The organism is Paenibacillus agricola, from assembly GCF_011440305.1.
GTDB classification, from domain to species: domain Bacteria; phylum Bacillota; class Bacilli; order Paenibacillales; family NBRC-103111; genus Paenibacillus_S; species Paenibacillus_S agricola.
Genome location: NZ_JAAOIW010000006.1, coordinates 57,672 through 173,014 on the forward strand (window position 1 = coordinate 57,672; position 115,343 = coordinate 173,014).

The 115,343-nt window shown below is 45.8% G+C and carries 105 protein-coding genes (1 of these 105 only partly in view); 82 read left to right on the plus strand and 23 right to left on the minus strand.

What is annotated here, in order from left to right; translation table 11 throughout:
* The first annotated feature begins 45 nt into the window (after positions 1-45).
* The 14 genes from G9U52_RS17620 (at position 46) to G9U52_RS17685 (ending at position 18,657) form a co-directional block, all read left to right on the plus strand.
* Entirely contained in the window at positions 46-1,359 is a 1,314-nt protein-coding gene (locus G9U52_RS17620; protein ID WP_166151957.1) for an extracellular solute-binding protein, read from the plus strand.
* A 79-nt stretch (positions 1,360-1,438) separates the two neighbouring features.
* Complete coding sequence (locus tag G9U52_RS17625; protein WP_166151958.1) at positions 1,439-2,395, plus strand: carbohydrate ABC transporter permease; 957 nt, start codon at positions 1,439-1,441, stop codon at positions 2,393-2,395.
* Between the two features lie 40 nt (positions 2,396-2,435).
* Positions 2,436-3,257, plus strand: coding sequence for a carbohydrate ABC transporter permease (locus tag G9U52_RS17630; protein WP_166151959.1), 822 nt, complete (start codon positions 2,436-2,438; stop codon positions 3,255-3,257).
* 112 nt (positions 3,258-3,369) lie between these two features.
* Positions 3,370-5,154, plus strand: coding sequence for a cache domain-containing sensor histidine kinase (locus G9U52_RS17635; protein ID WP_166151960.1), 1,785 nt, complete (start codon positions 3,370-3,372; stop codon positions 5,152-5,154).
* A complete protein-coding gene (locus G9U52_RS17640; RefSeq protein ID WP_166151961.1) occupies positions 5,147-5,932 on the plus strand; it encodes a response regulator transcription factor in 786 nt (261 codons plus the stop codon). The genes G9U52_RS17635 and G9U52_RS17640 overlap by 8 nt, the downstream gene beginning before the upstream one ends.
* Positions 5,929-7,227 (plus strand): ABC transporter substrate-binding protein, encoded by a 1,299-nt coding sequence (locus tag G9U52_RS17645; RefSeq protein WP_166151962.1) that lies wholly within the window; start codon positions 5,929-5,931, stop codon positions 7,225-7,227. Before G9U52_RS17640 ends, G9U52_RS17645 begins: the two co-directional genes overlap by 4 nt.
* Before the next feature lie 170 nt (positions 7,228-7,397).
* The gene (locus tag G9U52_RS17650; protein ID WP_311764886.1) at positions 7,398-9,170 is read left to right on the plus strand and encodes a sensor histidine kinase; all 1,773 of its coding nucleotides are present in this window, start codon (positions 7,398-7,400) and stop codon (positions 9,168-9,170) included.
* Positions 9,157-10,782, plus strand: a complete 1,626-nt coding sequence (locus tag G9U52_RS17655; RefSeq protein ID WP_166151963.1) for a response regulator — start codon at positions 9,157-9,159, stop codon at positions 10,780-10,782. Before G9U52_RS17650 ends, G9U52_RS17655 begins: the two co-directional genes overlap by 14 nt.
* A 111-nt stretch (positions 10,783-10,893) precedes the next feature.
* Entirely contained in the window at positions 10,894-12,261 is a 1,368-nt protein-coding gene (locus tag G9U52_RS17660; RefSeq protein ID WP_166151964.1) for an ABC transporter substrate-binding protein, read from the plus strand.
* Positions 12,262-12,343: 82 nt separating this feature from the next.
* On the plus strand, positions 12,344-13,240 hold the full coding sequence (locus tag G9U52_RS17665; protein WP_166151965.1) for a carbohydrate ABC transporter permease: 897 nt from the start codon (positions 12,344-12,346) through the stop codon (positions 13,238-13,240).
* Between the two features lie 15 nt (positions 13,241-13,255).
* The gene (locus G9U52_RS17670; protein WP_166151966.1) at positions 13,256-14,131 is read left to right on the plus strand and encodes a carbohydrate ABC transporter permease; all 876 of its coding nucleotides are present in this window, start codon (positions 13,256-13,258) and stop codon (positions 14,129-14,131) included.
* Between the two features lie 57 nt (positions 14,132-14,188).
* On the plus strand, positions 14,189-15,193 hold the full coding sequence (locus tag G9U52_RS17675) for a glycoside hydrolase family 130 protein (protein WP_166152238.1): 1,005 nt from the start codon (positions 14,189-14,191) through the stop codon (positions 15,191-15,193).
* A gap of 46 nt (positions 15,194-15,239) precedes the next feature.
* Positions 15,240-16,610 (plus strand): FAD-dependent oxidoreductase, encoded by a 1,371-nt coding sequence (locus G9U52_RS17680; protein ID WP_375790262.1) that lies wholly within the window; start codon positions 15,240-15,242, stop codon positions 16,608-16,610.
* 283 nt (positions 16,611-16,893) lie between these two features.
* Entirely contained in the window at positions 16,894-18,657 is a 1,764-nt protein-coding gene (locus tag G9U52_RS17685; protein ID WP_166151967.1) for a methyl-accepting chemotaxis protein, read from the plus strand.
* A gap of 107 nt (positions 18,658-18,764) precedes the next feature.
* Here the strand turns inward: G9U52_RS17685 and G9U52_RS17690 are convergent, their stop codons facing one another.
* Positions 18,765-18,944 carry a hypothetical protein gene (locus G9U52_RS17690; protein WP_243767411.1) on the minus strand — a complete coding sequence of 60 codons (180 nt, stop codon included), beginning with the start codon at positions 18,942-18,944 and terminating at the stop codon, positions 18,765-18,767.
* 314 nt (positions 18,945-19,258) lie between these two features.
* Here G9U52_RS17690 and G9U52_RS17695 point away from each other — a divergent pair, with 314 nt between their 5' ends.
* From G9U52_RS17695 to G9U52_RS17780, 18 genes are all read left to right on the plus strand, one after another.
* Positions 19,259-20,707, plus strand: a complete 1,449-nt coding sequence (locus tag G9U52_RS17695) for an aldehyde dehydrogenase family protein (protein ID WP_311764887.1) — start codon at positions 19,259-19,261, stop codon at positions 20,705-20,707.
* 173 nt (positions 20,708-20,880) lie between these two features.
* Positions 20,881-21,438 carry a helix-turn-helix domain-containing protein gene (locus G9U52_RS17700; RefSeq protein WP_243767412.1) on the plus strand — a complete coding sequence of 186 codons (558 nt, stop codon included), beginning with the start codon at positions 20,881-20,883 and terminating at the stop codon, positions 21,436-21,438.
* A 269-nt stretch (positions 21,439-21,707) separates the two neighbouring features.
* Positions 21,708-22,709 (plus strand): Gfo/Idh/MocA family protein, encoded by a 1,002-nt coding sequence (locus G9U52_RS17705; RefSeq protein WP_166151969.1) that lies wholly within the window; start codon positions 21,708-21,710, stop codon positions 22,707-22,709.
* Positions 22,710-22,735: 26 nt separating this feature from the next.
* A complete protein-coding gene (locus tag G9U52_RS17710; RefSeq protein ID WP_166151970.1) occupies positions 22,736-23,713 on the plus strand; it encodes an ABC transporter permease in 978 nt (325 codons plus the stop codon).
* A 31-nt stretch (positions 23,714-23,744) separates the two neighbouring features.
* The gene (locus tag G9U52_RS17715; protein WP_166151971.1) at positions 23,745-24,626 is read left to right on the plus strand and encodes a carbohydrate ABC transporter permease; all 882 of its coding nucleotides are present in this window, start codon (positions 23,745-23,747) and stop codon (positions 24,624-24,626) included.
* Positions 24,627-24,656: 30 nt separating this feature from the next.
* Entirely contained in the window at positions 24,657-26,165 is a 1,509-nt protein-coding gene (locus tag G9U52_RS17720; RefSeq protein ID WP_243767413.1) for an extracellular solute-binding protein, read from the plus strand.
* Positions 26,166-26,189: 24 nt separating this feature from the next.
* On the plus strand, positions 26,190-26,552 hold the full coding sequence (locus tag G9U52_RS17725) for a cupin domain-containing protein (protein WP_166151972.1): 363 nt from the start codon (positions 26,190-26,192) through the stop codon (positions 26,550-26,552).
* 93 nt (positions 26,553-26,645) lie between these two features.
* Entirely contained in the window at positions 26,646-27,407 is a 762-nt protein-coding gene (locus tag G9U52_RS17730; protein ID WP_166151973.1) for a sulfite exporter TauE/SafE family protein, read from the plus strand.
* A 33-nt stretch (positions 27,408-27,440) separates the two neighbouring features.
* A complete protein-coding gene (locus G9U52_RS17735) occupies positions 27,441-28,193 on the plus strand; it encodes a sugar phosphate isomerase/epimerase family protein (protein ID WP_166151974.1) in 753 nt (250 codons plus the stop codon).
* A gap of 4 nt (positions 28,194-28,197) precedes the next feature.
* Positions 28,198-29,463 (plus strand): Tm-1-like ATP-binding domain-containing protein, encoded by a 1,266-nt coding sequence (locus tag G9U52_RS17740; protein ID WP_243767414.1) that lies wholly within the window; start codon positions 28,198-28,200, stop codon positions 29,461-29,463.
* A gap of 7 nt (positions 29,464-29,470) precedes the next feature.
* Positions 29,471-30,298, plus strand: coding sequence for a phosphoenolpyruvate hydrolase family protein (locus G9U52_RS17745; protein ID WP_166151975.1), 828 nt, complete (start codon positions 29,471-29,473; stop codon positions 30,296-30,298).
* A gap of 135 nt (positions 30,299-30,433) precedes the next feature.
* Positions 30,434-30,895 (plus strand): MarR family winged helix-turn-helix transcriptional regulator, encoded by a 462-nt coding sequence (locus tag G9U52_RS17750; protein WP_166151976.1) that lies wholly within the window; start codon positions 30,434-30,436, stop codon positions 30,893-30,895.
* A gap of 62 nt (positions 30,896-30,957) precedes the next feature.
* Complete coding sequence (locus tag G9U52_RS17755) at positions 30,958-31,809, plus strand: NAD(P)H-binding protein (RefSeq protein WP_166151977.1); 852 nt, start codon at positions 30,958-30,960, stop codon at positions 31,807-31,809.
* Positions 31,810-31,903: 94 nt separating this feature from the next.
* Positions 31,904-34,351, plus strand: coding sequence for a S9 family peptidase (locus G9U52_RS17760; protein ID WP_166151978.1), 2,448 nt, complete (start codon positions 31,904-31,906; stop codon positions 34,349-34,351).
* Positions 34,352-34,427: 76 nt separating this feature from the next.
* Positions 34,428-34,862 carry a GNAT family N-acetyltransferase gene (locus G9U52_RS17765; RefSeq protein ID WP_166151979.1) on the plus strand — a complete coding sequence of 145 codons (435 nt, stop codon included), beginning with the start codon at positions 34,428-34,430 and terminating at the stop codon, positions 34,860-34,862.
* Positions 34,863-35,100: 238 nt separating this feature from the next.
* Positions 35,101-35,637: a TetR/AcrR family transcriptional regulator gene (locus G9U52_RS17770; RefSeq protein ID WP_166151980.1), complete on the plus strand. Its 537-nt coding sequence runs from the start codon at positions 35,101-35,103 to the stop codon at positions 35,635-35,637.
* A complete protein-coding gene (locus G9U52_RS17775; RefSeq protein WP_166151981.1) occupies positions 35,638-36,114 on the plus strand; it encodes an SRPBCC family protein in 477 nt (158 codons plus the stop codon).
* 103 nt (positions 36,115-36,217) lie between these two features.
* On the plus strand, positions 36,218-39,520 hold the full coding sequence (locus G9U52_RS17780; protein WP_166151982.1) for a response regulator: 3,303 nt from the start codon (positions 36,218-36,220) through the stop codon (positions 39,518-39,520).
* Between the two features lie 103 nt (positions 39,521-39,623).
* Here G9U52_RS17780 and G9U52_RS17785 read toward each other — a convergent pair whose 3' ends face one another.
* From G9U52_RS17785 to G9U52_RS17795, 3 genes are read right to left on the minus strand one after another with little or no spacing between them, the layout of a single operon-like run.
* Positions 39,624-40,718, minus strand: coding sequence for a Ger(x)C family spore germination protein (locus G9U52_RS17785; RefSeq protein ID WP_166151983.1), 1,095 nt, complete (start codon positions 40,716-40,718; stop codon positions 39,624-39,626).
* Positions 40,705-41,784 (minus strand): GerAB/ArcD/ProY family transporter, encoded by a 1,080-nt coding sequence (locus tag G9U52_RS17790; protein ID WP_311764888.1) that lies wholly within the window; start codon positions 41,782-41,784, stop codon positions 40,705-40,707. The genes G9U52_RS17785 and G9U52_RS17790 overlap by 14 nt, the downstream gene beginning before the upstream one ends.
* Complete coding sequence (locus tag G9U52_RS17795) at positions 41,777-43,111, minus strand: spore germination protein (RefSeq protein WP_166151985.1); 1,335 nt, start codon at positions 43,109-43,111, stop codon at positions 41,777-41,779. Before G9U52_RS17795 ends, G9U52_RS17790 begins: the two co-directional genes overlap by 8 nt.
* 295 nt (positions 43,112-43,406) lie before the next feature.
* Here G9U52_RS17795 and G9U52_RS17800 point away from each other — a divergent pair, with 295 nt between their 5' ends.
* The 5 genes from G9U52_RS17800 to G9U52_RS17820 all read left to right on the plus strand — a co-directional run bounded on the left by G9U52_RS17800 (position 43,407) and on the right by G9U52_RS17820 (position 48,908).
* Positions 43,407-44,570 carry an oxalate decarboxylase family bicupin gene (locus tag G9U52_RS17800; RefSeq protein WP_166151986.1) on the plus strand — a complete coding sequence of 388 codons (1,164 nt, stop codon included), beginning with the start codon at positions 43,407-43,409 and terminating at the stop codon, positions 44,568-44,570.
* Positions 44,571-44,771: 201 nt separating this feature from the next.
* Positions 44,772-45,311 carry a transposase gene (locus tag G9U52_RS17805; RefSeq protein WP_207953046.1) on the plus strand — a complete coding sequence of 180 codons (540 nt, stop codon included), beginning with the start codon at positions 44,772-44,774 and terminating at the stop codon, positions 45,309-45,311.
* A gap of 18 nt (positions 45,312-45,329) precedes the next feature.
* Positions 45,330-45,971, plus strand: a complete 642-nt coding sequence (locus tag G9U52_RS17810) for a hypothetical protein (protein ID WP_166151988.1) — start codon at positions 45,330-45,332, stop codon at positions 45,969-45,971.
* Positions 45,972-46,248: 277 nt separating this feature from the next.
* Positions 46,249-47,244, plus strand: a complete 996-nt coding sequence (locus tag G9U52_RS17815) for a BMP family lipoprotein (protein ID WP_166151989.1) — start codon at positions 46,249-46,251, stop codon at positions 47,242-47,244.
* A 26-nt stretch (positions 47,245-47,270) separates the two neighbouring features.
* Complete coding sequence (locus tag G9U52_RS17820) at positions 47,271-48,908, plus strand: methyl-accepting chemotaxis protein (RefSeq protein WP_166151990.1); 1,638 nt, start codon at positions 47,271-47,273, stop codon at positions 48,906-48,908.
* A gap of 469 nt (positions 48,909-49,377) precedes the next feature.
* Here the strand turns inward: G9U52_RS17820 and G9U52_RS17825 are convergent, their stop codons facing one another.
* The gene (locus tag G9U52_RS17825; protein ID WP_166151991.1) at positions 49,378-50,127 is read right to left on the minus strand and encodes a class I SAM-dependent methyltransferase; all 750 of its coding nucleotides are present in this window, start codon (positions 50,125-50,127) and stop codon (positions 49,378-49,380) included.
* 923 nt (positions 50,128-51,050) lie between these two features.
* A complete protein-coding gene (locus tag G9U52_RS17830; protein WP_166151992.1) occupies positions 51,051-51,419 on the minus strand; it encodes a winged helix-turn-helix transcriptional regulator in 369 nt (122 codons plus the stop codon).
* Positions 51,420-51,595: 176 nt separating this feature from the next.
* Here G9U52_RS17830 and G9U52_RS17835 point away from each other — a divergent pair, with 176 nt between their 5' ends.
* Positions 51,596-52,480 (plus strand): NmrA/HSCARG family protein, encoded by an 885-nt coding sequence (locus G9U52_RS17835; RefSeq protein ID WP_166151993.1) that lies wholly within the window; start codon positions 51,596-51,598, stop codon positions 52,478-52,480.
* A 743-nt stretch (positions 52,481-53,223) separates the two neighbouring features.
* On the opposite strand, the gene G9U52_RS17840 is transcribed toward G9U52_RS17835, so the two are convergent.
* Complete coding sequence (locus tag G9U52_RS17840; RefSeq protein WP_166151994.1) at positions 53,224-53,964, minus strand: DUF4183 domain-containing protein; 741 nt, start codon at positions 53,962-53,964, stop codon at positions 53,224-53,226.
* 242 nt (positions 53,965-54,206) lie between these two features.
* Between G9U52_RS17840 and G9U52_RS42200 the strand changes: the two genes are divergently transcribed.
* The 9 genes from G9U52_RS42200 (at position 54,207) to G9U52_RS17880 (ending at position 64,192) form a co-directional block, all read left to right on the plus strand.
* A complete protein-coding gene (locus tag G9U52_RS42200; protein WP_512699209.1) occupies positions 54,207-54,401 on the plus strand; it encodes a DUF3986 family protein in 195 nt (64 codons plus the stop codon).
* 131 nt (positions 54,402-54,532) lie between these two features.
* Entirely contained in the window at positions 54,533-54,748 is a 216-nt protein-coding gene (locus tag G9U52_RS17845; protein WP_207953048.1) for a hypothetical protein, read from the plus strand.
* 173 nt (positions 54,749-54,921) lie between these two features.
* Entirely contained in the window at positions 54,922-56,265 is a 1,344-nt protein-coding gene (locus tag G9U52_RS17850) for a DUF2252 domain-containing protein (protein ID WP_166151996.1), read from the plus strand.
* A gap of 179 nt (positions 56,266-56,444) precedes the next feature.
* Positions 56,445-57,743, plus strand: a complete 1,299-nt coding sequence (locus tag G9U52_RS17855) for a hypothetical protein (RefSeq protein ID WP_207953049.1) — start codon at positions 56,445-56,447, stop codon at positions 57,741-57,743.
* A gap of 103 nt (positions 57,744-57,846) precedes the next feature.
* Positions 57,847-59,013 carry a benzoate/H(+) symporter BenE family transporter gene (locus tag G9U52_RS17860; protein ID WP_166151998.1) on the plus strand — a complete coding sequence of 389 codons (1,167 nt, stop codon included), beginning with the start codon at positions 57,847-57,849 and terminating at the stop codon, positions 59,011-59,013.
* A 112-nt stretch (positions 59,014-59,125) separates the two neighbouring features.
* The gene (locus G9U52_RS17865) at positions 59,126-60,964 is read left to right on the plus strand and encodes a UbiD family decarboxylase (protein ID WP_166151999.1); all 1,839 of its coding nucleotides are present in this window, start codon (positions 59,126-59,128) and stop codon (positions 60,962-60,964) included.
* 245 nt (positions 60,965-61,209) lie between these two features.
* A complete protein-coding gene (locus G9U52_RS17870) occupies positions 61,210-61,788 on the plus strand; it encodes a TetR/AcrR family transcriptional regulator (protein WP_166152000.1) in 579 nt (192 codons plus the stop codon).
* A 27-nt stretch (positions 61,789-61,815) separates the two neighbouring features.
* A complete protein-coding gene (locus G9U52_RS17875; protein WP_207953050.1) occupies positions 61,816-63,027 on the plus strand; it encodes an HlyD family secretion protein in 1,212 nt (403 codons plus the stop codon).
* A complete protein-coding gene (locus G9U52_RS17880; protein ID WP_166152001.1) occupies positions 63,008-64,192 on the plus strand; it encodes an ABC transporter permease in 1,185 nt (394 codons plus the stop codon). Before G9U52_RS17875 ends, G9U52_RS17880 begins: the two co-directional genes overlap by 20 nt.
* Positions 64,193-64,295: 103 nt before the next feature.
* Here G9U52_RS17880 and G9U52_RS17885 read toward each other — a convergent pair whose 3' ends face one another.
* The gene (locus G9U52_RS17885) at positions 64,296-65,042 is read right to left on the minus strand and encodes an SDR family oxidoreductase (RefSeq protein WP_166152002.1); all 747 of its coding nucleotides are present in this window, start codon (positions 65,040-65,042) and stop codon (positions 64,296-64,298) included.
* 47 nt (positions 65,043-65,089) lie between these two features.
* Positions 65,090-65,344, minus strand: coding sequence for an Atu4866 domain-containing protein (locus tag G9U52_RS17890; protein WP_166152003.1), 255 nt, complete (start codon positions 65,342-65,344; stop codon positions 65,090-65,092).
* 169 nt (positions 65,345-65,513) lie between these two features.
* On the opposite strand from G9U52_RS17890, the gene G9U52_RS17895 reads away from it, so the two are divergent.
* Positions 65,514-66,434, plus strand: coding sequence for an AraC family transcriptional regulator (locus tag G9U52_RS17895; RefSeq protein ID WP_243767415.1), 921 nt, complete (start codon positions 65,514-65,516; stop codon positions 66,432-66,434).
* Positions 66,435-66,542: 108 nt separating this feature from the next.
* Here G9U52_RS17895 and tlp read toward each other — a convergent pair whose 3' ends face one another.
* The 3 genes from tlp to G9U52_RS17910 all read right to left on the minus strand — a co-directional run bounded on the left by tlp (position 66,543) and on the right by G9U52_RS17910 (position 68,277).
* Positions 66,543-66,758 (minus strand): small acid-soluble spore protein Tlp, encoded by a 216-nt coding sequence (gene tlp, locus G9U52_RS17900; RefSeq protein ID WP_166152004.1) that lies wholly within the window; start codon positions 66,756-66,758, stop codon positions 66,543-66,545.
* 78 nt (positions 66,759-66,836) lie between these two features.
* A complete protein-coding gene (locus G9U52_RS17905) occupies positions 66,837-67,808 on the minus strand; it encodes a C40 family peptidase (protein WP_166152005.1) in 972 nt (323 codons plus the stop codon).
* Positions 67,809-67,944: 136 nt separating this feature from the next.
* Positions 67,945-68,277, minus strand: coding sequence for a winged helix-turn-helix transcriptional regulator (locus G9U52_RS17910; protein ID WP_166152006.1), 333 nt, complete (start codon positions 68,275-68,277; stop codon positions 67,945-67,947).
* Between the two features lie 197 nt (positions 68,278-68,474).
* Here G9U52_RS17910 and G9U52_RS17915 point away from each other — a divergent pair, with 197 nt between their 5' ends.
* Positions 68,475-69,695: an MFS transporter gene (locus tag G9U52_RS17915; protein WP_166152007.1), complete on the plus strand. Its 1,221-nt coding sequence runs from the start codon at positions 68,475-68,477 to the stop codon at positions 69,693-69,695.
* Positions 69,696-69,916: 221 nt separating this feature from the next.
* Entirely contained in the window at positions 69,917-70,990 is a 1,074-nt protein-coding gene (locus G9U52_RS17920) for an FAD-dependent oxidoreductase (RefSeq protein WP_166152008.1), read from the plus strand.
* A gap of 33 nt (positions 70,991-71,023) precedes the next feature.
* On the opposite strand, the gene G9U52_RS17925 is transcribed toward G9U52_RS17920, so the two are convergent.
* Both G9U52_RS17925 and G9U52_RS17930 read right to left on the minus strand, forming a co-directional pair.
* Positions 71,024-71,620, minus strand: a complete 597-nt coding sequence (locus G9U52_RS17925; protein ID WP_166152009.1) for a TetR/AcrR family transcriptional regulator — start codon at positions 71,618-71,620, stop codon at positions 71,024-71,026.
* Positions 71,621-71,883: 263 nt separating this feature from the next.
* Positions 71,884-72,849, minus strand: a complete 966-nt coding sequence (locus G9U52_RS17930) for a Gfo/Idh/MocA family protein (protein WP_166152010.1) — start codon at positions 72,847-72,849, stop codon at positions 71,884-71,886.
* Positions 72,850-73,068: 219 nt separating this feature from the next.
* On the opposite strand from G9U52_RS17930, the gene G9U52_RS17935 reads away from it, so the two are divergent.
* Positions 73,069-74,619: an SAM-dependent methyltransferase gene (locus G9U52_RS17935; RefSeq protein ID WP_166152011.1), complete on the plus strand. Its 1,551-nt coding sequence runs from the start codon at positions 73,069-73,071 to the stop codon at positions 74,617-74,619.
* A gap of 117 nt (positions 74,620-74,736) precedes the next feature.
* Here the strand turns inward: G9U52_RS17935 and G9U52_RS17940 are convergent, their stop codons facing one another.
* On the minus strand, positions 74,737-75,138 hold the full coding sequence (locus G9U52_RS17940) for a c-type cytochrome (protein WP_166152012.1): 402 nt from the start codon (positions 75,136-75,138) through the stop codon (positions 74,737-74,739).
* Between the two features lie 160 nt (positions 75,139-75,298).
* Here G9U52_RS17940 and G9U52_RS17945 point away from each other — a divergent pair, with 160 nt between their 5' ends.
* From G9U52_RS17945 to G9U52_RS17965, 5 genes are all read left to right on the plus strand, one after another.
* Positions 75,299-76,075, plus strand: a complete 777-nt coding sequence (locus tag G9U52_RS17945; RefSeq protein ID WP_166152013.1) for a gluconate 2-dehydrogenase subunit 3 family protein — start codon at positions 75,299-75,301, stop codon at positions 76,073-76,075.
* A 35-nt stretch (positions 76,076-76,110) separates the two neighbouring features.
* A complete protein-coding gene (locus tag G9U52_RS17950) occupies positions 76,111-77,832 on the plus strand; it encodes a GMC family oxidoreductase (RefSeq protein WP_166152014.1) in 1,722 nt (573 codons plus the stop codon).
* Between the two features lie 42 nt (positions 77,833-77,874).
* Positions 77,875-78,603, plus strand: a complete 729-nt coding sequence (tatC, locus tag G9U52_RS17955) for a twin-arginine translocase subunit TatC (protein ID WP_166152015.1) — start codon at positions 77,875-77,877, stop codon at positions 78,601-78,603.
* Positions 78,604-78,649: 46 nt separating this feature from the next.
* Positions 78,650-78,853: a twin-arginine translocase TatA/TatE family subunit gene (locus tag G9U52_RS17960; RefSeq protein WP_166152016.1), complete on the plus strand. Its 204-nt coding sequence runs from the start codon at positions 78,650-78,652 to the stop codon at positions 78,851-78,853.
* A gap of 218 nt (positions 78,854-79,071) precedes the next feature.
* Positions 79,072-79,839, plus strand: a complete 768-nt coding sequence (locus G9U52_RS17965; RefSeq protein ID WP_243767416.1) for a C40 family peptidase — start codon at positions 79,072-79,074, stop codon at positions 79,837-79,839.
* Here the strand turns inward: G9U52_RS17965 and G9U52_RS17970 are convergent.
* On the minus strand, positions 79,813-80,595 hold the full coding sequence (locus G9U52_RS17970; protein ID WP_166152017.1) for an exodeoxyribonuclease III: 783 nt from the start codon (positions 80,593-80,595) through the stop codon (positions 79,813-79,815). The two genes, G9U52_RS17965 and G9U52_RS17970, sit on opposite strands and share 27 nt — an antisense overlap.
* Before the next feature lie 224 nt (positions 80,596-80,819).
* On the opposite strand from G9U52_RS17970, the gene G9U52_RS17975 reads away from it, so the two are divergent.
* The 9 genes from G9U52_RS17975 (at position 80,820) to G9U52_RS18015 (ending at position 91,109) form a co-directional block, all read left to right on the plus strand.
* Positions 80,820-82,121, plus strand: coding sequence for a hypothetical protein (locus G9U52_RS17975; protein WP_166152018.1), 1,302 nt, complete (start codon positions 80,820-80,822; stop codon positions 82,119-82,121).
* Between the two features lie 288 nt (positions 82,122-82,409).
* Positions 82,410-83,153 (plus strand): amidohydrolase family protein, encoded by a 744-nt coding sequence (locus G9U52_RS17980; RefSeq protein ID WP_166152019.1) that lies wholly within the window; start codon positions 82,410-82,412, stop codon positions 83,151-83,153.
* A gap of 8 nt (positions 83,154-83,161) precedes the next feature.
* Positions 83,162-83,911: an amidohydrolase family protein gene (locus tag G9U52_RS17985; protein ID WP_166152020.1), complete on the plus strand. Its 750-nt coding sequence runs from the start codon at positions 83,162-83,164 to the stop codon at positions 83,909-83,911.
* 82 nt (positions 83,912-83,993) lie between these two features.
* A complete protein-coding gene (locus G9U52_RS17990) occupies positions 83,994-85,424 on the plus strand; it encodes a M20 family metallopeptidase (RefSeq protein WP_166152021.1) in 1,431 nt (476 codons plus the stop codon).
* A 214-nt stretch (positions 85,425-85,638) separates the two neighbouring features.
* The gene (locus G9U52_RS17995) at positions 85,639-87,168 is read left to right on the plus strand and encodes an ABC transporter substrate-binding protein (protein ID WP_166152022.1); all 1,530 of its coding nucleotides are present in this window, start codon (positions 85,639-85,641) and stop codon (positions 87,166-87,168) included.
* 76 nt (positions 87,169-87,244) lie between these two features.
* The gene (locus tag G9U52_RS18000; protein ID WP_166152023.1) at positions 87,245-88,159 is read left to right on the plus strand and encodes an ABC transporter permease; all 915 of its coding nucleotides are present in this window, start codon (positions 87,245-87,247) and stop codon (positions 88,157-88,159) included.
* A gap of 19 nt (positions 88,160-88,178) precedes the next feature.
* Positions 88,179-89,108, plus strand: coding sequence for an ABC transporter permease (locus tag G9U52_RS18005; protein ID WP_166152024.1), 930 nt, complete (start codon positions 88,179-88,181; stop codon positions 89,106-89,108).
* A gap of 19 nt (positions 89,109-89,127) precedes the next feature.
* On the plus strand, positions 89,128-90,105 hold the full coding sequence (locus G9U52_RS18010) for an ABC transporter ATP-binding protein (RefSeq protein ID WP_166152025.1): 978 nt from the start codon (positions 89,128-89,130) through the stop codon (positions 90,103-90,105).
* Positions 90,102-91,109: an ABC transporter ATP-binding protein gene (locus tag G9U52_RS18015; protein ID WP_207953051.1), complete on the plus strand. Its 1,008-nt coding sequence runs from the start codon at positions 90,102-90,104 to the stop codon at positions 91,107-91,109. The genes G9U52_RS18010 and G9U52_RS18015 overlap by 4 nt, the downstream gene beginning before the upstream one ends.
* Positions 91,110-91,252: 143 nt before the next feature.
* Here the strand turns inward: G9U52_RS18015 and G9U52_RS18020 are convergent, their stop codons facing one another.
* The gene (locus G9U52_RS18020; protein ID WP_166152026.1) at positions 91,253-92,104 is read right to left on the minus strand and encodes an SDR family NAD(P)-dependent oxidoreductase; all 852 of its coding nucleotides are present in this window, start codon (positions 92,102-92,104) and stop codon (positions 91,253-91,255) included.
* Between the two features lie 254 nt (positions 92,105-92,358).
* Between G9U52_RS18020 and G9U52_RS18025 the strand changes: the two genes are divergently transcribed.
* The 4 genes from G9U52_RS18025 to G9U52_RS18040 all read left to right on the plus strand — a co-directional run bounded on the left by G9U52_RS18025 (position 92,359) and on the right by G9U52_RS18040 (position 96,729).
* A complete protein-coding gene (locus tag G9U52_RS18025) occupies positions 92,359-93,453 on the plus strand; it encodes a sugar ABC transporter substrate-binding protein (protein ID WP_166152027.1) in 1,095 nt (364 codons plus the stop codon).
* Between the two features lie 109 nt (positions 93,454-93,562).
* Complete coding sequence (locus G9U52_RS18030) at positions 93,563-95,074, plus strand: sugar ABC transporter ATP-binding protein (protein WP_243767417.1); 1,512 nt, start codon at positions 93,563-93,565, stop codon at positions 95,072-95,074.
* Positions 95,071-96,060, plus strand: coding sequence for an ABC transporter permease (locus G9U52_RS18035; RefSeq protein ID WP_166152028.1), 990 nt, complete (start codon positions 95,071-95,073; stop codon positions 96,058-96,060). Before G9U52_RS18030 ends, G9U52_RS18035 begins: the two co-directional genes overlap by 4 nt.
* A gap of 78 nt (positions 96,061-96,138) precedes the next feature.
* On the plus strand, positions 96,139-96,729 hold the full coding sequence (locus G9U52_RS18040) for a hypothetical protein (protein WP_166152029.1): 591 nt from the start codon (positions 96,139-96,141) through the stop codon (positions 96,727-96,729).
* A 156-nt stretch (positions 96,730-96,885) separates the two neighbouring features.
* Here the strand turns inward: G9U52_RS18040 and G9U52_RS18045 are convergent, their stop codons facing one another.
* A complete protein-coding gene (locus tag G9U52_RS18045) occupies positions 96,886-97,893 on the minus strand; it encodes a LysR family transcriptional regulator (protein WP_166152030.1) in 1,008 nt (335 codons plus the stop codon).
* 207 nt (positions 97,894-98,100) lie between these two features.
* Between G9U52_RS18045 and G9U52_RS18050 the strand changes: the two genes are divergently transcribed.
* From G9U52_RS18050 to G9U52_RS18090, 9 genes are all read left to right on the plus strand, one after another.
* Positions 98,101-99,093, plus strand: coding sequence for an ABC transporter ATP-binding protein (locus G9U52_RS18050; protein WP_166152031.1), 993 nt, complete (start codon positions 98,101-98,103; stop codon positions 99,091-99,093).
* Positions 99,094-99,147: 54 nt separating this feature from the next.
* On the plus strand, positions 99,148-100,770 hold the full coding sequence (locus G9U52_RS18055; protein WP_166152032.1) for an ABC transporter substrate-binding protein: 1,623 nt from the start codon (positions 99,148-99,150) through the stop codon (positions 100,768-100,770).
* 11 nt (positions 100,771-100,781) lie between these two features.
* Positions 100,782-101,726, plus strand: coding sequence for an ABC transporter permease (locus G9U52_RS18060; RefSeq protein WP_166152033.1), 945 nt, complete (start codon positions 100,782-100,784; stop codon positions 101,724-101,726).
* A gap of 13 nt (positions 101,727-101,739) precedes the next feature.
* Positions 101,740-102,630: an ABC transporter permease gene (locus tag G9U52_RS18065; RefSeq protein WP_166152034.1), complete on the plus strand. Its 891-nt coding sequence runs from the start codon at positions 101,740-101,742 to the stop codon at positions 102,628-102,630.
* Positions 102,631-102,646: 16 nt separating this feature from the next.
* Positions 102,647-103,666, plus strand: coding sequence for an ABC transporter ATP-binding protein (locus G9U52_RS18070; RefSeq protein WP_311764889.1), 1,020 nt, complete (start codon positions 102,647-102,649; stop codon positions 103,664-103,666).
* Positions 103,638-105,077, plus strand: coding sequence for an amidase (locus tag G9U52_RS18075; protein WP_166152036.1), 1,440 nt, complete (start codon positions 103,638-103,640; stop codon positions 105,075-105,077). Before G9U52_RS18070 ends, G9U52_RS18075 begins: the two co-directional genes overlap by 29 nt.
* Positions 105,053-106,273, plus strand: a complete 1,221-nt coding sequence (locus G9U52_RS18080) for an MFS transporter (RefSeq protein WP_166152037.1) — start codon at positions 105,053-105,055, stop codon at positions 106,271-106,273. The genes G9U52_RS18075 and G9U52_RS18080 overlap by 25 nt, the downstream gene beginning before the upstream one ends.
* 20 nt (positions 106,274-106,293) lie before the next feature.
* Positions 106,294-106,443, plus strand: a complete 150-nt coding sequence (locus tag G9U52_RS18085) for a hypothetical protein (protein ID WP_166152038.1) — start codon at positions 106,294-106,296, stop codon at positions 106,441-106,443.
* Between the two features lie 174 nt (positions 106,444-106,617).
* Positions 106,618-107,208: a CBO0543 family protein gene (locus tag G9U52_RS18090; protein ID WP_166152039.1), complete on the plus strand. Its 591-nt coding sequence runs from the start codon at positions 106,618-106,620 to the stop codon at positions 107,206-107,208.
* Between the two features lie 38 nt (positions 107,209-107,246).
* Here the strand turns inward: G9U52_RS18090 and G9U52_RS18095 are convergent, their stop codons facing one another.
* The 5 genes from G9U52_RS18095 to G9U52_RS18115 form a co-directional block, all read right to left on the minus strand.
* The gene (locus tag G9U52_RS18095) at positions 107,247-107,438 is read right to left on the minus strand and encodes a YgaP family membrane protein (RefSeq protein ID WP_166152040.1); all 192 of its coding nucleotides are present in this window, start codon (positions 107,436-107,438) and stop codon (positions 107,247-107,249) included.
* Between the two features lie 150 nt (positions 107,439-107,588).
* The gene (locus G9U52_RS18100; RefSeq protein ID WP_166152041.1) at positions 107,589-108,263 is read right to left on the minus strand and encodes a Crp/Fnr family transcriptional regulator; all 675 of its coding nucleotides are present in this window, start codon (positions 108,261-108,263) and stop codon (positions 107,589-107,591) included.
* A 113-nt stretch (positions 108,264-108,376) separates the two neighbouring features.
* Entirely contained in the window at positions 108,377-108,946 is a 570-nt protein-coding gene (locus G9U52_RS18105) for a YdeI/OmpD-associated family protein (RefSeq protein ID WP_166152042.1), read from the minus strand.
* An 80-nt stretch (positions 108,947-109,026) separates the two neighbouring features.
* The gene (locus G9U52_RS18110) at positions 109,027-109,542 is read right to left on the minus strand and encodes a DinB family protein (RefSeq protein WP_166152249.1); all 516 of its coding nucleotides are present in this window, start codon (positions 109,540-109,542) and stop codon (positions 109,027-109,029) included.
* Between the two features lie 82 nt (positions 109,543-109,624).
* Positions 109,625-110,542 carry a helix-turn-helix transcriptional regulator gene (locus G9U52_RS18115; protein ID WP_166152043.1) on the minus strand — a complete coding sequence of 306 codons (918 nt, stop codon included), beginning with the start codon at positions 110,540-110,542 and terminating at the stop codon, positions 109,625-109,627.
* A gap of 444 nt (positions 110,543-110,986) precedes the next feature.
* Between G9U52_RS18115 and G9U52_RS18120 the strand changes: the two genes are divergently transcribed.
* From G9U52_RS18120 to G9U52_RS18135, 4 genes are all read left to right on the plus strand, one after another.
* Positions 110,987-112,573, plus strand: a complete 1,587-nt coding sequence (locus G9U52_RS18120; RefSeq protein WP_311764893.1) for an N-acyl-D-amino-acid deacylase family protein — start codon at positions 110,987-110,989, stop codon at positions 112,571-112,573.
* A gap of 93 nt (positions 112,574-112,666) precedes the next feature.
* Positions 112,667-114,244, plus strand: coding sequence for an ABC transporter substrate-binding protein (locus G9U52_RS18125; RefSeq protein WP_166152045.1), 1,578 nt, complete (start codon positions 112,667-112,669; stop codon positions 114,242-114,244).
* Between the two features lie 88 nt (positions 114,245-114,332).
* Entirely contained in the window at positions 114,333-115,208 is an 876-nt protein-coding gene (locus G9U52_RS18130; protein ID WP_166152046.1) for an ABC transporter permease, read from the plus strand.
* Between the two features lie 29 nt (positions 115,209-115,237).
* A protein-coding gene (locus G9U52_RS18135) for an ABC transporter permease (RefSeq protein ID WP_166152047.1) crosses the window boundary here: on the plus strand, positions 115,238-115,343 show its start. It continues 839 nt past the right edge of the window; only the first 106 of its 945 coding nucleotides appear in the window; the start codon lies at positions 115,238-115,240; its stop codon lies beyond the right edge, outside the window.

Below are 115,343 nucleotides of genomic sequence, written 5' to 3' on the forward strand. Positions count from 1 at the left end.
TTATGAAAGCGTAAACAAATTAAACGGATTGAAAGGGGTACAAAAATGAAAAAGTGGATTGCGATGCTTTGTGTGTGCGTATTGTTTGTTATCTCAGCCTGCAGCGGTACAACACCTGCCACGCCGGCAGCACCGGCTGCTAAACCGACTGAGCCAGCTCCCGCAGCTAAAGCTGTAGAAAAAAAGAAGCTATCGTTTTGGTATATTGACACAGGGAAACGGAAGGAGCTTATTGAAGCAACCGTCCAGAAATTTATGAAGGATCATCCTGACGTGGAAGTGGAAGCGGTTCAAATTCCTAACGATCCTTATAAAACAAAGCTGTCTGTAGCCATGGGCGGCGGAAATCCACCAGATATATTTCACTCCTGGGGCGGCGGCTGGCTAAAGCAATTTGCAAGCGCTAATCAAGTATTGGATTTAACCGGTAAAATCAACAGCGATGCGTTTTTGCCCGCCGGTTTGGATGTGGCTACCTTTGATAAGAAAGTATATGGTGCACCGCTTGCCATGTCCGTAGTTCCTTTCTATTACAATAAAGAAATTTTCGCCAAATACAATCTACAACCGCCACAAACCTATGATGACCTGCTCGTTATCGTGGATAGCCTGAAGAAGGAAAATATTGTTCCAATTGCCCTTGCCAACCAAACCAAATGGCCTGCGGCCTTCTACCTGATGTATTTTGCCAACCGCTTGGGTGGGTCGGAAATTTTCAATGAAGCCTTCGAAAGAAAGGGACGTACTTTTGAGGATGAAACTTATGTGAAGGCCGGAGAAATGATTCAGGATTTGGTTAAACGCGGTGCTTTCAATCCTGGCTTTAATGGTATTCAATACGATACCGGAAATTCCCGCCAGTTATTGTATACGGGTAAGGCCGCAATGGAAATGCAAACGTCTTCTTACATTAACAACATTCGTGCGGAATCACCTGATTTCGAGAAGAAAGTAGGCATGTTCCCCTTCCCTGTAATTACTGGAGGAAAAGGAAAAATTACCGATCTTGTAGGAGGCGTATCTCCAGTATTCTCTGTAGCAGCCAAGAGTAAATATCCTGCCGAAGCTATTGAGTTGGTAAAAGCTTTGACTTCCAAGGAGCTTGCCCAACAAATGGCTGATCAGGCAAGCACCATCTCGGCAGTTAAAGGAGTTACTTACTCCGATCCATTCGCCAAGGAATTAAATGATATGTTGAGCAAAGCAACCTCCATGCAGACCTTCTACGATCAAACCTTGCCTGCCGAGTTAGCCGAGCTTCACAAAGATACAACGCAAAATCTTTTCGGCAATTCCATGACACCGGCTGCAGCAGCTAAAGAAATGGAAGCCAAAGCTAAAGAAGTCTTGAAGAAATAAATGGGATGATGGTCTAACAAACACGGGGGAGGAGTACCTCCCCTTCTAAGTAGGACACCAGAAGAGAAAGGAGCCTCCAATGAACAATAGTAATCCTTTAGTGACTAGTAAGCCCACGGGGGACAGCGTTACTTCGGCTGTATCCATCCGCCGGAACAATAAAATTCGAACCAACCTGTTTTTGCTAAGGTTTATCGGTCCGACGTTGTTTATTTATTTGGTCTATGTCATTTATCCGATCTTTGCCACCTTTTATTACAGCTTGTTTAAATGGAACGGCATTCAAGCTGAAAAAACATTTATTGCCTTAACTAATTACGGTACCTTGCTAGCCGATAAAGTTTTTTGGATGACGATTTCTAACAATATGCTGCTGGTAATCGCTTCAGTGGTAACACAAATTCCGCTTGGACTGATCATGGCGCTTATTTTATTCGCCCCGCTCAAAGGAATGCGTGTATTTCGTACCGTCTACTTCCTGCCATTGCTGATGTCTACCGTAGCAGTCGGCATTTTGTGGTCATTCATCTATGATCCGATGTTCGGTATTGTCAACAAGCTGCTGGAGGTTATCGGGCTTAGCTCGTGGCAGAGTGGCTGGCTTGGGGATCCGAAAACTGCTTTTATTGCAGTTATCATTACGATCTGCTGGCAATATACACCTTTTTATATGATTTTATTTCGTGCAGCCATCTCAGGAATTCCTGATGAGATTTACGAAGCTGCGGAAATCGATGGATGCAGCGGCTGGAAAAAGTTTTGGGCTATTACCCTTCCCTTGATTAAACCGACTATTATCACATCCTCGGTGTTATCGGTAATTGGTTCGCTAAAATATTTTGATTTAATTTTTGTCATGACCGCGGGTGGACCTTCCAGCAGCACGGAGCTTATGGCGACTTATATGTATAAGCAAGCCTTTTCCAAATTCAATATGGGTTATGCCAGTTCCATTTCATTTACGATGTTCGCTATCGCATTTGTAGTCGCACTGATCATCCTAGCGGCCGACCGATCCCGCGCAAAAACAGCCTAGTAATGGCGGATAACTTGGAATATAGAAGGGGATGATCGCAATGCTTTCCATGATAAAGCGTGCAGGGCTTTATCTTATTGCCATAGTTTTACTGGTCTTTACCGGATATCCATTTATTTATATGATTGCTACCTCGTTGAAAACGCAGGAATATTTTTTCCAGAATCCCTCTTCCTTATGGAACAGCTTTGTACTTGAAAACTACGGGCTAGTTTTTAAACTCGGGATAGACCGTTATTTTCTGAACAGTCTTATGATTTCCATAGTTACTGTTGCTGCTGTCATTCTGTTAGCTGCCATGGTCAGCTTTCCGTTAGCTCGTATGCAATTCAAGCTCAACCGTCCCATTTATTATTTATTTCTTGCCGGAATGATGATCCCGGTGCATACTACACTGATCCCGGTTTATATACTTACGAAGGAAATCGGATTGTATGATTCACTATGGGCGCTAGTGGGGCCTTATATCGCCTTTAGCCTGCCGATCTCTATCATCATATTGGCACAGTTTATCCAGGAAATTCCCCGAGAGCTGGATGAAGCGGCCATTATGGACGGAACAACCCCGTCCCAATTATTTTGGAAAATCATTCTTCCGTTGCTGTCTCCGGCCTTGGCAACGATCGGAATTTATAATTTTATTCATGTATGGAATGAGTTCGTATTTGGCTTGGTTCTTATAACAACGCCAGCCAAGATGACGCTTCCGCTTGGACTTCGCGCCTTTTATGGTGAATTTTCGGTTAATATCCCAGGAATAATGGCGGCACTAACGCTCGGATCCTTGCCGCTGCTGATCGCTTATTTTGTTGCTCAGGAAAAGGTAGTCAAAGGTTTATCCGCTGGAGCTGTAAAGGGCTGACTCTACGGGAATCCTATCCAATTTATATAAGTTGCATGCAGACCATATGCCTATAGTGTAATATAGGATATGGTTCTTTTTTTTTTGCTAAGGGTTAAAGGATGTGGTTGGCATGTACAGGATAATAGCTGCTCTCCAATTGAACAGGACTCGGGTACAAATTCTAATTGGTTTCCTACTGGTTATGGTTGTAGTGCTTTCCGTTGCAGGCGGACTGGTTTATCGCTCCATATCGGATCTGTTGATTCGCAATGCGGAATCTTATGTTGGGGAAACGGCGAAACAAGCGAGCGCCCGGCTCGATGCGGTTATTGCACAGGTCGATTCCATCAGCCTGCAGCTGGTAACGGATGCCCGCATCCAGCAATTATTATATAAAGCCAAAACGGGAGAAGCTCTTTCGATCGATCAGAAGCTGTCGGTCCGCCCGATTTTGAATAATTTAATGGCTTTATCCTGGTTGATTCAAGGCATTGAGCTTTATGCAGGGGATGAGCCTTTATATCCGCTGGAAAATCAAAATATTTCGGAACGCATTGGTTTGGAAACCGCAACTTTCGCCAATATCAAAGAAGGCCAGCTTGTATGGGCGGAAACGCAGCGCAAAGAAAGTGGGCACCTTTTTGCAGTGAGACAGATCCGGTTGGAGGATGACTATTTGGGGAGGGGAGGCTACGCAGTCTTCCGGGTTACGGATTCGCTGCTTGATTTTTTCAATACTGAATTTCCTGCGGTCAAGGGAAGCACGATGCATTTGTTCGATCGGCATCATCAACTTGTTGCCTCCAGCTCTCCAACACTGCTAGCTTCGGTCAATTCAACATGGCTGACAAGCGAAAATTTGCAAGGGCCACATTCCATTATTCAAATAGAGGGCATCGATTATCTGAAAATTATTCGTCAATCGACGGAGACCAATTGGTCCATTCTCATGCTCGTTCCTCTGGACACGATAACCGAAGGGCTATTGGTCTTAAAGCAAGCTTTGCTATGGGCGCTTGTTGTTGGCGCCGTATTGTGCCTTTTGCTCCTGTGGATCCTGTCCAGCATAATAACGAAGCCGATCCGCAGGCTTAGAAATAAAATGCGTATTCCTGTTTTTGCCCTTCCGCAGCAAAACGATGAGGTTTATTTCAATTTTGAAATGAATGAGTTGAACATATCGTATAATAATCTGGTCAGAGAGCTGCATCAGCTTGTAAAAACGGTATACGAAAAGGAACGACTGAACAATCAGGCAGAAATAAAAATGCTGCAGGCGCAAATCCATCCACATTTTTTATTCAATACGCTGGAATCGTTATACTGGACATTGATAGAAAAACAAGAGGAAGAGGGCGCTCAAATCGTTATCGCCTTATCCAAGCTGTTTCGATATACCATTCAGGCTGGGGGCAGCGATGATTGGGTTAGTCTTAATGCCGAAATCGATCATTGCCAACGCTATATGGAAATAATGAAATACCGTATCGGCCCCCGGCTACATTGGCAGTTCGATATCAATCCTACTACCCATGATGTTAAGCTGCCTAAGCTGTTGATTCAACCACTCGTTGAAAACGCTATCCAACACGGTATTGAACCGAAGGTCGGAGCCTCCTCGTTGCTTGTTTCAATTCGGGACGTGGAAATGGACGGAAATTCTGTACTCAGTATTCAGGTAAAGGATGATGGAGTCGGCATGGATCAAGAAGCTTTGGCAACGCTGAAAAGGCGGTTGGAAGTTCATAATCAGCCAGATACCGCTTCTTCCTCCTCAGGAATGGGCCTGTTAAACGTACAGCGCCGCATCAAGCTTTATTATGGCGATGCCTATGGAATTCATATTGAAAGTAGTCCGGACCTGGGCACAATATTAGACCTTTATCTTCCTTATGGAGTTGAACGCAATGTCTAATCATTATCCTTGTATCCTTATAGCTGAGGACGAACTGCCTACCCGAAACGGCGTTTTAAAAGCACTGCAAGCCTGGTCACAAGGAAAAGTGAATTTGCAAACGGTGGAAAACGGCTTAGAGGCTTTTCAATACAGAAAACTGCATCCTGTCGATTTGCTGATTACGGATATTCGGATGCCTGGTTTAAATGGCATTCAGCTTCTCGAGAGGCTCAAGAAGGAGGGTCTGGAAACGACATCCATCCTGCTTACTGGCTATGCAGAGTTCGAGTATGCACGAAAAGCAATGGCACTCGGGGCCGTGAACTACATTCTCAAGCCTGTTGAGTACCAAAGTCTGATTTCAGCTGTAGAAGAAGCATTTGAAACCAGAAAGCTATGGAAAGGGGCTCACAGTGATTCTGCTCTTCCCATGCCTCAGGTGCTCAACGATTCGATCCGCAAAGCGCTGACCTATATTTCCTCCGAGCTGTCCAACACTTCTCTCGGTATCAAGGAAGTTGCTGAGTATATCCACTTGAATTCGAGCTATGTATCCGTACTTTTCAAAGAAGAAACCGGACAAACCTTCAGTGATTACCTCACCCGTCAGCGGCTTGCGAAAGCTAAACTGCTTCTGGTTGGGACGGATATGAAAATATACGAAATTGCTGAGCGTACGGGATTCAGTTCATCCAAATATTTCGTGAAAGTATTCCGTGAAGCGGAGGACTTAACTCCAAAGGAATTTCGCACTGAAAGCAAAAAAAATCATGTAGAAGAGCAGGAGCGACCATGATGAGAGCACGTAAGACTAAGTTATGGGCACTAGCCGTACTGCTGGTCTTATTGCTGCTGGCTATCATGAGCAAGGGCTGTTTTACATCTGCATCGCAGACACCTCAAGCTGAGCTTCCTGCTCTTACGGCGCCTGTTAAAATTACGTTTTGGAACCAAGAAACCAATGACCTGCGGCAGGAGGTTGTAAAAGAAAGCATTCAGACCTTCAATCAGACACATCCTCATATTCAGATTGTGCCTTATTTTTATGAAGGTGAAACCTATAAAGCCAAGCTTAGAGTGGCAGCAATTTCCGGAAAAATGCCGGATTTGTTTTATTATTGGACGGGGGATTCCTTTAAGTATATGGTGGACTCCCAGATTGTCGCTGATTTAACAGACCTAATGCAGGAAAAACCCGCGTATAAGAAGCAATTTTATCCAGAAGCGCTACAAAATTCGACTTATTATGAAAGGCTTTACGGGCTTCCTCACACTACCAGTCATGTCGTGTTTTGGTATAACAAGCGCTTATTTGCCCAATTCGGGATCACGCCTCCGGAAACATGGGATGAGCTGATACTCGCTGCCCAGACTCTGTTAAGCCATGGGATTTCACCGTTTAGCATCTCCGGTAAAGAAAGGTGGCCCCTGCTTAATTGGTACGCTTACCTCTCCAACAGGCTCGGTGGAACCTCTTCCTATGAGCATACAATTAAGGGAACGGGAGATTTTACCGACCCCAGCTTTATTGAAGCTGCCCTGCTATTTCGTGAATTGGTGAATAAAAAAATGTTTGTACCCGGTTTTATGGGGTTGGATAGAAAAATGGCGGATGCCCTGTTTTTGAAAGGCGAAGCGGCGATGTATTTGCAAGGCGATTGGGCTGCTGAAGAAATGCTGAGCAACACGGATATTGGTTATTTCCGCTTTCCAACCGTTCACGGTAAAGGTGATCGTACTGTTTATTACGGCGGTTCCAATGGCTGGGCGATTTCCAAATACAGTAATCAGCAGGCGGCCTTTGAGGTGCTCTCTTATATGCTGAGCATAGAGGAAAGAAAGAAGTTCGTAGAGGCCAGTGGCCAGCTTCCCACTCTTAAAGCCATACCGCTTTCGCCAAACCATATGAAGCCTTCGATTTACGAATATGTCAAATTTATCGAAAAGGATCCAAGCCGTTATTTTGGGTATTATGATCAGGAAATTGATCCCCGTAGGTCCCAATTATTATTGGATACCGTGGTAACTATGGCTAGTGCGCAGACGTTATCGAAAAAAGAAATAGAGGATCTATTGAAACAGATTCGATAATAACACCAATCATCGACCGGCTTCTCAAGGGAGCCGGAACGGGAAAAATCTGCCGACAGCAATGGATTGCAGCCTCCCCTTGTGCATCCAGCATGGGGCGAGTGACTGGCTTCTGCGAACACTATCTCTATCACATAATCGAGTTATTGGTCATCTAGTGAGGATAGGGTGTGAATTTATTGATTGATATAAACAGGCTTTCGTTTCGCAACAAGTTAAAAATCGCTTTTTTGGTTGTAACAATCCTGTCGATTCTTATAACCGGGGGATTTTCCTATGTCATCACGGCCAATATTTTGGAGAACAACGCCATGAAGCTGACTCAGGATACGGTGGAGAAATCGGCAGAAATCGTAGATGAGAAGCTGAACAAGCTGATGCTGGTCATGATGACGTTGATGATCAGCAATCCGTTTAAGGGTATGCTGAAGGACGTGGCGGCTGGGAACAACAGCCAATATTTTACGCATATGACGAATCTGGACAATGTGTTCTCCCAAGCACGGATGACAGAACCGCTCATTCATTCCATCTTTGTATCTACGCCGATGGGCGAGTTCTATCCACTATCCATGAACCGTAATCGCCAAAGCTCTTTTTTTGAATCGCCTTTATACGAACGTATTCTGCGTGAACAGAAAAATGTCTGGGTAGAGGGGCATGAGGACAAGTTGTTTTTGGGTAACAATCGTGTCGTTTCACTCATTCTGGAGCCGATATCGGAAGATTATGTGAAAGATGTATACATTGTGGTGAATATCCGGGAGGAGGGGCTGCGCAGGCTGGTAGGCTTAGAATCCAATGGAGGCTCCTCCCGCTTTCTATTGAATGGTGCTGCAGAACCAGTAGGTCTTGAAACGGATCCTTTGGTGAAGCAGGTGGTTAATAGCGGCCAAATGGAGGCATTCATTCAGAAAGGACCTAAAGGATATGCTTCTTACGAGCTGGGGAATGAAACCTACTTGCTTAATTATGCCCGTCTTGGCATCACGGATTGGACGATCATGTCCGTACAGTCCAAGGATCATGTGCTTCAGGATTTGATTTATGTAAAATGGATGATTGTGTTCATTACCATAGGTGCCTTTATAGTTACCGTATTGGTGTCAGGGGGGTTCACTCGTTATTTGCTGAAGCCGCTCCATGGGATACAGGAGGTTATGAAGCGAGTGGAAGGCAATGACCTCACGGCGCGCTTCGAAAGCCGGAATAAGGATGAGCTTGCACAGGTGGGCTTCCGATTTAACCGGACGCTGGAGCAGATCGTGGTACTGATCGAAGAGGTTAAGCTGGCTGAGACGAACAAGCGGGTCGCAGAGATCAAGGCATTATCCGCCCAGATGGACCCGCATTTTTTATATAATACACTTAATACGATTTATTGGAAGCTTAAGCTCAAGCAGGTGGATCAGTCGCAAAAAATGGTGGTATCCTTATCGCGGCTATTCCAACTGGGGCTGAACAAAGGGAATGAGATTACAACCCTGGATAAGGAGCTCCAGCATGTTCGGCAGTATCTTGAGCTTCAAACCTACTGTTACGAGCATCTATTCGAATATGATATCCAGGTGCGGCAGCCTTGGCTGTTGGGGCTTCCGATACCCCGGATTATGCTGCAGCCCTTGGTGGAGAACAGTATCCTCCATGGATTTAGCAGTATGGAAACCGGCGGACGTATAAGTATGGAGATAGATGGCGATACCGACATGGAGCAATGGACCATCCGGGTGCAGGACAATGGTGTTGGCATGGATGAAGCGACGGTTCGCTCCTTGCGTTGGCAAGAGCAGGGTCACGGCTATGCGATCAGTAATCTGGTCAGCCGTTTGCAGCTATACTACGGAGACAAGGCGGATATGACGATCGAAAGCGTGCTGGGTCAAGGGGTGATCGTCACCATATCTATACCCTTGAAAGGAGAGCATCCCGATGTACAACCATGAACAGATTACTTTATGCCTCATCGATGATATTAAGAGTGTGGTAGATGGATTAACCGCGATTGAATGGGCTGATGAGCACGGCATTACGCTCGTTGGTTCTTCAGCTAACGGAGAGGATGGACTTGAGTTAGTAAAGCGGGTTAAACCCGACCTGATTATTACGGATATCCGCATGCCCAAGATGGATGGACTTACGATGCTGCGAGCGATTCTAGAGCTGAACCATTCGTGCAAGGTCATTCTCATCAGCGGCTACACCGATTTTGAGTATGCCAAGCAGGCTGTTCAGCTAGGAGCTTTCGACTTTGTCGTCAAACCCTTTACGGAAGAGGATATTACAGAAGTGGTCTTGAAGGCTAAGCTGCAAATTATACAGGAAAGGTCAAAGCTTCTTAAAGTGCAAGATATGCAGATTAAGCTACGGGAGAGCATGCCCGTGCTCAGGCAGGAATATTTTGCTCTTCTGGTGAATCATCGAACGTCTTGGGAGAATGCTGCCAAGCGCTGGGAATTTTTGAAAGTAGATTTGGACCAGCAGGGTTTTGTGGTCTTGCTGTTGGAAATCGATGGTTTTCAAGAGAGCGTTGCTGATCTTTCTATCCACGATGTGGAGCTGATTCGATTTTCTTTGCAGAACATTACTGAGGAAACCATCCGTGAGCATACACGGTGTATGGTCTTTCGGGCTAAGGCGAATCGCTTCGTCGCCATTCTTAACGATTCTCTAACGAATGCCAATGCTATAGCGGAAAGCTGCTGTAGAAATATAGAGCAATTTACGAAATTTACGGTTTCCATAGGTGTTGGAGGAAGAGTGGAGCAGGTGAGCGAGCTTCCCGACTCTTATAGACAGGCCAACCAGGCATTAACGTACCATCTGTTCACGGAGGGTAACGGGGCTATTGGTTATGAGGAAATTCCGAAGACGGATCGACAGGCTCCTCTGGCGCTTGACCGTAAGGATGAGCTGCTGCTTGCGCTGCGCTCTGGCAATAGTGACCGCGCTACAAGTATATTAGCCGATATCTCGGATACGTTGCACCAGATGACACCCCGACCGAATCCGGATTATTTACTGAGTTTGTACCAAGAGCTGGCGGCTTCCACTATCCGTACTTTCTATGAGCTGGTGCCGTATTCAGACATTCAACCGTATGTCCAGTCGTTCAAGACCCTGGGAGGGACTTCGGGCGTGACCCTGTCGGGCTTGGAGCAGCAGTTATTAACACTGTGTCAAGAGGGGACTGAGCTTGTAAGGAAGAACACCTTATCCGAGGGACAGACGATTATCTACAAGTCGTTGGATTATTTGAAAAGCCATCTGGACAGGGAGGTGACGGTAGCTGAATGTGCGGCTCATGTACATCTGAGTAGCAGCTATTACTCCAGCTTGTTCAAGAAGGTAACAGGGATGACCTTGACCCAGTATGTGACAGCCGAGCGCATCCATAAGGCCAAAGCTATGCTGGTGGGAGGCGTACCTGTACAAGAGGTTGCATCAGCCGTAGGCTATGAAGAACGCCGTTATTTTAGTGATGTGTTCAAAAAAATGACTGGTATGACCCCATCTGAATTTCGGGCGAGCTACGATCCCGATGCTCCAAACACGTAAATCATCATATAATCGTATCCCTAAAGAGTGAATTGACCCCACTCTCTTTTTGGCATCCGCATTCTATAATAAAAGAGAAGTAAGACAATAGACGAAAAAGGGGTATTATATATGTGGAAAAAATCGGCTATTATTGGCTTGGGTGCTGCCTTGGCTCTAACAGGCTGCAGCAGCTCCGAACCGATCAAGAATGCGGAGGCAGGATCGTCCGCAGCACCAGCGCAGAAAAAAGTTATCAAATATTGGACAGATGATCGTCACGATCAGGAATATATCAAGGAGCTTATTACGAAATTCAATGCCACGAATGCGGACAAGATCGAAGTGGAATTGACGGTAATGTCGGAAAATTACAATCAGAGCGTGGATATCGCCTTTGCCAGTAACCAAGCACCTGATGTGCTCCGCCTGAAAAGCGCGAACACAGGGCTTTTTGTTAAAAAAGGGTATTTGGCACCGATTGATACTTACCTGACCGATGATTTGAAGAAGAAGTTCTCTACGGTATTGATCGATGACGTAAACAAATTCGATGGTAAGCTGTACAGTCTCCCTAATACCGGCTTAACGCTGAGGCTCGTATATAACAAGGAGCTGTTTGACAAAGCGGGTATTGCGAATCCCCCTGCTTCTCTTCAGGAAATGGTGGATGCCGCTAAGAAAATTACCGAGATTGGCAAGAAGGATGGCGTGTATGGCTTTGCGCTTAATTTCAAAAATCCGAAGGGTGCCTTCGATCGTGCTGCACGGGAAATCTTATCATTAAGCGGTCATCAAGGTCTTGGCTTCGATCTAAAAACGGGTAAATTTGATTTTGCTCCTTACGCAGAGGTCATTACGTATTTCAAACAGATGTATGATAACGGCAGTATTCTGCCAGGAGCGGAAACGCTGGATATCGATCCGATGCGTGCCCAATTCGCGGCAGGCAAGATCGGGATGTACCTTTCCTTCTCTACGGAACCGGGTGTGTATAAGGACCAGTTCCCAACCCAGATTAAATGGGCAGGTGCGCTTGCTCCAACGTTGGATGGTAAAATCAGCGGGACTTCCGAAATCGTGTCTGCCGGAACTTGGTTAGGCATTAGTAATCATTCAGCCAATAAAGACGCTGCTTGGAAATTCATGGAGTACATGCATGGGGATGAGATATTAACGACTTATCATGAAAAAGGCTTCGGTATTACCATTGTTCCAAGCATCGTAGAGAAGGCGAAACAACCAGAAATTCCTGGAATGGAAGGGTTCCTCGTTGGTAAGATGGATTCTCTGTGGCCTGTGTCCCCGACGGTTACTCCAGAGGGAGCCAACTACGCCGATGCATTCTTTAAATATATGCTGGCAGGCGGAGATTTGAAGAAAATCACAGAGGATCTGAACAGTCGCTATAATACAGCTTTAACCAAAGAAATCGAGAAGGGAAGCGTCAAGGTAACGCCTGACCCGACTTTTGATCCAAGCAAGCTGCAAGGCAAATAATAATTTAGCGAAAATAGGGGTTTTTGTGAGCTGGTGACGAAATCCCCTGTTTTTCATGCTGCAAAGAAAGGAGAATACGAAGATGCCCACATGGAGACGGCTCCAAGAAAATACCCTATTTCTTCTCCCTAGTATCATATTGACTCTGGCCTTAGGCATCTATCCCTTGATATGGGTATTGCGTTATATGTTTTACGATTACGCAGGTTATGGTGAAGAGCTGTTCGTGGGCCTGGATAATTTCAGACGTCTGGCGAGGGATACGCAGTTCTGGGATTCGGTGGTCAACACGTTTGTATTTGCCGGAGGCAAGCTGCTGCTAACCATCCCTCTTTCACTGCTGCTGGCCGTTATTTTGAATGGCAAGCTGCGCGGAAAAAATCTGCTGCGTGCGATCTACTTCATGCCAACGGTTATTAGTACGGCTGTTATTTCGGTTGTTTTTTATATCATCTTTAATTCTTATAACGGTATGGTCAACCAACTATTGATGAAATATCATCTGATCAGTCAGCCGATTGAATGGCTTGGACCGAAGTATGCCATGATCACGGTTATTATTGTAGCAGCGTGGGGAGCGGTTGGTAATTACATGCTGCTGTTTCTAGCAGGCCTGCAAAGCATTCCGCAGGATCTGTACGAAAGTGCTTCGATTGATGGTGCGAATGCCCCTCAGCGATTTGCTTACATTACGATTCCTATGCTGGGTCCTGTGATGCAAATGATTATTATGCTGGCCATTATCGCTTCGCTTAAGGGCTACGAGAGCATCATGGTGATGACGGAAGGCGGACCGATTGGCAAGACGGAGGTTATGTATCTATACCTGTATAAGCTTCTCTTTCCTGTATCAACGGGATCTCCTGTCGATCAACAAATCGGTTATGGAAGTGCAGTAGGTTTTGTTACAGCGCTCATTGTGGGTGGAATAACGTTTCTTTACAACTATTTGAGCAGAAAAATGAACAAGGTATTTTAGGAGGCGAGTTAGGACATGAACAAACAGACATCATCTATGGGACAATCGTCCGTACGGCTCGCGAGCTTGGTTGGCCGCACAGTAATGTGGTTGTTTTTGCTGGCTACGGCACTTCTGACCTTGTTTCCTGTATTGATGACCCTATTGGGTTCCTTGAAGAGTGGCGCTGAGCTAATGACTGGTGGTGGTGATATACTGCCGAAGACATGGTTGTTCTCTAATTATGCAGAGGCGTGGAAGCAGACCAAGTTCGCCCAATATACTTGGAACAGCGCCTTTTTAAGCATTATGGTTACGATTGGAACCCTGCTTGTCGCGGCAATGGCTGCGTACGTAGTCGAACGGAGGCAATTTCCGGGGAAGTCGCTTTATGTGGGAGTTCAGGCGGCAACCATGTTTGTATCCGTAGGGGCAGTTGTACTGCGGCCGCAGTTCGATCTGATGGTCAAGCTGCATCTTAATACGACACTTTGGGGAGTCATTCTTATTCTGATAAGCGCCCATGCGAGCACTTTCTTTATTCTACTGACCTTTCTCAAAGCGATTCCGCGGGAGCTGGATGAAGCGGGCATGATGGATGGCTCTAGCTTTTCCCGTAACTTCTTCCGGATTATTCTTCCGCTTTTGGCGCCAGGCCTTGGTGTTACGGGATTGTTCGCGTTCCGCCATGCTTGGAATGAATATATTTTACCGTTGGTATTTACGATGACGAACCCAAAGCTGCAGACGCTGACTGTCGGTCTGGCTAACCTTCGCTATGGCTCGTCCGCTGCGATGCAGATTCACTTAATGATGGCGGGAGCCTGCCTATCCATCGTGCCTATGCTGCTTGTTTATATCGCGGCTAATAAATCATTTATGCAGGTAACGGCAGGTTCTGTTAAAGGATAAACCGTCAACCACTCATATAGTAAATATTGTTAAATATTAAGCAGGAGGTCATTAATGATGAACGAATTTACAATTGGTGCACTGCATTCCAGTCCTCTGATTCAGCGCCATCCGGCTAACCCGCTGCTTACGCCCAAGGATGTTCCTTACGGTCCAGCGATGGTATTTAACGCGGGAGTCACCAAATTTCAGGGTAAATACGTGATGGTGTTTCGCAACGACTATGGAGATGCGGATCAGCACACGATCCTGCCGCATAACACGACCAATTTGGGATTGGCATTCAGTGATGATGGTGTAAAGTGGGAGGTTAAGCCGGCTCCCTGCTGGATTTGGAATGATGAAGAGGTTATTCGGGTCTATGACCCGAGGCTGACTGTAATCGAAGGCAAGTGCTACATGTGCTTTGCTGTTGATACGTTGCACGGGCTTCGCGGCGGTATTGCCGTGACCGAGGACTTTGAAAACTTTGAGGTTCTCAGTCTGTCTATGCCTGACAACCGGAACATGGTATTGTTCCCTGAGCGGATAGGGGGCAAGTACGTCCGACTGGAGCGGCCTTTCCCGGTGTACAGCAGAGGAGGTATCGATAGATTCGATATGTGGATGAGTGACTCCCCGGATCTGCGCTATTGGGGTAACTCTCAGCTGCTGTTGGCTGTAGAACAGGTTCCCTTCGCCAATGACAAGGTAGGCCCTGGCGCTCCGCCGATCAAGACGGAGAAAGGCTGGCTGACGACCTTCCATGCCGTTGACCTTGATCGCAGCCGCGGCAAGAATGGTTGGGAAGAAACCTGGAAGAAGCGCTATACGGCAGGTATTATGCTGCTTGACCTGGATAATCCGAGCCGGATTATAGGCATGTCTCCATCACCATTAATCGCTCCCGAAGCAAGTTATGAGACCGATGGGGGATTCCGCAATAATGTGATCTTCCCTGGTGGAATGATTCTGGAGGATTCCGGCGAAGTCAAAATATATTACGGCGCCGCCGACACTGTAGAGTGCTTAGCAACTGCTCATGTGGATGATTTAGTACGTCTTTGTTTGGAAGGCAAATAAAAAGGCTTACGAAGTGGATTCCGTATGGAAATCCGGAAGGAGGATTATGATGAGCTACGGTCAAGTGACATTACCAGTAGAGAGCATTCCCGTTTCCCAAGAGGTCGATGTTGTTGTCATCGGGGGCGGAGCCTCTGGCATTGCAGCTGCAATCAGTGCGGCTAACAATGGAGCTGTGACATTACTCGTTGAGCAGCGAGGATATATGGGCGGAATGGGGACGGTGTCTTTGGTTCCAGCATTTTGCCCGTTCACGGATAAGGAGAAGCCGATCATCCGCGGCATCGGGATGGAGCTTATGGAGCGGATGAAGCATGCGTGCAATGCCGATTACCGCAAGGAATACGAGCATACACTGGATTGGGTTCCTATTGATCCAGAGGTGCTGAAGCGAGTGTATGATGATGCCGCTACAGAAAGCGGAGTTGCACTGCTTTATCATACGTTTGTCTACGATGTGTTGCTATCTGAGGACAAGAAAAGCATTGAGGGCATTATCGTTGTTAATAAAACAGGACGTTCCTTCATACGTTGCCGCTATGTGATAGATGCTACGGGAGATGCGGATATTGCAGCGATGGCAGGCGTACCGTTCCAGAAGGGCGACGAGCAAGGAGAACTGCAGCCTGGGAGCATGTGCTATCTGCTTGCGAACGTAGACCGATCGAAGTTTCATAGGTTTCTGGAGGAAACCGGGGATACCGGACAGCTGCACAAGACTGTCGAGAGGGCTATCACTGACGGTGCCCTGCCGGAAGGACGCAAATCTATATCGGGACTCGCTTGGGTCAATGATTATCTCGTCGGCGTCAACTTCGGACATGTCTTTGGTATCGATGGGACGAAGGCAGAGGATTTGACCCGTGGAGCCATTGAAGGCCGCAGGCTAGCCGAGCGTCAGCTACAATTTTTCCGTGCCTATGTGCCTGGTTTTGAGAAGGCCCACTTGGTCGCAAGCGGCGAACAGGTTGGTATTCGCGAGACAAGACGTATTCAAGGGGATTATGTGCTGACCGGGGATGACTTTATGGAGGCACGTTCCTTCCCCGATGATATCGCCCGTAATGCATATTATATCGATATTCATTTGGCCAACAGCAAAGGGAATATGACCTTTACTCATCTGCCCCCAGGTCAATCCCATGGTGTGCCCTACCGCGTCCTGCTGCCTGTGGGCATCGACAACCTGTGGGTACCCGGACGGGCGGCTTCCTCGGATCGAGCCGTACAAGGATCTCTGAGAGTTATGCCCAATTGCTTCGCTATGGGTCAAGCCTCTGGAACAGCGGCTGCACTAGCCTTGCGCACATCGGCCAAGTCAAGGGACGTATCCGTCCCTCAGCTTCAGCAGCTACTACTGGAGCAACATGCATGGCTCGGTGAGGATTTTACGGTTCCTGCTGCTGATGAGGCTTAAGTTACTTCATAATGGGGACCATTCTTAAACAGGGTATTAACCTATACAATGAAAGAGCTCATAAGCATAGTCCGATCCCTAAGGGAGTCGGGCTATGCTTTTTTATTCATATTACACGCCAGAAGATATAAGTTTCTGGGAGGAAGTAAGGGTCTTTTTTGCTTTTAATTGGGCTGGCAATAAGCGAATCCACAGAAGGAAGGAAAAAGCGGAAAAATGTCGAAAAGGTATGTAGGGCGACAAATTTTGGAAAATGAGCAAGTAGGGGGATTTGAATCAACTTATGAAGGGATTTACATGGTTTAGAAAGCGTTTGGCATTCCGGATTGCTGCTGTAATTGTGGTTGTTATTGTATTGTTGTCTTCAGGATATATCTGGCTGCAAATCAGCAATACGAAAATTGTAGCCACGGAGGTTATCACAAGCTATGGCTCGCGTATGGCTGATAGTTATTCCAAGCAGCTGGATGCTGGGAGGCTGCAGCAATTCCTGAAAAATCCCCAGGAGAACGATGTGTATTGGACGATTCGCCAAGAGCTTGACCTGTTTCGTACGCAAATCGGAGCGCTTTACGTCTATATTGTTCGAATCGATGAGAGCCAACGCCCACTTATTATAATCGATGGCCAGCCGAAGGGTTCAGAGGTTGCTTCTCCCATCAATGAAGTAACGGATATTCCCGCAAGTGCTGTCCAAACACTGCTGAAGGGCCAAATGGCGAATTCACCGCTAATCGACAATCCTGAGTACGGCAAATATATTTCCTCGTACGCGCCGATCAAGCTTTCGGATGGAACGGTGATTGGTGTAATTGGCATTGATACGGAAGCTTCAGTAACCGATAGCATCGCAAGCAGCGTCATACGTGAGAGTGCTCCCTTTTATATGCTGATGGTGATTATGGCATTATTGGGGCTTGGACTGATTGTAGGGGTCCTTATTCGTGCATTTAATCCATTTAAGTGGATTGTCACTGGAGCGGAAAATATCGCGGCTGGTGAATTCGCGAAGGCCAACAAACTGCTGCTTGAGCATCCTGTACGTTCTGAGGATGAGATAGGCGCTATGTACCGGGCCATCGTCAAGATGTCAGTCAGCTTGAATTCGATCGTTGGTGGGATTGTATCGAATATTGCCCAGACCTCCGATCAACTGGTTGTTGCTTCAGACCGCTCCGCCACAGAAGCGCAGCAGTTGCTTCAGATCAATGTTCAGGTAAACGAAGCGGCGAATCAGCTTGCCGAAGGAGCCAGCACCCAACGTACAAGCTCGGAAGAAAGTGCAAGAGCGATGGAGGAGATCACGACCACAATCCAGCGCATCTCCGAAGCTGCGGAGGCGGTTTCAGATGCTTCTTTGAAAGCTCTGGAGAGCGCCGAAGCGGGCAGAAGCACAATGGGGCGTATGAATGGCCAGATCGGTACGATCTCTGCGAATACGGAAGAAGCCGTGAGGCGGGTTTCCGTCCTACGTAACTACTCGCATGAGATCGCGGGGGCTTTGACAGCCATATCCGAAATTGCCAATCAGACGAAGCTGCTAGCATTGAACGCGTCCATAGAAGCGGCTCGTGCTGGTGAGCATGGTGCAGGTTTTGCTGTTGTTGCAGGAGAAGTAAGAAAGCTTGCCGAAGGAGCTACCAGCTCTACGCAATTGATTGCTTCATTGCTGCATAATGTTCAGAACGAATCGTTGCGAATCAGCGAGGCGATGGAGATTGGCTCAAAGGAAGTATATACAGGCAAGGTATTATCCGAGGAGGCGGAAGAGTCCTTCACGAACGTAGTGGAGATGTTCCGGTTAGTCACCGGACAAATTCACGATATTTCGGCTGCAACCGAGCAGATTTCAGCCGGTTCCGAGGAGGTGTCGGCCTCGGTCGTTGAAATCACCGATATTGCCAAAGCCTCCTCCGAGCAAACGCTCCAGATACGGGAGTTGGCGGATCAACAGCTGGAGATCGTGCGGCATGTTGCGGATGCAGCTGCGGAGCTGAGCGGCATGACACATCATTTACGGGAAGCTGTTAAACAGATTAAAGTATAATCGCTTCAGGTCCAATTCCCCTGCAGCTTGCTGTGAGTAGGACAAGCTGCAGGGTGCTTGGAAGCCGATTCTAAAACGCAGAAAACCCTAGGCACAATAGGTGAAATTTAAATCCATCCACGCCATTTAATCGCCTCTACCAAGCGCTTTAACCCTACCATATAAGCGGCCATTCGCATATCGATCTTTTTATCTATGGACGTCTGATAGACGTTGTAAAAGGATTGGACTATAATTTGCTTCAGCTTGGTATTCACCTCTTCCTCCGACTCTTCGGTTAAGACCAACTTAATTCCACCTTCGTTTCCATTTCCATTTTTTAAACCCTCCGCTGCAGAGTTTCCAGTAATTCCATGAACGCTTCCCTCCAGTCCCAATTTGCATCCGGATTCAGGCTTAGCTCATATAGATAATGAATAACCATCTTTATAGTTACTTTTCTTCATATCAAAACGCCTGAATGATTAATCATATATAGATGGGAGTTATCCCTTAAGGATAAAAAAGATGGGGAATTTCATCGCCTTTTGCCATAGATTCCACCGTGCATAGTCTGTACAATGTAGTCTAGAGCCATTCCAATGCTGCAGGAGGCATTGGAGTGGTGTGGGATAAGGGGGATTACCAAGTGAAAAAAGAACTGTTTATTGACGGCGGCTGGGTACAAGCACCCGATTATTACCCGCTATACTCGCCGTATTCTGAGGAGCACTTGGCGGACATTGCATCTGCTTCAAACGACCAGGTTGACCAAGCGATTGAGGCGGCTAGCCGCGCTGCTGTCGTAATGAGGGCGATGCCTGCGCACAGGAGAGCGGCTATTCTTGAAAAGCTGGCACAGCTTTTGGAGGAACGGCTGGAGGAAGCGGCCAGGCTGATCTCGCTAGAAGCGGCAAAGCCGATCACAACGGCAAAGTTGGAGGTCGCGCGCACAGTCCAGACCTATAAATTCGCAGCAGAGGAAGCCAAGCGTATACATGGCGAGACAATGTCCTTGGATGCGGCGCCTGGTGGCGAGGGCAGAGTCGCCTATACCGTACGGGAGCCGATCGGTGTCATTGGAGCGATTACCCCGTTCAATTTCCCGATGAACTTGGTTGCCCATAAGGTGGGACCTGCCATTGCCGCCGGCAATACGGTCGTCTTGAAGCCGGCGGGGCAAACGCCACTGACTGCGCTTTTGATCGCCGAGCTGCTGAAGGAAGCTGGCTTGCCTGACGGTGCGCTGAACGTGGTGACTGGCAGCGGCCGGCTCGTCGGCGAACGGATCGTGACGGATGATCGTGTCAAGATGGTGACATTCACCGGCAGCCCGGCGGTAGGCATCGGCATCCGTAACAAGGCGGGGCTGAAGCGCGTTACACTGGAGCTTGGCGCCAATTCGGCTGTGATTATCGACAAGGGCACCCCTATCGATAAAATCGTCGCCCGCAGCGTCCCTGGAGCTTTTTCTTTCCAAGGGCAGGTATGTATTTCCTTGCAGCGAGTGTATGCCCATGAGGCGATTTACGACGAATTTGTTGCCAAATTCGTTGAAGCGACAAGCAAGCTAAAGCTAGGAGATCCGCTTGATCCGGCTACTGACGTATCTGCGTTGATTTCGCTGGCGGATGTTGAGCGTGCGCTAGATTGGATCGGCGAAGCGAAGCTCCATGGGGCAACAATTGCTGCTGGCGGTACGGCAGTGGGCAATATGCTGCTGCCGACGGTTATTTTGGAGGCTTCTTCCGTGTTAAAGGTTTCTTGCCAGGAAGCTTTCGCCCCCATTGTTGTTATCCAGCGTGTAGGTACGATGGAAGAAGCGATTAGGTTGGTTAACGATTCGAGGTTCGGCCTGCAGGCGGGTATTTACACAGACAATATTCATACTGCTTTGGACGCAGCGGAGAAGCTTCATGTCGGCGGAGTGATGATCAATGATATCCCAACTTTCCGCGTGGATCATATGCCATACGGCGGTGTGAAGGAAAGTGGTTTAGGTCGTGAAGGGCTAAAGTATGCAATTGAGGAAATGACGGAGCTGAAGCTCATCGTGTTTAACAGGAATTAAACAAGAGTTGTGGTGATATTGTGAGTAGTCTGTTAGCAATTAACAATCTGCACGTCGAGTGTAAGTCCGAATTGTTCCTAGTGAAAGCTTCAATAATCGTTTTTAATTGACGGATCTACGCAGTTTCGTTAAAATAAACTTAATTGAATGCAGTTAAATAGGAGACGACAATTATGATGGAATTAGGGAATAAAATCAAAAAATTAAGAACCGAGCAGAATAGAAATCTGATGGATATTGCCAATGTTTGCGGGTTCTCCAAAAGTTTATTATCCAAAATAGAAAATGGGAAAACGATACCTCCCATTTCTACATTGATTAAAATAGCCGATGCACTGGGTACCAAGGTATCTATTCTATTGGATGACCAGCAGCAATCGGGCACGATTTATACCACGAAAGAAGCAAGTGAGGCAAGAATGACCAAAACGGATAGAGGCTACTCTTTTTTCACCTTTGCCGTTGAACGTAGTGAAAAGCTTATGCAGCCGTTTCTGTTTATATCCCGAAAGGATGAAAACGATAGCAAAAATTTGTACAGTCACAATGGCGAGGAATTTATATTCATACTCGAAGGCGAAATGCGCTATAAAGTAGGAAATGTAGAATATATGCTGAAGCCTGGTGACAGTCTTTATTTTGATTCGATTGAAAAACATACCTTAATGCCGATTACGGATGAGGTCAAATATATGGCCGTGTTCACACAATCCAAATTAAGTAATAGCTAAAAGCTTGATATATAGGGAAGGGCATCATGTGAAAACATCAAATCAAGCTTTATAAAGATTGGAGACCTTTGGGGATGCCCCAGGTTCTCCAATTTTTTTTAATAAAGAGATGGATATTTATGGACAAACACCTAAAGAAAACGCTTGCAATAAGAAATGCAGTGCTATATAATAACTTTGTAAACAATGTTGAATTATATACAATCTAGTTTCTCTATAATTAATATTGTTGATACTTATCCCAATAAAATGTAGGAGTGAGCAAACAAATGAAAAAGTACAAGGTAGGTATTGTTGGTACGGGTGGAGTTAGCGAGTTGCATTTTGTGGGGTATAAGGATCATCCCGAACGTATCGAGATCACGGCACTATGTGATCCGAACGCGGAAGCCCTACATGCCAAGGCAGATAAATATGGGGTTCCGCAGCGCTTTACGGATTTGCATGAATTCCTCAAGAACAGTGGCGTTGATGCGGTTGTCGTATGCACGCCTACCTCTATCCGTAAAGACATCCTGTTTCCCATCATCGAAGCAGGGCTTCCGATCTTCTGTGAAAAGCCTTTTTCCGATACATGGGCAGAAGCCACTGAAATCACGGAAATGGCTGCCAAGCATGGCGTCCCTATCTCGGTCAACCAAAACTTCCGACGCCATTTTCCTTTCGAGCTCGTCAAGGAAATTCTTACACCAGGTACAATTGGCCAGGTAACCTCGATTGTATTCACCAACCTAATGTTCAGGCAGGATGTGGGCTGGCGGTTAGAGGAAAAACGACATGCGCTTTCGGTCATGGGCATTCACTGGTTTGACGGCTTCCGCCTGATTCTTGGTTCCGAAGCGAAATCCGTTGTTGCTCAAAACCGGTCCTCATCGGCTATTCAATGTGTAGGAGAAACAGATGGTGCCGTTCAGGTGGTATTCGAGAACAACACAGTCGTGACCTATACCCAAAGCTTCTCCAGCGCTTTTGGCAGAACCGAGATGATCGTTATCGGCGAGACGGGGACGCTTGTTGTTGAAGGGGGAAAGGTCAACTTGTACCGTGGTAAAGGAAAATCGCCTGAACAGACCTGGGACAATCATGTTTCCAGAGAAGTGGCAACCTTCGAAGGACTCAACCAGCTGTTGACCTCCATTGAAACCGGAGTGGAGGCCCCGAATAGCTCCATTGACAACTTGAAAACGGTTACTCTTCTCGATGCTGCTTATGTTTCTGCTGAAGAACAAAGAGTGGTAATTCTGAAGCAAGGTGTAAAGGTGACGGTATAGGCCTAATCTTCAAGCATGCTTTATAAATGATGGAAGTGGAAGGTATGAATATGAGGATACAAACATCTGCTTTGCAGCCGTCCGTCACTAAGAGTAAGCATCATGCACTGGCTTCGAGATTAAAACGAGATAAATATTTATATATGCTTGTTTTACCAGGTGTGCTGTTCTTTCTGCTTTTTAAATACGTTCCCATGTGGGGGATCATTATAGCTTTTCAAGAGTATTCCCCCTACGCAGGCGTGTGGAAGAGCGAATGGGTAGGATTAGAGCATTTCATCCGTTTTTTTTCTAATCCTGATTTTATTTTGCTCTTTAGGAATACGATGGTGATCAGTTTATTAAATTTGGTATTTTTTTTCCCGCTACCGATTGTTCTTTCCATGCTTCTGAACGAGGTAAACAATCAATTTTTTAAAAAGGTTATTCAATCGGTTGTGTATTTGCCGCATTTTTTATCATGGGTCATCATTGCAGGGATATCATTCTTACTCTTATCGCAGTCTTCAGGAATTGTAAATATGATGATGGTATCCGTAGGATTATCCAAATACGATTTTCTGACGAATACGGATACAATCTGGGGATTGCTCGTTGCACAAAACATTTGGAAGGAAACCGGTTGGGGAACGATTATCATCTTGGCAGCGATTACAGGGGTTGACACTCAGCTATACGAGGCTGCCAAAATGGATGGAGCCAACCGGTGGCTGCAAGCCTGGCATGTAACACTGCCTGGAATCCGAAGCGTAATTCTGATTCTGTTAATCTTAAGGCTGGGACACATTATGGATGTCGGATTTGAGCAGGTATTTCTTATGAATAATGGAGCAGTCGCCCAATATACGGATGTTTTTGAAACGTATGTATACCGCAATGGTATTCAGAGTGGACAATTCAGCTACAGTACAGCAGTCGGCTTGTTTAAATCATTGGTAGGTCTTATTCTCGTTGTTGTGGCGAACAAAATGGCCAAACGGATTGGCGAGGAAGGCATCTATTAAATGACAAGCTCCAAGGGTGGTGATTAGGAAGATGATGTTGAGCTTTGGTGATCGACTATTTAACTATCTGAATACGATGGTGTTGGTATCGATTGGAATTATCACGTTATTCCCATTGTATTATGTGTTCATTGTTTCCTTTACCGATCCCAATGAATATTTGCAAAAAAATGGTTTTGTTCTATTTCCCCAAAATTGGTCGCTTGGATCTTATAGATATTTGCTGGGCACCGATACTTTTAAGAACGCTACGTTAATCAGCACCTTTCTGGCAACGGTCGGAACCGGGTTAAGTTTAATTTTCACCTCTGCCATGGCATTTGGTATGTCTCGCAAAAGACTTTTAGGCAGAAAATTCCTGATGCTGATGATTTTATTGACGATCCTGTTCAATCCAGGCATTATTCCCAATTACATTGTCGTTCGCGACTTTGGATTGATAAATAGTGTATGGTCCCTTATTATTCCGGTGCTGATCAGCGGATGGAATGTCATTTTGATGAAAAGCTTTTTTGACAGCATTCCGGCAGAGCTTGAAGATGCGGCCATGATTGACGGCTGCAACGATTTGGGCACATTTTTCCGTATTGTGCTTCCGCTCTCGGCTCCTGCTTTGGCTGCTTTCGGTTTATTCTATGCAGTTGGTTACTGGAACACGTTCTTCAATGCTATTTTGTATATCAATGATTTTGCGAAAGTGCCTCTACAAGTTGTTTTGAGGAATATGTTAATTGAATCAGATACAACAACAGGAGGCGCAGCAGCTACCGAGATGATGTCAGAAGGCCAACTTCCGGTTCAAACCATCAAAATGGCTGCTGTGGTTATTGCTACGGTTCCTATATTGGCGGTATATCCGTTTCTGCAAAAGCATTTCGCCAAAGGTGTCATGCTTGGATCAGTCAAAGGCTGATTGGATTTAATAAACAAAGGGGGGGTACGTATGAAGAAAGGCCCAAAAAGACATACACTTATCGCTATGTTGTCCCTATTAGCGGTATTGACTTCAGCATGTTCTGGTAGTGGAGGAGGGACGACAACGAAGCCGGAGGAAGGCAAGAATGAGGCTCCTGTCGCTCTCAATATATTCGCGAATTTCTCAATTACTCAACCACCGGGTCCGGATAATCCGGTCTTAAAAGAATTCGAAAAAAAGACGAATACGAAACTTAACATGACATGGGTTTCAGACCCGGTATTTAATGACAAGTTAAACGTGCTGTTAGCTTCCGGAGACCTTCCGGATGCCATCAGACTGCCCGATACGACCATTCCGCAGTTTCAAACGATGGTTAAACAAGGCGCATTTTGGGACTTAACACCCTATCTAAAAGATTACAAGAACTTGATGGATTCGCCAAAAGCGATTTGGGAAAACACGAAAGTTAACGGCAAAAATTATGTTGTACCCATTGTGCGTCCTCTGGAGGGTGGAACTACCTTTTTTATACGCAGAGATTGGCTGGATAAGCTGGGATTGAAGATGCCTACAACGATGGATGATTTGTACAACGTAATGAAGGTTTTTAAAGAGAAGGATCTGGATGGAAAGAAAGACATATTCGGATATACCATGCGTACGCATGATCAAATTGAATTTATTTTTACAGGTGCCAGCAGCAAATGGAAACCTGTGAATGGAAGCCTTATTAACATTGATTTAGAGCCTGAAATGAGAGACGCACTGCTTTATAAGAAAAAGCTGTTTGATGAACAGCTCATTCCGGCCGATTTTGCTGTAATGAAAAGCAATGATATTACCGATTTGGCTACTACCGGAAGAGCAGGTATAACCACCGAAACGATCGAAGCGATGTGGCGTTGGCAATACGACCAATGGAAGAGAGATCCGAAGGTGAATTGGGAGCCAATCGTTTCGCTGGAAGCGAAGAAGGGGCCATTCCAACAGCAAAATAGTGGATTTATCGGAGTTTATGCGATTCCAAAGAGTGTTCCAGAAGCGAAAATGCTTAAAATTTTATCTTTGCTCGATTTCGGCGCTACCGAAGAAGGGCATATTCTATCCAATTATGGTATTGAAGGCACCCACTATAAAAAAGAAGACGGATTTTATATCACAAATGAGCAAGCAGTTAAGGATAGCCTAGGTCCAGGAGCGATGGGTAAACTGTTTATGAAGCATGACCCGTATATGTACGCTTTTGCGCCAGGTATGCCGAAGGAAGTATTTGAAAAAAACAAAAAGATTATTGATGCCAAAGCGAAAATCAGCATACCAAGAGTAGAGATTGGGTTATTCTCAGAAACGAATAACAAGCTTGGGGCCGATTACACCAAGAAAATTACAGACATGAAAACTCAAGTTACTATGGGCAAGGTTGGTATTGATGCTTGGGATAAATTTGTCGCAGATCTGAAGGTAGATGCCAATTATCAGAAGATTATCCAAGAAATGAATGCAGCATATAAAGAGCGTTTAGCAGCTAAGTAAACACAAAAAAGGAGAATGAGAGATATGGCTACTATTACTGACTTGAGAAAACAGGATACAAAGCGAGTATTACATGAAAATTGGGGTAAAATTCAATGGTTATGCGGTCAGGAAATCGACCCGGAATCAGAAATGACGTTCGGCATGGTTTATATTAACGCAGGTCAGGCCAATCCGAGACATGTTCACCCGAACTGTGAGGAAGTTATCTTTATCTTATCCGGTGAATGTGATCATACTCTTGGGGATGAGATCTTTCATTTGGAGCCCGGCATGATGCTGCGTATTCCACGCAATGTCCCTCATAATGCAACAACAACTAGCTGGGAGCCATGCCGAATGATTATCGCTTACTCGGCACCGGATCGTCAGACCATCGGCGAGTAGACGACAATACCGGTAACCCGAGGGAGATTAGTCTTCCCTCGGGTTATATTGTGGGAGTACGCCGGATTAAATCGATTTTTATGGAGAATGCATATGTTTGAACTCAGTTACCTGCAAATCGTTATCATTATTTTTGTTGGAATATTTGTCGGCTTCGCCAAAACCGGAATTTCAACCTTGGGCATCTTCAATGCGATGCTGATGACGCTCATTTTTCCGGCCAAATTGTCAGTTGGCATTCTGCTGCCTATGCTGATTGTCGGTGATTTGATAGCCGTTGCTTACTACCGCAACAATGTGATATGGAAGCACCTGATCAGTCTGATGCCCTGGGCGCTTATTGGAATTGTAGTCGGTTATCTTGTTTTACTGAGGGTCGATAATAATCAATTGAATCTCCTCTTAGGAGCGCTTATATGCGGCTTGATCCTTCTTCAAGCCATTAGGGAGCGGATGGGAGTCAAGCTTGATTCCAAGTTTCCTTCATCCTTATGGTTTATCGCTTCAATGGGCATTCTGGCCGGTTTTGCAACAACGATCGGCAACGTTTCCGGCGCTATTATGGCGATCTACCTTTTCGCCAAACGAGTGCCTAAACAGGAGTTTATTGGAACGGGCGCATGGTTTTTTTTAATTGTGAATTTGGTGAAAGTACCCTTTTTCATCCATTTGGGGATGACAACGTCTGAATCTGTCCTTTTTAATGTATGGACCATCCCCTTAATTGCTATAGGAGCTTATGCGGGCATAAAGCTGTTGCCATTAATTCCACAGGTTCATTTTCAGCGGCTTGTTCTATTACTAGGAGCTATCGGGGCATTGAAGCTGCTTATTGAAGGTTTATTAACTATTTGAATTTGAATCGACCAAACAAGAGGAGAAATGGACATGAGTATAAAGCTGGCTTTTTCAAGACCTACCTCAACTGAGGAGGAACAGACTTTATTATTTCAACAATATAGAGAGATTGGCTATGACGGGCTTCAATTGAAGGCCAAACAATATGATCCTTTTCTGGCGGAACCGGAGAAGTTCAAGGAAACCTGGGGCCATCTGCCAGGTGTGGGCTCGGCTTTAATAGCAGGTGGAAGATTGGATGAGGCCAGTATAGAGCAGCTTCGGAAAGTGTTTCGTTTTGCTTCGGCTATAGGTACGGAAATGATTGTTTACTGCCACGGAGTTCCCAGAGCTGAAGTGAGTCCGGAAGACATTCGCCGATACGCGGATCTTTGTTCCGATTTGGGACTCGAGGCGCAGCAGCAAGGCATAAGGCTTTCGCTGCACCATCATTATAATAATCCGGTCATGTATCGCGATGATTTCGATATATTTTTCGATCAAGCCAAGGATCAGTCGGTTGGCCTTACGGTTGATACAGCCCATTTGGTGAAATCCGGCATTGAGGATGTAGCGGAGGTTATACGCAGCTTTGGGCACGTCATTGATAACTTTCATCTTAAGGATTTTGAGCAGGGAGATTGGAGAGTGCTGGGTAAAGGTGCCATTGATTTTGCACCGATTTTCGGAGCTATTCGAGAGATCGGTTATACAGGCTGGGCCTCAGCGGATGAGGAAAGCGGCAGCGGTGTCCTTGAAGGCATGAAGGATTGCTACTCGTATATGCGGAGTGGATTGAAGTGAAATCTTGAAGAGAAATCATATCCCAAGGGAGCTGATCATGATGGGCAAAAAGGTGGTTCTAATCGGAGCCTTGGATACGAAAGGGCAGGAATTTCAATTTGTTAAAGACCGTCTGCAGGCATGCGGCATAGAAACCTTTGTTGTGGATACCGGCGTTCTTGGCGATCCACTCTTTCAGCCGGATGTAACCGCAGATGAGGTGGCAAGAGCCGGTGGTTCAAGCATCGAAGCCCTGCGGGCTGGCAACGACCGGGGAACCGCAGTTGCCGTGATGACCAAGGGAGCTGCAGCCATCGTTATCGCGCTTGAGCAGCAGGGGATTGTGGGTGCTGCCTTTGGCATGGGCGGGACTGCCGGGACGACCGTAGCTGCGAAGGCGCTACAGGCCTTGCCAATTGGGGTTCCCAAGCTGTTGGTTTCGACTGTTGCCTCCGGCAATACGAGGCCCTATGTAGGGGTCAAGGACATCATGATGATGTATTCCGTTATCGATATTGCCGGCATAAACCGGCTATCCCGCCGGATCCTTAGCAATGCAGCCCATTGCTTGGCAGGAATGCTCCAGCACATGGAGCTGGAACAGGAAGCGGAGAAGGATAAAGTGACGCTGGGCATAACCATGTTCGGTGTGACTACCCCATGCGCGACCCGAGTCCGCGAGCTACTGGAGGAGAAGGGCTACGATGTACTCGTCTTCCATGCCACGGGTACAGGTGGGATGGCGATGGAGGCTTTAATCAAGGCCGGCTATATTCAGGGTGTTGCCGATATTACGACGACGGAGCTGGCAGACCATCTGGTTGGCGGTATATTCGATGCTGGGCCGGACCGTTTGGAGGCAGCGGGAATCGCCCGAATACCACAGGTAGTTTCGGTGGGTGCGCTGGATATGGTTAACTTCGGTGAGCCGGAGACGGTTCCGGCGGCCTTCAAGGATCGTCTCTTTTACCAGCATAATCCTACCACTACCTTGATGAGGACAACCGTTTCAGAAAACCAGGAATTGGGCCGTATTTTTGCCACTAAGCTGAATGAGGGCTTTGCTCCAACGATTGTCGTCTTTCCCAAAGCCGGAGTTTCCTTATTGGATATGGATACCAAGCCCTTTGACGGCAAGGCAGAGCGCGAAGCTTTGTATGCAAGTATTAAGCAGCATCTTAGAGCGGATATTCCGATGGTCGATATGGAGCAGGATATTAATGACCCGGCCGTAGCCGATATGATTGCAGACAGCCTGCTTAAGCTATTAGAAACGAACAAGAGAGGATAATCAGACGATGGCGATACCAAGGCAGGATATACTTAATCGGCTGCGTTCCCAAGTGGAGCAAGGCCATTTCCTTGTAGGGGCAGGAGCAGGAACAGGTTTGTCGGCGAAATGCGCTGAAGAGGGCGGTGTCGATATGATCATCATCTACAATTCAGGCCGTTATCGGATGGCAGGCAGAGGCTCCTTGGCAGGATTGATGCCTTACGGCGATGCCAACCAAATTGTCGTCGATATGGGCAGTGAGGTGCTCCCTATTGTCAAGGATACACCCGTATTGGCAGGTGTTTGTGGCACAGATCCCTTTCGTGTCATGGATGTATACTTGAAGCAACTGAAAGCGATGGGCTTCTCGGGCGTGCAGAATTTCCCCACTGTGGGCTTGATTGACGGAACCTTCAGGCAGAATCTGGAGGAGACCGGGATGGGCTACCAGCTGGAGGTGGAGATGATCCGCCAGGCCCATGAGCTGGACTTGTTAACAACTCCCTACGTGTTTAATGAAGAGGATGCAATCGCCATGACGAAGGCTGGAGCCGATGTACTTGTCGCTCACGTGGGATTAACGACAAAAGGCAGCATTGGGGCAAAGACGGCACTATCGCTTGATGAATCCGCCGACCTTGTCCAACGAATTTACGATGCCGGGAAGAGCATTAACCCGGATATCTTGGTGATTTGTCATGGAGGGCCAATCTCGGAGCCGGAGGATGTGGAATATGTGCTCGGTAAGACTAAAGGCATTGCCGGCTTCTTCGGAGCCTCCAGCATAGAACGGCTGCCAACCGAAAGAGCTATCACCGAGCAAGTAAAGAAATTTAAAAGCTTGAGTAAATAAAATTGTTCTTGCATTTCGAAGGTTCCGATGACACAACGTGTCTCGGGATCTTTTATTGGTTTGACAAGCGTAACAGATATGTAGTACATTTCAATTAAGTTAAGCACTTAACTATTTGATGGTGGTGATGAAGGTATGAATGGTGATAACAAAGAAGACCTGCAGGACTATGTGCTTGATGTACCCATGTATACAGAGGCTTTTTTTGCGTTGGTAGAAGCTACGGCACATTTAGTGGAGGTTTCGGAAAAATATTGGCAATCCAAAGGCTTAAACGGCGCCAGAATCCGCATATTGGTTGAAATAATGAAGGAAGGAGGAACGATGCTGCCCTCTATGCTTGCCAAAAAAATTGGTGTTACGAAGCCGAATATTAGCCTCTTGCTGATCCCTTTGGAGAAGGACGGATTGGTTCGTCGCTCCAGCCATCCTAAGGATGGCAGGAAAACTGTGATTTCCATAACAAATGAGGGCCAAAGTATACTTTTGAAATATTTGCCCGAAAACCGTCAAGGCATTGCCGAAAAAATGAAAGCCTTGGAAGAGCAGGAATTGAAACAATTGATTGGTTTATTAAGTAAACTACGAGCAAAGTAGCTTGCTTTATTCAAATAGTTAAGTGCTTAACTACAAATTGAGTGCTGAGAGGATGAAGTTGAATGTCTATCGTTATTACAGGGGCTAATGGCCAATTAGGGAGCTTAATCATCAAGCAGCTTCTTCAAAACGTACAGTCGGATTCAATCATAGCTTGTGTTCGAGACCTGGAGAAAGCGAAGCCCTATCTGGCTCAAGGGATTGAAGTGAGATTCTGCGAGTATGACCAGCCAGAATCGCTACAGCAAGCATTCGCTGGAGCCAGCAAGCTCCTGCTGATATCTAGCTCTAATCCAGATGATACGATTCGGTTGCGGCAGCATGCCCATGTGATAGAAGCAGCAAAGAAATCCAAGGTGGGCCATCTGCTATATACCAGCTTTGCGTTCTTGGGCACTGGCACTATTTCACCAGCCCATTTGCATTTGGCCACGGAGCATGCCATTCTTACATCCGGCATTCCCCATACGTTTTTGCGGAATGCTTTGTACACAGATTTTGTCGGGGTGCTAGAGTTGGATAAGGCAATAGCTACAGGTGAGCTTGGCATTTATCCGGGAGATTGGAAGTTTAATACGGTAACGCGGGGCGACCTTGCTCTGGGCATAGCCGCTGTTCTTAGCGATGCGGGCGCTGGGCTTGGGCATAATGGTGAGCATCATGGGCATAAGCATAAGACGTACGAGCTTACGGCACCCCATTCCTGGACCTTCTATGATCTAGTGATAGCCCTGTCAGAGCTTACAGGTAAACCTATCACGCTGAGGCAGGATCCACAAATTCAAAACTGGATATATGGGTTTTTGGGCAAAATCGATACTTCCTCCACCTCAGCAGATTTGGAGTCTTTAATCGGGGGCTCCGTCACTTCGTTAAAAGAAAGCTTGAAACCTTTTATTACTATGAAATATTGAGGGAATAAATCCCATATTCCCTATACCAAATATGGATGTAATTTAATATAATGTATATGTTTTCTATTATAAATTTTTGTGAAGGGGGCATCAGATGAAACATCATTTGGCCAGATTATTATCCAGCATTACCATCTTTGCTTTACTAGCTGTTTTTGCTCTGCCAGCAAGTGGTGTAGGGCAGTTGGTGGCAGCCGCGGCAGGTTATAAGGATGTACCTATCGAGCATTACGCAAGCAAAGAGATCGCTAAGCTATCGCAAATGGGCATCGTAGAAGGAAACACGGAAGGTTTGTTTCAGCCCGACCAGGAAATTACACGTGGCGTTGCCGCTATGTGGCTAAGCAAGGCGATGAAGCTGGATGCACCGTCCGGGCTGAATGGTTTCACGGATGTTCTGGCTTCAAGCCCGTATGTACAAGCTGTTAACATATTGAAGGAGAAAAACATAGTCCAAGGCGACCAAGGCAAATTTGGCCCGGAGGAGTTCCTGACCCGCGAACAGATGGCAAGCTTGCTTGCCCGTGCTTTTCAGCTTAAGGATAACCATATGAACATATGGTTCAAGGATGAAAAGGCTATTAGTGACAGCCATATTATCGATGTTGTCCGTCTTAAACAGAACTTTATAACCGAGCAATTGGAGTTCATGCCCAAGAACAAGGTGACACGTGCACAGCTCGTCTTATTTTTAAACAGGGCGATGGCGCTTGGAGAGAATAAGGAGAATGAGCTTCCTATTCAGGATTTTTTGAAAGCCTCCAACCAATCTGGGTTTCAGCCGTCTCCTGACGGCAAGCAAATGGCTTTTCTAAAAGCTGTTAATAATCAAATACAGATTTTTGTGGGACCGATTGGTGAAGAAACCTCTACCCGCATCACGACCATAGAGAAACGCGATATTGTAGGCTTTTTCTGGTTTAATAACGAGCGTTTAATTTATATGACGGATATGTATGGCACCGAGGACTATCATCTTCACTCCGTCCGTGCAGATGGTTTGGAAGAACAGGATCTCACACCCTTTAATGATGTAAGAGCCGAATTTCTCGATTCTATATCCTATTTGCAAGGCCATGAGCAGGATATTATAATTAGCTTAAACAAACGCTCCTCACAGGTTTTTGACGTATATCGGTTGAATGTAAAGACCGGAGTTATGGAAATGATCGCCCAGAATCCTGGTAATGTTACTAGGTGGATGACGGATTTGTATGGGGACGTGAGGATCGCGATGGCCACGGATGGCATTGAGACGAAGATGCTCTACAGAAGAACAGCGAAGGATCCCTTTGAACCGATATTAACGGTCAAATTTGAGGAATCCTTCATTCCCATCATGTTCTCATTCGATCAAAGCCAGTTGTTTGCCCTATCCAATATAAACAGGGATAAGCTTGCGCTTGTGAAATTCAACCTGAATACGAGTAATATGGGAGAAACAGTTTATGAGAATGCCCAAGCAGATGTTACGGATATCGTAGTTTCGTATAGGAAAGAGGCTATTCTAGCTGTTAAATATGAGACAGATAAAGTCCACTATGCGTATTTAGACAAGGAATTTGAGCTGCTCAACCAAGAGATTGCTGGCAAGCTAGGCGCACAATCTTATTCTATTATTGGAAATCCTTTGCCGGACTCCAAAGTGCTATTAATGACATACAGCGATACATCGCCGGGTACTTATTATTATTATGATCGTTCGAAGTCCACGCTGGATAAAATTGCGGATCGCAAGCCTTGGCTTCAAGCTTACCAAATGGCGGAGATGAAGCCGATCTCTTACCGGTCACGTGACGGCTTGACGATTAATGGCTATTTAACATTGCCCAAATCAGGCAAAGCCAACCTGCCTTTCGTGATCTTGCCGCATGGAGGACCACAAGCACGTGACTCATGGGGGTTTAATAGCGAGGTTCAGCTATTGGCCAACCGCGGCTACGGTGTACTGCAGATGAATTTCCGCGGCTCTACGGGATATGGCAAGGAATTCTTAAATGCAGGAAACTTGCAATGGGGCAATGCGATGCAGGATGATATTACTGATGGCGTAAGCTGGGTTACACAGCAAGGCTATGCCGATCCCAAACGAATCGCCATTTATGGGGCTTCTTATGGAGGATACGCGGCATTGGCCGGAGTCACCTTCACCCCGGATTTATACGCGGCCGGTATTGATTATATGGGTCCCTCCAGCTTACTTAGCCTTCTGGGCACGATGCCCTCGTATTGGGAGCCTGACCGCCAAATCATGTATAAGCGTGTAGGAGATCCTCAGTTGGATAAGCAGTCCATGGAGGCGAGGTCGCCGCTCCTGCATGTCGACCGAATTAAAGTGCCTGTGATGATCGCCCAAGGCGTGAACGACCCCAGAGTGAAAAAAAGCGAGTCTGACCAGATCGTCTTGGCATTGCGCCAGCGTGGTATTGATGCACCATATATGATCAAAAATGATGAGGGCCACGGCTTTCAGAATTTTGAAAATCGGGTTGATTTCTATACAGCGCTTCTTAGATTCTTAGACAACCATTTGGGTAAATAGGATTCGATTAGACCAATAGGAGCTGCACCTTGTGCGGCTCCGCGCCATCAAAACCAAGTAAAGGAGCTTCCCACTTATGTTAATCGATATTAAACCCAGATTGGACGAAGCGGGCATCCAAGAGTTGCTTGGCTATGCTACCTTCCCAGACCCAGAACGCCTCAAGAAAACGGTGGACCAGTATAAAAACAATGGAAGCAAGCTGCAAGGGTACGAGTCGGAGGGAGAGATCATTGGGCTAATTGGGTATAGCCTGATGGACAACGCTACAGGCGACTTTACCATTAAGCTCGAACATATTGCGGTTGATCCAGAGGAACGTGGCAAAGGCTTCGGAAGAGGAATTATTCTTGAGCTGCTGGAGCTGGAAAAGCCTAACGTCCTGCTCGCGGAGACGGATGAGGAGGCTGTTGATTTTTACCGGAGCCTTGGTTTCGCGATAGCAAGCCTTGGCGAGAAGTACCCTGGCGTGGAAAGATTCCAATGTACATTTTTCGTGGATGAAGAGTAGTTGGCCGTATTAACATCGTTTTTGGCGGTTTGCACTTGTTCTAATGGTCCTAATCCGATGGGAAACATCGGTTTAGGGCCATTATTTTGAGTTTTTTGAGCTGAAACGATATGTGAAGCTAGTTTCTCAGCTGATGGCTACGCTTTTAGTTAGATTGTAAAGCAAACTCCAATATGCTATCATAAATTTGAAAGTGATTGATCAATTACCATTAAATGGCTAAAGGTGGACCAACCTCATGACAAAAAATACAACCATTTCTGTTAACCGTCGAATCGATATCATATCTGCCGCGATCGAGGTATTTGCGGAGATTGGTTATTATCGTGCGACAACAGCCAAGGTGGCCGAGCGTGCGCAAATTTCCCAGCCGTATATTTTTCGGTTTTTCCCCACTAAAGAAGCTCTATTGTTAGAAGCGCTAGAGGTATCATGGACTCGGATTCTGGATGCTTTCCGCAGCGTGATTCATACGGTTAGCTCCGACCAGCTTGAGAAAGAATTGATAGAGGCTTATGTGCAAATTATGAAGTCGTACCAAAATGAAACCTTGCTGCAAATGCAGGCACAGACGATTAAAGAGGACGCTATTGTAGAAGTGATGCAAAAGGGCTACCGGAATGTCCAGCAACTGGTGGTTGATGCTTTCAAGCAGGCAGGCATAGAAAAGCCCTATGAGAGAACGATCATTTTTCTCGCTAGAGGCATGTTGTGCAATATCTCCATGGCCTTGCATCTACCAGAGCTAATGTCTAATGAATTGGAGGAGATTTGAATGTTAGCAATGATTCAAAAGATGGAAAGGGGTTATAGGGCTCGCTTCGAAAGAAGGCTGCCGCATGCTGTAGATCAAGTATGGGCTTGGCTGACGGAGAACGAGAAGCTGGCTCAATGGTTCTCCGAGCTGCGGATCGAAGAGCTTCGTGAAGGTGGAAAGATTAAGTTCGATATGCAGAACGGAACGTTTGAAGAGATGGAAATTATCGAGCTGAAGCTGCGCTCCATATTGGAATATACTTGGGATAAGGATCTTGTACGATTTGAGCTATACCCGGAAGCAGGAGGCTGCCGTTTAGTTTTAATAGAAAAAATTCATGCCATGACGGACCACACCCCAAGAGACCTAGCAGGCTGGCATGTATGCTTGGATGTGATTCATGCTTTGATGGAGGGGAGGACTGTGGAATCCCGTAAAGACGATTGGGAAAAGTGGTATGTACAATACGTGCAGCTTGTCAGGGAGGTGAATTAGTTTTCCCGAAGTAAAATTGCGTTATATAGCTAGTGAAAGGGTAATAGGTATAACCGTCTATTGATAGTGCAATAGGCCAACAACTAAAGGAGAACACTTTCGAATGCAAATAAAAACGAAATTGGGTATGGGTATTGGTATTCTGCTCGGCATTGTAAGCTCACTCACGGCAATTATACTCAGCCAGCCAGCCAACAGCCCGTCCACATTCGCAATTATTTTATTATTTATAGGTTTAGCAGTAGGAATTGGAACCATAATTCGTGTATTTAAAAGGATGAATGAAGGCACCCAGCAATTGGCAGCGATGACTCGGCATATAATGAATGAACAAATAGCAGCTCCCCCGCAAGACGTCCATACGAACGATGAGTTTGGTTCGCTCAGCAGCTTGTTTCAACAAACCGCTGTTGATGTGCTGCAGAAGTTAAAAGTAGAAAAAGAACTCCGTCTGGAAATGGAAAAACAGGCCTGGATTAAATCGCATATTGCTGATGTAATGCTTAGCCTCCAGGGGATCCATAAGCAGCAGCAGGCCGCTCAAATGTTTATGAATACAACACTCCCGCTATTACGTGCAAGCTATGGAACGGTATATATAAAGGAAGCAGCCGATCGCCTTACCTTTACGGCAGGCTATGCTATTGAGGAAGACCATGAGCAGCTGCGAAGAGAGGTTCAACTGGGTCGGGGTTTAATCGGACAATGCGCGCTGGATCGGACGACTATTGTACTTAATGAGGTTCCGGTCGATTATATAAAAGTGAATTCCAGCTTGGGCAAGTCGGCGCCTGTTCAATTGATCGTGCATCCCGTGCTGTACCAAGAGGAGGTAATGGCCGTAATCGAGGTTGCTTCTTTACAAGCCTTAACGGTAACGGAGCGGCAGCTTTTGGATGAATTGTGCTATAGCTTGGGTATCCTGCTCAACTCGATTATGGATCGTAACAAGGTGGATGAGCTCTACTTTGAGGTTCAAACACAGAAGGAAGAGCTGCAAGCGCAATCTGAAGAATTGCAAGCCCAGAACGAAGAGCTGCAAGCCCAGACGGAGGAGCTTCAGGCGCAGACCGAGGAGCTTCAGGCACAAACGGAGGAGCTGCAGGTACAATCAGAGGAATTGATGAGCCAACAGGCCGCTTTGGAAATTTCAAACGCGGACTTGGAAAGAAAAACCGATGAGCTGCAATTGTCCGAAGAGGAGCTTCAGCTGCAGCAAGCAGAGCTGGAGGATAGCAATCAGCAGTTGGTTGCCAAAGCGCAGCAGCTGGAGGCGCAGTTTGCGATTACGGAGTTGCAAAAAAGAGAGCTGGAGCAACAAACCCATGACTTGGAGTTATCCAATCAATATAAATCAGAGTTTCTTGCGAACATGTCGCATGAGCTGCGGACGCCGCTGAACAGCTTGCTTATTCTTTCCCAGCTGCTGGGCGAAAACCGTAATGGGAGAATGGACGCCAAACAAGTTGAATATGCCCACACCATCCATTCATCGGGAAGCGATTTGCTGCGGCTTATCAATGAAATTTTGGATCTGTCCAAAGTGGAGTCGGGTAAAATGGACATTACTATAGAGTCTGTAAGGTTAGAAGATATTAAGGATGTCATATGGAAAAACTTCCAGCCTGTCGCTTTGAAAAAAGATTTTGAGTTTTCTATTGAAATTTCTGAGGAATTGCCAGACAGCATTGAAGTCGATGGGTATCGCCTCCAGCAAATTTTGCGTAATTTAATATCTAATGCGTTAAAGTTTACCTCAGAGGGCAAGGTGCTGTTTGAGATTGAATGGGCACCTGTTGGCGCTATGGGAGAATTCCCAGCCTCACCCGAAGAAATGATTGCCTTTAAGGTAACAGATACAGGCATTGGCATCCCCGATCATAAGCAGGATAGCATATTTGATGCCTTCCAGCAGGTGGATGGCACCACCACTCGCAATTATGGAGGTACGGGGCTGGGATTAACGATCAGCCGCAAATTAGCCCAGTTAATGGGTGGCGACATCGACCTGCAATCTACAGAAGGGCAAGGCAGCAGCTTCACCTTATATTTGCCTGTTACTTCTCAGCCTGTGAGGCAGCCTTTAAGGGAGGTAGCTGCTGCGATAGAAGCTGCCCATACGAATGCAGACTCCTACGTAGAAGGGGTATTAAAGCCCGTGCTTCAGCTATCCGATCCTGTTCTTCTGGCGCCTTCGGAAATCGATGATGACCGATACATGATTAGGCCGGAGGATCAAGTGTTACTACTGATTGAGGACGATATCGTGTTTGCCAAGGTTATCTTGGATATGGCCAGGTCTCGCGGATTTAAAACGATAGTGGCACTGCAGGGTGACAAGGGAATAGCGCTTGCGAAAACCTATATCCCTGATGCCATTATATTAGATATGCATTTACCTGTTATGGATGGCTGGTCGGTGTTAAACTACTTGAAAATTCAGTCGGAAACCCGCCATATCCCGATTTTTGTCATGTCCGTATTGGATGAAATACAGGAGGGCCTTAGCAGGGGAGCTTTTGCCTATGTGAAGAAGCCTATTGATAAAGAAATTATGGAAAAAGCTTTTACAAGAATTGAATCGTTTATTCATGATGGAGTCAAACGGCTGCTGATTGTTGAAAAAAATATGCTGATGCGCGAGGATCTGGTGAAATTAATCGGTCATGAGGACGTGCATATTACGGATGTTTCCAATGGCGAAGCAGCGCTTGCTGAGCTTAGCAACCAGCACTTTAACTGTATCATTATGGGTCTTGAATTAACGGATATCTCCCACTTCGAGCTGTTGGAGCGAATTAAAACGAATGCCCAGCTGCGTACAATCCCCATTATTATTTACACGGGCAAAGCATTAAGCAAGGAAGAAGAGCTCCTATTAAAAAAATATGCGGACAGCATCATCATCAAAAATGTGCAATCCAAGAAACGGTTATTCGATGAAGCTTCTTTATTCCTGCATAGGGTTCAAGCCAAGCTTCCTGAGGACAAGCAGCAAATTCTTCTGGAGCTGAACAATCCGCATAGCGCGCTGGAAGGCAAAAAAGTGCTGCTTGTAGACGATGATATGCGTAATATTTTTGCGGTTTCCGGGGTTCTTGAGAAATATCATATCCGAATTATGTTTGCCCAAAATGGCCAAGAAGCCTTAGAGGTGCTGGAGCAGATGCCGGATATGGACTTAATCCTGATGGATATTATGATGCCAGTAATGGATGGGTATGAAGCTATGAGGCGTATACGGCAAATGCCGGTATTCGAGCAGCTGCCGATCATCGCTTTAACGGCCAAGGCCATGCTGGAGGATCGAATCAAATGCCTGGATGCCGGAGCAAGTGATTATATTAGCAAACCCATTAACCCCGATCAATTATTTTCACTGTTAAAGGTATGGCTGTATAAATAACTCTCGCCGATAGGGGAGCAAAGAATTCCACATAGAAGAGCCTCCAGCTTGAAGACAAGCTGGAGGCTTTTTGACGGACCAAACGCCGATGATCCTTACTATCCTACGGATTAATGTAATTGGTTTTCATTGGGTTTTTCAGATTGCCTTCATTTTGAATAATGGTTTGGATGTGAAGATCGAACTCTAAATTAGGATAGTACTCCGACCTCCAATGCGCCAGCTCCTCTCTCGGTATTTTACTCCTGTAATACTGCCCAAGCCCGAGGATATCCGCTTCCTTTGCTTGGATTTTCATAAACATTTTCGTGAACTGCTTAGTGAGCATAAGCTCCAGCTCTTTTTTGATTTGCTCATTGGGGGTATTGTCCGTGACTTCGAGCAAGGATACTTTTAACTGGATAGTGCATTTCATATAGGGCTCCTTATCCTTGAGCTTACTTTCCAGCTTCATCGTGTTGCTGAGCACCAAGACACTGGCATGGTCCATCACTTCAATTTTTCCTTGTGCGCTCTGGCCATTAAAGGCATTGAACAGAAGTGTATCCTCGGTGCTGATCTGGTCGACCATTTTCCCGTTTTTAATAATGGCTGAGCCTACATTGTCCACGAGTGTACTTTTGTCGGATTTAATCATGGGGACGGCCACATCCCGAGTGAAGGAATGGATACTGCGATACACCTGCCAAACCCGTGTTAACGCGATTTGTGGATTCCAGCCGGCATTTTTTTCGAAAAAGTCATATAGATTATTGCCGTCAGTCTGCTTGGTTTGTTTAATTTGGGAGAAAAAAAAGTCAAGATCTTCATCACAGATCACAACAAGTGCTTTGGGGGAAACCTCACGCGACCTGATAAAGCCGGATATGGTATCATTAAGCCCTTGTCTGGCATAGACCTTGTCCATAATAATGACCTTCAAATGCAATAAATCGACACGGCTCTCTAAATTTTCGCTAATTTTATCTACTGCTTGGGTGATGGTTACCCCCGTTTTCGCCACGATTTTTACTTTTGATGTATCCTGTCCAGGCTCTGGAATCTGCAAAGTCACTTTAAATAGGCTCCCCTGCTTGGAAACTCCCATAACCACGGGCAATACGCGATGATTGATATCCTTGTTATCCCAACAGCCGCTTAATATTAAGAGCAGACAGATTGCTACAAGCGCCTGAACCGTGAGCTTACTTATCCGCATGGCGTTCCTTCCTCTTAAACCGCAATCCCAAGTAATAAATCGATATCGGAATGGCAATTAGCATATAGAATCGTAATGGCGTGTTCCACACAAAGAAATGGTCTACTTCCTTCCAATCTGGAATCATTAAACAAAAGATGTATAGGACTGCCGCAATTGAAACTACCATGTAGGCAGGTTTAACGGCTGGGAGACATATTGCTGCAATTTTACTAGTCATCCACAAGAGCGATGCAAGAAATAGGATAATAAAGGTAATTAGGTTTAGCAAAAAAAACATCGTAATCCGGTCAAAAATGAGCCAATTCACTTGGGCAGCATCTAAAGCCACTACAAAAGGAAAGGTTAATGTAGAAGCTGTAGCCTGCCCAAAGGTAAGAACCGGGATATACACGGACAAGAGGAAAAATGGCATAAGGACAATGGCTGCAAGCTGGACCTTGTAGCGTTGGTAAGTGAAGCCAGGCTGTACGAAGCCCAGAAACAAAAAGCTGCCCGAAAAGGCGAAATAGCTTTTTAAGTAAGACGTTTGCTTCAGAAACGAAAAATCGTTATTCCAAAGCGGGTATATATAATGCCAATCGATATTTTGAAAAGAAAGCAGGAGCACGAAGAGGATGCTGGGTAGAAATAAAATGGCGAGCAGCACTCCGGTACGAAATACACTCTGCATGCTTTGGGCAGCCATATACGTGGACATAGAAAGCAATAGGATGATGATCGACCATAGCGGTGTGCTGGATAAAAAGACGATCGTAATGATCTCAGAGCAGGCGCGCAAGATGATAATGGCAATAATTAGCAAATAGACCATCATCGGCAGCAAAAAAATAACAGCAACAGTTTTTCCCGTGCTTACATAAATACTAATAATATCGCGATTCCGAAAATAGCTTAAGCCTTTCATGTACATCGACAGGAACAAAAAATGAGTTGCTAATCCCAAGCTGATCGGTATCCAGTGGGATTCATCTGTGCTGGAAATAATATCACCGGGGTATAGGAAAAATAAAAGTCCCAAATTGGTGATGATGTACATAGTTACTACAGGCAAGCTTCTATCCACGGCTGATTTCATCCTTTTTCCTAGTGAAGTGGAGATAAGAAATCCCAAATGTGCTGATACTGGCCATATAGGTGCCCATAAAGACGAGGCCAGCCAGCATGCCCAATACACCGTATATCGAGGACAAAATAACGATGACATATTTAAACAGCCGGACTGAAAGCGAGTTTTGAAATCCCACGACCGTGGAATTAGCAATAGTGGTGGCAGCGAGCACAATAATAAGCAGGCTGCTTACCAATTGGGCAGTTACGACCGCTTGCCCAAGAATAATACCGCCGACCATCGTTAGCGTCGGACCGATGCTTTTGGGCAGCCGCACACTGGCCTCTATAATAAGCTCCATAATGACCAGCATCAGGATCATCTCTACGAGCGCCGGATAAGGAATACCGCTACGGCTTTGGGCGATGGACAATGCCATTTCGATTCTTAGCACCTCGGGGTTTACCGCTACAAGCGCCACATACAAGCCTGGTATCAGTAAGGTCACTAAAATGCCAATTACACGGACGAAACGAATGATGATCATTAAGAGATGAGGATAATTATGGTCATTTTCTAGGGCGAACATGTCCCATAGCAGGCTGGGGAGAATAAGCGCAAAAGGCATTCGATCCAGCAATAAGACGATTTTTCCTTTTCTTAAGGCATAAGCTGCCTCTTGGGGCATCTCCGTGATGTTATATTTGGACATAGCGCCCCATGATGAGAACCCTAACGTGCGGGATAAGTTCTGGAGGTTGTTGATTTCCAGATGTAAATTTGTTTCGATTTGTCGCTTGACCGTATTTACTAAATCCATATCGACGTGGCCTTCCATATAAAGCAAAGCGAGCTTTTTTTGCTGGTCTCTGCCTGCTTGAAACGATTGTACCCGTAATTTATTCGACGGGAGCTGTTTTCTAATGCTGCCCACATTGTGGTCAATTTCCTCCATCAATGAGCTTGTTGGGCCCTGAAGCACATTTTCGTTACTGGGTGCCCCGTATAAACGATTTAGTGATTTGGTGGTTGGCTCCACAATGATAAATTGCTGCTGATTTTCAAAATAAATAACAAGCTTGCCCATAACAATAGAGGCTACTGCCTCGGCAATAGCCTTCTCCTTTACTTCACCAAGCACCTTCATTAATTCGTCAATTGATTGGTTAGCTGAGATAGCTTTACTTATATGCTCATGGAGGGCAGCCTGTGTTAACGATACATCAATGATGCTCTTGAACCCTAACAAGCAGACCGGAGCGTCCGCCAGGAAATCCTTTAGCATAAAAAAATCCTCGTTATTCCCGAGCTTCTCTTGCATCTGCTGTAACCAAGGATCCACTGTTTTACGCCTCCCCAAAAGAAATGCTGCTGGTACTATTTTCCCCTTATCATACCCTCATATACATAGGTCGTTATATACGAGTAATTGATTGGGTGGGAGATGGGAGTGGGCACTGGCATAATGGGCAAGCTTACCTTCATAAAATGGTGTGAGGTTTGTGCTGGCTCAAGCAATAAGCCATAGAGGTCAGTAAGCCGCGGCGCAGGTAAGTAGCAACTACTCAACTAAGTAGTATCTAAGCAGCAATCGTAGCGCCTAAGTGGCAAGTAAGCAGCCGAAAGGGGTTTATGCAATGGATATCCCGCTTCAACGACAAGCTATATATGATAAGGTGCCGCAGCCGATCCGCAGTGATGGCGCCGGTGGCCCTGACCTGGGCCCGCGGGATATTATGCGAGACCGTGAGAATCCCAATATGCTCGTCCCTCCGATAACGGATTCAGGCCTGCTGCCTAATCTGAAATTCTCGTTTTCCGATACGCATATGCAGCTCAATCAAGGAGGCTGGTCACGCGAGATCACCGTGAGGGATATGCCGATTGCGACCACTCTTGCAGGGGTCAATATGAGCCTGAAGCCCGGTGGGGTGCGCGAGCTGCACTGGCATCAGCAAGCCGAATGGTCTTATATGCTGCTAGGCAGCGCACGTATTACATCGGTCGACGCACAAGGGCGCAATTTCATCGCGGATGTGGGACCGGGCGACCTTTGGTACTTTCCCGCCGGGCTCCCGCATTCGATCCAAGGGCTGGAGGAGGGCTGCGAATTTTTGCTTGTGTTTGATGATGGCAGCTTCTCGGACTTAAATACCTTATCCATATCCGATTGGTTCGCCCATACGCCGAAGGATGTACTGGCAGCCAATTTTGGCGTGCCCGAGCAGGCCTTCACCAATATACCGTCGGAGCAGGTATATATTTTTCAAGACAAGGTGCCTGGGTCACTGGAAAGCCAGCAGATCCAGTCTCCTTATGGCACCATTCCGCTAAGCTTTAAGCATGAGCTGCTGAAGCAAACACCGCTTCGAACACCAGGTGGCAGCGTGCGGATCGTCGATTCCTCGAACTTCCCCATTTCCAAGACGATTGCCGCGGCACTTGTCGAGATCGAGCCCGGCGGCATGCGTGAGCTCCACTGGCATCCCAACAACGACGAGTGGCAATATTACCTTGCCGGACAGGGGCGGATGACTGTATTTGGCGGCAATGGTATTGCCCGTACGTTCGACTACCGAGCAGGTGATGTCGGTTATGTGCCGTTTGCTAACGGTCATTATATTCAGAACACGGGGAGCCAGACGCTGTGGTTTTTGGAAATGTTCAAAAGCGACCGCTTTGTCGATATTTCCTTAAACCAATGGATGGCGTTAACCCCTCGGGATCTAGTGCGGGATAATTTGCAGGTTGGCGCCGAATTACTGGATGCGTTGCGCAAGGAAAAGTGGCCTGTGGTGTAAGAATACGAGTGTTGTAAAGAGTGAGTGTTGTAAAGAATGAGCGTTGTAAAGAATGAGTGTTGTAAAGAGTGAGCGTTATAAAGCTTAAATGGTCTAAAGCGTAAAAAGAACCCATGCAAGCTGGCAGCTGGCATGGCTTTTTTTGCGTTTAATGGGGGTCTACGGCGAGCAGCATTTGTACCAGCATATCGACAGCCATAGATGATCAGGGAAAATAAAGGCGGGCGTCCTCCAATCGATCCAAGAGTCTGCTTTCGGATGCATTATCTGTATTTTACACGCCCAGAAATCTCCTCGTTCCGGGAACTGGCGAGGCAATTAAAGGATCCGGAAGACCAGGCTTGGCGTAACTTTATCGGTGTCTGCAGTATTGAAAAGGTGCCGGTTCACAGCTGCCTGAGCAATTTCCGGGTGAAATTCAGCGCCGAATTGTTTTATGCCATTCTTTTTGATCTCATTGCTCAGGCATTGAAGCTGAAAGACTTTCTGCTGCCAACGCTTAGGTGCATTGATTCCAGACCCGTTTGGGCCAACGTTAACGGATACAAGCACAAACGTTGTTCATGCCCGGATCAGAGCAGTTGCGCTTGTGAGAAGATGTATTCCGATCCCGATGCGCGATCGGCGTACAGCGAACGAAGGCAAACCAGAACAAGTTTTTATCGGTTACCGCAAGCACTCCATTGTCTGCCCCAGTCCGAAAGGCCCAATCGTCTTATTCTTAATCATTCTGCCCAATGATACAGCAGACGTCAAAGTATGCTACCGCTCATTGAAATGATAAAGAAGATCGAAGGACTGAAGGTCGATTACCTGGTGGCGGATCTGGGGTACTTCGATGCGGACGACCAAAAGGAAGCACTTTTAAAGCACGATGTGGCTGTCGTAACCGAGTTCAAGACAAACACGAACATTCCTGAACACTGTTCACCCGAAGGAAAGCCGGAATGCGAGCAAGGCCACGCGCTGATGTTCGACAGATTTGATGAGAATACATACACTGCCTGGTATCGCAGAGACGAAGAGAAATGCGTCGCCTGTCCACTGCAAGGCCTTTGCGTAAAGCAGTTCGGTTATTCCTTCACCTACAATCCGTTTTTTCGTGGTCCTGTGCCGCAAGAAAGCCTGCTACAAGAACAGATGCTAAAGTTCCGTAAACAAGTGGAGCTGGCATTTGCGCAAGAGTCGAATCAGCTGACTTCCATAATGAAGCACAAAAAAGTGCCCATGCGTACGACCAAACGCGTAGAGAAATGGTTTATCCTGCGAGATGCATTTCGACTGGTTGAACGGATGATTGCACATGTACGCGAAATGATATTGCCTCCGAATCATGTGGCGATTCTCAAGAAACTGCAGGAGATTCAAGTAGAGCAACTCTCGCTACCGCTAGCAGCATAAAACGCATTTTACAACTAAAAAAAGACTCTTGATGGTAACAGAGATAAGTCTACCCAAATTATGGGACCCAAATAAATAAGGATGAGAAGTGATTGTCTGGGAACATCAATTGGCTCCTCTTTTCTGTTTTCAATCTGAAGTTAGTGCTTTTTGAACAGGCTCATAAAGGAATCGCAGTGACTTGAAATATTTACAAAGACAAAGATTTACAAAACAATTATAATGAATTATATCTACAAGATTCGACAAATACAAACATAAATCGACAAGAGGAAGGATGTTAGCAGTGCTAGGTGGGTGGAGATTCATAACCTTGGCGCTTGTCGTCGCGCTACTGGCGGCAGGTTGCAGTACAACAACAGGCGGCATGCAGCAGAAAAACAAGATGAAGATCGGCGTTATGCTGTCCGATGTCGGTCTCGGCGATCAATCGTTTAGCGATGCGGCGTTCCAAGGCTTGATCAAAGCGCGGGGAGAGCTCGGTATTCAGTTCGATTACCGGGAAATTTCCGAGACGAAGACATATGACGTCGGAATCGAGCAGCTTGTCCAGGCAGGCAACGATCTTATCGTCGCGTTAGGCTTCATGTCTCAGGAAAGCTTGGAGAAAGTAGCGGCCAAATATCCGGAGCAGACATTCTTGCTGATAGACAGCGTCTCGGAGTTAAAGAACGTGCATTCCTTAACTTTCAAGGAGGATGAGGGCAGCTTCCTGATCGGTGCCGTTACCGGCATGAAATCGAAGACGGGCAAGGTCGGCTTTATCGGGGGGATGGACGCGCCGGTCATCCGCAACTTTTATAACGGCTATGTGCAAGGAGTCAAATCCGTAAAGCCGGATACGCAGGTGCTGCTGTCGTTCGCGGAAGACTTCGGCAATGCGGATAAAGGAGCCGAGCTGGCGAGAAAAATGATTGCGGAAGGCGCAGACGTCATTTATCCGGCTGCGGGTTTGACCGGCGTCGGCTCGCTCAAGGAAGCGGAAGCTAGCGGAGTGCTGGCGTTCGGCGTTGACAGCGACCAGTTTACGGCGGCTGAGAAAGCGGTCGTCAGCTCGATGCTGAAAAATGTCGACGAAGGCATTTTCCAAGTCGCGAATATGTGGACGCGCACGGGCAAGCTTGAGCAGCAGCATATGGTGCTTGGCCTAAAGGAGAATGGAGTCGGGCTTGCCCCTATTCGGGTCGTGAAGCTGTCCGACGATGAGCAGCGCAAGCTGGATGGTCTCAAGCAACAATTGATTGAAGGAAAAATAATGCTGACTGTAAACTGAAGTAACGGGCGGAAGGAACGAATGGGATGACGTTAAGCCGAAAACTGTTTTTGAACGCCATACTGCCGCTGCTGTTATGCGTCGGTATGCTTATATTTGTTCTTATGCAATCCATGCTGCTGCAGGATGAGAGCGCCGAGCAGGTGAACCTGCTGCTTAGCGCCGAACAGCTCGAAGGTGGGCTGCTGGCCTCGCAGCTTGCGCTCAGCAACGCTTCATACAATACAAGTGTCGGAAATACGAACGATGCTGGAGAGAAGGCAAGGGCGGTCGGCCAGCAAATCGAAGCTTTGAAGCAAGGGCAGCTGACCGTCAAGCAGCGCGAACGTTTCGACCGATTGATCCAGAAATATAACGAATACATGAAGGCCGTTGAGGCGGCTGTCGCTAAGTTCGACAGCACCGAGCTAATGCGCCAGTCTGTTCGCTCACTTGGTATTTCCAACGACGTCGTTCTGCTTAAGAACGACATTCAGGCCGTTTACGTGAACGACTTGGAGCGGAGCACACAGGTCGGCCAAGCGACGGCCGCTGCATCCGGCGCTGTTATCCTGCTCACTGCGTTCATAACCTGGAGAATGACAAGAACGATCGTCCGTCCGCTTCAACGGCTTACGCGCACTACGGCTGCTATTGCGGGCGGAGACTTGACGACTCCCGTGGAACAATCGTTTTCCCGGGATGAGGTCGGTCAACTGACCGCTTCCGTAAGGGCTGTGACAGACAATTTGCGATTGTTAATCGAAGGGGTAATGGACATGTCGCAGCGGGTCGTCACTTCTTCGGAGGAGCTGAAGCAGAGCGCCGATCAGATGCGGAGCGCCAGCCGGCAAATTCATACGAGCATCGAACAAATTGCGCTCGGATCGGAAAATCAGGTTATGATTGTCGACAGTGCGTCGCAAGTATTGTTCGACATGTCAGTTACGGTTAACGAAATGAACGAGAGCGCCCGACAGGCTGAGAAGACGGCAGGCGAAGCGTATGAAAGGTCGATAGAAGGCAATTCGGCCATCGAGAAGGCACAAGGCCAGATGAGCTCGATTCAAGGTACGGTAACTAGCTTAGGACAAACGGTCTCAAGCTTGGGGCAGCAATCGGAACAGATTGGGAACATCGTCGAAGTCATAAGCGCGATTTCCCGGCAAACGAATTTGCTTGCGCTTAACGCTTCGATCGAGGCGGCAAGAGCGGGTGAGCAGGGACGCGGCTTTGCGGTCGTAGCCGGGGAAGTAAGGAAGCTGGCGGAGCAGTCCGCAGAGGCGACGGATCAAATTGCCGACCTGATCGGACACATTCAATCCGGTATCGCAGATGCCATGACCGATATGGAGGCGGCGACCAAAGAAGTCGGCCAAGGGATCGGCGTTGTCGGCCAAGCTGGACATTCGTTCCGGCAAATTGAGCAGGCTGTTGCCAACGCTTCCGAGCAAATGAGCCGGATGGCGGCGTCCACCGAGCGGACGGCGGAGAAGGCGAACGTCGTCAGCAGCGCCGTTCACGATATTGCTCGTGTTGCGGGCGAATCGGTCCAAGCGACGAATCACGTATCTGCCGCTGCGGAGGAGCAGTTCTCTTCGACAGCCGACGTATCGTCGGCGACGGAAGCGCTGCTGCAGCTTGCCCAGCATTTACGTGGACAGATCGGAAAGTTCAAGGTGTGAAGCTTTTTTACAGTTAACAATTTATACCAACCATTAAAAATTTAAAGTGAACGTTGCATACATCTCATAGATATTGTCTGCGACAACTACTCAAGGCATGTGGAGTGCTGTTCACTGTTAGTGCGGAAGGACAATTAATCGGAGATGTATTGGCGGAAATAGAATAGCAAAGAGGGGGGCGAACCTCTCTTTTTTTGTTGGGTCTATCGAATTATGTTGATTCTGAACAAAAAATATGACCGCCATTTAGATTTCAGGCGATCACATGATTTTCAGTTGTCGTTCTTCTTTAGTTCAACAATCGAATTTTCATCCCTATGACCAGCAACCCGCCGATGTGTTTGAGCTATATAAAGAAGAAATGCAAAAGCAATTACAGAGAATCTTTATGCCAGCCTATCCAAATAATCCATTCTATCAAGCATTGTAAGCAAAAAAGGGATACCCAAAAACGGGTTCCCTTCATATTTTACTTCCTAGCAATAATCATAAATCGTTCTGAATTTGTCTTAATTCCTCTTTCGGTTTGATTTTCCAAAATGAATTGTTGAAGTATTTGGAAATCAAGTTCATATTGTCCAAAATCAGGAACAATCGGAGTGTGTTTCAAGAGGAATATTAAGTCTTCAGGTGTCTGATAATATTCGATTGCATTGAATTCAAATGACTGTATGTCGTTAAAGCCCGCTTCATTTAATTCAGTAATATATTGAGCTTTTAACGAGCCTTTCTTAGCACCCAATGCCTGTCCTCTTCCAAACGCTTCTTTCATATTTAATTTGTCGGTTTCGCTTACTTGCTGTGTCAGGAACATACCACCCTTAACTAACACCTTGGCTATTTCTTTTGCATAGAAACACGAATGTCTAGAAGAGACTACATTAAAGAAGTTCTCAGGAAAATTTAGATTTTCAGCATCCATCTGAAGAAAACGAACATTTGCTATGTCTGATTCAGCAGAATTCTTTGTTGCTGTTTCAATCATTCCAGTTGAATGGTCAATCCCAACTAGAAGTAATGCAGAATCAGCTATTGATAAAATCGCTTCCCCGCCGCCAGTACCGATGTCAAGTAATATATCAGACTTCTTGCATGTCTTCGTTACTTCATTGTAGAAGTCCCATTTTATTCCTTCGGAGACACATTTCACATTGCTGAAATCCCATCCGTTGATTTTTCCAACCTTATCATAAAACGCTTTATATTCTATTGAATTCATTTTTCTTCCACCTTCCAATGAGGATAAAAAAGCTACGGGATAGCAGACCAATATCATTCAAAATTTTAGTTTCTGTAGTCAAAAGGGTAGACTCCTCCCTTGACGGCTGGTACGCGTTTTTTCCAGCCCGGAAACTAAATACCTCGAACAATACGGAAAGACATCCAATTCACCTCATTTGAAAGATTGTTTTTATTATATTTCTATTAGAGCTTGTCAATCAAGAAATAGTTCAAAATAATTCTTTGCACCTTTCTCCCTACATGGAGCGACCACTGATCGCAAGGGAAATGATAATAATGAATGTTGAAAGAACTTTTAATGGGAACGAGTCATTTATAAAACTACTTATGCCTTTGATCGATGCTGAAGGTTCTGAACCACCGTATGGTTACAGACTGAATAGTGGAAAACTTGTTCTTGCTGAAGACGACGCGCCCAACAATGTATAATAAACAAGAACTTGCATGCACTACTGCCCCTTCTCATCTGCAATAAACGGCCTTAGCACAGTGAAGCTGCCGATCGTCGTCGGCAGCTTCGAAGTGTTTCACGTCTCGACACCGACAGAGCCGACGGCGGTTCAGCTGATGAAGTAGTGACCTTCTTCGAGGCCCGAGATCAGTGAAGGATGTGCTGGCGGCCATCCCAAGCGTTCTTGATTCAGCGCACTCGACGTTGGGTTGTCGGTCGACACAAAGGCACTCAAAAAGTCGAAGTGGGCGGAAGGGTGAATTTGTTCCTGGAGAATTAATTTGATGAGGAAGCAGCAACATGAATTTTAAACTGGTCGCAGACGACATGCACGGTGACAAGCGAGTGCGACCACACAGCGTTGCCTTTTTCATGGGCGAAGTGAAAAAATAGACAACATTCTTTAAAATCAAGAAAGTTGCCTATTAGGGGGACTTTTCAGTGCTCTCCTATTTGTACTGCAACGAAGTTTCGCGACCATCGACGAGCTTCGGATGTTCCCCCCAGTTTTCACCCCATATGCGCATTTGTTGAAGCACGGGTATGTACTCTCTACCTTTATCCGTTAGCGAGTACTCAACGGTTACAGGTACGGTAGGAAACACCTGGCGATTGATGACTTGATACTGCTCCAAATGGCGCAGGACATCCGTTAAAGATTTGATGCTAATGTTATCTAAATTTCTTCGCATTTGATTAAATCGTTGCGGACCCAGACTAAGTAAGGAAAGCACCAAAAAAGACCATTTTCCGCGAACAACCTCTAAAGCTTCACGAATGGAGATGAGGCATAGTTCGTCCTCTTTGCGTTCATTCACAGAAATCACTCCTAACTAAAATATAGGTAGTCTACTTTATGAAGTTATATAAAAATAATGTGTCTACTATTAATTATATCTCTAATGATTTAAAGTAACAACAAGACTTATTTAACTTCTTATGGTTTAGCTTAAGCAGAGATAGTCTTATAAAGCTTAGGGAGGAGCATGGCTATATGAACGAAAAAAAGATATTGGTTTTGGGAGCTACCGGACAACAAGGAGGTGCGGCAGTTAGGCATTTAATGGCCGATGGCTGGAAGGTTCGTGCATTTACTCGCGATTTATCAAGCGATAAGGCCATGAAACTATCCCAATTAGGAGCCGAGCTTGCTTTGGGTGACATGGACGATCTTGCCTCACTCGATGCGGCTATGCAGGGGGTTTATGGCGTATTCAGTGTTCAGGCTTCGAGTTGGACCCCTACTCTCGAATCCAACGCCGAAGAAAAGCGTATGGGGGAGGCTGTAGCGGACGCGGCCCAAAAGGCGAACATCCAGCACTTCGTTTATACATCTGTTGGCGGTGCAGATGCGCAATCCCGGTATCGCGATATGGCCAAATGGGATATTGAGCAGTACATTCATTCAATCGGTTTGCCGGCCACCATATTGCGTCCCGCCACCTTCATGGAAAACTTCGCGATGTCCGCCGGCGTACAGCACGGCACGCTCACACAAGCCTTCAAGCCAGATGGAGTGATCCCACTCGTAGCTGTGGACGACATCGGCGCTTTCGTCGCCTTAGCTTTTAGACACCCAGACGACTATTTGGGCAGAACTATCGAAATTGCCTTCGATAATTTAACACCCTTGCAGATTGCTGACGCCATAGGCCGTTTAACCAACCGTACCATTCCTTACGTTCAAATTCCGCTGGAAACGATGCGACAGCATAATGAACTTTTGGCCGGTGTGTTTCAATGGATAAACGAAGAAGGCCACAAGGTCGATATTTCTGCTTTGCGCAAGCTATTCCCGGAATTTACGGATTTTGATACCTGGGTGGAAAAGCAAGGAAAAGCGAAGTTCGAGGCATTGTTCCGTACAGAGCGTACATGAGATTGTTAATCAACAGGTCTGGCATTCGAAGACCGCCTCATAACCACCGGTTTAGCCAGTGGCTCCATCAAGCCCTATAAGGGTATGTTACAAGCAGGAGCCTCTAAGGCGCAATGAAATTCTGCCAACCGCGTATAATCATGGGCTAGCCCCTGAAAAGGGGCCGCTTTGCCTGTCCTTTTCACCGTCTCACCCGTAAACGGGTCGATCAGTTCTTGTTAGTTGAATGTATTCTTCAAGCATTTTTATGTTGCCGCCCACCGTATCCACATCGTACCCTCTTCGCCAGAATTGCCGGTACGATGCTTCAGATTCGCAACTTATCAAAGATCCTCAGTGGGCCTTTCCATTTAAATTCCCCCATGAAATCCGATACACTTAGCTGTCTGCGGGGGCTATTTGTATTTGCCTTTAAGATGTGACTTGTCAGAAGTAATACTCGATAGTCATAGATGATACGTTGGGAAAGAAAATTCCAAGTTATTGCTGTTATATTATTGGTTATTGCAGCAGTACTGTGCCAAATAAAGATCAATATGCTTCATGGTTAAAGTCAAAGGTAACAGAAAAAGTGATAGTCAATTTTTGAAATTTGGAGTTGAATTGATAGGATCGGCTATAATCAAAGAAACAACCACGTGCCAAAAGATCATACTTTTGAAACAGGCTTAAGCCCTCCTCTTTATGAGCAAGGGATTAATGTATGTGTTTAAAATAATTCATGCTAATTTGGATCACAGTCATCAAGTATCAATTGTCGTACTAACAGTTATGTTATTAGTAGATGTAGATAAAGACATAGTCCCTGCAAAATCTTCAGTCTGCAATACTACAGCTACTCCAAGTACAACCGATGCATTAATAACCAAATTGTCGGAGGTCAAACTTGATAAATCTGCAAGTTGTAGTACACCGTTAATATATACATTGTAAAATCCATCTGTCGGCACAGTTAGGCTACCAGCATCAACAGGGTTGCCACTGTCGTCTATAAAAGCTGTTGCTGGAATTGTAGTTATTCCTCCTGCAATCATTCCTACTATAACAGTGGCTGAATATCTACTAACCGCAGCATCGACATCTGTTGTTGTGGTAACGTCTACACTTCCTACAACAGTGTTTGTTGCTGTTAAATACAATTTTAAATAGGGAACAGGCATGGACGTTCGTTCTCTCTTCTTAGTATTTTTTTTGATTATTTTCTTATACTTGCAACGTGATTTTGGCTTATAACTAATAAATTGGAGCATCATAGGTGTTCCTATGGGAGGAACATCACGTGACTTAATAATTAATTTGCCTTTTTGTATACTATAAATGATATTAGGCTGAAGAACTCCGTTAATATAAAAATTTACTAATAAAAGTTGATTTAGAGCAGGAATTACTGTCGAGTTATAACCTCTGTGACGATCAGCAAAAGAATAGACTCTTTTTACCCCATTTGATTTGGTGATATAATAGGTTGTTTTTAATTTATTCAAGGCAACGATTGTTTCACACCTCCTGTTATTCATCTTATGAAATATAGATATAGGTTGAACTAGTTAAATAAACTAACTAATTTATAAAAGGCTTTTGTTTATATGTTGAGACATTTAATCATTTGAACAAAAGAGGAAACTATTATAAATTAAAATGATAAAAAGGTGAGTTTATTGCGATTTGTCGAGATTTAAAAAATCCAATACTCTCCAATGAAAAAGTTGAAATAGAGCCGTCCATAATTCACTTAGGCTTTTGTAAGGAGGGACTTGATATCCATGCTGTGGGATTCAAAAATAAAGATAGAACTTATGATATATTCTTAAATGAAGAGGATGACAAAGTTCTTGTTGATTCAAAGTTAAGTCGTAGAGAAGTACAGGGCACGTTCATTTTTTCTGTATCTGATTCCAGTTCGGCTTATCGAATGAATTAGTCATGAAGAATTACTCTCCATATAGTTCAAATAAATTAAATGAAGGTCGTAACAATAGAGGCCATGTAAAGTTATGGATTGACCCATTTTACAGGTTTCGCTTTTCGTGAAATACTCATTGAATTAATATCTTGTTCACTGCTCGTGAGGAATGTAAACAAGATGTGACGGTGTCTGAACCCTCCAAACATGACACTGCGCCGATTGTGGCAAGGCTCTATGGTATGTCCATTACCGTAAGGGCTATATATGCGACCAGCTCAGCCATATCGCCAGCTTCAATCTCCTTGCTCACGGTCCACCGCGACAGCATGGCGATCCCCAAGCCCGCGGCTACAGCCTCTTGATACTCTGGCTGCTATTAAACACATAAGAACGCTTAATCACTAGAGCGGTCTCCTGCATAAAATGGTTACTAAACGCTATTGTGCCCGAGCCGCTTTCCCGCCAGCTTGTTATCGATGGTGCATATGGCATAAAATAACTTTAGATATCATCTTTTTGAAAAGGGTGTGGGGCAATGGAGCAGGGTCATATAGAAAGCATCAAGGCTACACGTTCTAAAATACGGCTGCAGACGATCGCCCAGGTTTTGGATGAATTTGATGGTTCGGTCATGGAGCTCGATTTGCACAAGCGCAACTTGAAATATTTGAAAATGGCGCAAAGCCCATTCTCTTTCTATAGAGGCAGCAGCTATTTGTTTTATTATGATGTAAGCCGGGTCTGGTTTCCGTTCCATAGCTCGCCGGAGAGGCCGACATGGATTCAGGGCGATCTGCACTTTGAGAATTTTGGGGCGTACCGCAATGAAAGCGGATTTGATGTGTTTGATATCAATGATTTTGACGAGGGCTATGTGGGCTCCTATCTGTATGATTTACTGCGGATGTGCGTTAGTATATTGCTGGTTTACCGAAGTAAGGAATTGGCGCTGGGTAAGGAATTGGAACTAAGTAAGCAAAAGGAAGCGTTATTCGAATATATAACCGCTTATGTGGAGCAAATTGAGCAATTTGCTAAGCGCAAGGAAGACCCACGCTCGCTCGTTTTCGATGAAGACCAAACGCAGGGACCGATCCGTAAACTTTTGAAAAAGCTGAAGAAACGCGATGCCGGGCATCTTTTGCTGAGTATCACGGAGCTTGCGGAGGGAAGCCGCCGCTTCACGCGGACGGATGAGATGCAGGAGCCTACGGAAGCGGAAGCCGCGATGGTAAGGGCAAACTGGCCGAGTTATTTGGGCACACTCGAATTAAGAACAAAGCAGCCGGAGAGCTACTACACCATTAAGGATATTGTCTTCAAGCATGGTTCAGGAACGGCTTCGATTGGTCTGAACCGCTTTTATGTGCTGATCGAAGGAAAAAGCAACCAAGAGCTGGATGATATCGTTGTGGAGCTTAAGGAGGTTCGCGGTCCGGTACCGGCTTATTTTATGCCTTATAACGAACGGTTTTGGCAGCAATGTGCCCATCAGGGGCAACGGGTCACCCTGACCCAAAAGGCGATGCACCATGAGGCTGATCCTCTGCTTGGCTACCTGACAATGGCAGACCGCCATTATTACGTCAGGGAGCGTTCACCTTTTAAAAAGAAGCTAAAGGTCGATAACATCGCTGATCGGGGCGATTGGTTGAATGTGCTGCAAGGTATGGGGCAAATTACGGCCAAAATCCATGCGCGGGCCGATGTAGATATGCAATTAGGCATGGTATCCCATCATAGTGAGGATGAAATCAAGCTCGCTATGGGCGAGGACACGGAAGCCTTTAAAGACTATATAGCCAATTGGGCCTTAGCTTATGTGGAGCAGGTCGAGGAGGATTATGAGCTGTTTATGGAGTGGATAGGCCAGGGCTAAGGCTCACACCCTGCAGTGGTGCAGGAGCCTTTTGGCTAAGTAGAATGGTGACAATAGAATAGCTAAGGTTGACGCTACAAGGATACTGTTGTAGCATTAATTTTATGGTATACAATATACCAAATAACACGATTTTTAGAGGTAAGATGAAAAGTTACTTTATATTACTGATGTGTGTAATGTTTTTAATTCAATATTTTGTGAATGCAGCTTGGTTGGTATACATATTGGCTATTTTTGCTACGGTTGCTTTTATAGGGAGTATAACACTGGCAAGGACGGTTCCACGGATATTTAGCATCCTTATGTTTATAGCCGGTATCGTGTTAACCCAATTAAAGGGCCAAGGTATGGATGCGGTTGCACAAGGAATTACATCGAACATACCCTTGCTCACCCTGCTTGTTCTAGTCCCTTTATTGTCGATCCCGTTTAAAATGGGAGGATTTTTTGATTCTATTTTGTTATACCTCCAGAAGCTCCGGAACAGCCCCAGAAAAATGTTTGCGGGGATTACGATCGTGCTTTTTTTTCTTGGACCTATATTAAACCTCGGTTCCATCCGGATTGTTCATGAATTAATTAAAGATCTGCGGTTGAACACTACTTTTTTGTCAAAAGCTTACCTTGTTGGGTTTTCGACGACTATTTTATGGTCACCTTATTATGCGGCAGTTGGGATCGTTTTATTGTATCTGGATGTATCCATTGGAAACTATATGACCTATGGTTTTGGGTTAGCCGTTTTATTTTTAATTGTAGGGAATCTAATGTTAGGATGGTGGGCAAGAAAGCAGCAATGGGACACGGAAGCTACGAATCCAAGTGAAATTACGGCTGTCCACCGAAAAAGGATCAGGATATTGCCCCTCATCATTTTAATGCTGATGGTCATAACGATTGTTGCCGAATTTACCACACATTGGTCCATGCTTGTTTTGGTAAGTCTTCTAGCGCTTTTATTTCCGATAGCCTGGAGCCTGTTTTCGAAGCAATGGGGATTATTAAAACGGCATCTCATTGATTATCGGGACAAAGCGGTGCCTATTATGAATAATGAAATTATCATGTATATCAGTGCTGGATTTTTTGGGCAATCGCTAAAGGGCTCAAGCTTTGGGCAAGGAATTAGCTTGTTTATGAATGATCTATCTCAACTATCTTTTTTGTTATTTGCCGTCTTTATTGTCGTTTTGATGGTCAGTATCACCTTTGTAGGCATTCATCAAGTGGTTGTCGTAAGTGTAATTGCAACGCAAATGGATCCGGTCCTGTTGGGAACAACCAAAGAAATTTTGGCCATGTTATTAATGCTTGCCTGGTCCACCTCCTCTATATTGAGTCCAGTAAATCCCATCAATCTGTTAGTAAGTACTTTGCTGAAAAAATCTAGTATTGAAGTGGGTCTTCGAGATAATGGATGGTACTTACTCGTTGTATGTGCAATTGGCATAGCTATACTTACTTATTTCCACTAAAATTACTTTACAAAAACATCAACGAGCGATTATTCTAAGTATTCAGTAAAAAGTTAGCCGCGAAAAGATATGACATTAAATGACCAGCCATCAAGGAGGCTTTATGGCTCTGAATACCCAAACTCTGAATACTCAAAATGTACTAGCAGGAGTTATGTCTGCATTAATGGCTTGCACGGGTGGAGCTATCATGTTAATTAATTGTGCCCATATTGCCGGACTTAACCGTTCAGAGCTCATATCGTGGTTTTTCATCGTCTACGTTGTAGGCGGTTGTTTAAATGTAGCCTTGTCGATCCGCTACCAAATCCCTTTTGCAGGGGCGCATTCGATAACGGCGGTTGCGTTCTTAAGCACGCTTGTTGCCCAGTTTACATGGAATGAAGTGGCAGGCAGCTTTATGATGGCGGGTTTGCTTATCGTTGTGCTAGGGCTCACAGGATGGTTCGGTAAAATACTGGATTTCATCCCCAAAGCCTTAATTGATGCCATGCTCGCAGGTCTTATTCTCAATTATGTCGTGCAAATCGTACCCACTTTAAAAGCCGCTCCACTTGTGGGAGGAATGGCGATTTTGGGGTTTTTCATTGCGCCTAAAATTTCCCGGTCCATCCCGCCTTTATTAGGCGTGCTCGTATTGGGTGTTATCGGTCTGCTGATCAGCACCGACTTCCCCGCCATTGTGCCGGCAGCCTTCAGCCTGCCTCAATGGGTGAGCCCGCATTTTACAGTGAATGGGTTGATATCGATTGCGATACCGATGGCTGTGCTTATTTTGAGCAACGATTTAGCGGTGGCGTTAGCGGCACTTAAGAAAAATGGCTACCAGCCTCCCGTTGATAAAACGCTTGTTATGTCGGGGGTGGGTACAGCCTTTGTTGGTTTGTTCGGCGGGCATGCTGTGAACATTGGGGGGATGATGACGGCGATTTGCAGCAGTGAGGAAGCGGGACCTAAAGAAAGCCGGGTAGGTGCAGCTATCATTTCCGGCGGATTGGTAGCCCTATTTGGCCTATTTGCATGGAAGGTCATCAGCATTATCGAATTGCTGCCTGTCACCTTTATTACTTTGCTCTCCGGCTTTTCTCTGTTATCGGTGTTACTGAACAGCCTGCAATCGGCCTTTTCCGACTCGGCGTACCGGTATTCGATTTTATTTGCTTTTGTAATGGCGATATCGAACCTTTCTTTTCTCGGCATTTCCTCTCCGGTATGGTCCTTGCTGATCGGGATGGTTACGATGAAGGTATTGAGGGAAGGAAAGGCATAGTGAGAATTGCTGAAGCCTCTATTGGCTTGGAAGGTAGACTTTGTTTGACAACGACTAGGAAATCGTTTTAACTTTAATCTACAGACTGTCTTGAGATTGGAGCCCTATACTTATGTATCGCAATTTAGAAGATTGCCTCATCGATCTTGAAAAGCATGGACATTTGGTCCGCATCCAAGAAGAAGTGGATCCCTATTTGGAAATGGCAGCCATCCATATGAAGGTGTATGAAGCTGGCGGTCCTGCTTTGTTATTCGAACGTGTAAAAGGCTCGAAATTTCGGGCGGTATCCAACCTGTTTGGCACGATAGAGCGCAGCAAATTTATTTTTCGCCATACCTGGGCAGCCGTACAAAGCGTAATGGCTCTGCGGGGCGACCCGATCCAAGCCTTGAAAAATCCCTTTAAGCATGTCAGTACCGGCTTATCGGCATGGAAAGCCTTACCTTTGAAAAAATCAGCAAGTCAGCCGGCCGCCGCCCAGGAAATCCAAATATCCGACCTTCCGCTTATTCAACATTGGCCGATGGATGGCGGCGCTTTTATTACGCTGCCGCAGGTGTATACCGAGGATCCGGCGAAGCCGGGCATTATGAATTCCAATCTGGGGATGTACCGTGTCCAGCTGAGTGGCAATGAATATGAACTGAATCAAGAGATTGGCCTGCATTACCAGATTCACCGCGGGATCGGCGTCCATCAGGATCAAGCGAATAAACAGGGAATGCCGCTCAAGGTGAGCTGTTTTGTCGGTGGGCCGCCAGCGCATACGCTGTCAGCGGTTATGCCCTTGCCGGAAGGCTTAAGCGAGCTGACCTTTGCCGGCTTGCTGGCAGGGCGCCGTTTTCGCTACAGCTATATCGATGGCTTTTGTATTAGCAATGACGCTGATTTTGTCATAACCGGAGAAATCCATGCTGGTGAAACCAAGCCAGAGGGGCCTTTTGGCGATCACTTGGGCTATTACAGCCTTACGCATCCCTTTCCACTAATGAGGGTACATAAAGTATACGCCAAGCCTAATGCCATATGGCCGTTTACCGTTGTTGGCCGTCCGCCCCAGGAGGACACCGCCTTCGGCGAGCTGATCCATGAGCTGACTGGCGATGCAATCAAGCAAGAAATCCCAGGCGTCAAAGAAGTTCATGCGGTTGATGCAGCGGGCGTGCATCCTTTGCTTTTTGCCATTGGCAGTGAACGATACACTCCGTATCAACAGGTCAAGCAGCCGACGGAGATGCTGACGATTGCCAATCGCATTCTGGGTACGGGACAGCTAAGCCTGGCCAAGTATTTGTTCATTACGGCAGAAGAGCAGCAGCCCTTAAGCACACATCATGAAGTCGATTTTTTAGCTTATATTTTGGAGCGTATCGATTTGCGGCGGGATCTTCATTTTTATACGAATACAACCATCGATACCCTGGATTATTCAGGTACGGGTTTAAATAGCGGAAGCAAGGTTGTGTTCGCAGCATACGGGGATAAAAAAAGGGAATTATGCATTGAGGTGCCCGACGCTTTGAAGGCATTACGGGGCTTCGAGCCCGCATGTTTGGTGATGCCGGGCATTGTAGCGATTCAAGGACCTGCCTTTACTAGCTACGCGCAGGCACAGCTGGAATTACAAGGCCTATGTGAGGCCATTCAAGCAAAAGGCTCCATGCCCTCTTGCCCGATGGTCATTTTATGTGATGACAGCCCTTTTATAAGTGCGACCATGAAGAACTTCTTCTGGGCTACCTTCACGCGAAGCAACCCTTCCCATGATATATATGGGGTGAATAGCCGCTATGAGAGCAAGCATTGGGCTTGTGACAATGTCGTAATTGATGCCCGCATCAAGCCACATCAAGCACCGCCGCTAATACCTGATCCAACTGTTGAGAAAAACATCGAGCGGTTATTTGCCAAAGGCGCCAGTTTGGGCGGGTTAAAGCTGCTGGGTTAGCAAGCAATAGTCAAACAAAAACAAAGTAAAGCCGCCTTCGGTACACCGAGGTGTCTTTACTTTGTTTTATTTACATTGTGGATGATAGGTAGAGTGAATTGTTTTCACTGTTAATAGTATTGACAATGGTTATTTATTCTAATACAATACTTCTACCATTAGTTTAACGACTGTTAAAAACGATTGTTAAGAACAATTGTTAAAACAAATATTAAAATATGTTAATAATCCTTGGAGGGATTTACTTGAACATCAATGAGAATATGGCCGTTAAAACTAAAATCCTAACTTCTGCCAAAAAGCTTTTTGCAGAGCTGGGGTATGAAGGGACGAGCGTACGAAGGATTTGCGAGGAGGCTGGGGTCTCGTTGCCACTCGTTTCCTACCACTTTGGAGGTAAGGAAAATGTGTTTTTGGAAATTATAGAGCCACTCCATAATATTTCCTATCCACCGGAAACCGATGATCCCGTAACGGATTTGCAAAATTATTTTAAAGTTATTATTGACTTATTTAAAGAAGAGGAAGTGATTGCACAAATTTTAAGGCAAGAGTTAGTCATGAATAGTCCAAGATCGGATAAAATTATCCCACTCATTCGTAACGTTATTAATAAATTGAAAAGTATTCTTGAAAATGGTGAAAAGAAAGGCGTGTTTCATTTTCAATCCATTACGGTAACAACTAGATTTATTGTTGTGTGTATGACTGCTTTTGTAAAGAGAGGAACTCTTGAAACGTTGTTAGACCATATCGAAGAGAAAGAGACGGACAGCGCTAAAGAGTTATTCGAATTTGTATTCAAAGGCATCCAAAAGATATAAAAAATAGGATCTAGGAGTAGAAACCATATGATAAAGAAATCAATAATTGCCGCTTGTGTTTTGGTGCTTTCATTAGGTGCTGGAGGGGTTCTGTTAGCTGTAGAAGGTAAAGATGCGGTTACAATTGCCACTGAACAAAAGGTAGCTTTACTCTCAGCCGAACAAGTTAATGTATCCTTTCAAAGTGTATCGGGTAAACTTGTCCAGGTTTATGTGATCGAAGAAAATCAGGTGAAGAAAGGAGATAAAATCGCCGAGCTTGACCAAACTGATATCGATCTGCAAATTGCCAAAACACAATTAGACATAGAGACGACAGAGCTTAAAATCAAGCAAACACTCCAAACCAATGGCAGTGCCGATGAAAAATCCCAAAACGGTGTTTTGCAAGCCCAAATCGCCCTAAACCAAGCTATAACGTCTAGAGATCAATTATTAAAAGGTGCCCGCACCGAAGATATAGAAAAACAAAAGCTCGCGGTTCAAGCTGCTCAAGCTTCGATCGATTATGCACAAAAAATGCATAATCAGCTATTAAATCAATACGACAAACCCAACGACATGGCTGCTCAAACGGCCAAACAGGAAAGGGACCAGCTGGAGTTATCGAAAAGTCAACTAACAAATTTGAATAATGGTTTACAACAACAGCAAATCGCATTAGAAAAGATGCTTGCCGGACCTATAACCGAGGAAAAGCAGCAAGCTGAATGGTCCATAGAAAAGGCTCAAGCCGTGCTGGAACAAACCATTATTGCTAAAAATGACCAAGAGTCACAGAGCTATAATGCAGAAGCCCTTACCAAGCAACTGGAGCAGCAAAAAATCCAATTACAAGCTTACCAGCTTCAAAAGGATAGAATGACCCTGACAGCTCCAGCGGACGGCAAGATTTCGAAGGTAACCTTCAAGGCTGGAGAAAATGTATCGGCAGGCACGCCTATTGCCTTACTTCATACAGGCCAGCTTTACTATGACATCTATATCGACGAGACACAGCTTCAGGGCTTAGCTGTTGGTGGTGAGGTCCCGACGTCTATTATATCTACTAATAAAGAGGTAAAGGGAACTGTCCGATTTATTAATTCGGCACCACAATTCGCATCACTCCGGATGAGCCGTGATCGAGGATTATCCGATTTGAGTACTTTTCAAATCCGTATTTATCTCGAATCGAATGATTCCTTACTGCCTGGTATGAGTGCGGAGGTGAAGTTGGATGCGTTCATTAGCAAATGAATGGTTTGAAATTGTGAAGGGCAAGACGATCTGGACTATATTTCTAGTCCCCCTGATCGTAGCGGTTCTATTCGGCTATTTATTTAGCAATAACCAAATTAATGAGACCCACTTAGCGATCATCGATGAAGATAACAGTGCTTACAGCAGGCAGCTAATCAACAATCTGGATGCCTCTCAGTACATTCAAGTTGACCAAGTCTTTCATTCAGCTATGGATCCCAATATGCTCTTTTACAATGAAAAATATGCCGCAGTTCTTTACATGCCACTAGGGCTCGAACAGAATCGCTATACAGGGAAACAAACCAATATCGGTTTAGTCCTAGACAACACGATTCCAACTGTAACTACGTTTGTTAGGCAAGGGGTACAGGAGGTTTTTACAACTGAGAATACGCAAAATGGCATTGGGAAGCTGAAAGCAATGGGATTGTCTGATGAAGCGGCTGTTGCTACACAATCCGGTCTGGCTCTACAACAGCGATCTTTATATAATCCCAATAGCGAGTTTATTATGATTTCGGTCATTGGTTTTATGACAACACTGATCGTTAGTTTTATGCTTAAGAATGGGTCGGCTATTATTCCTAGGCTCAGGTCTGAGGGTTTATGGGAGGAAGAGCTTTCGCGCCCCCTTGGAATCTTAGCTCGTCCCTTACCTTACATTATGTTCACCACCGCATCCATCCTGCTTGCAATGGGGTTACTCAAGCAAGTCGGAGGCATGCGCTTTGCGGGCAGTCCTATGGATTTTTTAATACCAACATTTTTGTTTACTTCCGTTACCTATTATCTAGCCATGGCAGTAACTTGGACAGTTTCAAATCCAGATAAGGCTTTCGGGCGTACTTTATTCATATTGATCCCATCGTCTCTACTTTCGGGACTTCTGATTCCCGTCCCCATGCTTCCTGCCATTTTACAGACACTGAGTAAGTTTGTTCCCATTAACTATTATTTGAAATTCGTTCGGGGTATTGGTTTTCGAGGGGGAAGCCTTAGCTATTTCCCGCAAGAAATGGGCATGCTCCTTCTCATGCAAGCTTTTCTCTTTGTCATAATAGGCTTACTGATCTGGAGGGATAAACGAAGGCTGGCTCAGCAAACAGCCAAAGTAGAGAGCCCAACCCCGGCGCTTTCAAAAGGTATCTCCACTGTGTAATTTAATTGCGAATGTGCTGGGGGCTGCAGCCGATGCTTATGAGTCTTAATGATACGGCTCATGTCGGCCTACCCCCCAACCACCGCTAGCCTATAGCCCCGGCTTATACAAATCCTCCGTTGGCTCGAATGGTTTGGCCTGTCATCCAGCGTGCTTCTTCGCTCGCCAAAAATAGCACAGTTCCCGTAATATCGTCCACTTCGCCTATACGGCCAAACGCATTCATTTTGACAATACCCTCGATTTGCTCTTTGCTTTTCCCGATAGTAAATAGCTCCGTGTTAACGGGTCCAGGAGCTATGGCATTAATCGTAATGCCCTTGGGACCAAATTCCTTTGCTAGCTGTCTAGTGAACTGCTCAACCGCTCCCTTAGTTCCTGCATAAGCGCTATATTGAGGAAACATGGAGCCTACCATCGATGTCGAGAAGTTAATGATCCGCCCATTGGTATTCATATGGATAGCCGCTTGCTGGCAGGCGAAATAGGTGCCTTTGGTATTGACAGCAAATTGGATATCAAAATCCTCTTCAGTCATCTGCAAAAGTGGCTTAACGATCATCAATCCAGCATTGTTTACGAGAATATCAACTTGCCCATAAGCCTCTAACGTTTGCTGGAATAGAGCTTCCAAATCCGCGACACGGCTGATATCTGCTTGAACGGCTAGGGCTTCTCCACCATTTTGCTGGATGCGTTCAACAACCTCATCGGCTTTTGCCCGGTTGCTGCTGTAATTAATGATAACCTTAGCCCCATTTAAGGCGAAGGCTTCGGCAATGCTGCTTCCCATTCCTCTTGACGCGCCAGTGACGATAGCTATTTTTCCTGCAAATTGGTTGCTTTTCATAGTATGATCTCCTCCATAACAGGTTTAATCGTAGGTTTTCTATCTGATTAGTGTTCCCTAAACAAAATCATGCCTGCGTGGTAAAGCACGCCCTCACGAAAATCGCCGTCGGCCGTAAATCCCGTGTCATCCACATATTCTATGTGGTCACCTTCAATCATATATCGACCCTGGTAGGCGCTTTGCTTGCTGCCGCGGGCTTCATCGTAACGTCCGCTTAGCAAAAGCTCATGCCGGATGTAACCATCCTTCGTAACCCACATGCCTACGTAGGATTGCTGGGCTGCGGTTCTTTTTTGCATTTCTTTTCATCTCCTTCACGGCTTATTGGTTGTTGCTGGCTATGAATGTATTATGCACCTATTTGAATGCAAGGCGATATCCAATTCACGGGAGATTATTGCCTAATCCTCCAAAATCCAATAAAATGAAGGCATTATTCACTACGTTTAAGATTGGGAGGGAAAGCTAATGTCGATTGAATTCATGGATGAAACGATTGGTAAGCAGCAACAAGAGCTGGCAAGGATCATTGAACGTCACACTCCCCAAGATGGAACGCATCCTACAGCTGTCCCGTCCCTGTATTTTATTCGTGCCTCCCGACCATCGGATTTGGTCCATTCCATTTATGAGCCTGCTTTATGTATCATCGCCCAAGGGTCGAAAATGGTGATGCTGAGCCAAGAGAGCTATCAGTATGATCCAGCAAGCTATATTGTGGCTTCTGTACACTTGCCGATTTCTGGGCAAATTATTCAAGCTACGCCACAGTCACCTTATCTATGCCTGAAGCTGCAATTTAGTCCGATGCAAATTCTCGATATTATCAGGGTGTCCGAGCCTGCAAAGAGCCATAAAAAGGATTCAGGACGTGGTCTAGCCGTAAGTAAAATGAATTCGACGCTGCTTGATTCTGTATTAAGGTTGGTCCGCCTATTGGATACGCCGCGTGATATTCCCGTACTGGCACCCCTGGTCATACGTGAAATTTTGTATCGGGTGCTGCAGGATGAGCAGGGCAATTCCGTCAAGCGGTTTGCAATGAATAGCAATCATTCGCAGCATATCGCGAAGGTGATTGAGCTGATTTACCAAGATTACGCCAAGCCCTTGCGAATTGATGAATTAGCAACAGCCGTAAATATGAGCTCATCGTCGCTGCATCATTATTTCAAGGAGGTTACAGCGATGAGCCCTTTGCAATACCAAAAGCAAATCCGGCTGCAAGAGGCTCGCCGCCTGCTGCTTTCCCATACATTGGAGGCAGCGGATGCCGGTTTCCAGGTTGGCTATGAAAGCCCGTCCCAATTTAGCCGGGAATATGCCCGCATGTTCGGCTTGCCTCCAAGAAGCGATATCACGCGCCTTCGCGCTTCGTTAGACACATAGCAATCCATAAAGCAGAAAGAGGCCGTGTTTTCTACAAACGTAGAAAACACGGCCTTTTTCATGTACTTCTCCCTATACAGCGGGCCTCTTGCCTCGCAAGCTCAGGAGTTATTGCTGGGCTTCGTCTGCTGCTTCAGCGGCAAAAGAGTCCATGCTTTTTTTGCGGCGCTCATTTTTGGCTTCAATGACTTGCTTCTCATCGGCTGTAAGCTCACTTGAATGCTCATCGAGGTAATCCTCTGCTTCCTGCAAATTAGCCTCAGTATTTTCGAGATGCTCCTGCAGGTGCGCTACATTGTCAGCGCGATTATCAGGCTTGGCCATGGTAATCCCTCCTTAATGATGATGACTACCCGTCTAGTATGACCCTAACTATTGGATACTATGTGAGAGGTACAGCCGTCAGGATGGAATGATCCGTTTAGCCGAAACGATACGCCCCCGCCATTGGTCGTCAAGCTCCGTCACGGTAACGCCGATCCCTACCCGGTAAGTATGTAGCACCTTGTTATCTCCCAAATAAAGCGCGACATGCCCAATTCGCTGAAGACCGGTCTCGTTTTTACGCTGGGGTGTGGTGAAAAATAGCAAATCCCCCTTGCGGATATCGCCAATTTTTACATTTTGCCCAACCTGGCTTTGCTGGCGAGAATCGCGTGGAAGATCAAACCCATTTTGGTTGAAGATATACCTGGTATAGGATGAGCAGTCAAAAGTGGCGGTTTGCTTGGAGGAAGCACCGAATTGGTAGGGCTTCTCCAGATGGACCAGGCCTGTGTCGATGATCGTATCTGCCTTGCGCTCCCAAGCAGGCCGATCTGCCTTGAACCGGTAATCTGTCGACGCAGCAGCTATATAGCCTTGGCGGCCATTCAAGGAAATGCCAAGCCATTCCCGGCTGGATTCGTCCGTGACCATCACCTTCATGCCGGCGGTTAATGTCTCCAGTACCGAGGCACCCGCATCTGCCTTTGCAAGCATAAGGGCAGAGGACTTTAGCAAAGTGGCATTGGGAGCATAATCCGCTTTAGCTGTTGAAGGAAAGTCTGAAGCAGGGTCGTCACTCTTGGAAGGATCGAGGATGGTCGCTGTTTGGCTAGTCCCGTCCCATCCGATTTCATAGCCCAGCGTCTCCGCCAGGAGCCGGATCGGAATATAGGTAGTTCCTTTATAATTAAGGCTTCCCGGAAGCTGCTCCGCTCCGTCATTATAGCCATCAACCGCCGAAAACCGCGATTCGCCAGCCTTCCAATAAAAGGGGACCAGATCAGCCGTTACCTGCTGCAGCTTTCCAGATGCCACGGATATGCCCGAGCCTAGCCCTCCCACAAATACAAACAAGCCTAAGCCTATATACAACAGTGGTTTCTTCAAAAATGAACGCCTCCGAATTAACTTGTAGTTGATCCCTACACAGTTCGGCAAGCGATCTCTATTTGGCGGGATGGTAAAGTTATAGGTTGTCGTCCAATATTTTCCTGCAAAAAAACATTACAAGAATGACGCTTGGCTAAACGAGCCCCTTGGCCGCTTCATCCGTTCGTTCAATATGCACTTCGCCCCACGAGCACATGGCATCGAGAATAGGCTTTAATGACCAGCCATAATCGGATAAGGAATAGACCACCTTGGGAGGAACCTGCTCGTAAATTTTTCTTTTCAATAATCCATCGGCCTCAAGCTCCCGCAATTGCTGTGTAAGCATCTTCTGGGTAATTTCGGGCATCAGCCTTTTTAACTCGCTTGTGCGTTTATCCCCTTTATCCAAATGGCATAGGATGACGACCTTCCATTTACCGCCAATCACATCAAGAGTGGCCTCAACAGGAATATTAAAAGCCATAGTAAAACCTCCTCTACTTTCAAAACATCCCTAACTAGGGTGCTTTTCAGTATCTATAGAACTTTTAAGTGCCTATAGTACTTATTAGTGCGTACTTAACAAAAATATCTTGTAGCCCTATAATAACAGTCGTACACCAAATGTCAAAGTGCCGTGTACCAAACCGTTTTATTTGCAAAACCAAGGAGGATCTTCTTATGAGCCAATCATTGATACAGTCGGAATTACAATCACAGCCACAGCAACAAGCAACGAAAAAATCAGGAAGATGGGCGCTCCTCGCCCTTGCCATAAGTGCATTTGGAATTGGAACTACGGAATTCGTACCCGTAGGGCTGCTTGCTTCCATTGCCGGTGATTTAAACATCGGGATCACGCTCGCCGGCTTGCTTATCTCGGGTTATGCGATCGGGGTTGCAGTCGGGGCTCCCATCCTCACCGCACTGACGAATCGCATGAATCGCAAGGCGTTGTTAATGTCCTTGATGGTTATATTCATTGTTGGCAATGCAGTTGCGGCACTTTCATCATCTTTTGAAATGCTGATGGTCGCACGTTTTATCACATCTTTCTCGCATGGGGTATTTTTCGCAATTGGTGCCACGATTGCTGTTCAGCTTGTTCCCCCGGAAAAAAAGGGCAGTGCCATCGCCCTCATGTTCACGGGACTGACCATTGCGACCGTCACAGGCGTTCCGCTGGGAACCTTTATTGGCCAAGCCTTCGGCTGGCGAGCGACCTTCTGGGGAGTGGCCCTGCTTGGTGTGATTGCGATCCTTGCCAGTGCGGCACTCATTCCTAACCATTTGAAGCAATCACCTCCCGCCAAATTCGCGGATATGTTTCGCCTTGTGACCAATAGCCGCCTGCTCATGGGCTTTTCTATTACAGCTCTTGGCTATGGAGGAACGTTTGTCGCCTTCACCTACCTGACTCCGATTCTGCAGGATGTGGTCGGAATTAGCCCGAGTGTAGTTGGGATTGTGCTGCTTGTGTACGGAATCGCCGTAGCTATCGGCAACGAGGTTGGAGGGAGATGGGCTAACCAAAATCCGGTGCGTGCCTTGCTTTGGATGTTTATGATGCAAACCGTCATCCTGATTGCCATGTCCTTTATGATTCCATTTAAAGTGGCAGGTTTAATCGCGATATTCCTGATGGGGCTCCTCGGCTTTATGAACGTGCCCGGTCTCCAGCTATATATTGTCCAACTCGCTGAAAAGTACGTTCCTTCAGCCGTAGACGTGGCGTCGGCGCTCAATATTGCTGCTTTTAACCTTGGCATTGCCATTGGTGCCGTTGTAGGCGGAGTAGTGGTGGACTCCATTGGTCTTGTGCATACGCCATGGATTGGTGGGCTCATGGTTGCTGTTGCGGTCGTGCTTACAGCTATATCAGCCAAGCTGGAAAAAAATTAAATTTAGCTATTATATTCGGCAATAAATAATTGGGATAATTTTCTATACATCACATGGTTACATCTCTCTTGATCCCTTTTTTATAGGAGTAAATGTGAACGACTTTGTGAAACACTTTTTTCGTATAGTAAAGTTATGCTACACTGAGCGCTTTTTGTTTCTTGAGCGTATACTTTTATCGGTATAGAATAAACCTATCTTAAATCAAAGGGGTTTACATCATGGAACAGACACAATCAAAATCTTTAAATGTAGTTATTATTGGGGGAGGCATTGGTGGTTTTGCGACGGCGGTTGCTTTACAAAATAAAGATATTCAAGCACATGTTTACGAACAAGCAAAAGCACTAGGTGAAATAGGCGCAGGTATTATCATGCATCCACCTACACAATATTTATTTAAAGAGTGGGGATTAGGTGAAGTTTTTAACGAGAGAGGAATTCCTAATAAGACTATTGAAGTGTATACAGCACAAGGGGAGTTCGTCACAAACGTTACAGATGACATGCTATCTTCATTAAAAAAAGACCAAGCAGGTTTACCCCCAGCCTCTATCCATCGTGCCCATTTATTAGACGTATTAATATCACCAATTGATCCAGAATACATTCACTTAGATCATAAATTTGAATCACTTGTTGAAACAGCTGACTATGTAGAAGTAACGTTCGAGAACGGTGCAGTAGTACAGGCAGATGTAGTGATTGCAGCGAACGGTATTCACTCAAATATCCGTAAACTTTTCAGTAATGATGAGCCACTCTATTCAGGTAATCATTCAGTCCGTACTATTCTAAGCCGAGAAGTAACAAAAGAAACAGCAAAAGAAGAAGGTACGGTTATATATAAAGAAGGTGCGAAGATGCTGCTAATGCAACCAGTAGCTGGCGGTATGCACTTTGATATTCTCTATCCTTCCGAGGATACAACGTGGGTGAACTACATTACAAAAGAGGAACTACTGACGAAGATTACTTCATACGATGAAAAGCTAGTTAAACTGTTAGATGCGATTGAATATCCTATCGCAGATCGCGCATTATATCATCGTCAGCCAATCTTACGATGGAGTACAAAGCGTATTACATTACTTGGTGACGCAGCACACTCCATGTTACCAACACTAGGTCAAGGTGCTAACTCCGCAATTGCTGATGCTGATGCGATAGCACGAGCCTTGAGTGAATGTGCGACAGTAGAAGAAGCATTACAACAGTATGAAAATGAACGTCGCCCAGTGACAACGGCTATTCAAAATGAATCGCAACAATTTGATAAAGCATTTGATAAATAATAATGAACAGCCTTAATTCTGTATTTGACAGGGTTAAGGCTGTTCATCTTTGTTGGCAGCGCAATGATCGTTGTCAATCGTGTTTAAGATTTCAAAATAAAATGGGTTTAGTACGAAGCGAAGATATTCATCCATTTGTTCAGGGGTATTGTCTGTATTGTTTTTTAACCAGTAGTTTACTAAATCATCGAGCACCGTCGAATAAACTTTTACAGCCATTTCAAGTGGTACGGGAATAGACTTGATAGAAATAAAATCATTTAAGTCTTCTGTTAACGTTTGAATTCGGATTTTTTTCACTAAAAATTGAAGATGTTCGTCATCAAGATTCAGTAAGATTAATTTTTCTAAATCTGGAATAGATGCTTTTGCGATGATTAACGAAAAAGGTGCAAGTAGTCGTTGCTTTCGCTCTTCAATCGAAAGTGTTTCTTCTATTTTTAGCTCCTGTAGCAGTAAATCATATTTATCTTTATAATATCGGTAAAACGTTGTACGATGAACGAGCGCTTGTTCACAAATGTCTTGTACCGTAATCTCGGCAATTTTTCTTGATTGATTGACTGCTAATTCAAATATACTATCTCTTAACAATTTCTTTGTTCGAAATACACGTAAATCTTCTTTCATATTGAGACCTCCTATCGTATCTTTGATTTTAATATAATATGAAATAAAATACACTGCAATAAACTGTCATTGTAGCGTATCTATACCTGCACCGTGTCAAAAAACACGTTGTTAATGACCGGATTTTTCAGCCAGCCCCAGGCTGGTGTAGCCGCAAGGCTGCGTATCCGCCAATCTGGTCTGCAAAAAAATAAACAAGGAGCAGCTTGCCGAGGCAGCTGCTCCTTGTTTATTTTTTTAGGTCGAGGAAGCTATAAATCTCGTTATGCTTTCTGGTAATAAGCTCTTAGAATTTCTTCCATCACGATATTCGTCCTAGCGGCGCTAACACCGGTGCTTGGGCATGCACCCTCACCACGTAAGGCATCCACGACGGTTTGGATCAAAGGCTGCTGGATATGGTGCGGATGCTCGATCATGAATTGCTCCTCACCTTCGGGGGTTGTGACGATGATCGGGCTATTTTGGAAGGTGGAAAATGTGATCTTACCTTTAGTGCCGATTATTTCGTTTTTGTCCATGTCTTCGTAAGAGGAGAAGCACCAATTTCCGGTTCCGTAAACTCCGGACTCAAACTGGTAAGTGGCCGTTACAATATCCTCGGCCTCATAATGCTGCCCTTGGTTGCCGGCGAAGCCTTTGACACTAACGATGGGGCCAAACAGCTCATCAAGCAAATCAAGCGTGTGGCTCGCTACATCGACGAACAGCCCACCGCCCGAAATTTCCGGCTGGACACGCCATGAGCTACGTTTGAATTGTCCCGTATGCGTTGTAGCGACAAAACGCGCTTCTCCGATAACTCCGCTTGCCAGCAGCTCCTTCACCTTCAGGAACCGAGGCAGCTGCCTCCGGTAGTAAGCGACGAACAGCGGCACATCCGCTTGGCGGCATGCCTCAAGCATTTCCTCGCATTCCGCTACATTCATTGCCATTGGCTTTTCGACATACACCGGCTTTCCCGCTTTAGCAGCAAGCAGCGTATATGCTTTGTGGAAGGCGGGCGGGGTGGCGATATAAATCGCATCCACCTCGGGATCGTCAATTAGCTGCTGCGCATCGCTGTACCACTTGGGCACATGATGCCTGAGGGCGTAGTCTTCGGCTAATGCGGCATCCCTTCTCATTACTGCGACTAGCTGCGAGTTGGCTGCCTTTTGAAAGCCTGGTCCACTTTTAACCTCGGTTACATCACCACAGCCAATAATTCCCCAACGGATCGTTTCCATAAGTAAATAATTCCTCCCGGTCTAGTTTTCTATGTATTGCTGGATATGCTTTTCATCATAGCATTATTTGGCTTCATATGGCATCTATGCCAGGAGCTAAAGCTCAGATCCTTACATATCAGATAGGCACGTTCGCCCAACAGGGATGGACAAGACCCTATTGAAATGCTAGGTTATGGATACCGATCCAATCAAACTGAGTAAAGTAGGTCCAAATTGATGACAAATAACGAAAAACCTGTCTACCGTTTTAGTGAAGCGCCCATTTGGGAGCTACAGCGAGCATATTATGAAGAGCAGGGAATCCAAGCCTGGCAGCGCGAGGAAGTCCCCCAATATATTACGAGTAATCCTGCCATTGCTACGTCGTATGCGGAAATGATAATGGGCTTTCTTCAAGATCGAGCCAGGCTGGGCTATACTTCCGAACCCGTTACAATCGTCGAGCTGGGGGCGGGCTCTGGCCGGTTAGCCTTTCACATCCTTAAGGAGCTTAGCGAGCTCATGGATTATGCGGGTATTGAGCTTCCTCCCTTTTGTTATGTAATGAGCGACTTAGCCATGGCTAATGTTGCTTATTGGCAGCAGCACCCCAGCCTAAAGCCCTTCGCTCAGCAAGGGGTTTTGGATTTTGCCCAATTCGATGCCGTGCACGATACAGAGCTAAGCTTAAAGCAAGCAGGTACCCGTATTGGAGTCGGAGATTTGCAGCAGCCGTTGCTGGTTATTGCCAATTATTTTTTTGACAGTATCCCGCAGGAGCTGCTGTATGTGGATGAAGGGCAGATTTATGAATGCGATATTTCCTTGGAGTTCCCGGCAGGAGCAGCCGATCTTAAACCGGCAGAGCTGCTGGGTCAAGTCATCCCCGCCTACCATTATCGCAGAGCAGCTGAATACGAGCAGGAATCGTATCCTTATCGCGAAGTCATCAAGCTTTACCAGCAGAAGCTGGAGGATTCACATGTGCTTTTTCCTGCGGTGGGGCTGTCGTGCTTAGCGCGGCTTGGTCGGCTGTCACAAGCTGGCTTTGTGCTGCTTACAGCAGACAAGGGCGACCACCGCTTGGAAAACTGGGAGTTTGCTAACGCACCCAAGCTTATCCATCACGGAAGCTTTTCCTTGGAGGCCAATTACCATGCTATCCAGCATGTTATGCAGCAACAAGGAGCGTTAACTCTTTTCACCAAGCATCACTATAGGAATTTGAATGTAGGCTGCATCCTTATGCTGCAACAACCTATGGGCTACGCCAACACCCGGCTGGCTTACCGACGGTTTGTGGAGCGTTTTGGACCGGACGATTTTTTTAATCTTAAAGCGTGGTTTGAGGAGTATTGCGACCAATTGGAGCTGCCACAGCTTTATGCGTTTTGGAGACTGAGCGGCTATGATGCCCAGACGTTCCTGCGAAGCGCCAAGCGGTTCATCGAGTTGCTTCTAGCTGGCAATGAACATCAAATTGAAGATATCCGTAACGGGATGCACGTCATGTGGGAGGGCTATTATCCGATGCAGGAGGATTATGACCTTGCTCTGGATTGTGCGACAGTCTTGTACCAGATCGATATGTTTGATGACGCATTGTTCTTTTTTGAACATTCACTCTTTAGTGGCTTCGGGCAAGATCCTGCCACCTTGTACTCGATGGCGATTTGCTTTTATGAGGTAGGTAAGGAAGAGTCGGCGGCGGAATATGCAAACCATGCATTAGCTATGGATCCGGAGCATGAAGGAGCTTTGGCGTTGCTGGCGCTTATGCAAGGCTAGTATACAGGTGTACCAATCATATGTTCATCCAGACCCCAAAAAAGCCGTTTCCTGCTTGCTAAGGAAACGGCTTTTTTGGTACATACATCTTTGATCGAACCTAGTTACCGGGTTATGTTACTTTTTCTCGGAAAGCCAGGTGGCGAGTGCGCCTATTTCAGTGTCTGAGAGCCTGCCCTTAAAACTCGGCATGGCACCTTTTCCATTATTCAAAATAGTGGAGATCTGATCCTTGGAGTCTTTGGCACCGACCTTTTGTAGGCTTGGTCCCACGGAGCCTTCTAGGTTGTTGCCATGACAGCTGATACAGTTTTGCTTATAGATGGCAGAAGCATCAGCAGTGGAAACAGTACCGCCAGCAGTAGTTCCACCAGTGGTGTCACCGGTCCCCTGATTGGCTGCTGGCGGTGTTGTACTGGGTGTAGTAGGGGTGGTGCTTGGCGGCGCCGTGCTTTTTGCGCCACAGGCGGAAAGCGAAACAGCGAGCAGCAGGGTGAGGCAGATAAAGGATTTGTTCATTTGAGATTCCTTCCTATTTGTTTTTGTATTGGTTTTTGTATGGGTCTTAGCACATTAAAAAAACCGGTTGTCTGTATAAATTGTCCGCTATGTGCTCAAAATATGCACGACTCCATTTTTTTGCAAAAAAAGTCAAATGAATAAGAAGGAGGAGGATAGGATGGAAGACAAGCATAACGAACAACCATCAAGTAATTCTCGTCGTCGCTTTTTGAAATACTCAGGGACTGCAATTGGGGGTGTCATAGTCGGAGGTGTGATTGGTAGGGCGCTTTCCGACGGGTTTGGCTCAACATCGGAGGTGCCTGCGCCTACACCCACACCTGCCACGGAGCTGCCAGCAGCAGGGGCTTTCAACCAGGCGCCGATGTTTTTCACTCAATCCCAGCTTCAGATGACTGAAGCGGCAGCAGAGCTCATTTATCCCAAGGATGAATTGGGTCCGGGAGCTGCGGAGTTAGGAGTCGCCTTTTATATTGACCATCAGATGGCAAGCCCATGGGGCGTCAATGCCCGTGAATACCGGATGGGGCCCTTTGTGCAAGGAGAGGTAACCCAAGGTAATTACCAAAGCATCGGACGCCATCAGTTATTTACAATGGGTTTGCAGTCTATGGAGGAAGCAAGCCGCCAGAAGTACGACAAAGGCTTTATGGATTTAACGGAAGAAGAGAAGACTGCCATATTAACCTTGATGGAGAAAGGCGAGGTAGCGGTTGTTAATGGTGTTACGGGTAAAACCTTCTTTAACATGCTGCGCACACTAACGATGGAAGGGGTCTATTCCGACCCGCTTTATGGTGGAAACAAAGATATGCTCGGCTGGAAAATGCGCAAATATCCAGGCAATCAAATGAGCTATACAGAGATTATGGACAAAGACCAGTTTATTGTCATGGAGCCGCGAAGCCTTCGCGATCATTTTGCGGCCCATTAAATCGAATAAGACCTAAGAGGAAAGGAAGGTTGCACATGGCGACTGTATTGCCGAAGGTTCCAGTTGTGATTGTAGGCATGGGCTGGTTAGGATGTATCATTGCTGCTGAATTGACCAAGCAGGGCATTAAAGTTGTTGGCTTGGAGCGCGGCAAGCCGCGGAGCATCCAAGATTATTACATGGTACATGATGAGCTGCGCTACGCTCAACGGTACGATCTTATGCAGGATTTGTCCAAAGAGACGGTTACCTTTCGTAATACCGAGAAAGTAGCCGCCGTACCGATGCGAGAGCATGGGTCCTTTCTACTCGGGGAGGGGCTCGGCGGTGCCGGTGTTCACTGGAATGGACAAACCTTTCGGTTCCTCCCCTACGATTTTGAAATATACAGCAAAACCGTTGAGAGATATGGAAAAAATAAGATCCCCGCTGGAATGACTATTCAGGACTGGGGCATCACCTATGATCAATTAGAGCCGTATTTTGACAAATTTGAAAAGATGGCAGGCATATCGGGAGATCCTGAGCAGAATCCACTGATCGGCCAACGCTCCAACCCTTTACCAACCAAGGCGATGATTCGAACCCCAGCGCTCAAGCTATTCGAGGCAGCGACGAAACAATTGGGCTACCATCCGTATATGTGGCCATCGGCCAATTTATCGGAGCAGTATACGAACCCGGATGGAATAACACGCGCTGCCTGTCAATATTGCGGCTTCTGTGAAAGGTTCGGCTGCGAGTATGGAGCAAAGGCCGATCCTGTGGTGACAATCCTGCCGATAGCTGTGAATTCCGGTAATTTTGAGCTTCGCTCCTATTCCAACGTCACACAAATTGTTAACGATGGACAAATAGCGAGTGGCGTTGTCTATGTGAATACCGTCACAGGTGAACAATTCGAGCAGCCTGCAGACGTGGTTATTATGGCCAGTTACGTATTCAACAATGTCAGATTACTGCTTACCTCCAAATTGGGTAAGCCGTATGATCCCGTTTCAGGGGAAGGCGTTATTGGGAAAAACTATGCTTACCAGACGAATGGAGGTGCGGCTACCGGATTCTTTGACGATAAGGAATTTAATTTGTATGCCGGAGCGGGCTCGCTCGGTATGGAAATACCTGATTTCAACGGTGACAATTTCGACCATAGCAATCTCAACTTTATCCACGGATCCGGAATTCGCATTTCCCAAACGGGCCTTAGGCCCATTGCCAACAATTCCGTACCCAAGGGAACCCCTTCTTGGGGGAAGGAATTCAAACAACAATCTATCAAATATGCGAATAGCATTTTGGCGGTTACTCCGCAAGGCAGCAGTATGCCGTGGAAGCATCATTATCTCGATCTGGATCCTACCTATAAGGATGCATACGGATTGCCCTTAATGCGGGTTACCTTTGACTTCGAGGATCAGGATCGCGAAATGTTCAAATACGTCTCCGGCAAAACCGTTGAAATTATGAAGGAAATGAAACCAACTACAATAGGCTCATCGGATCAGCTAGGACCCTATAACATTGTCCCTTATCAATCGACCCATAATACCGGAGGGGCTATCATGGGTGCTGATCCGTCTACCTCAGCGGTCAATTCCTATATGCAGATGTGGGATGCTGAGAATGTATTTGTTGTCGGAGCTTGCGCATTTCCCCATAACAGTGGCTATAACCCTACAGGCACTGTGGGTGCACTTGCTTACCGTGCAGCGGAAGGGATTTTACTCTATTTGAAGCAAGGTGGAGCTTTAGTGTGATAGCGTGCGGTTAAGCCTAACTATTAATGGGGTGGGGGAAAGATGGACCAGGAGGATTGGATACTCCATTTGACGGAGATTAGGAAGCGGCTGATGGTCGTGGCTATCTGGTTTATTGCTGCACTTTCCGTCGGACTGTATGTATCGCCAAGCATATTGCGGTATATCAAAAACCAGCCTTCGGCAAATGGGATTGAATGGCATGTATTTTCCTTTACAGACGGGCTGCTGATCTACATGAAGTGTGCTCTACTGTTCGCTTTGCTTGTGGTTGTGCCTATCATCTTGTATCAGCTCTGGGCATTTATTCGCCCTGGTCTTACAGAGGCTGAGGCAAAAGGTACCTTGCCTTACATACCAGCGGCGTTTGCGCTCTTCTTAATTGGAGCTGCATTTGGCTATAAGGTTGTGTTCCCGATGATGCTTCATTTTATGGAAACGATGAACCTAAGCGTCGGAGCTGTAGAAACTTACGGGATTGACCGCTACTTTTCATTCCTATATGAGATTGTATTTCCGATGGCAGTGGCCTTTGAGATGCCTGTAGTGCTGATGTTCCTAACCAAATTGGGGCTGCTTACGCCAGAACGCCTTAAAAAGACGCGGAAGTATGCTTATGTCGGATTGGCCATTACAGGCTCATGCATTTCGCCACCGGATATGATTTCGCACCTATCGGTAACAGTACCCTTGTTCCTGCTGTTTGAAATCAGTGTATTCGTCTCGGGCAAGCAGTGGCGGGCTATGCGCCATAGTGCGACGAACGGTTAGAGGTCTGTCTAACTAAACCAGATACTTAAAGAAAGGAGAAATGACCATGTTCAACAACATTGGCGTCTCGGGCTTAGTGTTAATTCTGGCGATCGCTTTGATCGTCTTTGGACCTTCCAAGCTGCCTCAGCTGGGCAGAGCATTTGGAGATACGCTCCGCGAATTCAGGAATTCGACCCGCAGCATTGTAGAGGATGATGAGCCGGCGGATAAATCCGCTACCAAGAGCGAAACAACAAAGCTCCTGTAAAGCTTTAGGCCAGGCTTTCGAAGCAGGCTGTGAATCGTGAGTATACCGAACCGATGAACCTCTGATATCCACGGAACTTAGTGGTGTTGGGGGTTTATCCTTATTTGGCAATATACTGAAATGTGATTAGGACATTAGATAGAAGTAGTGAGGATATAAGCTTAATAAAGAAGCAGCAAACTTGGCATCCTAAGCTTACTACTTGTAAAGGGGCCTTGATGATGCGAAAGGTAAAGCTTGTGTTAGGGCTTTTATGCAGCCTGATTCTGTTTGCAGGATGTAAGCCGGATATGGGGAAAAATCAATCCAAGCTATCGATCAAAGAACAAACCCATCACGCCGACGAGCAGGTGACGGACAATAAAATGTCGGATACGGCCATTATCGATCATGATGCGGAGCTGGTTGGCGGCGATTGGGGCGTGGAGCGGATATTGACGCCTATTCGGAAGCATGGCTTCAACATGTCTGTTTTACTTGATCCGAGCGGGTTTCCGCTGGTAGAAAGGTTCCCCGACAAGGAAATTGTCCCTATACAAGGCAGCTATGCCGAGAATGTGATCCAAGCTGCCGAAATGTATATGGGCACGCCTTACGAATATGGCTCCGACCGCACCGAGCCTTCGTCCTTCGATTGCTCAGACTTTACGCGTTGGGTCTTTTTATATGCGTTAGGTGTGGATTTACCATGGGATTCGAGGAGCCAGGCGGCTTATGTCGAAGCATTCTCCAAGCGCCGATATACCGATTTGAGTAAAGCTCACCGTGGAGACTTATTGTTCTTTACGCGATATTTGGGTAATCGCCCTTCTAATTATGCAGGGCTTAAGCCTTCTGAAAAGCCAATCACCCACATGGGTATTTATTTGGGCAATAATAAGATCATCCATTCTGCTTCGAAGGAAACGGGTGGCGTCCGCATTGACCAAATCAGGTGGAAGCACCTGGAGTACCGGTTTTTATTTGGCGCTGGGATCCTGGATTAACAGCTCGTTAATATCGAGCACAACAGGGCAATGGTCGCTGCCAAGTACATCACAATCCATCCCGGCATCTCTTAATGCGGGAGCGAGCCTTGCAGAGACCAGAAAATAATCAATACGCCACCCAACGTTGCGTTCCCTTACCTTGGGCATATAAGACCACCATGTATAGGCGTCAGCCTTCTCAGGGTAGAGGTAGCGGAAGGTATCTACAAATCCTGTATCCAGTAATTGAGTCATCTTCTCCCGTTCCTCAAAGGTGAAACCGGAGTTGCCACGATTGGCCTTCGCATTTTTTAGGTCGATCTCTTCGTGGGCAACATTCATATCTCCGCAAATAATGACAGGTTTAACAGCATCCAACTCCTGAAGGTAGCTTCGAAAACGATCCTCCCATTCTAAGCGAAAATCAAGCCTAGACAGGTCACGCCTAGCGTTTGGCGTATAGACATTAACTAGATAAAAAGCGTCGAATTCTAAGGTTAAAATCCGCCCTTCAGGCTCGTGATCCTCCTCCAAGCCATATCTAACGGATAGCGGCTTCATCCTTGTAAAAACAGCAGTACCCGAATATCCCTTCTTTTGCGCGTAATTCCAATATTGCGTGTAGCCCTCATCCTGCTCCAGACTAATTTGTCCGTCCTGCAGCTTCGTCTCTTGGACACAAAATATATCCGCTCCGGACTCTACGAAATATTCGTTAAAGCCTTTATTCACACATGCCCGTAGTCCATTTACATTCCAAGATATTAGCTTCATCGTTTGGGTCCCCTTAGAGTTCGCGGTGATTTTGGTTTCAAGTGATTTCAATTGATTTCAACCAATTCAAGTGTAGCATGCTTCAATCACTTAACGCGATCATCGTTTCCGCCTGGAACCTAGGAAGTGAAAATGCACGCTATGCTAAGATAATATTCAGGGGCTGGATTTTCTATTGCCCAGGTGTATAATTAATAGATATTGTTTAGAAAGCGGGAAAAGATATGTATAAGATAGGAGTAGTTGGTCCCAATCGGTCAGTAGAACGAATTCTGGAGTTGGCCAATGAATTTGAACAAGGCATGGCATTTATTCCGTACCCCTATGTAGAGACGAAAGAGATAGAGGGTATTGTATTGGAAAATGATCATAAAGTGGATTCTTGGCTTTTTTCCGGATCCATCCCTTATAGAATTGCGAGGGGGGCATTAGGTTCAGATGAAAAACTGGTGCATATTCGACTTACGGAATCCAGTCTCTATAAATGTTTCTTGGATCTGGCGTTTTCCCAAGGCAAATTGATCGATCGGGTGAGTATAGATATATTTACCATAAGCGATATCGATATAGACAGGGCTTTGCAGGAGTTAGAGATGGCTCCGCACGATCTTCACGTGAAATATTTCGATACGGATATTGAGCCCGAGGAACTGTTTCTTTTTCATCTCGATTTATGGAAGAGCGGAAAAACGGAAGGGGCATTTACTTGTTTTTCGATGGTTTTTGAGGCTCTGAAAGAAGCCGGAGTCCCTACATTCCTGATATCGCCAAGCCGGATGGAAATCTTGCAAACGCTTAGGATTTTTATCGAAAAGGTCAATACCTCTTATTTTAAGGAGACACAAATTGGCATTGAAATTATCGAGATTGAACAATTCGATACGATCATAGAGAAGGCGAAGTCGCCTTATCATTTGCAGTATTTGGAACTTCGACTAAAAAAATCGCTTATTGATCTATGTGAGAAATTGGACGGTTCTCTTTTAGAAAAGGGAAATGGGCGCTATGTGATTTTTAGTTCACGAGGAGCCATTGAGCGGGAAATCCGGATGCTGCAGTCAACAATCGAATATTTGTCCCTTGAAGCGGATACAACCGTTGCAGTAGGAATCGGATTCGGGGAGACTGCCTTTTCTGCAGAGACTAATGCTCACCGCGCGATTAGATTATCGAAAGGCAAAGAGGAACATGGAATTGTCATTATCAAAGAGGACGGAACGATGATCGAATCAGTGGGACAAGAAGAGGAACTGACCTTCTCCTATCGAACGGATGACAAGGATTTTATGGAGAAACTGAAAAAAGGGAATATCAGTGTAAAGTCTTACAAAAAGATTGAAGCGCTTAACCGAAGAATGGGTTGGAGTGTTTTTACGTCAAGAGATTTAGCTGCACATCTCCATATGAGTGAACGGAATGCCCAACGAATCGTTTCCGAACTGTGCGAGGCAGAATTGGCGGAATATATTGGTGAGGAATACGCTCATACTCGGGGAAGACCCAATAAAATGTATCGATTGAAATAAGCTTTTATTTCCATAGAACTTCTCTTAACGCCTTTTGAACTATCGCTTAGATCGATCCTAATCCGCGCTTGAAATAAAGGGCGCTCTTTCTGTTGTTCAAAAAATGCCGCAGAAGAACCACAACCCATGTGATTTAATGTTAACGTTATTGACATTCGATAGGGGGGTTATTTATAATACTTAATAAACGCATAATTTATGAATTTTTCGTTAAATAAAGGAGGGCTAGTTCACTAAGGTTTCCAGTGAATACAATATTCAAGGTTTTAAATCTTAGGAGGTTAAAAATTGGAAATTATTGATTCTCATACACATGTTGATAATGTTGAACCTTGGGTGGACCCGCCAGAGAAATTAGTTCAACTGCTTGATGAAGCCAACATCCAAAAAGCAGTGATCATGACTTACTGTGATACACCGATCGCCAAGGAAGATGGTTTGGACTATATCATTGAGTCGTTAAAGAAATTTCCCGACCGACTAATCGGCTATGCTCGCCTACATCCACAAGCGAAGGAAAAGGCAATCGCATTGCTTGAAGAAATGGTATTGAACCATAATTTTAAAGGATTAAAATTTCACCCTGAAAGCAATAAAACTCGCCCTTATCATGAAGCAAGTTTAGCGTTAATTCGAAAGGCTGGCAGCCTGAATATTCCCACCTTGTTCCACTGCGGAGATGAATCACTGAGCTTACCCCTGCAAATTGCCAGGGCGGCGGAGGCTTGTCGGGAATCTAAAATTATTTTAGGCCATATGGGGGGATATTTTCATGTGGATGACGCCTTGCTTGTTGCAGAAAAGTACGAGAACATTTATTTAGAGACATCAGCTATGCCGTATCCAGATAAAATTCTTGAAGCAGTTCGGCGAATTGGTGCAGAGAGAGTTTTGTTTGCAAGTGATGGACCCGGCTGTAATCCCGAATTAGAAGTAAAAAAGGTGCAGTGGGCAGGATTATCGGAGAAGGAATATCGATTGGTAATGGGAGAAAACTTTGCCCAAATTCTAGAGCGTGTGAAGAAAGGATAGGGGTAGTCATGATTATCGATGCGCATGTCCATATTGGAAGGTCGATTTTTGGTTACGAATTGTCTCCTGAATGCATGCTTGAAAGCATGAAGGAATGTGGGATCCAAATGACCGTGATAAGCCCTGTACAACCCATGAACTATCACTTGGAACCAGAAAATGACTATATGGCTTTATTGGTCGAGCAACATTCCGATCAATTAATCGGCTTTGGCCGCGTGGATCCGAGACAGGGAGAGAAAGCAGTGCTGGAGGTTAAACGAGCGATTTCTGTCCTTGGATTAAAAGGGATTTTTCTGCATCCATGGGAAGAGGGATACCGTGTAAACGCTGAGTTTGTTGTTCCGGTGGTAAGAACTGCCGCCGAACTAGGCGTACCCATTATGATTGCATCGGGATACCCATGGGTATCCCATGCTTTACAAATTGCTTATTTGGCTGGATTGGTACCGGAGGCTTCCATTATCATGACCAATGGGGGACAGATCAATATCAGCGGAATGGCCCAGCCCGATGTCTATGAAGCCATGCGGAGCCATAATAATCTCTATATTGAAACAGCTGGTATGTATAGGCAGGACTTTTTGGAAAATTGTATTCACGAATTTGGATCCAAACGTGTGATTTTTGGCAGTAATGGACCGAGAATGCATCAAGGGTTCGAATTGGATAGAGCCATTTCCGCCTCGAAGAATAATGAAGCTAACCAGATGGATGTACTGGGGATCAGTATGGGACGTTTATTAAAAATACTGTGAGAACATCATAAGTTGACTTCTGAATCAGATCATTTGAGATATATTCTGGCTAGTCCAACGGATACGGAGGGAGAAAAGGCATATGAATTTGCAAACATTTATTACTGAGCAAATCGAACAAAAGAGAGACAAGTTTATACAGCTAAGCGATACGATTTGGGAAAACCCCGAGCTTTATTTCGAAGAGCATAAATCCTCCGAGTACTTGTGTAAAGCTTTGGAGGAAGAAGGATTTCAGGTAGAGAGAGGGGTAGCCGAAATTGAAACGGCATTTGTTGGAAGTTATGGCACCGGCAAACCAATTGTAGCGATTTTGGGTGAGTTCGATGCTTTAACAGGCTTAAGCCAACAAAAAGGGCTAGCCCACAATCAACCGATTGTTGCAGGCGGTTATGGTCATGGATGTGGACACAACTTACTAGGTGTAGGAGCCTTCGCAGCTGCAGTAGCCGTTAAAGAATATATGAAGCAAACAGGCATGCAAGGAACAGTTCGTTATTACGGCTGTCCTGCTGAAGAAAGCGGTTCAGGAAAAGCATATATGGTTCGAGCAGGGTTGTTTGAAGACGTGGACTTTGCACTCTCATGGCATCCGTCCACAACAGCTTATGTCATGAATGTCAGCTCGCAAGCGAACTACTCCGTACGGTTTAATTTCTATGGAAGAAGCGCCCATGCTGCTATTGCCCCTCATTTAGGTCGCAGTGCTCTGGATGCGGTGGAGTTGATGAACGTAGGTGTCAACTTTTTAAGGGAGCATATGATTTCGGAGGCTAGAGTCCATTATGCCATCACCAATACCGGGGGTGGGCTGCCGAATGTCGTACCTGCTCATTCCGAAGTCGTTTATTTAATTCGCGCTCCGAAAAAGCAGCAAGTCATGGAGCTGTACGAACGGGTGCACGATATTGCAAAAGGTGCCGCCTTAATGACAGGAACGACGATGGAAGTGGTTTTTGAAGGTGCTGCTTTGAACCTAGTCCCTAATACCACCTTGGCAGAAATCATGCATAGGAACTTAGTTGCTGTTGGTGTGCCTTCATATGATGAGCTTGATCAGCAATTTGCTCAGATGATCAGGGGTACTTTCTCTTCAGAAGAGCTGAACGCTGCTTTTGCAGGATTGGATGAAGAAACGGCGATGGCCTTAAAAGATAAAGCCATAGCAGATATCATTCCACCTTTTAGCAACAAGCAAGCCAGCATGCTGAGTTCCACCGATGTTGGGGATGTCAGTTGGTCGGTCCCGACGATGCAATGCAGGACAACGTGCTGGGCACTTGGAACACCGATACATACATGGCAAGTGGTGTCGCAAGGTGCGATGCCTATTGCCCACAAGGGTATGCTAGAGGCTGGCAAGGTTATCGCCTGCACGGCGATCGAGGCTATGGAAAACCCGGATATCCTTGCAAAGGCGAAGGCCGAATTGGAAAAACGGCTGCAAGGGGAGGCTTATGCTTCGTTAATCCCTACACATATAAGGCAGCCCCGTACTACTACAACAGCATAATACCTTAAGTACCAATCGATGTTAATTATGTTGACATTGCAAGCCGGAGTAATTATACTAATCAAATAAACGAATATATAAAGAAAGTTTCGCTAAATAAAAAGGCGTCTTTTGCGAGGACGTATTTAATCGGAGGGGGCGGCGGGGTCTAGGTTATAATGGGGGACGGAGTGCAGAGCAGTGAAAATAAATAATGAATTGGGGAGAAGATAATATGAAACGACTTGCGCTAATGAGCTTTACCTTGATTATGGTTTTGTCCATTGTTTTAGCAGGCTGCAACGGTAAGGAAGCCTCGAATGCGAGTGGGTCAAAGTCCTTAACAATTGCTATTCCGTATGATATTCTAGGCTTTGATATCCATAATCATAATAACACTCCAACGGAGTCGATTCATGTCAACATGTTTGACTACTTAGTCAGAAAGGATGCTAGCCAACAAATTCAGCCTGATCTCGCTGTTTCGTGGGAGTTAGTCAATGATACCACATGGAGATTTAAGCTGCGTGAAGGCGTTAAATTCCATAACGGCGATCCCTTTACTTCAGCGGACGTTAAGTTCACATTGGAACGTGTAGCCCAGGACAAAACACTTCTAGAGTATGGTAACTACAAGCAGATTAAAGAAGTGAAGGCTGTTGATGCCTATACCGTTGAAATTATTACGGACGGTCCTCAACCTGCCCTGCTGAAGCGTCTGTCGCGTCTGGGCTCCGGGATGCTGCCGGCCAAGTATATTGGGGAAAAGGGATGGGATGAGTTTCAAAAGAATCCTGTCGGAACAGGTCCTTACAAATACAAAGAGTGGATTCGCGATAACCGTTTACTCTTGGTGAAAAACCCGGAATACTTCGGTCAAGCTGCAAAATGGGATGAGCTTAACTTTCGTGTCATTCCAGAAGACGCTACTCGGGTAGCGGAAATGTTGACTGGTGGCGTTGATTTGGCTGTCAATATCCCTCCTGCTGATATGAAGCGTGTAGAAAGCAATGACGGTACGCATACGGCAGAAAGCCCTACACAACGGGTGATTCAGTTAACCGTCCGCACAACAACAGGAACAGTTACAGCGGATGCGCGCGTTCGTGAAGCAATTGATTTAGCGATTAACAAACAAGCGATCATAGACAGTATTTATCTTGGAGCTGCTACACCTACTCGTACTCGTGTAACGAAGGGTAATTTTGGAGCCAAAGAAGATTTGTATGGCAAAACTTTGTATGATCCGAAGCGTGCTAAGGAATTATTGAAGGAAGCGGGCTTTGAAAAGGGGCTGGAGCTGACCTTTACCGCTTCGAGTGTCAGCTCGAAGGACAAGGAAACTGCGGAACTGATCGCTGCGATGCTGGGTGAAGTGGGGATTAAAGTCAAACTGGAGTTATTAGAAAATAGTGCTTATCAAGAGAAGTTTAAAGGAAAGAAATTTAATGAGCTGGCTATGGTTCCTTTTGGTAATTCGATGTTTGATGCAGCCTTGGCGTTCCAATTTGCATCAACAGATGGGGCTAAAGGGGAAACCGATTATAGCAACCCAGAGGTAGACCAACTGCTAAAAGCAGCAGAAGTCAATATGAATGAGAAGGATCGTGAGCAGCAGTACTACAAGGTGCAGGATATTATAGCTAAAGATCGTCCATTCATCTATCTTTTCCAAATAAACGCCACTTTCGGTATGAAGGATAAAATCGAATTTAAACCGCGTTTGGATGAAATGCTTTTTGCAGATGAAATAATCGTAAAGTAAGGATGTCAAAGAAGAGGAGAGGGCTTCAGTGAAGTCCTCTTTTATCCCAAAACCTTTATCTTCCAGGTGGTGAAACGTGAAAAGTTTTTTAATCAAAGCTATATTCCAGTTTGTTCCCGTCATGTTCCTCATTTCTATCATCGTTTTTATTCTGGTTTATTTGAGCGGTGATCCGGTAACGCTGATGCTTTCCGAAACGGCGACGGACGAAGACCGAAACATTCTGATTGCCGCACTTGGTTTAGACCAACCTATGTATATCCAATATCTGAAATATATGTCGAATCTATTGCAAGGAGATTTCGGGACCTCCTTTCGCTATAAGGCTGCCGCATTGCCCATTGTGCTCGAGCGTCTTCCGGCAACCTTTGAATTAGCAATCGCTTCGATGGTTGTAGCCACTGTTATTTCCGTTCCGCTAGGGATATTGTCGGCAACCAAGCGTAATTCTTTCTTGGATGTGGGTATTACAGGAATTGCCGTACTCGGCAAGGCTATGCCGAGCTTCTGGCTAGGCATCATGCTCATTCTTTTATTTTCAGTAACGATGTCTTTTTTTCCAGTATCGGGCCACGGCACTTTTGCCCATCTTGTTCTGCCGGCGATTACGCTTGGAACAGGAATCGCTGCCGAAATGACCTTATTGATACGCTCCAGTATGCTGGAGATTTTAAGTCAGGATTATATCCGTACGGCCAGAAGTAAAGGGGTTACGGAACAAATAGTGATTTATAAGCATGCATTCCGCAATTCGCTGATCCCCGTTATCACGATTATGTCACTTCAGACCTCCCTGTTGATAGGTGGAACCCTAATAACGGAAACGATTTTTTCTTGGCCGGGAATGGGGCAATTGGTTATTCAAGCTGTCAATGCAAGAGACATGTCGATCGTGCAGGCTGCCGTATTTGTAATTTCTATATTGGTCATTTTTAGCAACCTGCTTGCTGACCTTATCTACCGCTATCTGGATCCGCGGATCAAGGTATAACTAATCGGGGGTGTATTTTGTGTCAGCTTCTCTTGGAACCAAGGCTGGAAGCGTTCCCGCAACGACAAGGAGTCAACGTCCGGGAGCGCTGCTTCGCTTGACACATCAGTTGTTAAAGAGCAAGACAGGGACAATTGGACTCATTATTGTTGTGTTGGTTTTTTTAATGGCCATATTTGCAGCAATACTGGCTCCTGCTGACCCAGCCCATACTGAGGTAGCCAAGCGCCTGATTCCGCCAGTGTGGATGGAAGGCGGAAACTCGAGTTTTCCGTTAGGCACGGATAATTTAGGACGGGATAACCTGAGCCGTATCATTTATGGTTCACAGGTATCCCTGCTTGTAGGCATTTGCGCAGTAGTAGTGGCCGGGGTTATTGGCATTACACTCGGCTTGCTGGCTGGCTATTACGGCGGTTGGCTGGATGTCATTATTATGCGAATCGTAGACGCCTTTTTGGCGATACCGGGTATTTTATTTATGCTTGTCATTATGTCAGTGACGGGGCCCAGTTTAGTTACTTTGATTTTAGTTCTTGGTTTTACGAACTGGCCTCAATACGCACGGATCGTTCGGAGTGAGGTATTGAGTGTTAAAGAACGGGATTTTGTTCGTGCAGCCAGAGCAGTTGGAGCTAAGGACATGGGGATTATAAGGACGCATATTTTGCCTAATGTCGCTTCCTCTTTAATCGTCATTTCGACCTTGAGTGTGGCAACGACCATTATTTTGGAGGCTTCCATGAGCTTTTTGGGATTAGGCGTCCAGTCTCCAACGGTATCCTGGGGAGTCATGCTAAGTGATGGCCGTCAATACCTAGCTACCAGTTGGTGGGTTGCTACTTTTCCTGGGGTTGCGATAACAATTACGGTATTGGGGATCATCTTCCTTGGCAATTTCTTGCGTGACACTCTAGATCCGCGCATGAAAGCCAGGGGATCGAAATAGTGAGGCGGGGTGAAACAAATTGGCAGTAACGAAACTTCTTGAAGTGCTGGATTTGAAGACGCATTTTAAAACCGAAGAGGGGATCGTCCCCTCCGTTAATGGGGTCACCTTTTCCGTTAATAAAGGAGAAACACTTGCTATTGTAGGTGAATCGGGATGTGGAAAAAGCGTTACGTCCCTATCGATTATTGGTCTTATTGCCGATTCGGGGGAAGTGGTTGGCGGGCAAATTCTTTTCCAGGGGCAGGATTTGCTTCAAATGAGCAAGAAAGAAATCCGCAAGCTCCGAGGCAACAAGATCTCCATGATTTTTCAGGAACCGATGACTTCCCTTAACCCCGTGTTTACGATTGGGAATCAAATCGGCGAAGTGATTCGTATACACCAAAAGGCAGATAAGAAGGAAGCGCGAGAAAAGAGCATCAAGATGCTGGAGCTTGTTGGGATACCTAATCCGAATAAATTGGTTGATAATTTCCCGCATCAGCTGTCTGGAGGCATGCGTCAACGGGTAATGATTGCCATGGCCTTAGCCTGCAACCCAGAGCTGCTAATTGCGGATGAACCAACAACGGCACTGGACGTAACGATTCAAGCGCAAATCTTAGAAATGATCAATAAGCTTAGCAAAGAGCTTAATACAGGGGTCATACTGATCACCCATGATTTGGGTGTCGTTGCGGAAATGGCCGATCGAGTAGTGGTCATGTATGCTGGGGAAGTGGTAGAAGAAGCGAATGTATATGATCTGTTTGCTCGTCCGAAGCATCCGTATACGATTGGCTTGCTTGGATCGCTGCCTAAAATTGAAGAGCGGCGTGAGGAGCTGGATTCAATATCGGGTACGGTACCAAACCTGCTTGATATGCCCAGCGGCTGTACCTTCCATCCGCGCTGTCATTTGGCCGACGAACAGTGTAAGGCAGTTAAACCACAACTGGAGAAGTATGGCGACAATCATTACGCGCGTTGTCTGAAGGTAGGTGAAGACAAATGAATCCAACGATAACGGAGAAGCCTCTATTAGAAGTAAAAGGATTAAAAAAACATTTCCCTATAAAAAAAGGAATGTTTTCAAAAAAAACAGGTTCGGTACGCGCGGTGGATGGCTTGGATTTTATCGTAAGACGTGGTGAAACCTTGGGGATTGTAGGTGAGTCTGGCTGTGGGAAGTCAACTGCAGGCCAGTTGATCCTGCGGCTTCTGGATGAGACCGAAGGTGAAATTTGGTTTGAAGGCGTGGATTTGACCAAGTTAAATAAAGAAGAAACCAGAAAAATACGCCGTGATTTACAGATCATTTTTCAGGATCCATTCGCATCTTTAAATCCACGTATGAAAGTGGAGGATATTATTGCTGAACCCTTAAAGGTACATGGTCTCTATAAGGGGGCAGAGCTCAAACAGAAGGTAGCAGAATTACTTGAGGTTGTTGGCTTGGGGCCGCATCATGCATCACGGCATCCGCACGAGTTTAGCGGCGGACAGAGGCAGCGTATCGGAATTGCCCGCGCACTGGCTCTTAAACCGAAGCTGATCGTCTGTGATGAGCCTGTGTCTGCCTTGGATGTATCTATTCAGTCGCAGATTTTGAATCTATTAAAGAAATTACAGAAAGAATTCCAGCTGACTTATATTTTTATCGCTCATGGATTACCGGCTGTGAAGCATATCAGTGACCGAATCGCTGTCATGTATTTAGGGAAAATTGTAGAGCTTGCCGATTGTGATGCATTGTTCGCCCATCCGATGCACCCGTATACGGAGGCGCTGATATCGGCTGTTCCGATCCCGGACCCCACCCAAAGGAAGGAGCGGATTGTTCTGCAGGGAGACCTGCCCAGCCCCTCCAATCCGCCTTCTGGCTGCAACTTCCATACCCGCTGCCCATATGTACAGGAAATTTGCCGGCAAACGGAGCCTCCCTTACAGCAGGTTACAGAAGGTCATTACAGTGCTTGTCATTTCCCGAATTTTTTTAAGGATTTCGTAAAAGCGTAAACCAACGATTGTTCATACCGGTAGTGGCAATAAGCGGTACCGCACGTTTGGTGCCACTACCCATAGCCTGATTTTTAGTGGAGCCATCATATGCATGATGGCTCTATTTTTACATCCATTGTGATTCTCAAGCTATATAGAATTTAAATGCCCTTCACGAACTCTCGCTCATAAATAGCAGCCACTTTATCAAGGATCTTCCTGCCGTGCTCGACGAACTTCAGCTCTGTAATCTGGCCTTTCATTATATAGATACCCGACAATTCCTTATGTTCACCCAGTGCTGCTTCATATAAAAGCGATGCTCCTTTGCTTGGAGGTGGGAAAAATAGTTTAATAACCGGTCTCAAAATAAAAGGCAGCCCTGAATTTCTTCCCTTTCTCATCGTATTATTGCCTCCAGGGTCTACACTTCGAATCTTGATGCCTTCGTCTGCGACTAGTGGAGCCAATTCACGGGTCCATAGGGAAAGCGCTAGCTTGGTAATGGCATAGGAACCGACCAGCTTTTTGAATGTTGTTGGATGCTCCAGCTTGTTGGGATCAAACCCCTTGAGAAATTTAAAAGCGTTGGTAGAGGTATTCACAACAGTTTTCAAAGTCCCTCTGAGCAAAAGCTCTTTTAATTCCATAAAAATGATATAGGGCACAACTGTCTGCAGTTCAAAATGCATTTCGCGTCCCTGCTTGGAGAAGCTAAGTTCCCCCAAGCTGCCACCGGCGTTGTTAAACAGCACATCGATCTTCGTTTCTTGGGTCTTGATCTGGTCCAGCGCTTGCTTCAAGTTATCGAAATCAGTCAGTTCGGCCTTGTATAGTCGAAGCTGCCCTTTCCTTAAGTATTCTTGGATCACTGTGTCATCTGCGGGAAATCCTGAGCGGATCAAGGCGATGACCTGCCAGCCCTCAGCTAGCATTTTGCGCGTTAGCTCCAGCCCGATTCCATTGCTCGCTCCTGTAATCAACGCGGTTTGATTGTGTCTCGTTATTTTCATCTTGGTTTCCTCCATTCCTTGGCTTCCATTCGGCTATCAATTTAGGTTATCGATCGATGTGCCTACTATACAACTTGGAGTTGACTCCAAGTCAAGCAATAGAACATTTCATTTTATTTAGGGATAGAGTCCTATTTAAAATATAGACATATTATGAACTCCTGATTTTTGCATTGACAGTTTATAAATGATGGTGGTAAAGTAAGACCTAGTAGATTGGTAGGAATTAAAAGAATGCAGGGGGAGTTTGAACCATGAACAAAATTAAACAAAGCATAGCGTTAATGCTCGTGCTGATTCTGGCTGTGAGCTTGGCAGCATGCGGAGCCAAACCAGAGGCTAAGGCACCGGAAGCTACAAACGGCGCAGCCACCACCACAGGTGCTGCTTCATTAGAGAACAAGAAGGTTGCCTTAATTATGCAAATTAATCTGGGCACGTTCTCGGCTCAATATATCGAAGGAGTTAAAGAGCAGGTTGAAAAGCTGGGCGGTAAGGTGACTGTATTTACGGCTGAAGGCGATCTGGCCAAGATGTCCTCTAATCTGGATGCGGCGATCAACCAAAAATTCGACGGCATTCTAATCGACCACGGTACAGCGGAAGCGTTGGAAGCTGGTGTGAAGAAAGCGTTGGAGAAAAAGATTCCTGTGATTGCCTTCGATGTTGATATCAAGGTGCCGGGCGTAACTGTACTGGAGCAGGGTGACCAAAAGATGGCTGAGCTTACACTGGACAAGCTGAGCAAGGATATGGACGGCAAAGGCAATATCGTGAAGATCTGGGTAGCCGGCTTTGCGCCAATGGAACGCAGACAAATTGCTTACAAAGCATTTATGGATAAAAACACTGGAATTAAGGAAGTAGCGGCATTCGGCGCTGCTTCGCAGAATACAGCTTTGGATACGCAAGCGCAAATGGAAGCGATTCTGAAGAAGTTTCCGAACAAAGGCGATATTACTGCGGTATGGGCGGCTTGGGATGAATTTGCTAAGGGTGCTGCACGTGCAATCCAACAAGCAGGACGTACAGAAATCAAAATTTACGGTATCGATATGAGTGACGAGGATTTGCAAATGATTCAGGATCCGAAGAACCCTTGGGTTGCTTCCGCTGCTGTTGATCCTAAGGATATCGGACGTATTCAGGTTCGTTTCCTGTACCAAAAGCTGCATGGCGATCAAACACCGGAAAAAATTGTATTGGATCCGGTTTTCGTATCGAGAGATCAACTTCCAGCTACACAAATATCGACTGCACAACTTAGCGAGCATGTTAAAGGCTGGGGTAAAAGTGAACAGGGATATACGGAATGGTTGAAGCAAGCTGAGAAGCCTGTAAATAAATGATTTGGTAATTAATCATAGAGCATATATAAAGGCATTCATATAGATGTCTGTTATCCCATCGATCCCAATCGATGGGATTTTCCATTGAAATGAGGAGCGTGATGTCAGTATGACGAAGTCCGTCACTTTACTGCAAATGAGTCATATATCCAAATCGTTTCCGGGTGTAAAGGCATTGCAGCAGGTTGATTTTGCTGTCAGAGGCGGCGAAATCCACGCATTGCTCGGTGCAAATGGGGCAGGGAAGAGTACGCTGATTAAGGTGATGTCTGGAGCTTACCTGCCGGACGAAGGAGAAATCGCGATTGACGGAAAACCGCTGAGAATTGGCGGACCAAGTGATGCAATCCAGAGCGGCATTCAATGTGTCTATCAGGAAGTGGATACAGCTCTAGTACCCAAGCTGACGGTTGCGGAAAATATTATGCTCGACCGGATGACTCGCGGAAGTAGCTGGTTAAACTGGAGGCAAATGGAGCGGGAGGCCGCGAAGCTCTTAAGCGATATCGGTTTGGAGGTTGATGTGAGACGTCAGGCGGGTGAGCTGAGCATCGCGCAAAAGCAAATGGTGCTCATCGCCAGAGCGCTGGCGCAGAAAGCCAAATTTATTATATTCGACGAGCCGACAGCGCCGCTCAGCAATGACGAGGCTGATCAGCTGTTCCGCATCATGGATCGGCTCAAGGCAGAGGGTGTAGGCTGTATTTTTATATCCCACCGCTTGAATGAGGTGTTCCGCATTAGCGATAAAGTAACAGTTATGCGCGACGGGCGGATTATTGCGACCCAGGCCGCTGCTGATACGAATATCGATAGTGTGATCGAACAGATGCTGGGCAGAACGTTTGAAGAGGAGTTTCCCAAGGTAGAGGTGCCGATTGGAGAGACGTTGCTGGTAGCGAGCAGTGTGACGCAAGGAACCAAGGTACGTGATGTGAGCTTGTCCGTGCACAGCGGCGAAATCGTTGGCATCTTCGGTATGGTTGGAGCCGGGAAGACGGAGCTGGCTAGACTCTTGTTCGGTGCCGATTTGTTAGAAAGCGGGCAAATAGAGCTGCGCGGCAAGCGGCTGAAGCTGGGCAGCCCAAGTGATGCGATACGCGAAGGGATAGCACTTATTCCCGAGGAGCGGCGAAAACAGGGCATTCTGGTTGAACAGTCGGTCAAGCACAATCTGTCTCTGCCGCTGCTCAAGCTATTCAGCCGGTTCGGGTTCGTGCAGCAGTCACAGGAAGCTGCAAATGCAAGGTCGATGATCGGGCAACTGGGCGTGCAGCCGCCGAATATGGAGCAGCTTGTGAAATATTTGAGCGGAGGCAACCAGCAGAAGGTAGCCGTCGGCAAATGGCTTCCGACCGATGCCCAGATTTATATTTTTGACGAACCAACTAAGGGAGTAGATATAGGAGCGAAAAGCGATATCTTTCGTCTGATTGGCCGTCTGGCTGGAGAAGGCAAAGGCATTATATATTGTTCCTGCGAAATGACCGAGCTTCTAGGGATTGCCGACCGGATTCTGGTAATGAGCTACGGGCAAATTGTTAAGGAGCTGCGTCGTGATGAGGCTACACAGGAAAATATGTTGTATTATGCAAGTGCAGGGGAGGCAGCGTTTCAGTGAAAGATAAATGGCTTGATTTATCCTATAAATACGGAGCTTTAGTGATTATCGCTCTCGTTATTGTACTTTTTTCCTTGAGCAACGAGAACTTTCTGTCTTATGATAATTTGGCTGATATATTGCGCTCGATCTCTATCGTTACCTTTGTGGCGATCGGTGTCACCTTTTCGCAAATCGTCGATGGCTTCGATCTGTCGGTAGGATCGACGGTTTCGTTAACGACCGTTGTTGTGGCTTCGATGATGGTATTTTACCAGCTGCCGCTGGTTGTAGTGCTTACGGTTCCCTTGCTAATCGGGGCGTTGGTCGGATTGTTAAATGCGCTACTGATCGTCAAGGTTCGTATTCCCGATCTGTTGGCAACGTTGGCGGTCATGTACATTATCGGCGGCGTGCACAAGACCTACACGAAAGGCTTCTCCATTTATAACAATATGCAGCTGCCAGATGGAGCGAAGGCACCGGGTAAATTTACAGAGTCATTCCTCTGGATTGGCCAAGGCAAGCTGCTGGGGCTTCCGGTTCCGGTAATCCTGATGATTGTTGCAGTTGTGGTTGTGCATATTTTCCTGACATATACCCGCTGGGGACGGCAGCTGTATGTTACCGGAGGCAACCAGGAAGCGGCGCGTTTATCAGGTATTCGGGTTAACCGTGTACGCACTTTGGCGTACGTGCTGTCCGGGATCTTTGCTGCGATTGGCGGGCTGCTGTTCGCAGCGCGCGTTGGCTCCGGCCAGATTGACGCGGGGGCTCCCCTATTAATGGAATCGGTCGCCGCGGTGTTCGTCGGATACTCCGTCTTGGGTGCGGGCAAGCCTAACGTTATTGGTACTTTTTTTGGGGCTGTCCTGATCGGAGTTCTGTTGAACGGGCTGACCATGCTGAACCTGCCTTATTATGCCTTCGATATTATTAAAGGTTTGGTGCTCGTCCTGGCGCTTGCGATTACTTTTATCCATTTAACGCGTAAACGTGCTGCGTAGTTGTGTTTGTTTTACACGCAATGGTATGATTTAGGCTAATGGTCCATCGGGCTGTTGTTGGGAAAGGATGGGTTTACTTTGGCAATACAGATTCCGTTAAAGGGTAACAAAAATATGGAACTTGACGATATCATTAAGCTGGCTCCCAAGCAGTGGGCTAAAATTTTCGAAAGATCCGTTTTGAAAACAGAAAAGCAGTGGCTGCAACCCAAAACAAACGGGATAAAAATTAAATTAACATCGGATCAGCGCCAGGATGTAATCCTGCACAAGAACGGGTTTGTCGAGAAGCATAGCGGGGATTCCTTAATGCTAGACGGAAAGATTAGATTTACGGATCACGGCTTGCAACGAATTTCTGAGAGAATCGATAAAATGCCACCCGAGACGCCTCCATCAGAGGCAGCCATGCGAGCTATGGTAGACCTAGTTATACGTTCGACTGAAGTATCCCAGGATGCAGAGTGGAGAGGTTATGCTTCGCTTAGCTACAGCTTTAAAGGCACGTACGAACAAACCGAGTGCGCTGTTGTGGTGGTCTTTGAGGGTGACAGGCTGGTAATTACAGAGGTTACCGATATAGGGGAAACCGTTAATGTGACCTCCTTAATCCAGGAGGACCAGCTGCAGAGGCTGCAGGCATTCAGGGACCAGCTCCAGCACGAATAGTTCCCCAAGTCCGATGAAGAAGCCGAATTATTGTGACCATACTTACGCAATTTGTTAAAAAGACTTATTCTCATGGCTATGATGCCGTGAGATAAGTCTTTTTTTTAATGCCAATGCGAACCGTCATTAAGACAGTACATCCGTTTATCCTCGCTTCTATAGTGCAAGTGCTTCGGATAGCTGCCGATAAGGAGAGGCTAATGTTTCGGCAATGTGCTGTACAGGCTCATGAAATTGGGAGGACGGTGAATAAATCATTTGGATCGTCCGAGCTGGATAACTCGCATCCAATCTAAAAATTTGGTAAGGGATGGACTCATGATGTAACCTGCGGGGTAACGGGTTCGGAGAATGGAGAGTATTGAAAAAACTAACCGTGTCATAGATGAAAGAATTGGGCAAAATGGCGCAGCCTAAACCGTTAGAAATCATGTTGATGACGATTCCCACATCGTTGACCTCACGAATATCCCCCGGCATGCTGCCGAGCAGTTGTACTACAGCCTGTTCGGTCATTTTTTTTAGGAGAAAGCGTGAGTTGAATAATATTAGCGTTGTATTCAACAGGTGGTCGATATTTTCTAATTGGTCGCCAGTACCAATATCCATATCACGTGGAGCCAAGAAGAGCATTTCCTCGGCAAACATCTTTAATGATTCGAGATCGGGTCTGTTGTATTGATGGGGAACGATACCGAGGTCAATTTCCCCTATAGACACCAAATCGAGAATGAAGTTAGGGGGCTCCGACAATATATCGTAGGTCAGGAGCGGAAAGGAACGATTCATTTCAAGCAGAATAGGATTGAAAAAGGATACGCTCAACGGGCGGGAAATTCCGATTTTTAATTTTTTCCTTGAAACCTCTTGGTTATTTAAACTTTTGGCCAGGGGGTCCATGTATAGAGCCTTTAATTTGTTGATAATCATCACGTCGTCAATCTCCTGAACAGCCTTTAGTGCATGATTTAAAAAGGCGGTCCCATGTGTGGTCAATTTGACACCCTTCCAATTTCTCTCCAGCAAGTTGACGCCCAACTCTTGTTCCAGTTTTTTCAATCTTGTCGTTAATGTAGGTTGTGAAAGGTGTAGCAATTGAGCTGCTTTAGAAATGCTTTTTTCCCGGGTTATGGTTATGAAGGCGTGCAAGTCCGTCCAATCCATGGCGAACACCTCCTTTTTAGTTGTATAAAGCTACCTAATATAAGAAGTGGCACAATAAGTAACATTAATATAACACAAAATATTTAAAGAGGGTATATGAAATTACTATTACCTCCCGCAATGTATTTTCATGTTACTATATGTGTCATAGGAAGATAAATAAATAGCTTCATTAGTGCTTAAAAATGTGCAAGGTGGTGAGTAGACATGGATGAAGTATTAAAGATAGAAAATCTAGTTGCTGAGTTTTCAACCAATAGGGGGATGGTAGCAGCTGTTCGTGGTGTCTCACTCCGTGTACCAAAAGGAAAAACACTTGTCGTTCTGGGTGAATCTGGATCGGGGAAAAGTGTCATGCTGCGCTCTATATTACGGATGACTCCCATAGGCTCACGGTTGTCTGGCACGATATGCTTTCAAGATGAAGAGCTGCTGGAGAAGTCGGATAAAGAAATCCAGGCTATTAGGGGCAATAAGATCGCCATGATATTTCAGGATTCTTTATCTGCACTTGATCCCTTGTACCGGGTGGGGGCACAAATCGAAGAGACGATCATGGCCCATCAGAAAGTGCGACGCTCCCAGGCCAAAGAGCAGGTCGTTGAGCTTTTTCGCAAAGTAGGCATCCCTTCACCCCAAGAGCGTGCCAAGGTTTATCCCCATCAAATGAGTGGGGGAATGCGCCAGCGTGCTGTGATCGCTATGGCATTAGCTTGCACCCCGGAGCTTCTATTGGCGGATGAGCCAACCACTGCATTGGATGTGACCATTCAATCGCAAATTCTTCATTTGTTCAAGGAGATCCAAGCGGAATACGGAATGTCGATTATTATGGTTACCCATGATATCGGTGTTGCTGCTGAAATTGCTGACGAAATCGCTGTTATGTATGCGGGGCGAATTGTGGAGTTCGGTAGTATGAAACAGATTCTGTCTTCTCCGGCACATCCTTATACCAAGGGGCTTATAGCAGCAACGCCCCGTCAAGGGCATAAGGGAAGGCTGGTTACCATTCCCGGGCTTCCTCCTTCTATAGCTAACATGCCCACAGGCTGTGCTTTCGCCGAGCGATGCCCAGAGGCTCAGCCTGCTTGCTCCAAACAAACACCCGCCTTCGTCCTGTTAAATCCTTGGCAGCGAGCTGCTTGTATTCGACTGCCTGAGACCCAATCGAAGATAGACCTTGAAATCGCGTATTAAGTAAATACAATAGGATGGTTAACAGGCTATATAACATGAGGAGGCTATATAAGTATGGATAAAAAGCGGAATCTACGTAAAGGGCTACAGACGTTGATATTGTCTGTAGTTGCACTAATGGTTATAGCGGGATGCACCAAGGGAGCGACTGAAGGCCCCACCGCAGCAGCGCCGGCTGAGAAGAAGCCATTGGTTATCGCAATGTCGGCTGCCAATGTTCCGCTTCCAGATACATCGCCAACTGAAGCACTGGAAGGCTGGAGATTCGTTGGTTTTCAGCTTTACGATGGATTGACCAGGTGGAGCCTGGCTCAAGGGGACAAGCCGGCTGAAGTCGGACCTGGGTTGGCGGAAACGTGGGAGGTCTCCAAGGAAGACCCGAAACTGTGGACGTTTCATCTGCGCAAAAACGTTAAGTTTCACGATGGGACGCCTTTCAATGCCGACGCTGTGATCTTCGCCATGGATCGCATTAAAAAACAGGATTCGCCTTTTTATAATGCCAGAGCGGCAGCGAGTGTATTAAGCTATTTGAAATATATCGATAGTTACAAGAAAGTGGACGACGATACGATACAGATTACGACCAAGGAACCTTACAGCTATCTTCTCTACGATATTGCTTTTATTCTCGTTCCTAGTCCAGAAGCTGTGACCAAGTATGCTCAGGAATATACGAATCATCCTGCAGGTACAGGACCTTTTAAATTCGTCAGTATGAAGCAAGGTCAAGAGTTGGTGATGGAGAAAAACGAGCAGTATTGGGGTGCGATTCCCAAAGTCGACAAAGTCATTCTGCGACCAATGCCTGATGCTTCATCGAGACTTGCGGCGCTGCAAACCGGTGATGTGAACTGGGCGGAGATCCCTCCTCCAGAAGCTGTGAATCAATTGAAAAAGTCCGGCTTTCAAGTGATGTTGAATAATTATCCGCATATTTGGACCTACGTGTTCAATATGGCAGAAGGGCCATGGAAAGATAAACGCGTGAGACAAGCAGCCAATTATGCAATCGACCGGGAAGGATTAAGTAAATCTTTGTTAAATGATGTAGCTAAGCCTGCTCTGCAACTGTTTTATCCCGGTCATTCGTGGTATAGCGAGAGTGCAGTGAAGTACGGTTATGACCCAGAGAAGGCCAAGAAATTACTTGCCGAAGCGGGTTATCCGAATGGATTTCAAACTACCTTTATCGTTCCAACGAGCGGCTCTGGCAATATGTGGCCGCTGCCGATGAATGAGTTTGTGCAAAAGAATTTAAAGGATATCGGTATCAATGTGAAAATTCAAGCCATCGAATGGCAGACCTTGATCACTACATTCAGAACCGGATTTGCCCCGGGAACCGATGTGGGAGCCTATAATTACTCTTTCGCGGCGATTGCGCCATGGGCCTACGAACGGTATTATGCGAAAAGCTCCTTTAAACCAAATGGCTTTAATGTCGGTGAGTATTCCAATGATCAGCTTGAGGGACTTTTGGAAAAAGCTAGACAGTCGTTCAATCCATCGGAAAGAGACGGCTACCTGCGGGAAGCAGGCACGATCGTTACCGAGGATGCGCCTTGGCTATTTGTAGCCCATGATCTGAATTTACGGGCTTTAGCCAAAAATGTAAAAGGGTTCATACAGCCTCAATCCTGGTTTGCAGATTTGACCAGCATTCATATCGAGTAAAGGGTGACGTCATGGCACAGTTTCTTCTTAAACGCATTATATTGATGATCCCTACACTGCTTGGGGTATCGATTATCGTCTTTCTTATGCTGCAAATTGTACCTGGCGATCCGATAGACAGCATACTGTCCCCGGATGCTACGGAGGCCGACCGCCAAAAGCTCGTGCAGGAGATGGGATTCGATCAGCCTCTATATATTCAATATATGGACTGGATGATGCATATTCTGCGAGGGGATTTAGGCCAGTCTATCATCAAACGTGTTTCCATTAACCAACTGCTTTTTGATGGATTGTGGAACACATTGGTCTTAGCGTTATCAGCGGGATTATTTTCATTCGTTCTCAGTATAGCTATTGGGGTTTATAGCGCTTATAAGCCCAAGTCGTGGCTTGCTTCGTTAGCCAATATTATTGGATTAACAGGTGTGACCATTCCCAACTACTGGATGTCGCTTATACTGATAGGCATCTTTTCTGTAACACTCGGCTGGCTTCCTCCATCAGGGATGATGAGTTCAGGCAATGGGGGTATTGGTGATTTGCTGCTGCATTTGGTTCTTCCTTCCATAGCGGCTGGCATGACGACGCTAGGAGTCATGACGCGGATGGTGCGGAGCACGATTTATGATATCTTGAACCAAGATTTCGTGGCTACCCTTCAAGCGAAGGGTGTGAGTTCATTTACAATTATGAAGCATGTTCTCAGAAATGGAACGCCGATGATTTTGACAGTGGCCGGCTTGCAGTTCGGCCATCTGCTCGGTGGTTCTGTTTTAGTGGAAACTGTCTTTACCTGGCCTGGCCTAGGCCAACTGATTTATCAAGCTATCAGCCAGAGGGATTTCCCGGTTATACAAGCAGGAGTGCTGTCTATCGCTGTTATATTCGTTATTTTGAATCTGACTGTTGATGCGCTCCATGCTATGATCGATCCCAGGGTCAGACATACGTAAGGAGGAGAAGGAAGTGGCTGCTCATATTGATGCCGCAAAGTCGGTAAAGTTGACAGTGATACCGAAAGAAGAATCGCGTCTTTGGATCACTTGGAATGCTTTTTACCAGAATCGGGTCGCTATGGTTTCATTAATTGTGTTGGTTCTGATTGTGCTATCCTGCCTGTTTGCTCCGATAATTGCACCCTATGGCCCTCTTGACGGAAAAATAGGTGAAAGACTTCAGCCAATGGGAACGGTGGGACATTTTCTCGGTACGGATGAACAAGGACGCGATTTATGGACGCGTATTTTGTACGGTGGCCGCTTAAGCTTGATTACGGGCATTCTGCCTGTAATCATCGCGGCTTGTATTGGTGGATTCCTTGGAGTCATCGCAGGCTATTTCGGAGGCATTATTAATACGTTAATCATGCGGATACTTGATATCTTTTATTCGTTTCCGGTCGTCTTGTTGGCAATTGGTATATCCTCGGCATTAGGCCAAGGTATGAACAATATCATTATCTCGATTTCGATTGTGTTCATTCCGCCCATTGCGCGGATTGCCGAATCTGCTGTAAAGGCGGTGATGGCGGAGGAATTCATCGAAGCCGCCAGGTCCAGCGGTGCCCATGCTTTCGCGATTATCCGCTATCATGTTCTATCGAACGTATTCAGCAAAATATTTGTATACAGCACGACGCAGATCAGCATCAGTCTGGTGTTGGCCTCCGGTTTAAGCTTCCTCGGATTGGGAGTATCACCGCCGGACGCAGAATGGGGTATTATGCTGAACAGCCTTAAGCAGCAAATCTTCATTGATCCCATTGTTACGGTAATTCCGGGTGCATTTATTTTTCTTACGGCGTTAACGGTTAATCTGTCAGCGGACGGATTGCGGGATGCCTGGGAAACGAAGTGAAAAGGAGGAATGCTGCGTGAAGCCCATATTGGAGGTTGTTAACCTAAATAAAGAATTTCCTGTCAAGGGGATGTGGTGGCAAACAAAAGGCGCTGTTTCTGCTGTCAAGGATGTCTCGTTATCTTTGAAACCGCAGGGAACCCTAGGGATCGTAGGAGAATCCGGCTGCGGTAAATCGACATTAGCTCGTTTAATATTAAGGTTGATTGAGCCGGATTCAGGAGAAGTTCGACTGCGGGGGGATGATATTTTACCTTACAAAGGCTCAAAGCTCCTGCAGGTCCGAAAAAATATGCAAATGGTTTTCCAAAACCCGTATTCCTCCCTTAATCCCAAAATGACGCTGCTTGAAAATGTGGCCTTTAATTTATATGTAAACGGGGTATCCAAGCACGACGCGAGAAAGAAGGCCCATCATTATCTGGAGGCCGTAGGATTGCCGAAGGCTTTCGCTGAGCGTTATCCGGGCAGTCTTAGTGGAGGGCAAAGACAGCGAGTGGCGATTGCCAGAGCGCTTGTGCTTGAACCGGACATTATTATTGCTGACGAGGCTGTTTCTGCCTTGGACAAATCCGTACAGGCCCAAGTTTTAAACCTGTTTCAGGATCTGAAAAAAGAGTTTTCGCTTTCCTTGCTATTCATCTCGCATGATTTAAATGTAGTGGAATATATGAGCGATGAAGTTATGGTGATGTATCTGGGAACCGTGGTGGAGAAGGGCTCTGCCCAACAAATGTATGCCCATCCTTACCACCCCTATACACAGGCGTTGCTCCATTCTGCACCCTCGATGGATGTTGGAAGCCCGGCGGTACATAAACATTTCGATATCAAGGGGGAGCTTCCCAGTCCTATGAATCCGCCTTCCGGCTGCCGGTTTCGAACGCGTTGTCCATACGCCGAGGAACGGTGTGCCCAGTCCGCTCCTCCGATGGTGGAAGTGAGTCCTGGCTATGAGGTTGCTTGTTTTCTGTATGAAACCGGACACGATAGAGAGAAGGTCAGCCATGGTACGGGATACACCGTCGACAATTAAAGAAACGGCAGCGCTTATACAAAGCAGGCAGCTTTCTCCTGTGGAGTTATTAACTGATAGCTTGGAGCGAATCAGTAAGTATGAACCTGTGTTGAATACATTTATTTGCGTTATGGCAGATGAGGCTATGGAACAGGCCAAGCTTGCTGAAATGGCGATTATGTCTGGGAATTATAAGGGCCTCCTTCATGGGATCCCCCTATCCATAAAGGATATTATTGCTTATGCTGATGTCCCGATGACGAATGGATCTAGGGTTGCTCCTGATCATATGCCTCCCTACCATGCCACTGTTACTCGGAAATTAATCGATGCGGGAGCAGTTGTTGTGGGCAAAGCACATCTGTTCGAATATGCGTTTCTGGCAGCCCATCCTCATTATGGATGGACGAAAAACCCATGGGATATTAAACGGATCACTGGCGGGTCCAGCTCCGGGTCGGCTGCGGGCGTGCAGGCAGGGTTCGTGCTCGGTTCGATTGGTACGGACACGGGAGGATCCATACGAATGCCGGCAAGCTTATGCGGCGTTGTCGGTTTGAAGCCCACTTTTGGACGTGTAAGCCGATATGGGGTAACGCCGTTATCGATGACATTGGATCATGTCGGACCGCTGGCGAGAACTTGCGTGGATGCGGCTATTCTATTGCAAACCATGGCAGGGTACGATCCCAAGGACGAAAGCAGTTATCAGGAGTTGTCATGGAAGGGGAATCAATTCCTTCAACTGGATTCTTTACAGGGTAAGAAATTGGGTATTCCGAATGGTTATTACTATGAGAATCTCGATCCAGACGTAAGATTGGTTATTCAGCAAGCTTTAAAGGTGATGGAAAGCCTTGGTGCTGAATTGATACCTGTCGATCTGGATAAGCTTCTCGAATCGCGAACGGCGAGCCGCCTCATCTTGAGTTCAGAAGCATACCGTTATCACAAGAAAGACTTAGAAGGCGGTAGGAGCGGGTACGGAGCGAAATTGCGGCTTTCGCTTGAAATGATGGGTCGGCAGTACTCGGTAGAGGATTATCATCAAGCCTTGATGCTTAGGGAAAAAATGAAGATGAGGTTTCATGCGCTCTTCAACCAGGTGGATGCGATTATTACGCCGACAATGTCGGCTGTTGCTCTTAGTAAGATAGCGCATGACAATGCGCTCCCATTCTCGCAGCCCAATTTTACTTCAATTGCTAATTATGTGGGTTTACCCGCTATAACGATTCCGGCCGGTTTTTCATCCGATCACTTGCCTATAGGCTTACAACTAATAGGGGCTCCTTTTGACGAAGGAGGGATTCTAACCATTGGTCATGTCTATGAGAAGTCGGTTCAATGGCATTCGGAGATACCTGACGAAACCAGCTGGGTAGTACAGGAGGAATCAACTACGTGGCCAGATGGCAAATCAATCTAGCGGTGCTTTGGCTGGGTAATTTTCTGGTAATGATGGGAGCTACGATGGTCGTTCCTTTCTTACCGCTATATATTCAAGAGCTTGGCATTACAGACAGTCATGAGCTGTCGGTTTGGACAGGCTTTATTTTTGCTGGAAATTTTGCCACTTCGTTCATCTTCCAGCCGATCTGGGGGAGCTTGGCGGATCGATATGGACGTAAATTTATGCTCCTGCGATCCGGCTTTGGCATGGCGATTGTTATCTCATTAATGGGCTTCGTAACAGAGCCTTGGCATTTACTTGCGCTTCGCCTGCTGAATGGTGTCGTATTCGGGTTTAATCCCGCCGCTGCCTCTTTGATAGCTGCTACAGCCCCCAAAGAGAGAGTTGGTTTCGCTTTAGGGACGCTGCAGTCGGGAATGGTTGCAGGCACGTTCTTGGGACCGCTAATCGGCGGACTTCTTCAGGAGTGGATCGGCTTTCGCCCGATATTTTGGTTGACTGGTGGACTAATGGTGCTGGCTTCGCTCCTTGCAATGATCACGGTCAAGGACCCGTTCAATGCCAAGGCCGCAGCAGCGCAGCCGCAAACGACGATTTATCAAGGGTTGTTAAAGCTATGGAGAATCCCTCAGCTGCCTGCTCTTTTTACAGTGACGATGCTGATTCAGTTCGCCATGCTGTGCTCTTTGCCGCAAATCCCGATATTCGTGCAAGAGCTTTATAAGAACGGGCCGTTTTTAGCCTTTATCGTTGGGCTGGTCAGTTCGGTTATGGGTATCTCGAATATGATTGCAGCTCCACTGCTGGGTCGGCTGGGTGACAGGCTTGGACCGGAACGAGTGCTGCTGTTCACGCTGATTGGGACCGGACTTTTGTTTATCCCACAGGCATTGGTGACGGATGTCTGGCAACTGCTTATCGTCAGGTTTGTGCTTGGTCTTTTTATGGGCGGCCTGCTGCCTTCGGTTAGCACATTAATTAAGCATTATACGCCAGAGGGGATGGAGAGCCGTGCGTTCAGTCTCAACAGCAGTTCGCTAAGCTTTGGCAATATGTTAGGTCCAATTGTCGGTGGGTTTTTGTCGGGTTGGATTTCGATTCGTGGTCTTTTTCTGCTCGCTACCGTGCTATTCCTTGGTAATGCTGCTTGGGTAAGCGTGACTATGTTTATTAAAGCGCCGGATAAATCAAACAAACCCATGCCTGAGTAAGCTGGAGATTGGGGAAGCCTATGATCATTCATGTGAGAACTATGAATATGGTGCAAAAGAATGCGGAGCTTATGTATACGGACACGATGGAGGATGTAGCCTATTCAACTGAGTCTCTAGCGGAACTGGCTGAGGCTATGCTGAGCAGGCTGCCAAGATTCAAGCTGTAAGCACTAATCATTTTTTTCATAAAAGAGGCTGTCCCCAAAGTCAAATGACTAAGGGACAGCCTTTTTTATTTACTAGCTTACCGCATAAAATATTTATATTAATTAATACTACTACCTAAGGAAGATCTGTTGATCTACTTATGAAAAACTAATAAGCTCATAAGGAGAAACTTTATGCAAGAAATCGATCAATTAAACCAAAGAGCTAATACTATGGAAATGGAATGGTGGTTGACCCATGACCTATTCTCATTACAGTGGTGGATTATCGTCATTGTTAATTTGGCTTTTATTGGCTTACTTCTTTTCTTTATAGATCGAAACAGGACTATGACAATTTTATTGGCATTTCTGGTCGGATTTTCGCTTGTTGGTTTCGTTGATCAAACAGGTAAGTTTTTTCGATTTTGGTCATATCCCCATCAGTTCTTACCATTTTCGGAAAACTTTAATGCGGTGGACTTTTTTGCAATCCCGATTATGTTTACGCTTATTTATCAAAGATTTGGTACGTGGAGAGCTTATCTAATCGCTGCTGTTGTTTTTTCATTGCTTAGTTCTTACATCGGAGAACCGATTTTTGTTTTTCTTGACATCTATAAGCTGGATAATTGGACGTACACGAAATCTTTCTTTGCCTTGTGTGTGATGTCGGTCTTCTTGAAAGCAATGGTTGATTGGATGGTGGGGAAAAGAGAACAAGTTCATACTGATACAGATCACAAGGTCGCTTTTAGCTTCTTTAAAAGCAAGCAGAAAGTATAACCAAACAATGAACAAAGGTTGTATGGTTACACCTTTCTTTAACGAATTTTGCAGGTATTGCGGCCGAGTAGCTGATTAATGGCGCATTTTTGAGCCAGTCCTGTAAATAAGAACGGAACTGCGAACAATCCGGTTAGTTTCCAGTACCCAGGCAAGAAATAAAATAACGACAACAGTGCTAAACCCAGAACAATACGAATAAATCGATCTACGCCGCCAACATTTTTCATAATCTAATTCCTCCATATGATTTCATTTGGTTTATCGAGTTCCTAAGTACGATAATAGCAAATGAAAATAGGGGAAACCGTAACTTTGTCACATACCGATAAAATAATTGTATTTGGCGGCAGTAAGAATGGTCAAGAGACCTGCTGCGGCTATAGCTCGATATATTTTTTAAGCTCTTGGCGCTTTATTTGATAGATGCGGCCCCTGGATAATCGCAGCAGACCTTCGTTCTCAAGCGATTTCAGCGTCCGGCTGATCACTTCGCGAGCTGTTCCGAGCTCTATGGACATGGTACCATGTGTCATGTCAAGGGAGGTAGCTCCGTCTTCAGTCATCTGTACAATAAATTCCGCTATTCGTCCGCGAATCGATTTGAAATTGATGCTATCCAGCAGATTGGACATAATAATTAGTCTTTTGGCAAACATTTTGAAAATAAACTGGCGAAAGCTTTTATAACGGTCCATCCAGTCTCTAAAGACGTAAACAGGAATAGCCAGCGCTACGCCTGGCTCCTCGGTGCATGCAGAGGCTTCATATTCACTTTCGCCTAGAATGCTGGCCATCATCAGAGGGCAACACTCCCCGCTATGGATCCGATACAGGGTGACCTCTCTGCCGCTTCCGCTGATTTTAAACATTCTTACCGTTCCTTCCAGTAATAAAACCGCATGCTGAAGGAAATGCCCCTCCTCAATTACGTGGCTAGGCTGAAATTTCACAATGGCTATGCCCTCAGCACTCCAGTCCTCCAAGGATATATCAGACAAGCTGGGAAACAGTGAAACAATATGAGGGACTTGATCGAGTACGGCAGAGGACATGAGTACCATCCTTCCTTGTAATTTCAGTACAGCTTAGTTGGACATTATAGCAGGCAAAATCGGCATATGCAATTCTACAAACTTCTTCCATCACTGGGTTCAATGCTCGCATCTTAATAATCTAGTAGGCGCCCATTATCGTGCCACTGACCGTACATTTTGTTTTCTCCAGTGTTTGTTATGAATTTGTCTAATCTGCTCCTAAATAAATCTGGCTGATTCTTATTGCTTTGTATCGTGTCGATCCGAACTCTTGTATAAAGATCTGGAAATGCCATAAAATTCGCATATACTTGCTTTTCCACTTTTAGCCTTTGCTCTATTTCCCTATCTATTCTAAAAGAATCGTGGTCCATTTCAGGAAGCGCCTTTCTTCCTTCGTCTCTCATTAACCCCAACTTTTCGAGGCGGCGGACACGTTCTTTATTCAATTCAGTCCATGAACTTTTTTTGCTTCTAGGAGACAGTCTCTGCGCCAGCTCAGTTTCAGATATTTTCATTTTGACTCCATCGATCCATCCAAAGCACAAAGCTTCCTCGACCGCGTCCAAATATAGCAACGTATCTGGGTTGGGCGTCATACTAACCAAGACCCAGCAAGATTTTTCAGTCTTACAATTTTCCAGTAGCCAAATCCTCAAATCTTCTCTCGACTTTACTGGAATTAGAATTTCAATTTCCATAGATAAATTACATTCTCCTTTCTAAATGATACCTACACTGCAATAATAGCAAAGGCGACTAATTTATCTGACGTCAGAGATTAAATGGATTCCACAGGTTGCTGATACCAAAAAAGTGTATAATCGTTCATCGTGGATGCGTGACCCAGCTGGCGCAGCATGGTCGAAATATTGCCTCGGTGGTAGGTACCGTGGTTGACCGTTTGCAGGACAATTTCCGATAATCGAGTGTTGCGCGTTCCGGCGTACGGATTCTCGAGCACAATGGTTTGCTCCAAGTCGTCTTGGCTTCGGAACCATGCTCTGTATTCTTCCGCTAACTCACTAAAGGCATTCGCGAATTCATCAACAGCGTACCGAAGTGCTTCTTGTTGAAGTGGAAGGCACGCTTCCAGCGCCTTGGGCATACTGGTACCGCTCAGAACCTGAAGCCAACACTTGTCGATCGTATAGATATGCGCGAACGCTTCACCGATGGTGGGAAACGAGGTGTTTACTTCTTGTTGCAGCACCGAGGACGGGAGCTCCTTGATTCGTCCCAAGAGGGTTTGAGTAGCCCACGCATGGTATTCGAACATTTGTAACGGATGATTCATTTGGATCGTCTCCTTTTGACTTTTCATGGATTTGATTTTGTTCCTGTAGCTATAATATAAAAAGATGTATGACAACAGTCTGTCATACATCTTCATAAAGTTTGAGCGCATTTTGAAGCTGTTCTTTTAAGATCCCTCGCAGTGCAGGAGGCTCGAGGACTTCTGCTCCACTGCCAAAACCCAGCAGAATTGTCCAAAGCCATCGTGCTTCCAATGGTTGATAAACAGGAATTCGCATCGTCATGCTCTCATCGTCATGAAATTGCTTATCAACCTGATGAAACTGATCCATCGCTTCCGCCAAAGCCTCCGTTCCCACCCGGATCACTACATCCTCCAACTGATCTTGCCATTCCTTGTTTGATAAAGCAGCCTCTTCCGGCACCTCGGAATGCGGCTCGAAGGTTTCCTGTGTCACGAATAAATTCATTAACCGGGACAGTCGGAACTCCCGATAATCTCCCCGAGTTCGGCAAAACCCATAAATGTACCAATTACGATGTTTAAAATGAAGCCGCAGCGGTTCCATATTACGGGTCGTTCGTTCATTCTTTGCATCGATATAATCAAAGCGGACGATATTTCGCTGGGCAATAGCCGTGCGTAAATGACGAAGCGCGTCGGGCTCCGTGCGATGGGTTTCCAAGTCCACGGACAGATTCGTGGCGTGATGCTCCGGTCCAATCGTCTGCAGTCGTTCAATGGTTCCCTGCGCACGCTTATCTTCAAACACGGTGGAGAGGCTGCTGAGCACGGTGATCAGGGAATTGACATCGTAAGAACCGAGCAGGCTTTTATCCATTTTGTATCCGTCCATGATGCCATATCCGCCATTCGTTCCCTGGTACGATACGACCGGGAAGCCCGCGGCACAGATCACATCGATATCCCGATAAATGGTTCTTTGGGAAACTTGAAACTCTTCAGCCAGCATGGAGGCAGACAAAACATCGTGATTTAGCAGTTTGTAGATTATGGAGATCAATCGCTCCAATTTCATGCGTATCCCCGCCCATTAGTCTATTTCGTATTGCTTGCTGCTCAATATTATATCACAGATTTTTTCTTGCTAATTTTGGGATAGGCCTGCTTGTTGTGTCGTGGGTAGATGAATTTCATCACTAGGTTCAATAGTTACTCCGCGAATCCTCAAAGTTGAATTCTTTTAATAACTCACATCAATCTCCAATATCAACATGAAATATAACATGTAACTGATTTTATTAGATGAAGTGCTTGTTAATGTAAATTATATGTTATATATATGTTATTTTATATTCAGATGAAAGGGCTTTCTTTAAAAATACTTATTGACTAGCCATAACTTATTTATTATATTGTTAATAATGAAACCAAGGTTTTATTATTTGAAATTTATAAGGCTATTTATCAAATTATCTAGAACAAGAAACATTACTTTTTAGTGGGAGGTTCGTTGCTAAAAGTGAAGACAGTAGATGTTCTTATTAAAAACGGTATCATCATCGACGGGACTGGGAAAGAGCGATTTAAAGGAAATATCTCGATTAAGGATGGAAAAATCATTGATATTATGGCTGTGGAGACTTTGGTAGAGGCCAAAGAGGTTATTGACGCGAACTGGAAGGTTATCGCTCCTGGATTTATTGATTCCCATACCCATTCCGACCTGATGCTTTTATGGGACCGTCAGCACTCCGCAGGGTTGCATCAGGGGATTACAACGGAAATCTTGGGGCAAGACGGTCTATCCTATGCTCCCCTTAGCTCCAGCAATTTACAGATGTACTATAAGTTTTTGGCGGGGCTCAATGGAAGCCCAGATATTCCTTTGGACTGGTCGACGGTAAGTGAATTCAGAATGAAGTTTGACGGCACCGTAGCTATCAATACAGCCTATCAAGTTCCTCATGGCGCATTAAGATTGGAAACCTTAGGTATGCGGGACCTTCCATTGGTCGGCAAGAACATGGAAGCTGCAAAAGCAATCTTGGATGAGGGTTTGAAAAGTGGGGCGGTTGCATTTTCCACTGGCTTAAGTTACTATCCATGCTCCTATTCGGATACGGATGAGATGGTGGAGTTGTGTAAGGTTGTAGCTGAAAATAACAGCGTATATGTGACGCATATTCGCACGGTATTTCGTGATCAGCAGATTGACCCTGTTCTGGAATCGATTGAAATCGCCGAAAGATCTGGTGCCAAACTGCATTTTTCACATTACCGGACCAATATCCCAAAGGCAGGCAAAGTTCAGGAAATCATGAAGGACATTGATAAAGCGTATCAGCGTGGGGTTGATATAACGTTAGAATTGTATCCTTATCCGTCGGGCAGCGGTTATGCGGTCATTTGGTTACCACTCTGGTGTATGGAGGGCGGTTTTGAAGCTTTAATGGAACGATTGGCCAATCCGTTGCTGAGGTCCAAATTAATCAAAGGAATTGAACAAAACACGATTCCATGCGGCGGTTATTTTACCCACCTTCCAAAAAATTCACAATACATAGGAAGAAGCTTCTGGGATGTGGCGAATGAAAGAGGCCAGACGGTTCCCGATATGCTTTGCGACTTGCTGCTGGAAGAAAGCTTACAAGTGGGTTACCATGATTCCTCTCCAGCGATATTTGAAAACCTTGATCAATGGGGCCCCTTTAATCAAGATTGTCTTGAATTATTGTCCAGACCTTATTATATGGTCGGGTCAGACAGCATTCCTATAGGTAAAAATCCACATCCTAGAGGATTCGGTACATTTCCGAGGTTATTGCGTTTTTGCCGTGAATACGGCTTTAGTTTGGAAACAATGATAAACAGGATGACCAAGGTGCCCGCAGACCGATTTGGTTTAAAAGATAGAGGCCAATTAAAAGTTGGATATGCTGGAGATATTGTCATTTTCGACCCTGAACACGTTACAGACACAGCTACTTATCAATTATCGCGGAGTGCTCCCAAGGGGATTTCGTATGTGCTAGTAAATGGCGAGGTTGCAGTTCGTGAAGAAAAGACTACAGGTATTTTTGCAGGCAGAGCCTTGAAAAGAGGATAGCAGCGAAGCTTCACACGATTAAGCCTGCCAATTAAAGCGTGGAGAAATCGGACCTATAAATCCGTTGCTCAATAATAAAAAAAGGGTGAGTAAATGATGAGAAAGAACTGGATCGCAATGTCTTTGACGGTAGTTTTCTTGATTTCGCTAGTGCTTTCGGGGTGTACGGATAATAAACCAGCTACTGGGGCAGACAATTCGGCAACCAAAAAAGGGGGGACTTTGAAGGTAGCTATAAACGGGGAACCGCCTACACTCGACATGAATAAGAATACTTCCGTAGTTGTACAGGAGATAAGTTACCACATTTTTGAAGGCTTGTTCACGTTTGACGATAAGTACAACGCAATACCGATGTTAGCCAAAGATTATTCATACGACGCAGCAAACAAAAAATATACGATCAATTTGCGTGCAGGAGTAAAGTTTCATAACGGTAAAATTCTTACCGCTGACGACGTGGTAGCCTCAATTAACCGTTGGGGTAAAGTATCAACATACGGAAAGACCTTCTTGAGGTATGCACAAGAAGTGAAGAAGACAGGTGATCTAACCATCGAGATTCTGTTGAAAGATCCCTCTCCCATCATTCCAATGCTGTTGGCAGTCCCGGCACATGGGGCAGGAATTTTCCCCGAAGAATCTATTGTAGCAGCCGGTGATGGTGATATTAAAGAGTTTATTGGTACTGGACCCTTCCGTTTTGTTGAGCACAAAGCAGATCAATACATTAAGTTGGCCCGATTTGACGATTATTCAGCGCTGGATGGTCCAGCCATAGGTATGGGAGGCAAACGCGCTGCTTTGGTAGATGAATTGATGTTTATTCCAACTCCGGAAAATTCCGTTCGTCTTGATGGCGTGCAAACCGGCCAATTTGATTATGCTATCCAAGTTAATTCCGACTCTTACGCCCAAGTCAAAGCGAACACCCAAGTCGATTCTGTCATCATTAAGCCCTATTGGTGGGCCACCGCCATCTTTAACAAGAAGATGGGTGCGTTTAAGGACCAGAAGCTGCGCCAAGCATTTGCATTAGCTCTAAATATGGATCCGATCATGAAAGCAGCATTTACTAACGAGGAATTCTATCGCTTGGATCCAAGCATCTTGTTTAAAGAACAAACCGAATGGTGGAGCGATTCCGGCAAAGAAATGTACAATCAAGGCAATATTGAAAAGGCCAAGCAATTAATGAAAGAAGCAAATTATAACGGAGAAAAGATCCGCTGGATGACAACTAAAGACTATGATTTTATGTACAAAAATGCAGTAGTTGCCGTGGAGCAGCTTAAGCAGATCGGATTCAATATTGAACTGCAGGTTTCAGATTGGGCAACTATTGCCCAGCGGAGAGCCAAACCCGAAGAATGGGAAGTGTTCTCCAATGGAGTATCTTTTATTGCTGATCCGGGTATTTGGGCAGTATGGGAAAGCTCTTGGCCGGGATGGTGGGAATCACAGAAGAAAGATGAAATGATAAATAAAGTGAATACCGAGATGGATCCCAAAGCACGCAAGAAAAAAATGGATGACTTGCAAGCTGTTTTTTGGGAGGAGCTCCCTGTCTCAAAATTCGGTGATTTCTTTGTTCTGGATGTAAAAAGCAAAAAAGTAAATGGATTTGTACCCAGCGCCTATCATTATTTCTGGAATGTATCAAAAAATTAGTACGAATAATGATTATCACATGGGTCTACCCATGTGATAATCATTTCATGTGTGAGCTTAAGGATGAAAACGGTTAGGAAGGTGAAGCATGGCGGAACTTGTGAATGAGCTTCAGAATGAACAAAAAAAGAAAAATGAGCTGCTGGCGCAATTGCTTCAAAGAAAATCCGTAATCATAAGCATAGGTATCATTCTTGTAATGATTTGTTCAGTGTTGGCGGCTCCAGTTTTATCGAGCTATAGCCCGAATGATTTAGCAGTCGAGAATCGGCTGCAAGCTCCGAGTTCCATTCATTTTTTTGGAACTGACGATTTTGGTCGCGATATTTTTTCCAGAGTATTACATGGCGGGGTCATTTCTTTGGCTATCGGATTTGCTGTTGTCATTCTTGCGGTCGGTTCGGGGACGTTAATTGGTCTCTTTTCAGGATATTTCAAGTTGTTCGACAACATTGTAATGAGGGTTATGGATGGGCTTATGTCATTCCCAGGACTGATATTAGCCATTTCGATGATTGGCGTTCTAGGAAGAGGCGTTTTTACAGTTATCATTTCATTAAGTATCGTTTATTTGCCCCGTGTAGCCCGTGTAGTACGAGGTTCGGTGTTGGTAGTAAGGGAATATCCTTTTGTTGAAGCGGAAAAAGTACTGGGTGCGAGCAAAATATATATTTTGTTTATTCATATACTGCCTAATTGCCTATCTCCAATCATTATTCAGTCATCATTCATTTTTTCGTACGCCATATTGGGAGAAGCAGCTTTAAGCTTTCTCGGTGTGGGCGTTCCCCCTGTAACCCCGAGCTGGGGAAATATATTAAGCGATGCCAGGTTGTATATCGTGCAGGCTTGGTGGATTGCTGTTTTCCCTGGAGTTGCCATCATGATCACAGTGCTGGGACTAAATATGTTTGGTGACGGGTTACGCGATGTATTGGATCCCAAACTTCGCAATGTCAAATAAGGAAATTATGCATAAGGTGGGAGAAAGCCATGTTGTCCTTTATCGGAAAGCGGTTAATAATGTTGCTGCCAACCTTATTAGTCCCTTTATTTCTCGTGTTTTTCTTGCTCCGGCTAGCGCCCGGCGATCCGGCGT

Bases quoted from the DNA above. Each gene is read 5' to 3' on its own strand.
- G9U52_RS17620 (WP_166151957.1), top strand. From the start codon at position 46: ATGAAAAAGTGGATTGCGATGCTTTGTGTGTGCGTATTGTTTGTTATC.
- G9U52_RS17625 (WP_166151958.1), top strand. From the start codon at position 1,439: ATGAACAATAGTAATCCTTTAGTGACTAGTAAGCCCACGGGGGACAGC.
- G9U52_RS17630 (WP_166151959.1), top strand. From the start codon at position 2,436: ATGCTTTCCATGATAAAGCGTGCAGGGCTTTATCTTATTGCCATAGTT.
- G9U52_RS17635 (WP_166151960.1), top strand. From the start codon at position 3,370: ATGTACAGGATAATAGCTGCTCTCCAATTGAACAGGACTCGGGTACAA.
- G9U52_RS17640 (WP_166151961.1), top strand. From the start codon at position 5,147: ATGTCTAATCATTATCCTTGTATCCTTATAGCTGAGGACGAACTGCCT.
- G9U52_RS17645 (WP_166151962.1), top strand. From the start codon at position 5,929: ATGATGAGAGCACGTAAGACTAAGTTATGGGCACTAGCCGTACTGCTG.
- G9U52_RS17655 (WP_166151963.1), top strand. From the start codon at position 9,157: ATGTACAACCATGAACAGATTACTTTATGCCTCATCGATGATATTAAG.
- G9U52_RS17660 (WP_166151964.1), top strand. From the start codon at position 10,894: ATGTGGAAAAAATCGGCTATTATTGGCTTGGGTGCTGCCTTGGCTCTA.
- G9U52_RS17665 (WP_166151965.1), top strand. From the start codon at position 12,344: ATGCCCACATGGAGACGGCTCCAAGAAAATACCCTATTTCTTCTCCCT.
- G9U52_RS17670 (WP_166151966.1), top strand. From the start codon at position 13,256: ATGAACAAACAGACATCATCTATGGGACAATCGTCCGTACGGCTCGCG.
- G9U52_RS17675 (WP_166152238.1), top strand. From the start codon at position 14,189: ATGAACGAATTTACAATTGGTGCACTGCATTCCAGTCCTCTGATTCAG.
- G9U52_RS17680 (WP_375790262.1), top strand. From the start codon at position 15,240: ATGATGAGCTACGGTCAAGTGACATTACCAGTAGAGAGCATTCCCGTT.
- G9U52_RS17685 (WP_166151967.1), top strand. From the start codon at position 16,894: ATGAAGGGATTTACATGGTTTAGAAAGCGTTTGGCATTCCGGATTGCT.
- G9U52_RS17700 (WP_243767412.1), top strand. From the start codon at position 20,881: ATGATGGAATTAGGGAATAAAATCAAAAAATTAAGAACCGAGCAGAAT.
- G9U52_RS17705 (WP_166151969.1), top strand. From the start codon at position 21,708: ATGAAAAAGTACAAGGTAGGTATTGTTGGTACGGGTGGAGTTAGCGAG.
- G9U52_RS17710 (WP_166151970.1), top strand. From the start codon at position 22,736: ATGATGGAAGTGGAAGGTATGAATATGAGGATACAAACATCTGCTTTG.
- G9U52_RS17715 (WP_166151971.1), top strand. From the start codon at position 23,745: ATGATGTTGAGCTTTGGTGATCGACTATTTAACTATCTGAATACGATG.
- G9U52_RS17720 (WP_243767413.1), top strand. From the start codon at position 24,657: ATGAAGAAAGGCCCAAAAAGACATACACTTATCGCTATGTTGTCCCTA.
- G9U52_RS17725 (WP_166151972.1), top strand. From the start codon at position 26,190: ATGGCTACTATTACTGACTTGAGAAAACAGGATACAAAGCGAGTATTA.
- G9U52_RS17730 (WP_166151973.1), top strand. From the start codon at position 26,646: ATGTTTGAACTCAGTTACCTGCAAATCGTTATCATTATTTTTGTTGGA.
- G9U52_RS17735 (WP_166151974.1), top strand. From the start codon at position 27,441: ATGAGTATAAAGCTGGCTTTTTCAAGACCTACCTCAACTGAGGAGGAA.
- G9U52_RS17745 (WP_166151975.1), top strand. From the start codon at position 29,471: ATGGCGATACCAAGGCAGGATATACTTAATCGGCTGCGTTCCCAAGTG.
- G9U52_RS17750 (WP_166151976.1), top strand. From the start codon at position 30,434: ATGAATGGTGATAACAAAGAAGACCTGCAGGACTATGTGCTTGATGTA.
- G9U52_RS17755 (WP_166151977.1), top strand. From the start codon at position 30,958: ATGTCTATCGTTATTACAGGGGCTAATGGCCAATTAGGGAGCTTAATC.
- G9U52_RS17760 (WP_166151978.1), top strand. From the start codon at position 31,904: ATGAAACATCATTTGGCCAGATTATTATCCAGCATTACCATCTTTGCT.
- G9U52_RS17765 (WP_166151979.1), top strand. From the start codon at position 34,428: ATGTTAATCGATATTAAACCCAGATTGGACGAAGCGGGCATCCAAGAG.
- G9U52_RS17770 (WP_166151980.1), top strand. From the start codon at position 35,101: ATGACAAAAAATACAACCATTTCTGTTAACCGTCGAATCGATATCATA.
- G9U52_RS17775 (WP_166151981.1), top strand. From the start codon at position 35,638: ATGTTAGCAATGATTCAAAAGATGGAAAGGGGTTATAGGGCTCGCTTC.
- G9U52_RS17780 (WP_166151982.1), top strand. From the start codon at position 36,218: ATGCAAATAAAAACGAAATTGGGTATGGGTATTGGTATTCTGCTCGGC.
- G9U52_RS17785 (WP_166151983.1), bottom strand. From the start codon at position 40,718: ATGCGGATAAGTAAGCTCACGGTTCAGGCGCTTGTAGCAATCTGTCTG.
- G9U52_RS17800 (WP_166151986.1), top strand. From the start codon at position 43,407: ATGGATATCCCGCTTCAACGACAAGCTATATATGATAAGGTGCCGCAG.
- G9U52_RS17805 (WP_207953046.1), top strand. From the start codon at position 44,772: ATGATCAGGGAAAATAAAGGCGGGCGTCCTCCAATCGATCCAAGAGTC.
- G9U52_RS17810 (WP_166151988.1), top strand. From the start codon at position 45,330: ATGCTACCGCTCATTGAAATGATAAAGAAGATCGAAGGACTGAAGGTC.
- G9U52_RS17815 (WP_166151989.1), top strand. From the start codon at position 46,249: ATGTTAGCAGTGCTAGGTGGGTGGAGATTCATAACCTTGGCGCTTGTC.
- G9U52_RS17820 (WP_166151990.1), top strand. From the start codon at position 47,271: ATGACGTTAAGCCGAAAACTGTTTTTGAACGCCATACTGCCGCTGCTG.
- G9U52_RS17825 (WP_166151991.1), bottom strand. From the start codon at position 50,127: ATGAATTCAATAGAATATAAAGCGTTTTATGATAAGGTTGGAAAAATC.
- G9U52_RS17835 (WP_166151993.1), top strand. From the start codon at position 51,596: ATGAACGAAAAAAAGATATTGGTTTTGGGAGCTACCGGACAACAAGGA.
- G9U52_RS17850 (WP_166151996.1), top strand. From the start codon at position 54,922: ATGGAGCAGGGTCATATAGAAAGCATCAAGGCTACACGTTCTAAAATA.
- G9U52_RS17855 (WP_207953049.1), top strand. From the start codon at position 56,445: ATGTTTTTAATTCAATATTTTGTGAATGCAGCTTGGTTGGTATACATA.
- G9U52_RS17860 (WP_166151998.1), top strand. From the start codon at position 57,847: ATGGCTCTGAATACCCAAACTCTGAATACTCAAAATGTACTAGCAGGA.
- G9U52_RS17865 (WP_166151999.1), top strand. From the start codon at position 59,126: ATGTATCGCAATTTAGAAGATTGCCTCATCGATCTTGAAAAGCATGGA.
- G9U52_RS17875 (WP_207953050.1), top strand. From the start codon at position 61,816: ATGATAAAGAAATCAATAATTGCCGCTTGTGTTTTGGTGCTTTCATTA.
- G9U52_RS17880 (WP_166152001.1), top strand. From the start codon at position 63,008: ATGCGTTCATTAGCAAATGAATGGTTTGAAATTGTGAAGGGCAAGACG.
- G9U52_RS17885 (WP_166152002.1), bottom strand. From the start codon at position 65,042: ATGAAAAGCAACCAATTTGCAGGAAAAATAGCTATCGTCACTGGCGCG.
- G9U52_RS17890 (WP_166152003.1), bottom strand. From the start codon at position 65,344: ATGCAAAAAAGAACCGCAGCCCAGCAATCCTACGTAGGCATGTGGGTT.
- G9U52_RS17895 (WP_243767415.1), top strand. From the start codon at position 65,514: ATGTCGATTGAATTCATGGATGAAACGATTGGTAAGCAGCAACAAGAG.
- tlp (WP_166152004.1), bottom strand. From the start codon at position 66,758: ATGGCCAAGCCTGATAATCGCGCTGACAATGTAGCGCACCTGCAGGAG.
- G9U52_RS17910 (WP_166152006.1), bottom strand. From the start codon at position 68,277: ATGGCTTTTAATATTCCTGTTGAGGCCACTCTTGATGTGATTGGCGGT.
- G9U52_RS17915 (WP_166152007.1), top strand. From the start codon at position 68,475: ATGAGCCAATCATTGATACAGTCGGAATTACAATCACAGCCACAGCAA.
- G9U52_RS17920 (WP_166152008.1), top strand. From the start codon at position 69,917: ATGGAACAGACACAATCAAAATCTTTAAATGTAGTTATTATTGGGGGA.
- G9U52_RS17925 (WP_166152009.1), bottom strand. From the start codon at position 71,620: ATGAAAGAAGATTTACGTGTATTTCGAACAAAGAAATTGTTAAGAGAT.
- G9U52_RS17930 (WP_166152010.1), bottom strand. From the start codon at position 72,849: ATGGAAACGATCCGTTGGGGAATTATTGGCTGTGGTGATGTAACCGAG.
- G9U52_RS17935 (WP_166152011.1), top strand. From the start codon at position 73,069: ATGACAAATAACGAAAAACCTGTCTACCGTTTTAGTGAAGCGCCCATT.
- G9U52_RS17940 (WP_166152012.1), bottom strand. From the start codon at position 75,138: ATGAACAAATCCTTTATCTGCCTCACCCTGCTGCTCGCTGTTTCGCTT.
- G9U52_RS17945 (WP_166152013.1), top strand. From the start codon at position 75,299: ATGGAAGACAAGCATAACGAACAACCATCAAGTAATTCTCGTCGTCGC.
- G9U52_RS17950 (WP_166152014.1), top strand. From the start codon at position 76,111: ATGGCGACTGTATTGCCGAAGGTTCCAGTTGTGATTGTAGGCATGGGC.
- tatC (WP_166152015.1), top strand. From the start codon at position 77,875: ATGGACCAGGAGGATTGGATACTCCATTTGACGGAGATTAGGAAGCGG.
- G9U52_RS17960 (WP_166152016.1), top strand. From the start codon at position 78,650: ATGTTCAACAACATTGGCGTCTCGGGCTTAGTGTTAATTCTGGCGATC.
- G9U52_RS17965 (WP_243767416.1), top strand. From the start codon at position 79,072: ATGATGCGAAAGGTAAAGCTTGTGTTAGGGCTTTTATGCAGCCTGATT.
- G9U52_RS17970 (WP_166152017.1), bottom strand. From the start codon at position 80,595: ATGAAGCTAATATCTTGGAATGTAAATGGACTACGGGCATGTGTGAAT.
- G9U52_RS17975 (WP_166152018.1), top strand. From the start codon at position 80,820: ATGTATAAGATAGGAGTAGTTGGTCCCAATCGGTCAGTAGAACGAATT.
- G9U52_RS17985 (WP_166152020.1), top strand. From the start codon at position 83,162: ATGATTATCGATGCGCATGTCCATATTGGAAGGTCGATTTTTGGTTAC.
- G9U52_RS17990 (WP_166152021.1), top strand. From the start codon at position 83,994: ATGAATTTGCAAACATTTATTACTGAGCAAATCGAACAAAAGAGAGAC.
- G9U52_RS17995 (WP_166152022.1), top strand. From the start codon at position 85,639: ATGAAACGACTTGCGCTAATGAGCTTTACCTTGATTATGGTTTTGTCC.
- G9U52_RS18015 (WP_207953051.1), top strand. From the start codon at position 90,102: ATGAATCCAACGATAACGGAGAAGCCTCTATTAGAAGTAAAAGGATTA.
- G9U52_RS18020 (WP_166152026.1), bottom strand. From the start codon at position 92,104: ATGAAAATAACGAGACACAATCAAACCGCGTTGATTACAGGAGCGAGC.
- G9U52_RS18025 (WP_166152027.1), top strand. From the start codon at position 92,359: ATGAACAAAATTAAACAAAGCATAGCGTTAATGCTCGTGCTGATTCTG.
- G9U52_RS18030 (WP_243767417.1), top strand. From the start codon at position 93,563: ATGACGAAGTCCGTCACTTTACTGCAAATGAGTCATATATCCAAATCG.
- G9U52_RS18045 (WP_166152030.1), bottom strand. From the start codon at position 97,893: ATGGATTGGACGGACTTGCACGCCTTCATAACCATAACCCGGGAAAAA.
- G9U52_RS18050 (WP_166152031.1), top strand. From the start codon at position 98,101: ATGGATGAAGTATTAAAGATAGAAAATCTAGTTGCTGAGTTTTCAACC.
- G9U52_RS18055 (WP_166152032.1), top strand. From the start codon at position 99,148: ATGGATAAAAAGCGGAATCTACGTAAAGGGCTACAGACGTTGATATTG.
- G9U52_RS18060 (WP_166152033.1), top strand. From the start codon at position 100,782: ATGGCACAGTTTCTTCTTAAACGCATTATATTGATGATCCCTACACTG.
- G9U52_RS18075 (WP_166152036.1), top strand. From the start codon at position 103,638: ATGGTACGGGATACACCGTCGACAATTAAAGAAACGGCAGCGCTTATA.
- G9U52_RS18085 (WP_166152038.1), top strand. From the start codon at position 106,294: ATGATCATTCATGTGAGAACTATGAATATGGTGCAAAAGAATGCGGAG.
- G9U52_RS18090 (WP_166152039.1), top strand. From the start codon at position 106,618: ATGCAAGAAATCGATCAATTAAACCAAAGAGCTAATACTATGGAAATG.
- G9U52_RS18095 (WP_166152040.1), bottom strand. From the start codon at position 107,438: ATGAAAAATGTTGGCGGCGTAGATCGATTTATTCGTATTGTTCTGGGT.
- G9U52_RS18100 (WP_166152041.1), bottom strand. From the start codon at position 108,263: ATGTCCTCTGCCGTACTCGATCAAGTCCCTCATATTGTTTCACTGTTT.
- G9U52_RS18105 (WP_166152042.1), bottom strand. From the start codon at position 108,946: ATGGAAATTGAAATTCTAATTCCAGTAAAGTCGAGAGAAGATTTGAGG.
- G9U52_RS18110 (WP_166152249.1), bottom strand. From the start codon at position 109,542: ATGAATCATCCGTTACAAATGTTCGAATACCATGCGTGGGCTACTCAA.
- G9U52_RS18115 (WP_166152043.1), bottom strand. From the start codon at position 110,542: ATGAAATTGGAGCGATTGATCTCCATAATCTACAAACTGCTAAATCAC.
- G9U52_RS18125 (WP_166152045.1), top strand. From the start codon at position 112,667: ATGATGAGAAAGAACTGGATCGCAATGTCTTTGACGGTAGTTTTCTTG.
- G9U52_RS18130 (WP_166152046.1), top strand. From the start codon at position 114,333: ATGGCGGAACTTGTGAATGAGCTTCAGAATGAACAAAAAAAGAAAAAT.